The 114,992-nt window shown below is 61.3% G+C and carries 105 protein-coding genes (2 of these 105 cut by a window edge); 54 read left to right on the forward strand and 51 right to left on the reverse strand.

Annotated features, from left to right (window positions below):
* The 4 genes in view from ASG55_RS22890 to lnt are tightly spaced (at most 14 nt apart) and all read left to right on the forward strand, a layout consistent with a single transcriptional unit that may run on beyond the window.
* A protein-coding gene (locus ASG55_RS22890; protein WP_016773043.1) for a PhoH family protein crosses the window boundary here: on the forward strand, positions 1–819 show its 3' portion. It extends 174 nt beyond the left edge of the window; 819 of the gene's 993 nt are visible here — the last part of the coding sequence; its start codon lies beyond the left edge, outside the window; its stop codon occupies positions 817–819.
* Positions 812–1,306 carry an rRNA maturation RNase YbeY gene (gene ybeY / locus ASG55_RS22895; RefSeq protein ID WP_016773042.1) on the forward strand — a complete coding sequence of 165 codons (495 nt, stop codon included), beginning with the start codon at positions 812–814 and terminating at the stop codon, positions 1,304–1,306. Before ASG55_RS22890 ends, ybeY begins: the two co-directional genes overlap by 8 nt.
* Before the next feature lie 5 nt (positions 1,307–1,311).
* Positions 1,312–2,151 carry an HlyC/CorC family transporter gene (locus tag ASG55_RS22900; protein WP_024014438.1) on the forward strand — a complete coding sequence of 280 codons (840 nt, stop codon included), beginning with the start codon at positions 1,312–1,314 and terminating at the stop codon, positions 2,149–2,151.
* A gap of 14 nt (positions 2,152–2,165) precedes the next feature.
* Positions 2,166–3,689, forward strand: a complete 1,524-nt coding sequence (gene lnt / locus ASG55_RS22905) for an apolipoprotein N-acyltransferase (RefSeq protein ID WP_056790637.1) — start codon at positions 2,166–2,168, stop codon at positions 3,687–3,689.
* Between the two features lie 116 nt (positions 3,690–3,805).
* Here the strand turns inward: lnt and ASG55_RS22910 are convergent, their stop codons facing one another.
* Positions 3,806–4,567, reverse strand: coding sequence for a YdcF family protein (locus tag ASG55_RS22910; protein ID WP_056790640.1), 762 nt, complete (start codon positions 4,565–4,567; stop codon positions 3,806–3,808).
* Positions 4,568–4,671: 104 nt separating this feature from the next.
* Positions 4,672–4,995, reverse strand: a complete 324-nt coding sequence (locus ASG55_RS22915) for a hypothetical protein (protein ID WP_024014441.1) — start codon at positions 4,993–4,995, stop codon at positions 4,672–4,674.
* A gap of 255 nt (positions 4,996–5,250) precedes the next feature.
* Between ASG55_RS22915 and leuS the strand changes: the two genes are divergently transcribed.
* The 5 genes from leuS to ASG55_RS22940 all read left to right on the forward strand — a co-directional run bounded on the left by leuS (position 5,251) and on the right by ASG55_RS22940 (position 11,359).
* On the forward strand, positions 5,251–7,857 hold the full coding sequence (gene leuS, locus ASG55_RS22920; RefSeq protein WP_041477728.1) for a leucine--tRNA ligase: 2,607 nt from the start codon (positions 5,251–5,253) through the stop codon (positions 7,855–7,857).
* Positions 7,858–7,945: 88 nt separating this feature from the next.
* A complete protein-coding gene (locus ASG55_RS22925; RefSeq protein ID WP_056790643.1) occupies positions 7,946–8,551 on the forward strand; it encodes an LPS-assembly lipoprotein LptE in 606 nt (201 codons plus the stop codon).
* Between the two features lie 39 nt (positions 8,552–8,590).
* On the forward strand, positions 8,591–9,628 hold the full coding sequence (gene holA / locus ASG55_RS22930) for a DNA polymerase III subunit delta (protein ID WP_041477726.1): 1,038 nt from the start codon (positions 8,591–8,593) through the stop codon (positions 9,626–9,628).
* Between the two features lie 182 nt (positions 9,629–9,810).
* The gene (arfA, locus tag ASG55_RS22935) at positions 9,811–9,975 is read left to right on the forward strand and encodes an alternative ribosome rescue factor ArfA (RefSeq protein WP_016773035.1); all 165 of its coding nucleotides are present in this window, start codon (positions 9,811–9,813) and stop codon (positions 9,973–9,975) included.
* 61 nt (positions 9,976–10,036) lie between these two features.
* Positions 10,037–11,359: a lytic murein transglycosylase gene (locus ASG55_RS22940; RefSeq protein WP_056790645.1), complete on the forward strand. Its 1,323-nt coding sequence runs from the start codon at positions 10,037–10,039 to the stop codon at positions 11,357–11,359.
* Between the two features lie 96 nt (positions 11,360–11,455).
* On the opposite strand, the gene ASG55_RS22945 is transcribed toward ASG55_RS22940, so the two are convergent.
* From ASG55_RS22945 to ASG55_RS23005, 13 genes are all read right to left on the reverse strand, one after another.
* Entirely contained in the window at positions 11,456–12,403 is a 948-nt protein-coding gene (locus tag ASG55_RS22945; RefSeq protein WP_056790648.1) for a S66 peptidase family protein, read from the reverse strand.
* A 132-nt stretch (positions 12,404–12,535) separates the two neighbouring features.
* Positions 12,536–13,534, reverse strand: coding sequence for a lipoyl synthase (gene lipA / locus ASG55_RS22950; RefSeq protein WP_160768663.1), 999 nt, complete (start codon positions 13,532–13,534; stop codon positions 12,536–12,538).
* Between the two features lie 25 nt (positions 13,535–13,559).
* Positions 13,560–14,207: a lipoyl(octanoyl) transferase LipB gene (gene lipB / locus ASG55_RS22955; protein WP_056790652.1), complete on the reverse strand. Its 648-nt coding sequence runs from the start codon at positions 14,205–14,207 to the stop codon at positions 13,560–13,562.
* Positions 14,207–14,482 (reverse strand): DUF493 domain-containing protein, encoded by a 276-nt coding sequence (locus tag ASG55_RS22960; RefSeq protein ID WP_024014446.1) that lies wholly within the window; start codon positions 14,480–14,482, stop codon positions 14,207–14,209. Before ASG55_RS22960 ends, lipB begins: the two co-directional genes overlap by 1 nt.
* 86 nt (positions 14,483–14,568) lie before the next feature.
* A complete protein-coding gene (locus ASG55_RS22965) occupies positions 14,569–15,726 on the reverse strand; it encodes a D-alanyl-D-alanine carboxypeptidase family protein (RefSeq protein ID WP_016773028.1) in 1,158 nt (385 codons plus the stop codon).
* A 187-nt stretch (positions 15,727–15,913) separates the two neighbouring features.
* Positions 15,914–16,924 carry a septal ring lytic transglycosylase RlpA family protein gene (locus ASG55_RS22970; RefSeq protein ID WP_016773027.1) on the reverse strand — a complete coding sequence of 337 codons (1,011 nt, stop codon included), beginning with the start codon at positions 16,922–16,924 and terminating at the stop codon, positions 15,914–15,916.
* Positions 16,924–17,934, reverse strand: coding sequence for a lytic murein transglycosylase B (gene mltB / locus ASG55_RS22975; RefSeq protein ID WP_041477722.1), 1,011 nt, complete (start codon positions 17,932–17,934; stop codon positions 16,924–16,926). The genes ASG55_RS22970 and mltB overlap by 1 nt, the downstream gene beginning before the upstream one ends.
* A 17-nt stretch (positions 17,935–17,951) precedes the next feature.
* Positions 17,952–19,055 carry a rod shape-determining protein RodA gene (gene rodA / locus ASG55_RS22980; protein ID WP_050977864.1) on the reverse strand — a complete coding sequence of 368 codons (1,104 nt, stop codon included), beginning with the start codon at positions 19,053–19,055 and terminating at the stop codon, positions 17,952–17,954.
* 31 nt (positions 19,056–19,086) lie between these two features.
* Positions 19,087–20,982: a penicillin-binding protein 2 gene (gene mrdA, locus ASG55_RS22985; protein WP_041477721.1), complete on the reverse strand. Its 1,896-nt coding sequence runs from the start codon at positions 20,980–20,982 to the stop codon at positions 19,087–19,089.
* A gap of 10 nt (positions 20,983–20,992) precedes the next feature.
* Entirely contained in the window at positions 20,993–21,460 is a 468-nt protein-coding gene (rlmH, locus tag ASG55_RS22990) for a 23S rRNA (pseudouridine(1915)-N(3))-methyltransferase RlmH (protein ID WP_011063671.1), read from the reverse strand.
* A 9-nt stretch (positions 21,461–21,469) separates the two neighbouring features.
* On the reverse strand, positions 21,470–21,964 hold the full coding sequence (rsfS, locus tag ASG55_RS22995) for a ribosome silencing factor (protein ID WP_016773024.1): 495 nt from the start codon (positions 21,962–21,964) through the stop codon (positions 21,470–21,472).
* 72 nt (positions 21,965–22,036) lie between these two features.
* On the reverse strand, positions 22,037–22,759 hold the full coding sequence (gene nadD, locus ASG55_RS23000; RefSeq protein WP_024014451.1) for a nicotinate-nucleotide adenylyltransferase: 723 nt from the start codon (positions 22,757–22,759) through the stop codon (positions 22,037–22,039).
* The gene (locus ASG55_RS23005; RefSeq protein ID WP_056790655.1) at positions 22,728–23,999 is read right to left on the reverse strand and encodes a glutamate-5-semialdehyde dehydrogenase; all 1,272 of its coding nucleotides are present in this window, start codon (positions 23,997–23,999) and stop codon (positions 22,728–22,730) included. Before ASG55_RS23005 ends, nadD begins: the two co-directional genes overlap by 32 nt.
* Before the next feature lie 177 nt (positions 24,000–24,176).
* On the opposite strand from ASG55_RS23005, the gene ASG55_RS23010 reads away from it, so the two are divergent.
* The 4 genes from ASG55_RS23010 (at position 24,177) to ASG55_RS23025 (ending at position 32,186) form a co-directional block, all read left to right on the forward strand.
* Positions 24,177–24,902, forward strand: coding sequence for a DNA-3-methyladenine glycosylase (locus ASG55_RS23010; RefSeq protein WP_056790657.1), 726 nt, complete (start codon positions 24,177–24,179; stop codon positions 24,900–24,902).
* Positions 24,903–25,055: 153 nt separating this feature from the next.
* Positions 25,056–26,372: a bifunctional DedA family/phosphatase PAP2 family protein gene (locus tag ASG55_RS23015; protein ID WP_056790660.1), complete on the forward strand. Its 1,317-nt coding sequence runs from the start codon at positions 25,056–25,058 to the stop codon at positions 26,370–26,372.
* Positions 26,373–26,693: 321 nt separating this feature from the next.
* Positions 26,694–28,646 (forward strand): hypothetical protein, encoded by a 1,953-nt coding sequence (locus ASG55_RS23020; protein ID WP_056790663.1) that lies wholly within the window; start codon positions 26,694–26,696, stop codon positions 28,644–28,646.
* A 69-nt stretch (positions 28,647–28,715) separates the two neighbouring features.
* Positions 28,716–32,186, forward strand: a complete 3,471-nt coding sequence (locus tag ASG55_RS23025) for a calcium-binding protein (RefSeq protein ID WP_236708194.1) — start codon at positions 28,716–28,718, stop codon at positions 32,184–32,186.
* Between the two features lie 87 nt (positions 32,187–32,273).
* On the opposite strand, the gene ASG55_RS23030 is transcribed toward ASG55_RS23025, so the two are convergent.
* Genes ASG55_RS23030 through ASG55_RS23040 form a run of 3 tightly spaced genes read right to left on the reverse strand, consistent with a single transcriptional unit; the run spans position 32,274 to position 33,953 of the window.
* Positions 32,274–32,864, reverse strand: coding sequence for an LON peptidase substrate-binding domain-containing protein (locus ASG55_RS23030; RefSeq protein ID WP_056790666.1), 591 nt, complete (start codon positions 32,862–32,864; stop codon positions 32,274–32,276).
* 10 nt (positions 32,865–32,874) lie between these two features.
* Complete coding sequence (locus ASG55_RS23035) at positions 32,875–33,591, reverse strand: LrgB family protein (protein ID WP_016773013.1); 717 nt, start codon at positions 33,589–33,591, stop codon at positions 32,875–32,877.
* Positions 33,591–33,953 carry a CidA/LrgA family protein gene (locus ASG55_RS23040; RefSeq protein ID WP_016773012.1) on the reverse strand — a complete coding sequence of 121 codons (363 nt, stop codon included), beginning with the start codon at positions 33,951–33,953 and terminating at the stop codon, positions 33,591–33,593. Before ASG55_RS23040 ends, ASG55_RS23035 begins: the two co-directional genes overlap by 1 nt.
* 193 nt (positions 33,954–34,146) lie before the next feature.
* On the opposite strand from ASG55_RS23040, the gene ASG55_RS23045 reads away from it, so the two are divergent.
* From ASG55_RS23045 to ASG55_RS23055, 3 genes are all read left to right on the forward strand, one after another.
* The gene (locus ASG55_RS23045; RefSeq protein WP_016773011.1) at positions 34,147–34,602 is read left to right on the forward strand and encodes a MaoC family dehydratase; all 456 of its coding nucleotides are present in this window, start codon (positions 34,147–34,149) and stop codon (positions 34,600–34,602) included.
* 102 nt (positions 34,603–34,704) lie between these two features.
* Positions 34,705–36,432, forward strand: a complete 1,728-nt coding sequence (locus ASG55_RS23050) for a C13 family peptidase (protein ID WP_056790669.1) — start codon at positions 34,705–34,707, stop codon at positions 36,430–36,432.
* Between the two features lie 27 nt (positions 36,433–36,459).
* Positions 36,460–37,101: an oxidoreductase gene (locus ASG55_RS23055; RefSeq protein WP_016773010.1), complete on the forward strand. Its 642-nt coding sequence runs from the start codon at positions 36,460–36,462 to the stop codon at positions 37,099–37,101.
* A 133-nt stretch (positions 37,102–37,234) separates the two neighbouring features.
* Here ASG55_RS23055 and ASG55_RS23060 read toward each other — a convergent pair whose 3' ends face one another.
* From ASG55_RS23060 to ASG55_RS23075, 4 genes are all read right to left on the reverse strand, one after another.
* Positions 37,235–37,519, reverse strand: a complete 285-nt coding sequence (locus tag ASG55_RS23060; RefSeq protein ID WP_024014461.1) for a YceK/YidQ family lipoprotein — start codon at positions 37,517–37,519, stop codon at positions 37,235–37,237.
* Positions 37,512–38,159, reverse strand: a complete 648-nt coding sequence (gene ubiX / locus ASG55_RS23065; protein ID WP_056790672.1) for a flavin prenyltransferase UbiX — start codon at positions 38,157–38,159, stop codon at positions 37,512–37,514. Before ubiX ends, ASG55_RS23060 begins: the two co-directional genes overlap by 8 nt.
* The gene (mpl, locus tag ASG55_RS23070; protein WP_056790674.1) at positions 38,156–39,505 is read right to left on the reverse strand and encodes a UDP-N-acetylmuramate:L-alanyl-gamma-D-glutamyl-meso-diaminopimelate ligase; all 1,350 of its coding nucleotides are present in this window, start codon (positions 39,503–39,505) and stop codon (positions 38,156–38,158) included. The genes ubiX and mpl overlap by 4 nt, the downstream gene beginning before the upstream one ends.
* 266 nt (positions 39,506–39,771) lie before the next feature.
* Positions 39,772–41,685 carry a sigma-54-dependent Fis family transcriptional regulator gene (locus tag ASG55_RS23075; RefSeq protein ID WP_056790677.1) on the reverse strand — a complete coding sequence of 638 codons (1,914 nt, stop codon included), beginning with the start codon at positions 41,683–41,685 and terminating at the stop codon, positions 39,772–39,774.
* Between the two features lie 302 nt (positions 41,686–41,987).
* Between ASG55_RS23075 and exaC the strand changes: the two genes are divergently transcribed.
* From exaC to ASG55_RS23125, 10 genes are all read left to right on the forward strand, one after another.
* On the forward strand, positions 41,988–43,508 hold the full coding sequence (exaC, locus tag ASG55_RS23080) for an acetaldehyde dehydrogenase ExaC (protein ID WP_024014465.1): 1,521 nt from the start codon (positions 41,988–41,990) through the stop codon (positions 43,506–43,508).
* Positions 43,509–43,700: 192 nt separating this feature from the next.
* Positions 43,701–45,152: an ethanolamine permease gene (gene eat, locus ASG55_RS23085; protein WP_024014466.1), complete on the forward strand. Its 1,452-nt coding sequence runs from the start codon at positions 43,701–43,703 to the stop codon at positions 45,150–45,152.
* Positions 45,153–45,204: 52 nt separating this feature from the next.
* On the forward strand, positions 45,205–46,599 hold the full coding sequence (locus ASG55_RS23090; protein WP_056790680.1) for an ethanolamine ammonia-lyase subunit EutB: 1,395 nt from the start codon (positions 45,205–45,207) through the stop codon (positions 46,597–46,599).
* A 5-nt stretch (positions 46,600–46,604) separates the two neighbouring features.
* Entirely contained in the window at positions 46,605–47,429 is an 825-nt protein-coding gene (eutC, locus tag ASG55_RS23095) for an ethanolamine ammonia-lyase subunit EutC (RefSeq protein WP_056790683.1), read from the forward strand.
* 115 nt (positions 47,430–47,544) lie between these two features.
* Positions 47,545–48,006: a GNAT family N-acetyltransferase gene (locus ASG55_RS23100; protein ID WP_016773002.1), complete on the forward strand. Its 462-nt coding sequence runs from the start codon at positions 47,545–47,547 to the stop codon at positions 48,004–48,006.
* A gap of 228 nt (positions 48,007–48,234) precedes the next feature.
* Complete coding sequence (locus ASG55_RS23105) at positions 48,235–48,885, forward strand: DedA family protein (RefSeq protein ID WP_016773001.1); 651 nt, start codon at positions 48,235–48,237, stop codon at positions 48,883–48,885.
* A gap of 4 nt (positions 48,886–48,889) precedes the next feature.
* Positions 48,890–49,702 carry a zinc-dependent peptidase gene (locus ASG55_RS23110; RefSeq protein ID WP_056790687.1) on the forward strand — a complete coding sequence of 271 codons (813 nt, stop codon included), beginning with the start codon at positions 48,890–48,892 and terminating at the stop codon, positions 49,700–49,702.
* A gap of 112 nt (positions 49,703–49,814) precedes the next feature.
* Entirely contained in the window at positions 49,815–50,342 is a 528-nt protein-coding gene (gene ppa, locus ASG55_RS23115; protein ID WP_003205933.1) for an inorganic diphosphatase, read from the forward strand.
* A gap of 319 nt (positions 50,343–50,661) precedes the next feature.
* Positions 50,662–51,408: a S24 family peptidase gene (locus ASG55_RS23120; protein WP_056790690.1), complete on the forward strand. Its 747-nt coding sequence runs from the start codon at positions 50,662–50,664 to the stop codon at positions 51,406–51,408.
* 424 nt (positions 51,409–51,832) lie between these two features.
* Positions 51,833–52,267 (forward strand): hypothetical protein, encoded by a 435-nt coding sequence (locus ASG55_RS23125; protein WP_236708195.1) that lies wholly within the window; start codon positions 51,833–51,835, stop codon positions 52,265–52,267.
* Between the two features lie 6 nt (positions 52,268–52,273).
* Here ASG55_RS23125 and ASG55_RS23130 read toward each other — a convergent pair whose 3' ends face one another.
* From ASG55_RS23130 to ASG55_RS23155, 6 genes are read right to left on the reverse strand one after another with little or no spacing between them, the layout of a single operon-like run.
* A complete protein-coding gene (locus ASG55_RS23130) occupies positions 52,274–53,086 on the reverse strand; it encodes a YfaP family protein (protein WP_056790693.1) in 813 nt (270 codons plus the stop codon).
* Positions 53,087–53,089: 3 nt separating this feature from the next.
* The gene (locus tag ASG55_RS23135) at positions 53,090–54,709 is read right to left on the reverse strand and encodes a DUF2300 domain-containing protein (RefSeq protein ID WP_056790696.1); all 1,620 of its coding nucleotides are present in this window, start codon (positions 54,707–54,709) and stop codon (positions 53,090–53,092) included.
* Position 54,710: 1 nt separating this feature from the next.
* Entirely contained in the window at positions 54,711–59,285 is a 4,575-nt protein-coding gene (locus ASG55_RS23140; protein ID WP_082530336.1) for an alpha-2-macroglobulin family protein, read from the reverse strand.
* Positions 59,282–59,932, reverse strand: coding sequence for a DUF1175 domain-containing protein (locus ASG55_RS23145; RefSeq protein ID WP_056790699.1), 651 nt, complete (start codon positions 59,930–59,932; stop codon positions 59,282–59,284). The genes ASG55_RS23140 and ASG55_RS23145 overlap by 4 nt, the downstream gene beginning before the upstream one ends.
* Entirely contained in the window at positions 59,917–61,629 is a 1,713-nt protein-coding gene (locus ASG55_RS23150; RefSeq protein WP_056790702.1) for a DUF2138 domain-containing protein, read from the reverse strand. Before ASG55_RS23150 ends, ASG55_RS23145 begins: the two co-directional genes overlap by 16 nt.
* A gap of 35 nt (positions 61,630–61,664) precedes the next feature.
* Positions 61,665–62,456 (reverse strand): YfaP family protein, encoded by a 792-nt coding sequence (locus ASG55_RS23155; protein WP_056790705.1) that lies wholly within the window; start codon positions 62,454–62,456, stop codon positions 61,665–61,667.
* A 464-nt stretch (positions 62,457–62,920) separates the two neighbouring features.
* On the opposite strand from ASG55_RS23155, the gene ASG55_RS23160 reads away from it, so the two are divergent.
* The 4 genes from ASG55_RS23160 to ASG55_RS23175 all read left to right on the forward strand — a co-directional run bounded on the left by ASG55_RS23160 (position 62,921) and on the right by ASG55_RS23175 (position 68,061).
* On the forward strand, positions 62,921–63,163 hold the full coding sequence (locus ASG55_RS23160) for an exodeoxyribonuclease VII small subunit (protein ID WP_016772991.1): 243 nt from the start codon (positions 62,921–62,923) through the stop codon (positions 63,161–63,163).
* A complete protein-coding gene (gene ispA, locus ASG55_RS23165; protein WP_056790708.1) occupies positions 63,160–64,047 on the forward strand; it encodes a (2E,6E)-farnesyl diphosphate synthase in 888 nt (295 codons plus the stop codon). Before ASG55_RS23160 ends, ispA begins: the two co-directional genes overlap by 4 nt.
* A gap of 91 nt (positions 64,048–64,138) precedes the next feature.
* A complete protein-coding gene (gene dxs / locus ASG55_RS23170) occupies positions 64,139–66,037 on the forward strand; it encodes a 1-deoxy-D-xylulose-5-phosphate synthase (protein WP_056790711.1) in 1,899 nt (632 codons plus the stop codon).
* A 140-nt stretch (positions 66,038–66,177) separates the two neighbouring features.
* Positions 66,178–68,061 (forward strand): TonB-dependent receptor domain-containing protein, encoded by a 1,884-nt coding sequence (locus ASG55_RS23175; protein WP_056790713.1) that lies wholly within the window; start codon positions 66,178–66,180, stop codon positions 68,059–68,061.
* A gap of 137 nt (positions 68,062–68,198) precedes the next feature.
* On the opposite strand, the gene ASG55_RS23180 is transcribed toward ASG55_RS23175, so the two are convergent.
* The 12 genes from ASG55_RS23180 to nrdR all read right to left on the reverse strand — a co-directional run bounded on the left by ASG55_RS23180 (position 68,199) and on the right by nrdR (position 77,015).
* Complete coding sequence (locus tag ASG55_RS23180) at positions 68,199–68,999, reverse strand: cobalamin-binding protein (protein WP_056790715.1); 801 nt, start codon at positions 68,997–68,999, stop codon at positions 68,199–68,201.
* The gene (locus ASG55_RS23185; RefSeq protein ID WP_041477693.1) at positions 68,999–69,418 is read right to left on the reverse strand and encodes a hypothetical protein; all 420 of its coding nucleotides are present in this window, start codon (positions 69,416–69,418) and stop codon (positions 68,999–69,001) included. Before ASG55_RS23185 ends, ASG55_RS23180 begins: the two co-directional genes overlap by 1 nt.
* Entirely contained in the window at positions 69,415–70,032 is a 618-nt protein-coding gene (gene ribA, locus ASG55_RS23190) for a GTP cyclohydrolase II (RefSeq protein ID WP_024014485.1), read from the reverse strand. The genes ASG55_RS23185 and ribA overlap by 4 nt, the downstream gene beginning before the upstream one ends.
* Positions 70,033–70,277: 245 nt before the next feature.
* Positions 70,278–71,015, reverse strand: coding sequence for a substrate-binding periplasmic protein (locus ASG55_RS23195; RefSeq protein WP_056790718.1), 738 nt, complete (start codon positions 71,013–71,015; stop codon positions 70,278–70,280).
* 25 nt (positions 71,016–71,040) lie between these two features.
* Positions 71,041–71,544: a phosphatidylglycerophosphatase A family protein gene (locus ASG55_RS23200; protein WP_039761886.1), complete on the reverse strand. Its 504-nt coding sequence runs from the start codon at positions 71,542–71,544 to the stop codon at positions 71,041–71,043.
* Positions 71,541–72,506, reverse strand: a complete 966-nt coding sequence (thiL, locus tag ASG55_RS23205) for a thiamine-phosphate kinase (protein ID WP_056790721.1) — start codon at positions 72,504–72,506, stop codon at positions 71,541–71,543. Before thiL ends, ASG55_RS23200 begins: the two co-directional genes overlap by 4 nt.
* Positions 72,507–72,533: 27 nt before the next feature.
* Positions 72,534–73,034 (reverse strand): transcription antitermination factor NusB, encoded by a 501-nt coding sequence (nusB, locus tag ASG55_RS23210; RefSeq protein ID WP_024014489.1) that lies wholly within the window; start codon positions 73,032–73,034, stop codon positions 72,534–72,536.
* A complete protein-coding gene (gene ribH / locus ASG55_RS23215; protein ID WP_003228649.1) occupies positions 73,031–73,507 on the reverse strand; it encodes a 6,7-dimethyl-8-ribityllumazine synthase in 477 nt (158 codons plus the stop codon). Before ribH ends, nusB begins: the two co-directional genes overlap by 4 nt.
* A gap of 90 nt (positions 73,508–73,597) precedes the next feature.
* Entirely contained in the window at positions 73,598–74,689 is a 1,092-nt protein-coding gene (gene ribBA, locus ASG55_RS23220) for a bifunctional 3,4-dihydroxy-2-butanone-4-phosphate synthase/GTP cyclohydrolase II (RefSeq protein ID WP_039761895.1), read from the reverse strand.
* A gap of 21 nt (positions 74,690–74,710) precedes the next feature.
* Entirely contained in the window at positions 74,711–75,373 is a 663-nt protein-coding gene (locus ASG55_RS23225; protein WP_056790724.1) for a riboflavin synthase, read from the reverse strand.
* Between the two features lie 47 nt (positions 75,374–75,420).
* Positions 75,421–76,554 carry a bifunctional diaminohydroxyphosphoribosylaminopyrimidine deaminase/5-amino-6-(5-phosphoribosylamino)uracil reductase RibD gene (gene ribD, locus ASG55_RS23230; RefSeq protein ID WP_056790727.1) on the reverse strand — a complete coding sequence of 378 codons (1,134 nt, stop codon included), beginning with the start codon at positions 76,552–76,554 and terminating at the stop codon, positions 75,421–75,423.
* Positions 76,551–77,015, reverse strand: coding sequence for a transcriptional regulator NrdR (gene nrdR, locus ASG55_RS23235; RefSeq protein ID WP_007910946.1), 465 nt, complete (start codon positions 77,013–77,015; stop codon positions 76,551–76,553). Before nrdR ends, ribD begins: the two co-directional genes overlap by 4 nt.
* Positions 77,016–77,143: 128 nt before the next feature.
* On the opposite strand from nrdR, the gene ASG55_RS23240 reads away from it, so the two are divergent.
* From ASG55_RS23240 to trxA, 3 genes are all read left to right on the forward strand, one after another.
* Positions 77,144–77,608: a YbaY family lipoprotein gene (locus ASG55_RS23240; RefSeq protein ID WP_056790730.1), complete on the forward strand. Its 465-nt coding sequence runs from the start codon at positions 77,144–77,146 to the stop codon at positions 77,606–77,608.
* Positions 77,605–78,258, forward strand: a complete 654-nt coding sequence (locus tag ASG55_RS23245; RefSeq protein WP_056790733.1) for a class I SAM-dependent methyltransferase — start codon at positions 77,605–77,607, stop codon at positions 78,256–78,258. Before ASG55_RS23240 ends, ASG55_RS23245 begins: the two co-directional genes overlap by 4 nt.
* A gap of 182 nt (positions 78,259–78,440) precedes the next feature.
* The gene (trxA, locus tag ASG55_RS23250; protein WP_056790736.1) at positions 78,441–79,313 is read left to right on the forward strand and encodes a thioredoxin; all 873 of its coding nucleotides are present in this window, start codon (positions 78,441–78,443) and stop codon (positions 79,311–79,313) included.
* Between the two features lie 4 nt (positions 79,314–79,317).
* On the opposite strand, the gene ASG55_RS23255 is transcribed toward trxA, so the two are convergent.
* Complete coding sequence (locus tag ASG55_RS23255) at positions 79,318–79,677, reverse strand: hypothetical protein (RefSeq protein WP_056790738.1); 360 nt, start codon at positions 79,675–79,677, stop codon at positions 79,318–79,320.
* 135 nt (positions 79,678–79,812) lie between these two features.
* Between ASG55_RS23255 and ASG55_RS27345 the strand changes: the two genes are divergently transcribed.
* The 8 genes from ASG55_RS27345 (at position 79,813) to ASG55_RS23295 (ending at position 86,214) form a co-directional block, all read left to right on the forward strand.
* Positions 79,813–80,394: a PAAR domain-containing protein gene (locus ASG55_RS27345; RefSeq protein ID WP_225930982.1), complete on the forward strand. Its 582-nt coding sequence runs from the start codon at positions 79,813–79,815 to the stop codon at positions 80,392–80,394.
* Positions 80,391–81,338, forward strand: a complete 948-nt coding sequence (locus ASG55_RS23265; RefSeq protein ID WP_056790741.1) for a CHAP domain-containing protein — start codon at positions 80,391–80,393, stop codon at positions 81,336–81,338. Before ASG55_RS27345 ends, ASG55_RS23265 begins: the two co-directional genes overlap by 4 nt.
* Complete coding sequence (locus ASG55_RS23270; RefSeq protein ID WP_024014498.1) at positions 81,335–81,901, forward strand: hypothetical protein; 567 nt, start codon at positions 81,335–81,337, stop codon at positions 81,899–81,901. Before ASG55_RS23265 ends, ASG55_RS23270 begins: the two co-directional genes overlap by 4 nt.
* Before the next feature lie 155 nt (positions 81,902–82,056).
* On the forward strand, positions 82,057–82,650 hold the full coding sequence (locus ASG55_RS23275) for a DUF2796 domain-containing protein (protein ID WP_056790744.1): 594 nt from the start codon (positions 82,057–82,059) through the stop codon (positions 82,648–82,650).
* A 137-nt stretch (positions 82,651–82,787) separates the two neighbouring features.
* Positions 82,788–83,498, forward strand: coding sequence for an ABC transporter ATP-binding protein (locus ASG55_RS23280; RefSeq protein ID WP_056790807.1), 711 nt, complete (start codon positions 82,788–82,790; stop codon positions 83,496–83,498).
* A gap of 1 nt (position 83,499) precedes the next feature.
* Positions 83,500–84,765 carry an ABC transporter permease gene (locus tag ASG55_RS23285; RefSeq protein ID WP_056790749.1) on the forward strand — a complete coding sequence of 422 codons (1,266 nt, stop codon included), beginning with the start codon at positions 83,500–83,502 and terminating at the stop codon, positions 84,763–84,765.
* 11 nt (positions 84,766–84,776) lie between these two features.
* The gene (locus tag ASG55_RS23290) at positions 84,777–85,295 is read left to right on the forward strand and encodes a DUF3299 domain-containing protein (protein WP_056790810.1); all 519 of its coding nucleotides are present in this window, start codon (positions 84,777–84,779) and stop codon (positions 85,293–85,295) included.
* A gap of 220 nt (positions 85,296–85,515) precedes the next feature.
* Positions 85,516–86,214 (forward strand): OmpW/AlkL family protein, encoded by a 699-nt coding sequence (locus ASG55_RS23295; RefSeq protein WP_042610632.1) that lies wholly within the window; start codon positions 85,516–85,518, stop codon positions 86,212–86,214.
* A 184-nt stretch (positions 86,215–86,398) separates the two neighbouring features.
* Here the strand turns inward: ASG55_RS23295 and ASG55_RS23300 are convergent, their stop codons facing one another.
* Positions 86,399–87,331 carry an NAD-dependent epimerase/dehydratase family protein gene (locus tag ASG55_RS23300; protein ID WP_056790752.1) on the reverse strand — a complete coding sequence of 311 codons (933 nt, stop codon included), beginning with the start codon at positions 87,329–87,331 and terminating at the stop codon, positions 86,399–86,401.
* A complete protein-coding gene (locus ASG55_RS23305; RefSeq protein ID WP_056790755.1) occupies positions 87,324–88,208 on the reverse strand; it encodes a sugar nucleotide-binding protein in 885 nt (294 codons plus the stop codon). The genes ASG55_RS23300 and ASG55_RS23305 overlap by 8 nt, the downstream gene beginning before the upstream one ends.
* Before the next feature lie 276 nt (positions 88,209–88,484).
* Between ASG55_RS23305 and ASG55_RS23310 the strand changes: the two genes are divergently transcribed.
* The gene (locus ASG55_RS23310; protein WP_056790758.1) at positions 88,485–92,771 is read left to right on the forward strand and encodes a DEAD/DEAH box helicase; all 4,287 of its coding nucleotides are present in this window, start codon (positions 88,485–88,487) and stop codon (positions 92,769–92,771) included.
* Positions 92,772–92,887: 116 nt separating this feature from the next.
* On the opposite strand, the gene ASG55_RS23315 is transcribed toward ASG55_RS23310, so the two are convergent.
* The gene (locus ASG55_RS23315) at positions 92,888–94,990 is read right to left on the reverse strand and encodes a mechanosensitive ion channel family protein (RefSeq protein WP_056790761.1); all 2,103 of its coding nucleotides are present in this window, start codon (positions 94,988–94,990) and stop codon (positions 92,888–92,890) included.
* A gap of 386 nt (positions 94,991–95,376) precedes the next feature.
* Here ASG55_RS23315 and ASG55_RS23320 point away from each other — a divergent pair, with 386 nt between their 5' ends.
* The 4 genes from ASG55_RS23320 to ASG55_RS23335 are packed head-to-tail and all read left to right on the forward strand — an operon-like array spanning position 95,377 to position 99,354.
* On the forward strand, positions 95,377–96,303 hold the full coding sequence (locus ASG55_RS23320) for a DUF72 domain-containing protein (protein WP_056790764.1): 927 nt from the start codon (positions 95,377–95,379) through the stop codon (positions 96,301–96,303).
* A complete protein-coding gene (locus ASG55_RS23325; RefSeq protein ID WP_056790768.1) occupies positions 96,300–97,097 on the forward strand; it encodes an endonuclease/exonuclease/phosphatase family protein in 798 nt (265 codons plus the stop codon). Before ASG55_RS23320 ends, ASG55_RS23325 begins: the two co-directional genes overlap by 4 nt.
* On the forward strand, positions 97,094–98,368 hold the full coding sequence (clsB, locus tag ASG55_RS23330) for a cardiolipin synthase ClsB (protein ID WP_056790773.1): 1,275 nt from the start codon (positions 97,094–97,096) through the stop codon (positions 98,366–98,368). The genes ASG55_RS23325 and clsB overlap by 4 nt, the downstream gene beginning before the upstream one ends.
* Entirely contained in the window at positions 98,365–99,354 is a 990-nt protein-coding gene (locus tag ASG55_RS23335) for a lysylphosphatidylglycerol synthase domain-containing protein (protein ID WP_041477676.1), read from the forward strand. Before clsB ends, ASG55_RS23335 begins: the two co-directional genes overlap by 4 nt.
* A 105-nt stretch (positions 99,355–99,459) precedes the next feature.
* Here the strand turns inward: ASG55_RS23335 and ASG55_RS23340 are convergent, their stop codons facing one another.
* The 3 genes from ASG55_RS23340 to ASG55_RS23350 all read right to left on the reverse strand — a co-directional run bounded on the left by ASG55_RS23340 (position 99,460) and on the right by ASG55_RS23350 (position 102,595).
* Positions 99,460–100,218: an alpha/beta hydrolase family protein gene (locus ASG55_RS23340; RefSeq protein ID WP_041477675.1), complete on the reverse strand. Its 759-nt coding sequence runs from the start codon at positions 100,216–100,218 to the stop codon at positions 99,460–99,462.
* Positions 100,208–101,317 (reverse strand): DUF3182 family protein, encoded by a 1,110-nt coding sequence (locus tag ASG55_RS23345; protein ID WP_056790775.1) that lies wholly within the window; start codon positions 101,315–101,317, stop codon positions 100,208–100,210. The genes ASG55_RS23340 and ASG55_RS23345 overlap by 11 nt, the downstream gene beginning before the upstream one ends.
* A 297-nt stretch (positions 101,318–101,614) precedes the next feature.
* Positions 101,615–102,595 (reverse strand): GlxA family transcriptional regulator, encoded by a 981-nt coding sequence (locus tag ASG55_RS23350; RefSeq protein ID WP_056790778.1) that lies wholly within the window; start codon positions 102,593–102,595, stop codon positions 101,615–101,617.
* Between the two features lie 101 nt (positions 102,596–102,696).
* Between ASG55_RS23350 and ASG55_RS23355 the strand changes: the two genes are divergently transcribed.
* From ASG55_RS23355 to ASG55_RS23385, 7 genes are all read left to right on the forward strand, one after another.
* Positions 102,697–103,251, forward strand: coding sequence for a cysteine hydrolase family protein (locus ASG55_RS23355; RefSeq protein ID WP_056790782.1), 555 nt, complete (start codon positions 102,697–102,699; stop codon positions 103,249–103,251).
* Between the two features lie 230 nt (positions 103,252–103,481).
* Positions 103,482–104,063, forward strand: a complete 582-nt coding sequence (locus ASG55_RS23360; RefSeq protein WP_225914461.1) for a YjfI family protein — start codon at positions 103,482–103,484, stop codon at positions 104,061–104,063.
* A gap of 17 nt (positions 104,064–104,080) precedes the next feature.
* Entirely contained in the window at positions 104,081–104,779 is a 699-nt protein-coding gene (locus ASG55_RS23365) for a PspA/IM30 family protein (RefSeq protein ID WP_016772954.1), read from the forward strand.
* 208 nt (positions 104,780–104,987) lie between these two features.
* The gene (locus ASG55_RS23370) at positions 104,988–105,638 is read left to right on the forward strand and encodes a DUF2491 family protein (RefSeq protein ID WP_056790785.1); all 651 of its coding nucleotides are present in this window, start codon (positions 104,988–104,990) and stop codon (positions 105,636–105,638) included.
* A gap of 15 nt (positions 105,639–105,653) precedes the next feature.
* Positions 105,654–106,079 carry a DUF350 domain-containing protein gene (locus ASG55_RS23375; protein WP_016772952.1) on the forward strand — a complete coding sequence of 142 codons (426 nt, stop codon included), beginning with the start codon at positions 105,654–105,656 and terminating at the stop codon, positions 106,077–106,079.
* Between the two features lie 18 nt (positions 106,080–106,097).
* On the forward strand, positions 106,098–106,796 hold the full coding sequence (locus tag ASG55_RS23380) for a DUF1190 domain-containing protein (protein WP_056790788.1): 699 nt from the start codon (positions 106,098–106,100) through the stop codon (positions 106,794–106,796).
* Position 106,797: 1 nt separating this feature from the next.
* A complete protein-coding gene (locus ASG55_RS23385; protein WP_056790792.1) occupies positions 106,798–107,955 on the forward strand; it encodes a glutathionylspermidine synthase family protein in 1,158 nt (385 codons plus the stop codon).
* Between the two features lie 198 nt (positions 107,956–108,153).
* On the opposite strand, the gene ASG55_RS23390 is transcribed toward ASG55_RS23385, so the two are convergent.
* Both ASG55_RS23390 and ASG55_RS23395 read right to left on the reverse strand, forming a co-directional pair.
* A complete protein-coding gene (locus ASG55_RS23390; RefSeq protein ID WP_056790794.1) occupies positions 108,154–108,672 on the reverse strand; it encodes a single-stranded DNA-binding protein in 519 nt (172 codons plus the stop codon).
* 9 nt (positions 108,673–108,681) lie between these two features.
* Positions 108,682–110,079, reverse strand: coding sequence for an MFS transporter (locus ASG55_RS23395; protein ID WP_041477665.1), 1,398 nt, complete (start codon positions 110,077–110,079; stop codon positions 108,682–108,684).
* A 191-nt stretch (positions 110,080–110,270) separates the two neighbouring features.
* Between ASG55_RS23395 and uvrA the strand changes: the two genes are divergently transcribed.
* Complete coding sequence (gene uvrA, locus ASG55_RS23400; protein WP_041477664.1) at positions 110,271–113,105, forward strand: excinuclease ABC subunit UvrA; 2,835 nt, start codon at positions 110,271–110,273, stop codon at positions 113,103–113,105.
* 65 nt (positions 113,106–113,170) lie between these two features.
* Here the strand turns inward: uvrA and bfr are convergent, their stop codons facing one another.
* Together bfr and ASG55_RS23410 are read right to left on the reverse strand one after the other, a co-directional pair.
* Complete coding sequence (gene bfr, locus ASG55_RS23405; protein ID WP_016772947.1) at positions 113,171–113,638, reverse strand: bacterioferritin; 468 nt, start codon at positions 113,636–113,638, stop codon at positions 113,171–113,173.
* 167 nt (positions 113,639–113,805) lie between these two features.
* A protein-coding gene (locus tag ASG55_RS23410) for a catalase (protein ID WP_024014520.1) crosses the window boundary here: on the reverse strand, positions 113,806–114,992 show its 3' portion. 250 nt of this gene lie beyond the right edge of the window; the window shows 1,187 of its 1,437 coding nt (coding positions 251–1,437); its start codon lies beyond the right edge, outside the window; it ends in the stop codon at positions 113,806–113,808.

Raw genomic sequence — 114,992 nt, forward strand, 5'->3', positions numbered from 1 at the left:
ACGTCCGCGGAAAACCTGCTGCGCCGCCTGTACCGGGAAACCAAGGGTACCGAGCTGTCGCCAGACCTGGTGCACCTGTTCATTCAGGAATCAGCAGATATCGACAACCCGGCACCTGCCGAAGCGACCGTCGCCCTGCGCACCAAGAAAGGCATGATTCGCCCGCGCGGCTTGAATCAGCAGCGCTACGTGAAGGAAATCCTCGGCAACGACATCAACTTCGGCATCGGCCCGGCCGGTACCGGCAAGACCTATCTGGCCGTGGCCTGCGCGGTGGATGCGCTGGAGCGCGAGCAGATCCGCCGCATCCTGCTGGTGCGTCCGGCAGTCGAAGCGGGAGAAAAGCTCGGCTTCCTGCCCGGCGACCTGTCGCAGAAGATCGACCCGTACCTGCGCCCGCTGTATGACGCGCTGTATGAAATGCTCGGTTTCGAATACGTCGCCAAGCTGATCGAGAAACAGGTGATCGAAGTCGCGCCGCTGGCCTACATGCGCGGTCGTACGCTGAACAACAGCTTCATCATTCTCGACGAAAGCCAGAACACCACCGTCGAGCAGATGAAGATGTTCCTCACGCGCATCGGCTTCGGCTCCACCGCCGTGATCACCGGTGACATCACCCAGGTCGACCTGCCGCGCGGCACCAAGTCCGGGCTGCACCATGTGATCGAAGTGCTCAAAGACGTGCCGGGCATCAGCTTCACCCACTTCCAGCCCAAGGACGTCGTGCGGCACCCGTTGGTGCAGCGGATTGTCGAGGCCTACGAGCGCTTCGAAACCCGTGCCGAAGCCGCGAAGGAAGCCTCGCGCGATGCTTGAGCTGGATCTGCAAATCGCCACCGAGGCCAGCGCGCCGAGTGAAGCCGAGTTCCGCCAGTGGTGCGAACTGGCCCTGCGCCAGCGCAGCGCTGATTCGGAAATGACCATTCGTCTGGTCGACGAGGAAGAAGGCCGCGAGCTCAATCACACCTGGCGCCACAAGGACTACGCGACCAATGTGTTGTCGTTCCCGGCGGAAGTGCCTGACGAGTTTCTCGATATCCCGCTGCTCGGCGATCTGGTGATCTGCGTGGCCGTGGTCGAACGCGAAGCCGCCGAGCAGGGCAAGGAACTAAAGGCCCACTGGGCACATCTGGTCATTCACGGCTGCTTGCATCTGCTGGGTTACGACCATATAGATGACGACGAAGCCGAAGAAATGGAAGCGCTGGAACGCGAGTTGCTTGCTGAACTGGGCTATCCCGATCCGTACGCGGACGACGAAACCGAACACTCCCCCATCGTTACAACAAAGGATTCAGAGTAATCGCTATGAGCGAAGATCGATCGAGCAACGGGCAGAAGTCATGGCTGGGTAAGCTGACCCAGGCTTTTGCCCACGAGCCGAAGAACCGTCAGGAGCTCCTCGAGCTGCTGCGTGATGCACATCAGAACAAACTGCTGGACAGCGAAGCGCTGGCCATCGTCGAAGGCGCCATCCAGGTGGCTGACCTGCAAGTGCGCGACATCATGGTGCCGCGCTCGCAGATGGTCAGCATCAAGGCGACCCAGACACCCCGCGAATTCCTCCCCGCCGTAGTCGACTCGGCCCACTCGCGCTATCCGGTCATCGGCGAAAGCCATGACGACGTGATGGGCGTACTGCTGGCCAAGGATCTGCTGCCGCTGATCCTCAAGGAGAACGGCGACAGCTTCAACATCAAGGACCTGCTGCGCCCGGCCACCTTCGTGCCGGAGTCCAAGCGTCTGAACGTGTTGCTGCGTGAATTCCGCGCCAACCACAACCACATGGCCATCGTCATCGACGAATACGGCGGCGTGGCCGGTCTGGTGACCATCGAAGACGTGCTCGAGCAGATCGTCGGCGACATCGAGGACGAGCACGACGTCGAAGAAGACAGCTACATCAAGCCGCTGCCCAGCGGTGATTTCCTGATCAAGGCGCTGACGCCGATCGAGAACTTCAATGAGTTCTTCGACAGCGAGTTCTCCGACGACGAATTCGACACCGTCGGCGGCCTGGTGATGAGCGCGTTCGGGCACTTGCCAAAACGCAACGAAACCACTGAAATCGGCGCTTATCGTTTCCGCATCCTGAACGCCGACAGCCGTCGGATTCATTTGCTGCGACTGACGCCTATCGCTCGTTAATTCTAAGGACTGAAATGCGCTGGACAACCCGCCCCGGCTGGCCCGGTAACCTGCTGGCCGTGGCGGCCGGTGCAATCACCACATTCGCTCTCGCACCGTTCGACATCTGGCCGCTGGCATTGCTGGCGGTTGGTCTGTTCTATGCCGGTTTGCGTGAGCTGAGCCCGCGTCAGGCGCTCGGCCGTGGCTGGTACTTCGGCTTCGGCCTGTTCGGTGCCGGCACCAGTTGGATCTATTACAGCATTCATCATTTCGGCGGCGCTTCGGTGTTGCTCGCCGGGTTCCTGATGCTGCTGTTCACCGCGGCGATTGCCTGGTTCTTCGCCCTGCCCGCGTGGCTGTGGGCGCGCTGGTTGCGGCGTAACGAAGCACCGCTGGCGGATGCCTTGGCGTTTGCGGCGTTGTGGGTCGGCCAGGAAGCCTTTCGCGGCTGGTTCCTCACCGGTTTCCCATGGCTTTATTCCGGTTACAGCCAGCTCGACGGCCCGCTGGCCGGGCTCGCGCCGGTGGGCGGGATGTGGCTGGTCTCGTTTGTTCTGGCACTGACCGCAGCGCTGATCTACAACGCGCCGCGCTTGTTGCAGGCGCGCCGCAAGGGTTTTATCGCGGCCGGTGTGGTACTTCTGGCGGGGCCATGGGTAGCAGGCATCGCCCTCAAAGGCCACGCGTGGACCAGCCCGTCCGGCGCACCGCTGACCGTGGCCGCAATTCAGGGCAACGTCGCGCAGAGCATGAAATGGGACCCGGCCGAGCTCAACGCGCAACTGGCGCTGTACCGTGATCTGAGCTTCCGCTCCAAACCGGTCGATCTGCTGATCTGGCCGGAAACCGCCGTGCCGGTGTTGAAGGAGTCCGCCGAGGGCTACCTGACGATGATGGGCAACTTCGCCGCCGAGCGTAAATCAGCGCTGATCACCGGTGTGCCGATCCGCCAGACCGTGCATCACGAACGGCGCTTCTTCAACGGCATCACCGTGGTCGGCGAAGGCGACGGCACTTACCTGAAGCAGAAACTGGTGCCGTTCGGCGAATACGTGCCGTTGCAGGATGTGTTGCGCGGTTTGATCGCGTTCTTCGACCTGCCGATGTCGGACTTCGCCCGCGGCCCGTCGGATCAAGCGCTCTTGCAAGCCAAGGGTTACCAGATTGCACCGTTCATCTGCTACGAGGTGGTCTATCCGGAATTCGCCGCCGGGCTGTCGGCACGCAGCGACCTGCTGCTGACGATCAGCAACGACACCTGGTTCGGCACGTCGATCGGCCCGCTGCAGCATTTACAGATGGCGCAGATGCGCGCGCTGGAAGCCGGACGCTGGATGATCCGCGCGACCAACAATGGCGTCACCGGCCTGATCAACCCGTTTGGGCAGATCACCGAACAGATTCCGCAGTTCGAACAAGGCGTGCTGTACGGCGAAGTGGTACCGATGCACGATCTGACGCCTTATCTGCAATGGCGCTCGTGGCCGTTGATCGCGTTGTGCCTGCTGCTGTTTGGCTGGGCGCTGATGGCCAGCCGGATGTCGAAGACCCTCTGAGAAATGTGACAAGGGGATCTATCCCCGCTGGAGTGCGCAGCAGTCCCCTCTTCTGAAGGTAAGAGAAGGGCCGCTACGCGCCCCATCGGGGATAAATCCCCTCGCCACAATGATCTTCAGCGGTAAAACAACGAATACCCCACCTGCCCCACCGCTTCATTGAGCAATTGCCCGCTCTGCCAGATCGACTTGAATTCCGGCAACCAGCCGCCAAACGGCCGGGCGTTATCGGTACCGAGGAAACCCACCGGCGCCGGCACCACCTCGAAACCCGCCTGCTCAAAGCTCCACACCGCGCGCGGCATGTGCCACGCCTGCGTCACCACGACGACCCGCTTGATCCCCTGCGGCAAGAGGATATCTGCCGTCATCTTCGCGTTCTCCCATGTGGTACGACTCTCGCCTTCCTGCCAGCGCACCGTCACGGCGAAATCATCACGCAACGAATCTGCCATCAACTTCGCTTCGGTCGGGGGCGTGCCGTAGTGCAGGCCACCGCTGGTCAGAATCGGCAGGCCCGAGGCTTTGGCCAGGCGCGCCGCGTAACGCTGCCGCTCCAGTCCGATGCCGGTCGGCTGGTCTTCGCCCCAGGCCAGATCACCGCGCTCGCGCCCCGAGCCCAGCACCACAATCGCATCGGCACGTTGCGCGAGGGTCGTCCATTCTGACCGCGCCAGCGGCGGCTCACGCTCCAGCGCCTTGGCGCTCCACTGCACGACCACCGGCAGGCTCATCAGCAGCAGGCCACCAAAACCGACGGCAAAACACACGCCAGCCAGGCGTGGCCGCGAGCGGCGCAGCCACCAGGCGACCAGCAACAGCAGCAAAAGAATGCCAGGCGGCAATAAAAGTTGTTTGATGAAATAGCGAAAGGGCATCGGGCATCTCCAAAGATGCCCGAAGCCTAAGAGTGTTGATTACGAGTTACAACCAGTAGGCCGGATCCGGTTGCAAAAGATCCGTTTCATGACCTGCCATGCGCTTACTTGGCCTGCACAGAGCGCACCTTGCCGGTGTCTCTGCGCGGCGCCTTGTCCTTGAGCCAGATGACCTTGGCCGAATGTGCTGCATCGAGCTGCTTCACTGCTTGAGACAGGCATCCCTGCGTTTCACGTTCACTGCGATCCAGATAGGCCTTGACCAGTTTGAACTCGGCGGGGCTCAAGCCACGCAATTCCAGTTCCAGGGGGCGCTCGTCGCGCAGCCGGTCAGCGGTTTTCACGGCGTCCAGCGCCATGCCCAGACGATCGATCAACCTTTCATACAACTCGGGTTTCGTTACGTTCTTTTTCCGTTGCTCCACCATCCCTCACCTCATTGAAGATAAGACTCACTCCCCAATTAGAGCTTAGCTTCGCTGCACGAACCGGCTACACGCCGCGACCAACGGCCCTCGTCGTCCAAAAGGTCGGGCAAACAGCTGTAATCAGGGTTTCCCTCGGCCAAGCGCGGTCATGTATGCTACGGCGCTTCCTGTCATTCCACTTCCAGCGCACCCGGGCCATCCCGGATGCTGCCGTCGAAGAGGATTAGGCCACCCCTATCCAGTACAAAAGTAGCCATGCACGAACAATATCAGCCACGTGAGATCGAAGCCGCCGCCCAGTCGTTCTGGGATGAGCAAAAGTCCTTTGAAGTCAGTGAACAGCCAGGCAAGGAAACCTACTACTGCCTGTCGATGTTCCCTTACCCCAGCGGCAAGCTGCACATGGGCCACGTGCGCAACTACACCATTGGCGATGTGATCTCGCGCTACCAGCGCATGCAGGGCAAGAATGTTCTGCAGCCAATGGGTTGGGATGCGTTCGGCATGCCGGCGGAAAACGCCGCAATGAAAAACAACGTAGCGCCCGCCAAGTGGACCTACGAGAACATCGCCTACATGAAGTCGCAGCTGCGCAGCCTGGGCCTCGCGGTGGACTGGTCCCGTGAAGTGACCACCTGCAAGCCGGACTACTACCGCTGGGAACAATGGCTGTTCACGCGCCTGTTCGAAAAAGGCGTGATCTACCGCAAGAACGGCACCGTGAACTGGGACCCGGTCGACCAGACCGTTCTGGCCAACGAGCAAGTCATCGACGGCCGTGGCTGGCGCTCCGGGGCGCTGATCGAAAAGCGCGAAATCCCGATGTACTACTTCAAGATCACCGCTTACGCCGACGAGCTGCTGGAAAGTCTCGACGAACTGACTGGCTGGCCTGAACAGGTCAAGACCATGCAGCGCAACTGGATCGGCAAGTCCCGTGGCATGGAAGTGCAGTTCCCGTACAACGTCGATTCGATCGGCGAAGCCGGCACCCTGAAAGTCTTCACCACCCGTCCGGACACCCTGATGGGCGCGACCTACGTCGCCGTCGCTGCCGAGCACCCGCTGGCCACCCTGGCCGCGCAGAACAATCCCGAGCTGCAAGCGTTCATCGCTGAATGCAAGGGCGGCAGCGTTGCCGAAGCAGACGTCGCCACCCAGGAAAAGAAAGGCCTGCCGACCGGCCTGTTCGTCGAGCACCCGCTGACCGGCGAAAAGCTCCCGGTATGGGTCGCCAACTACGTGCTGATGCACTACGGCGACGGCGCGGTCATGGCGGTTCCGGCGCACGACGAGCGCGATTTCGAATTCGCTCACAAATACAACCTGCCGGTGAAATCGGTGGTGCGCACCAGCTCCGGTGACACCAACCCGGCGCCGTGGCAGGACGCCTATGGCGAGCACGGCACGCTGATCAACTCCGGCGAGTTCGACGGCCTGGACTTCGCCGGCGCGTTCGACGCCATGGAAGTGGCCCTGATCAAGAAACAACTGGGCGCCTCGCGCACCCAGTTCCGCCTGCGCGACTGGGGCATCAGCCGCCAGCGATACTGGGGCTGCCCGATCCCGATCATCCATTGCGCCGCGTGCGGCGACGTGCCGGTGCCGGAAGATCAACTGCCTGTCGTTCTGCCGGAAGACGTGGTGCCGGACGGCGCCGGTTCGCCGCTGGCGCGCATGCCCGAGTTCTACGAATGCAGCTGCCCGAAATGCGGCGCGCCGGCCAAGCGTGAAACCGACACGATGGACACCTTCGTCGAGTCGTCGTGGTACTACGCCCGTTACGCCTCGCCGCATTTTGAAGGTGGCCTGGTAGAAAAATCCGCAGCCGATCACTGGCTGCCGGTGGATCAGTACATCGGTGGTATCGAACACGCCATTCTCCACCTGCTTTACGCGCGCTTCTTCCACAAGCTGATGCGTGACGAAGGTCTGGTCAGCTCCAATGAGCCGTTCAAGAACCTGCTGACCCAAGGCATGGTGATCGCCGAGACTTACTATCGTCGCGAAGCCAATGGCGCTTACACCTGGTTCAACCCGGCAGACGTGGAACTGGAGCGTGACAGCAAAGCCAAGGTGATCAGCGCCAAGCTGAAATCCGACGGCCTGCCGGTGGAAATCGGCGGTACCGAGAAGATGGCCAAGTCGAAGAACAACGGCGTCGACCCGCAGTCGATGATCGACCAGTTCGGCGCCGACACCTGCCGTCTGTTCATGATGTTCGCCTCGCCGCCTGACATGAGCGCGGAATGGTCCGATTCCGGCGTTGAAGGTTCGCACCGCTTCCTCAAGCGCGTCTGGCGCCTGGCGCAAGCGCACGTTACCCAAGGCCTGCCGGGCAAACTGGATATCGCCGCGCTGAGCGACGAGCAGAAAACCGTGCGTCGTGCGATTCACCTGGCGATCAAGCAGGCCAGCCATGACGTCGGCCAGAACCACAAATTCAACACCGCCATCGCCCAGGTAATGACGCTGATGAACGTGCTGGAAAAAGCCGCCCAAGGCACCGAACAGGACCGCGCGCTGCTGCACGAAGGTCTGGAAGCGGTGACCCTGCTGCTGGCGCCGATCACCCCGCACATCAGCCATGAACTGTGGAAGCAGTTGGGTCACGCCGATGCGGTGATCGATGCAGGCTGGCCGGCCGTGGACGAAAGTGCCTTGGTGCAGGACAACCTGACCCTGGTCATTCAGGTCAACGGCAAGCTGCGCGGGCAGATCGAAATGCCGGCCAGTGCCACTCGCGAAGAGATCGAAGCCGCCGCGCGCATCAACGAGAACGTGCTGCGTTTCGTCGATGGCCTGACCATTCGCAAAGTGATCGTGGTGCCGGGCAAACTGGTCAACATCGTCGCCAGCTAAATTGGATCGGGTGCCGGGCTCGCCTGGCACCCAGTAAAACCTTTCGGGCCGCAGAGTCGGCTCACCTGGTTTCAAGGGGAGCAACACAATGATCAAACGCAATCTGCTGGTGATGGGCCTCGCCGTTCTGCTGAGCGCCTGCGGTTTCCAGTTGCGTGGTACCGGCACCAACGAAATGTCGATCAAGGAAATCGACCTGAGCGCGCGTAACGCTTATGGCGAAACCGTAAGACAGCTGCGTCAGACGCTGGAGTCCAGCGGCGTCAAGGTTTACAGCGGCGCGCCGTACAAGCTGTATCTGGCTGACGAGCAGGAAAGCCAGCGCATCCTCAGCTATGCCGGTGCCGGGCGCACAGGCGAGTATCAGGTCAACACTGTGCTGAGCTATGACATCCGCGGCGAGAAAGACCTGTCGCTGATCAGCGACAAGCTCGAAGTGCAGAAGGTGTTCATTCACGACGGCAACAACCTCGTCGGCTCCGATCAGGAAGCCAACGACGCCCGTCATGAAATCCGTCGCGAGCTGGTTCAGCGCATGATGCTGCGCCTGTCGCAGCTGACCCCGGGCCAGTTGCAGCAATTGCAGCAAACCGCCAATGACCGCGCCAAGGCTGAAGCCGATGCGCTGGAAGCGGCGCAGAAGGCTGAGGCGGAAACACCGCGTCAGTCGCCGCTCGAAATCCCGCAGCAGTAAGACGGCCGGGGCGCCCAGGCGCCCCGCTCGCCCTTCCTTATGAAGCTCGCTCCCGCGCAACTCGGCAAACACCTGCAAGGCGCACTTGCGCCGGTCTACATCATCAGCGGCGATGATCCGTTGCTGTGTCAGGAAGCCGCCGACGCCATCCGCACCGCTGCTCGCCAGCAAGGTTTCGACGAACGTCAGGTCTTCGCCGCCGACGCCAATTTCGATTGGGGTACGTTGCTGCAGGCCGGCGCAAGCATGTCGCTGTTCGCCGAAAAACGCCTGTTGGAACTGCGCCTGCCGTCCGGTAAGCCTGGCGATAAAGGCGCCGCCGCGCTGATCGAATACTGCTCGCGTCCTGCGGAAGACACGGTTCTGCTGATCAGCTTGCCGAAGCTCGATGGCAGCGCGCAGAAAACCAAGTGGGGCAAGGCGCTGGTCGAAGGCCAACAGACCCAGTTTGTGCAGATCTGGCCGGTGGATGCCAATCAACTGCCGAGCTGGATTCGTCAGCGCCTGTCCCAGGCAGGTCTGTCGGCCAGTCAGGACGCCGTCGAATTGATTGCCGCGCGTGTCGAAGGCAACCTGCTCGCCGCCGCACAGGAAATCGAAAAGCTCAAGTTGATGGCCGAAGGTGGGCAGATCACCGTCGAAACCGTGCAGGCCGCCGTGGCCGACAGTGCCCGGTTTGACGTGTTCGGCCTGACCGACGCGGTGCTCAACGGCGAACCGGCGCACGCGTTGCGCATGCTTGAGGGCCTGCGCGGCGAAGGCGTCGAGCCGCCAGTGATTCTCTGGGCATTGGCGCGGGAGTTGCGCCTGCTGGCCAACATCTCCCTGCAATACAGCCAGGGCACGCCACTGGACAAATGCTTCAGCCAGTCGAAACCGCCGGTCTGGGACAAGCGCAAGCCGCTGATGAGCAAGGCGCTGCAACGTTACTCGGCGCAACGCTGGGCACAGTTGCTGCTCGAAGCGCAGCGCATCGATGCGCAGATCAAGGGCCAGGCGGCGGGTTCACCGTGGATGAGCCTGAGTCGGTTGGCGCTGTTGATGGCTGGCCAGCGATTGTCTTTGCCTGCCGAATAAGGCAGTCGACCGCGTAGCGTCCATTCGCGAGCAGGCTCGCTCCCACAGCTGACCGCGTACCAATGTGGGAGCGAGCCTGCTCGCGAAAGCGCCAGAATATTCCTACGCATGAGCTACTGGACAGATGCGCCACATCGGCAGATTATTCCCGGCGCAAAACCCACCACGCCGAGAGAGCCCTCATGAGCAAAAAGCCAGCAAAGCATGGCCCCAACAAGGCCAAATCCATCGTCGCCCAGCCATTGTTCCGCAGCCGCCAGGAACGACCAGCCAAGGGCAAAGGCAGCTACCGCCGCGAAGCCTTCCGGTCTGACAACCGGGAGGCTTTTTACTTTCTGGCTGCCTGAAGCGCACTACCCCTCGCTCATGTTAAGGTCTGCACCTGATTCGTTTCCCCTGGAACTGTGCATGCCCCCAAGTCTTTCCCGTCGTTGGCCCGTGCGCCAATTGATCGCTGCCTCCAGCTTCATTCTGCTTGTCGCCTGCGCGGAAAAACCCACCGCCGCCGATGCACAACCGCTTCAAGCCGCCCCGGTCACCACGGCCCCAGCGATTATTCCGCCGGTAGTGCCGTCCGCCGACCCGCTCGATATTCAACCGACCCAGACCTTTGCCGAATGGCAGGCGGGTTTCCGCAAGGACGCCCTCGCCGCCGGGATTCGCCCCGAGCTGTTCGATCAGGCATTTGCCAATATCAGCTTCGATGCCAGCGTGATTCGCGCCGACCGCAGTCAGCCGGAGTTTTCTCGGCCGGTGTGGGAATACCTCGACGGCGCACTGTCACCGCTGCGCGTACGCAAGGGCCAGGCGTTGATCAACCAGTACGCCGACATTCTGCAAAGCATCGAGCAGCGTTATGGCGTTGATCGCCAGGCGCTGGTGTCGGTGTGGGGCATGGAAAGCAATTTCGGCCAGTTCCAGGGCAGCAAGTCGGTGATCAATTCGCTGGCCACACTCGCCTACGAGGGGCGTCGTCCGGGCTTTGCTCACGCGCAACTGATCGCCGCCCTGCAGATTCTGCAACAGGGCGATATCACCCCGGAGAAGATGCTCGGTTCCTGGGCCGGCGCGATGGGCCAGACCCAATTCATTCCGACCACCTACAACACCCACGCCGTGGACTTTGACGGTGACGGCCGCCGCGACATCTGGGGCAGCCCGGCCGATGCGCTGGCCTCAACCGCCCATTACCTGCAAAGCTCGGGCTGGCAGCGTGGCCAGCCGTGGGGCTTCGAAGTGCAATTGCCGAGCGGCTTCAACTACACCCTGGCCGATGGCGCGATTCGCAAAAGCGTCGCCGAATGGCGGCAACTGGGTGTGAACCTGCCCAATGGTGCGCAGGTGCCAGCCGGCTCCGAACAACTGTCCGCTGCCCTGCTGCTGCCAGCCGGTTATCGCGGCCCGGCGTTCCTGATCCTCGACAACTTCCGGGCGATTCTCAAGTACAACAATTCGTCGTCGTATGCGCTGGCGGTGAGCCTGTTGTCCGAGCGTTTCGAAGGCGCGGGCCTGATCAATGGCAGTTGGCCTAAAGATGATCTGCCGCTGAGCCGCACCGAACGCATCGAACTGCAGACGCTATTGAGCGCGCGTAATTACGATGCCGGCACGGCGGACGGGATTATCGGCGCCAATACGCGCAAGGCCATTCGCAGTGCCCAGCAGGCGCTGGGCTGGCCGGCGGATGGTTATCCGACGCACAAGTTGCTTGAGAGCCTGCGCAACCAATAGAGTAAATCAAAAGATCGCAGCCTTCGGCAGCTCCTACAGGACGATCATCAATCCCATTTAGGAGCTGCCGAAGGCTGCGATCTTTTGCCTCCCGAATTATCGGATGACCACATCCTGCTCCAGCAGCAACTCCTGCTTCCCTGCATCCAGGCGCACCAGCGCGCCCAACGGCAGTGTCAGGTTCGGGTCGCAATGGCCACTGCGCCAACCCGACAACACCGGAATCCGCAACGGTTCAAAGGTTTGCTTGAGCAGGCGATTCAGCGCGTCGACCTCCACGCCGGCGATATCACCGACCAGCACACCGCGCAGTCTGGCCAGCTTGCCGGCCAGACGCATTTGGGTCAGCAGCCGATCAATCCGATACAGCGGCTCGTTGATGTCTTCGATAAACAGAATCACCCCTTCGACATCAATCTCGTAGGGCGTGCCGAGGGTTGCAGCAATCATCGCCAGATTGCCGCCAAGCAACCGCCCGTGAGCGATGCCCGGTTCGACGGTTGATAATGGATAAGCCGCCGGATGGCTGAGCACACTCCCTGACTTCATTTGCCCGCGCAGCATGGCGAAGAATGACGTGACGGTCGGCGGCTCCTTGTCGCCCAGCAGGTCGGCGTTGAGCAGCGGCCCGTGAAAGGTCACAAACCCGGCGTAGCGACTGATGGCCAGGTGCAGCGCGGTGATATCGCTGTAGCCGATAAAGGGTTTGGCGTGCCGGCTGAGCAGGTCGTAATCGATTCGGTCCAGCAGGCGCGGCGTGCCGTAGCCGCCGCGCAGGCAAATGATCGCGTCGACTTCAGGATCAGCGAATGCCGCGTGCAGATCGCGCAGGCGTACGTCGTCACTGCCCGCCAGATAGCCGTCCTTCTCATAGACACCGGGAAACACCTTCAGCCCATAGCCGCGCGCGCGCATCCATTGCAGCGTCTTCTCAGTATCGAGAGTGCCGGGACCGGCAGGCGCGATGACGCCGATCGTCCCCTCAGCAGGCAGTGCCGGTACGGGTCGGTGGGCAACGAGGGTGTGGCTTGGTCGAACGGTCATCCTTGGGCTCCATCGGTAAAGTCATGCACACACAGTAGACAGCTCAAGAGGCAAACAAAAGGGCCTTGTCTCAGGCAAAAAAATGCCCGCCGAGGAACCATCCTCGGCGGGCATTTTTACATCAGCAGTGAATCAGGAACCCAGCAGCTCGGCCTTGACCAGCTTCGCCTGCTCGTCGGCGTGGTACGAGGAACGTACCAGCGGGCCAGACGCAACGTTCTTGAAGCCCATCTTGTAACCTTCTTCGGCGAACCAGGCGAAGGTGTCCGGGTGCACGAAACGCTGCACCGGCAAGTGGCTGCGCGACGGTTGCAGGTATTGACCGAGGGTCAGCATGTCGATGTCGTGTTCGCGCATGCGCTTCATGACTTCGATGACTTCCTCGTCAGTCTCGCCCAGACCCAGCATCAGGCCGGATTTGGTCGGGATATGCGGCATCATCTGCTTGAAGCGTTGCAGCAGGGTCAGCGACCACTGATAGTCCGAACCCGGACGCGCAGCCTTGTACAGGCGCGGCACGGTTTCCAGGTTGTGGTTGAACACATCCGGCGGCTCGGCGGCGGTGATTTCCAAGGCGATGTCCATGCGCCCACGGTAGTCCGGGACCAGGGTCTCGAGCTGCACGTTCGGCGACAGCTTGCGGATTTCGCGGATGCAGTCGGCAAAGTGCTGGGCACCGCCGTCACGCAGGTCATCGCGGTCCACCGAAGTGATCACCACGTATTTGAGCTTGAGGTCGGCGATGGCGATGGCCAGGCTTTCCGGCTCGTTGACGTCCAGTGGCTTCGGACGACCGTGGCCAACGTCGCAGAACGGGCAACGACGGGTGCAGATGTCGCCCATGATCATGAAGGTTGCGGTGCCGCCGGAGAAGCATTCGCCGAGGTTCGGGCAGGACGCTTCTTCGCAGACACTGTGCAGCTTGTGCTTGCGCAGCAGGCTCTTGATGCGGTCGACTTCCGGCGAAACCGGGATGCGCACGCGGATCCAGTCGGGTTTCTTCGGCAGTTCGGTAGTCGGGATGATCTTGACCGGGATGCGTGCAACCTTCTCGGCGCCGCGCAGCTTGACGCCGGCTTCAACCTTGGGACGCGGGGCCGGGCGCTCGGTCACGTCGAGCGTCGGGATCATGGTTTGCACTGCATCAGTAGTCATATCAGTCGATTCCGCCCGTGAGGGTCGTCTGCTCAGCATAGTCGAGGTGTTTGACGAGCTGCGCGCGCAGCCGGGCACTTACCTCGGCAAATTCAATCGATCCTGCGTGATCGCTCAGCTGGGTCATGGCCAGCCCGGCGTAGCCGCAGGGATTAATCCGTCGAAACGGTTCCAGGTTCATATCCACGTTCAGGGCCAGGCCATGAAAGGAACAACCGTGGCGAATGCGCAAACCCAGAGAAGCGATTTTCGCTCCATCGACGTACACGCCGGGAGCATCTGGCTTGGCGGCGGCGCTAACGCCGTAGCTGGCCAGCAGTTCGATGAGGCAGGCTTCCATGCGGCTGACCAGATCGCGCACGCCGAAACCCAGCTTGCGCACATCCAGTAACAGATAGGCCACCAGTTGCCCGGGGCCATGATAAGTCACTTGGCCGCCACGATCGACCTGCACCACCGGAATATCTCCCGGCAGCAACAGATGCTCGGCCTTGCCGGCCTGGCCCTGGGTGAACACCGGCGGGTGTTCGACGAGCCAGATTTCGTCGGCGGCATCGCTGCCGCGTTCGTTGGTAAAGCGCTGCATGGCATGCCAGACCGGCTCGTAAGCCATCTGGCCCAGCTCGCGAAAGCCCAGCGTGCCGTGCATCACAACACCATGTGCACGATGCCGGAAGCCCGCAGTTCGCTGTTGATGTTGTACAGCTGATCCTGGTCGGTGGCGACGATGTGCAACTGGATGGTGGTGTATTTGCCGTTGCTGCTTTGACGCTCGTCGATGCGCTCATCATTGATGGTCGCGTGTTTCAGGACGATCGCGATGATCTTGTCTTTGTTGCCAACACCCGTATCACTGATCACCTTGATCGGATAATCGGTCTGGGGAAATTCGATCTTTGGCGCCTTTACTTCGGTATCGGTCATGGCGTAACGGCCTCTATAGCGCAAGCCGTGGTAACGCACATGGCCCCGCACCGGATCGGGGCGGGGCCATGCAGGTCAACACAAAATCAGTTGAACAAGCCGTAGAAGAATAGACGGATGCTATCCCACATGCGGCGGAAGATACCACCCTCCTCGACGCCGTCCAGAGCGATCAGGTCAGCGCTGTGCACCACCTTGTCTTCCAGTTTGACTTCGACTTTACCGATCACGTCGCCCTTGGCGATTGGCGCAACCAGTTGCGGGTTCATGGTCATGCTGGCAGCGAGTTTCTTCAGCTGGCCTTTTGGCAGAGTCATGGTCAGGTCTTGCGCCAGACCGGCCTTGACCTGGCTGGTGGTGCCTTTCCATACCGGCGCCTGCGCCAGTTCAGTGCCCTTCTGGTAGAAGGTCTGGGTTTCGAAGAAGCGGAAACCATAGGTCAGCAACTTCTGGGTTTCAGCGGCGCGAGCCACTTCGCTGTTGGTACCGAACACCACGGCGATCAGGCGCTGGCCATCACGTACCGCCGAGGACACCATGCAGTAGCCGGCTTCATCGGTGTGGCCGGTTTTCAGACCGTCAACGGTCTTGTCGCGCCACAGCAGCAGGTTGCGGTTAGGCTGCTTGATGCCGTTCCAGAAGAACTCTTTCTGCGAGTAGATCGCATAGTGAGCCGGGTCTTCGTGGATGATCGCACGGGCCAGGATCGCCATGTCGTGCGCCGACGAGTAGTGCTCAGGGTTTGGCAGACCGGTCGGGTTCATGAAGTGGGTATTGGTCATGCCCAGTTCGGTGACGGTCTTGTTCATCAGATCGGCGAACGCGTCTTCGCTGCCGGCGATGTGCTCGGCCAGGGCGACGCTGGCGTCGTTACCGGACTGGATGATGATGCCGTGCAGCAGGTCGCTGACAGTCACCTGCGAACCGACTTTGATGAACATCCGCGAACCGCCGGTGCGCCAGGCGTTTTCGCTGACGGTCACCGGATCGTTTTCACCGATCTGACCGCGACGGATTTCCAGGGTTGCGATGTACGCGGTCATCAGCTTGGTCAGGCTGGCCGGTGGCAGACGCTGGTCGCCGTTGTTTTCGACCAGCACGTTGCCGCTGCTGGCGTCCATCAGAACGTAGGCCTTGGCGGCCAGTTGTGGTGGCGACGGCATCATCTCGGCCGCGAAGGCGGCTGGCGAGAGGAGCAGCGGGACTAGCAGACACAGGCGTTTGGCAAAGGTGGTGATGTTCATCCGTCTCTCGAAATCGCTAATGGAAACTTGCCCGAAGGCAAAACTTATTCAGACAGCCTTCTAACGGGCCATCGCGTGTTCAGTTGCTCACTCCAGTCACCCTTGCCGGGCTTTTGTTCTTCGACGAGCCAACAACCTGGTTCACCCCCCGAATACCGCAAGTGAACCGTCAATCAAGGTCTACGTGTTACTCGGTGACCACGCTGGGCGAACCCAGATTGGCCAGCCGCACACTGTTCTGCACCTGGGCGATCTCACCCGGCGAGCCGATCGGCCCCAGGCGTACCCGGTGCAGGGTCTGCTGATTGCGCACGATCGAGCTGATGAACACCGGCGCGCTCACCATCCCGCTGAGCTTCGACCTCAGCAGCTCGGCAGCGTCCGGGTTGGCGAACGCGCCCACCTGCAGATACTGGCCAGACGCTGGTGCAGAAGCGTTTTTTTTTGCATCGATCTGCACGGGCACCACGGCCGCGGCGTGTTGCTGCGGCGGCGGCGTCCATTGCTCGACGGTACCGGCCGACGCGGTGATGACCGGGGCGCTATTCTGCGCCACTTGCGGCTCATTGAGCATCAGCGGCGCCGGACGGCCCTTGGCCGCCCACCACTGCTGCGGATCGATGCCTTCGACCTTGACCCGTGCGGTGCCGGTTTCGGCATAGCCGAGCTTCTTCGCCGCAGCATAAGACAAGTCAATGATTCGATCGGAATAGAACGGCCCACGGTCGTTGACGCGCAGGATCACGGTCTTGTTGTTGTCCAGGTTGGTCACCCGAACGTAACTTGGCAGCGGCAAGGTCTTGTGCGCGGCACTCATGCCGTACAGGTCATACACTTCGCCGTTGGCGGTGTTCTGGCCATGGAACTTGGTGCCGTACCAGGACGCCGTGCCCGAAGCCACGTAGGTCTTGGATTCCTGCAACGGAAAATACGTCTTGCCCAGCACGGTGTAAGGATTGGCCTTGTATGGGCCGGTGTGCAGGGTCGGTGTCGCATCCGGGATGCGCGAGACATCGACATCCCACCACGGCGCGCCGTCTTTGTGCGCGCGGTTGATGTCCAGGCCCGGTTGGGCGCGGACAGCGGTGGACGGGGTTTTCTGCGTCGGCGTGCGGCTGGTCGTGCAACTGGCGACCAGGACTGCCAACGCAGCGAAAGCCACCAGCTTCAGGGGTTTATTGTTAGGCAATGCCTGCATTACTTGACGCCCCGTGCTTGTACCAGCTGTTCAGACAGTTGATGTACGGCCATGGCGTACATCACGCTGCGGTTATAACGCGTGATCGCGTAGAAATTCTGCAGGCCCATCCAGTATTCAGGGCCGTTGTCGCCTTCGAGGCGAAATGCGGTAACCGGCATATCATCGCGCAGCGCATCATGACTTGACCAGCCCAGCGCCCGCAACTCTGCGACCGTTTTCACCGGTTCGATACCAGTAGTCAGGCCTTCATCAACCTGCTCGCCGCGTACATCGGCACGGCTGACCACCGGTTCGCCGGCGACCCAGCCATGACGCTTGAAGTAGCTGGCGACGCTGCCAATGGCATCGTCCGGGTTGTTCCAGATATTGATGTGGCCGTCACCGTCGAAATCCACCGCGTAGGCGCGAAAGCTGCTCGGCATGAACTGCGGCAGGCCCATGGCCCCGGCGTACGAGCCTTTCAGGGTCAGCGGGTCGACCTGCTCTTCGCGGGCCAGCAGCAGGAACTCACGCAGTTCCTTGCGGAAAAATTCGGCACGGGGAGGATAGTCGAAGCCGAGGGTCGATAATGCGTCGATCACCCGAAAATTACCGGTATTACGTCCGAAAAAGGTCTCGACGCCGATGATCGACACGATCACTTGTGCCGGCACGCCGTATTCCTGCTCGGCACGGGCCAGGGTCGCCTCGTGCTGACGCCAGAAGTCGACACCACGGGCGATGCGCGCGTCGGTGATGAACATCGGACGATATTCGTTCCACTGCTTGACCCGTTCGGCGGGTCTGGAGATGGCGTCGAGAATCGACTGCTTGCGTTGCGCCTCGCGGAACACACCCATCAGTTGTTCACCGGCGAAACCGTAGTCGCGGGTCATTTCGCCGACGAATTCGGCCACCTGCGGCGAGCCTTCATAGTCGCCGGCCAGCGCTTCCTGCACGCTCCCCAGCAGGCCCACCAGGCCAACCAGCGGCGCGCATCGAGTCGCCCAGCCACGCATTACTTGCATTGCACTCTTCACCTTATTTAAACCTGTGCGATCCACTTGCGATGGGTATGGATCGACATCAAAACCCCAAACGCTGACAGCAGCGTCACCAGCGAAGTTCCTCCGTAGCTAATGAACGGCAACGGCACCCCCACGACCGGTAACAGGCCACTGACCATACCGATGTTGACGAAAACGTAAACAAAAAAAGTCATGGTCAACGCGCCGGCGAGCAATTTGCCGAACAGCGTTTGCGCCTGCGCGGTGATCACCAGCCCGCGACCGATCAACAACAGATAGATCAGCAGCAGCGCGCAAATCCCCACCAGACCGAACTCTTCGCCAAGCACGGCAATGATGAAGTCGGTGTGGCTTTCCGGGAGAAAGTCCAAGTGTGACTGGGTGCCGAGCAGCCAGCCTTTGCCGAATACGCCACCGGAACCGATCGCGGCTTTCGACTGGATGATGTTCCAGCCGGTGCCGAGCGGATCGCTTTCCGGGTCGAGGAAAGTCAGGACACGCTGCTTCTGATAGTCGTGCATGACGAAGAACCACATCGCCACCGACACCGGCACCGCCGCCGCCAATACGCTGAGAATCCAGCGCCAGCGCAGGCCGCCCATGAACAGGACGAAGGCGCCACCGGCAAGAATCAGCAACGAGGTACCGAGATCCGGCTGGCGCACGATCAGAATGAACGGCACGCCAATCAGCATCAGGCTGATGCCGACGTGCTTGAGCTGCGGCGGCAAGGTGCGTTTGGACAGATACCAGGCGATGGTCGCCGGCATCAGGATCTTCATGAATTCCGAGGGCTGGAAGCGGATCACCCCGGGGATGTTGATCCAGCGCGTGGCGCCCATGGCGTTGTGGCCCATGATGTCGACGACGATCAGCAATATCACGCCGATCACATAACCGAGCGGCACCCAGCGCGCCATGAAACGCGGTTCGAACTGGGCGATGACAATCATCGCCACCAGACCGATGCCGAACGACGTGGCCTGCTTGCCGAGCAGGTCCCAGCTCTTGCCGCTGGCCGAATACAGCACGAACAGGCTGCCGGCGGCGAGGATCAGCAGCAGGATCAACAGCGGGCCATCGATATGCAGTCTTTGCAGCAACGTCGCGCGGCGACGCATCACATCCTCGCTGGAGAGCATGCGATCGAAGTTATTCATCACGGGCCGGGGCCTCCGCAGTGATAGGGCTGGCGTACTCGGCTTTCAGGTGGCCGTCCTGGTCAAGCAACCAGGCGTCCATGACCTGGCGCACCACGGGCGCGGCAACGCCGGAACCGGACTCACCATTCTCGACCATCACCGACACGACGATTTTCGGATCATCGGCCGGGGCGAAGCCGACAAACAACGCGTGGTCGCGGTGGCGTTCCTGGACCTTGGAGCGGTCGTATTTCTCGCCCTGCTTGATCGCCACCACCTGCGCGGTACCCGACTTGCCGGCGATGCGGTATTGCGCGCCGATCGCCGCTTTGCGCGCGGTACCACGGGCACCGTGCATCACCTGCTGCATGCCATGGTTGACCTTGTTCCAGTCGGACGGGTCGCGCAGGATGATGTTCGGCATCGGGTTTTCATCCACCGGTTTGACCCCGTCGAGGGACTTGGCCAGATGCGGACGGTTCCAGATGCCCTTGTTGGCCACCAGCGCCGTGGCCTGGGCCAGTTGCAGCGGCGTCGACTGCATGTAGCCCTGGCCGATCCCGAGAATCAGGGTTTCGCCGGGGAACCACGCCTGCTTGCGCGTCGCCCGTTTCCATTCGCGGGACGGCATCAGGCCCGGGGACTCTTCGAACATGTCCAGCGAGACCTTCTGGCCGATGCCGAACTTGTTCATATAGGTCGACAGCCGGTCGATGCCGAGCTTGTGCGCCAGGTCATAGAAGTAGGTGTCGTTGGAACGCATGATCGCCGTATCGAGATCGACGAAGCCGTCACCGGTGCGGTTCCAGTTGCGGTACTTGTGGTCGTAGTTGGGCAGCATGTAATAGCCCGGGTCGAACACCCGGCTCGAAGCCGTGACTACGCCAGCGTCGAGACCGGCAATTGCCACCGCCGGTTTGATCGTCGAGCCCGGCGGATACAGACCACGCAGCACGCGGTTGAACAGCGGCCGGTCGATGGAATCACGCAACTCGGCATAGGCCTTGAAGCTGATGCCGGTGACGAACAGGTTGGGGTCGAAACTCGGCTGACTGACCATCGCCAGCACTTCGCCGGTTTTCGGATCGAGCGCCACCACCGCGCCACGTCGCCCGCCCAGCGCGGCCTCGGCGGCTTCCTGCAACTTGATATCGAGGCTCAGGACGATGTCCTTGCCGGGAATCGGATCGGTGCGCTTGAGCACCCGCAACACGCGGCCACGGGCGTTGGTCTCGACTTCCTCGTAACCGACCTGACCGTGCAATTCCGGCTCGTAGAAACGCTCGATGCCGGTCTTGCCGATGTGGTGGGTGCCGCTGTAGTTGACCGGATCCAGCGACTTCAGCTCTTTCTCGTTGATCCGCCCCATGTAGCCCACCGAATGCGCAAAATGCGCGCCCTGCGGGTAATGCCGGACCAGTTGCGCGACCACTTCCACCCCGGGCAGGCGGAACTGGTTCACCGCAATGCGGGCGATCTGCTCTTCGGTCAGCTCGAACAGGATCGGCACCGGCTCGAACGGCCGACGGCCCTGACGCATGCGTTTCTCGAAGATCACCCGGTCCTCGGGCGTCAGCTCCAGCACCTCGACGATGACGTCGAGCACCTGTTGCCAGTCGCCGGAGCGCTCGCGGGTCATGCTCAGGCTGAAGCTCGGCCGGTTGTCGGCCACAACTACGCCGTTGCGGTCGAAAATCAGCCCGCGCGTCGGCGGAATCGGCTGCACGTGGACGCGGTTGTTTTCCGACAGGGTCGAGTGGTACTCGTACTGGATCACCTGCAGGTAATACAGACGCGCGATCAGCACACAGATCAGCGCCACGATCACGATCGCACCGAACACGACACGGCTGCGCACCAGACGGGCGTCCTTTTCGTGGTCCTTGATGCGGATCGGCTGAGACATGAGGGCAGGCTTACTTGTGGTAAGGATGGCCGGACAACACGGTCCAGGCACGGTACAACTGTTCGCCGATCAGGATCCGCACCAGCGGGTGCGGCAAGGTCAGCGGCGACAACGACCAGCGCTGGTCAGCGCGGGCACAGACTTCCGGTGCCAGCCCTTCCGGGCCGCCGACCATGAAGTTGACCGTGCGCGAATCCAGGCGCCAGCGATCGAGTTCGACCGCCAGTTGCTCGGTGCTCCACGGCTTGCCGTGAACCTCCAGCGTGACGATCCGCTCGTTGTGCCCGACCTTGGCCAGCATGGCTTCGCCTTCCTGGCGGATGAAACGGGCCACGTCGGCATTCTTGCCACGGGTGTTGAGCGGAATTTCCACCAGTTCCAGCGCCAGCTCGGACGGAAGACGCTTGGCATATTCATGCCAGCCTTCTTCCACCCACTTGGGCATGCGTGAACCGACGGCGATCAGGCGCAGTCGCACAGCAATCCCTTAGAACTGGTCTTTGTTGAGCTTGGTGAAATGCTCGTGGGTGTTCTCCGGGCTGTGGTGCTTGGCATCGGCCGCACGGCTTTGCTCGGCACCGGCCCACAGGCGCTCCAGGTCGTAGAACTGACGCGCCGAGGCAGTCATCATGTGCACGATCACCAGATCGAGGTCGAGCAGTACCCAGTCGCTGTCGCCCTTGCCTTCTTCGCCCAGCGGCTTGGCGCCCTGCTTTTTCACTTCCTCACGGACCTTGTCCAGCATCGCGTTGATCTGGCGATTGGAGGTACCGGTGGCGATGATCATGTAGTCAGTGATGCTCTGCTTGTCGCGCACATCGATGATCTGGATGTCCTGGGCCTTGACGTCTTCCAGCGCGGCGACGGCAATCTTGACCAGTTCGTCGCCCTTGAGCGGCTCGTTGGTGTTGACGGCTTCCGGCAGTGGTGCGCTCTTGAACGTGCCTTTGCGCTTTACTTTCGGTAGATCTTTATCAGTCATATGTAACTCGTTTTGCTCATGTATTCGGCGGCTTGGGGATACGGTGATCCGTATCGGTGAAGCACGCCTTGTTCAGTTCGACGCACGGTACAGACCGTGCGCATCGATGTAGGCCAGGACCGCGTCGGGCACCAGGAAACGTACCGACTTACCGCTGGCCAGCAGTTGACGGATCTGGGTGGCGGAAACCGCGAGCGGTGTCTGCCAGACGAATGCAATCTGTCCGCTCGGCCCTTTCAGGGCCAGCGGGTCGCTCACCGAACGCGCTGCCAGCAGGTTGCGCAAGGCATCCGGCGGTTCGCTGTCGGCGTCCGGGCGCTGTAGCACCAGGATGTGGCAATGCTGGAGCAACTCTTCCCAGCGGTGCCAAGTGGGCAGGCCGCAAAATGCGTCCCAGCCCAAAAGCAGAAAAACCTGGGTCTCGGCGGGCATCTCTGCGCGCAGCGACTCCAGGGTATCGATGGTCCAGGACGGTTTGTCCCGCTGCAATTCGCGGGCGTCCACCACCAACGGCGGCAATCCGGCCACCGCGCACTCGACCATCGCCAGCCGGTCCTGCGCCGACACCTGCGGCGTACCGCGATGTGGCGGCCGCGCGTTCGGCATCAGGCGCAACTCGTCCAGCGCCAGCGCTTCGACAACTTCCAGCGCGCCACGCAAATGGCCGATATGCACCGGGTCGAACGTACCGCCCAGCACGCCAATGCGTTGCGGGCGCGACTCGCTGCCGGTGTGCGGCGCTGTCAGGTCGAGGTCGGTCAAGTCAGACCGTCGCCTGGCCGCGCAACTGGCCATCGCCGACCACGATGTACTTCTCGCAGGTCAGCCCCTCGAGCCCTACCGGGCCGCGGGCGTGCAGCTTATCAGTAGAAATGCCGATCTCGGCACCCAATCCGTATTCAAATCCATCGGCAAAGCAGGTCGGCGTGTTGATCATCACCGAGGCCGAGTCGACTTCCGCCACGAACCGGCGGGTGTCGGCGAGGTTTTCGCTGACGATCGAGTCGGTGTGATGGGAGCCATAATGGTTGATGTGTTCGATCGCCTGCTCCAGACCGTCGACCACGCGGATCGACAGAATCGGCGCCAGGTACTCGGTGTGCCAGTCGTCTTCGCAGGCCGCGACCGCTTCGATGATCGCCCGGGTGCGCTCGCAACCACGCAGTTCGACGCCTTTGTCGCGGAACTGCGCGGCCATCGAAGGCAGGAAATCCCTGGCAACAGCCTGATCGACCAGCAGGGTTTCCATCGCGCCGCAGATGCCATAACGGTAGGTCTTGGCGTTGAAGGCGATGCTTTGGGCTTTGGCCAGATCGGCATGTTCACTGACGTAAACGTGGCAGATGCCGTCCAGGTGCTTGATCACCGGTACGCGAGCATCGCGGCTGATGCGTTCGATCAGGCCACGACCGCCACGGGGCACGATGACGTCGACGTATTCCGGCATGCTGATCAGCGCGCCGACGGCGGCACGGTCGGTGGTTTCGACCACTTGCACCACGGCGGCGGGCAGTTCGGCCTCGGCCAGACCGCGCTGAATGCACGCGGCAATCGCGCGATTGGAATGAATTGCCTCGGAGCCACCGCGCAGGATGGTCGCGTTGCCGGACTTCAGGCACAGACTGGCGGCATCGATGGTCACGTTCGGACGGGATTCGTAGATGATCCCGATCACGCCCAGCGGTACACGCATCTTGCCGACCTGAATACCCGACGGACGGAAGCTCATGTCGCGGATCGCACCGACCGGATCCGCCAGTGCAGCAACCTGACGCAAGCCGACGATCATGCCGTCGATGCGTGCCGGGGTCAGTTCCAGACGCTCCAGCAGCGCCGGCTCCAGACCGTTGGCGCGACCGGCAGCCAGATCCAGCTCATTGGCGGCGGCCAGCTCGGCGCGCGCAGCGTCCAGAGCATTGGCGGCAGCCTGCAAGGCGCGGTTTTTCTGCGCGGTGCTGGCGCGACCGATGACCTTGGAGGCAGCGCGGGCGGCGCGACCCAATCGGGTCATGTAGTCAAGAACGGACTCAGTCATGGTCTGCTGGGGTCTTGGCAAAGAGGAAAGCGGCAGATTATAGCTGTCGCGTCCCGGGACTAACAGCGGTGACGGGCGGATGGTCGAAATGAGCTGCGTTTGCCCGTCGTTCAGACGTAATTAAGCTCAGCGTTGTTATCATCACGACCTCTTGAGCCTGGATCAACCTTGCCCATCATGACCAACGTGCCCCTTTGCCCCGAGTCCGCGCGCCTGCCCGTGGGCCTGCCGGACAGTTTTTTCGACCGCGACGCCCAGGTGCTGGCGCAGGCGCTGCTCGGCAAAGTCATCCGCCATCGCGTCGGCGATCTGTGGCTGAGTGCGCGAATCATCGAAACCGAAGCCTATTACTGCGCGGAAAAAGGCAGCCACGCCTCGCTCGGCTATACAGAAAAGCGTAAGGCTTTGTTTCTGGATGGCGGCCACATCTATATGTACTACGCACGCGGCGGTGATTCGCTGAACTTCAGTGCGCAGGGGCCGGGCAACGCGGTGCTGATCAAATCCGCCTATCCGTGGGTCGATGAAGTGAGCGGTCCGGCGAGTCTGGCGCAGATGCTGCTGAACAATCCCGATGCCCAGGGCCGACCGCGTCCGACACAGAAGCTCTGCGCCGGACAGACCCTGCTGTGCAAGGCGCTGGGTTTGAAAGTGCCGATGTGGGACGCCAAGCGTTTCGATCATGAACTGTTGCTGGTCGAGGACCCGGGACCGCCACCCGCGCAGATCATTCAAACCACCCGGTTGGGCATTCCGCTGGGCCGTGATGAACACTTGATGTATCGCTTCGTTGACGCTGCGTATGCGCAATGGTGCACGCGGAACCCGCTGCGACGGGGTCAGGTCGAAGGCCGGGATTATATTTTGCTTCCCGTAACCGACGCCGCATCCGTCAATGAATGATGTCCCTCCTGTGGGAGCGAGCCTGCTCGCGAAGGGGTCGTGCCAGCCAACGCTTCTATCGTCTGACACAGCGTATTCGCGAGCAGGCTCGCTCCCACAGGTCAGCAGTCAACCGCGTAACAATTACTTAAAGAATGAATGGAGTTTTTCTGTATGGGCCCATGGCTCGATAGCATCACTGGATGGCTCGGCGCCAATCCGCAGTGGTTGGCCGCAGCGGTGTTCATCGTTGCGTGCGTGGAGTGTCTGGCGATCGCCGGGCTGATCGTGCCGGGCACGGTGCTGTTGTTCGGCGTGGCGGTACTGGCCGGCAGTGGCGCGCTGTCATTGAGCGAAACACTGTTGCTGGGCTTTCTTGGCGGCATTCTTGGCGATCTGATGTCGTATTTCCTTGGCCGCCATTTCCACCAGAACATCCGCCGCCTTCCCGGGCTGCGCCATCACCCCGAATGGATGGCCGGCGCCGAGTCGTACTTCCAGCGCTATGGCATCGCCAGCTTGCTGGTCGGGCGTTTCATCGGCCCGCTACGACCAATGCTGCCAATGGTCGCCGGGATGTGCGACATGCCCTTCCCGCGTTTTTTCGCCGTCAGCCTGTTGGCCGCTGCTGGCTGGAGCCTGGCTTATCTGCTGCCGGGCTGGGCCACCGGCGCGGCGTTCCGTCTGCCATTGCCTGAAGGGTTCTGGCTGGAGGCCGGGATTGTCGCCGCCAGCATCGCGGTGATGGTCGGCCTGAGCGTCAACAGCAGCGTGCGCCGCCATCGTCGCGCGACAATCTGGATCGGCGGCATGAGCCTGCTGATCCTGATCGGTCTGTTCATCGGCTATCCATACCTCACCGCGCTCGACAACGGCGTGATGACCCTGGTGCAGGAGCACCGCCAGCCAGCGCTGGACGAAATCGCCGTGACGCTGACCCTGATCGGCGAATTCCGCAACATGCTGCTGTTCAGTGCCCTGCTCGTCATTCTGCTGGTGCTGTGCAAGCAGTGGCGCCAGGCAATGTTCGCGGGCGCCACCATGTTGGTCACCGCAATGGCCAATACCGGAACCAAGTATTTTTTCGCCCGGGTGCGCCCGGAAGTGCTCAGCGATCCATTGACCACCTACAGCATGCCCAGCGGCCACGCTTCTGGCGCATTCGCCCTGTTCCTGACGCTGGGTGTACTCGCCGGACGCGGTCAGCCGCCGCGCATGCGCCTGACCTGGCTGCTGATTGCCTGCATCCCGGCACTCTCTATCGCCCTGTCGCGGGTGTATCTGGGCGCGCACTGGCCAACCGACATATTGGCCGGGGCGATGCTCGCCAGTTGCGTGTGTGCTGCGATGCTGTGGTTGAGCCAACGTCAGGCGTCCCTTAATGCAATGCCGTTCAAGATCTGGTGGCTGATCCTGCCATCGATGGTTGCTCTGTTCGGCTTCTTCGTACTGCGCCACTTGCCACATACATTGTTGCGTTACGCCTACTAAAACAGACAACTCACAAGCCAGATTTTTTATACGCCGCTCTTTTGGAATATTCCGACAAGAGCGGCGTTGATTACCTACGCAAACTTCCCCTCCTGCGGTTAACTTTCCTGGTTATAAAACCGACGTTTCCGCATTCCCAATCGACGCCAAACTAGCGTTACATAGTCCAGCCGGAACACGGTGGCGAAGTATTTCGCGCAATAGAAAATCCGTGAATTCAATCCGCCCGGCTTGAGCACTTGCCAACAATCAATATTTATCCGGACCCGGCATTGAAGTTCTGCCGAGGCATTTATCAATTCATTCTTTGTCGAGTTATTCATGAGTCCAAAGATACCCCGCAAGACGCCTGTTACAACGCCGCATCAAACTGATCCGCACGCACCGGCACCACATCGCCCCTTGATCGATGCCAGCGCCGTTGAAATATCGAGAAGGACCGGTGGTCACGACCAGGCGCTGCACGCAACAACTTCCGGCAGCCCCCTCGCCGATGCAAACCCGAGACTTCCGGCGATCGAAATCTTTCAGTTACCGGCACACGGCGCTTATCGTTCTGAACATTCCACTTCAATAACCGATTACTGGTTGTCAGAGGCTTTTCTGCGTGGGATGAAGCCCGCTGACCCCGATGGATTTCGCTGGGTCGTTGGCAGAAAGTTCGTCGACGTCGAATATCAGGGCGCTTTGCAAACCACTCACGTCGGCGTGGATGAAACCGGCGCATGGCGCAGCAAGTTGCTGACCGAGCGCGTGCCCTCCGGACCGCTTTTGTATAAAAACGCAGACAGCCCCACCTGGCGCCTGACCGAACAACCCGCGCCGAAGCGAGCACGGCTCGCCCCCGCGACAACGCCCATCAATCAAAGCCGTTACAGTCCATCGGGGCGTTCGCCGGATGCTCAGGGTTACTACGAAATGCATCCGCTTTTTGCAGCGCGCACAGACGCCCCCCTGTTCGCCTTCAGGGATTCATTTGGCAATTTCATTCCGGTAGATCCTCCGTCGGGCGGATTCGCGGCGTCGCCGACCCACCTCAAACAGTGGACCGATCATGAGATCTGGCAGCTATATGGCTTGCAGGGCCAGGACATCGCGCGCTTTCGTGTCGAAGCTCAGGCCAGCGGCATGCCGCCACAGTGGGCACATCCCACAACCACCGGAAATCCGCTGACCGATCTGCTGCGCGACTCACTGCGCTGGCTGCATCCGCAGATGAGCCGTGCAGAGCGCGAAGCCTTTCTGCAATCGTTCAATCTGCTGCCCAGGCAATTGACCCGCTTGCAGCAGGAGATGAGCGACCATCTGGCGATTCCAGCCTGGGCACTGGCGCACAAGCGCCTGTTGGATGACATCACCCACCCGCAACGCTTTGAGCAATTGGCCACAGATGCGGTCGAGCAGCTCAACCTCAAGCACAATGCCCGCCACGACTGGTACGACGCCGAACAAGGCCTGACCCCCGAGGTCCGCGAAGCGCTGTTGAAACAGCTCGGTTACCTGCGCAACAAACACAATTGCCTGTATCGCACGGACATCCCGGCACTGTTTCGCGGTGACGAGCGCACGCCGTTCGAGCTGGCGAATGACGGCACCATGCTGCCCCGCTACCACCACAAACCCGGCGCCACCACGCACAAGCCGATCAGCGCGACGTTCAGTCTCGAGCAGGGCCAGATGTATGCCAGCGCCCCCGATCCCGCATACCTGCGTTTCAACAGCCAGACCCATAAATATCCGGGACGCGACGCGGGTGACAGCAGCTCAGACAGCGGCGCAAGCGACGCCGATGATTCAAGCAGTTCCTCATCCGACTGGTCTGATCCTGAGAGCCCCGTCGCCTGGGATCACGAGCGGGGTTATCGGTCCTCACGCACGCGGCAGACAGAAATGTTCATGTACGCCCTCGACACGCGCAATCTGGAAGTCGTCCCGCACGAAGAGAACATGGCGTTCAATTCCGCTGCGCGTGAGAACCCGCCGACCTGGTTTCCCTCCGACGATTTCGAGGGGCTGATTTCGGTCACCCGCAGCGGAGTTCCAGCCGAGCGTATCTGGTTGCTGAACACAGACCTGAGCAAAGGCGCCAGGGTCGCAGACATCAAGGAACAGGCCGGCGCGGACGCTGAGCGCATCGAGGCGGCGACCCATGCCGGGCACGCCAACAAATTCCAATACGACCGACTGATCGACAAAGTGGAAGCGGCAGGACTGCCAATCCTCAGGCTGTCAGGCAATAAAAACGAGTTTGCATACGACATCGCCTGGCCCTGAACCGGGCACGCCCATACAACGCCGGAGAGGAGACCGGCATCCTCATGCACACCATTAAAGGATTAATACGTGTCGAAACTCATCGTCCCTGCGACCCATATCGCCCACGTTCGCGCACTTGAAGTTACCCCCATCGACGTCTCGGCGAATCCCCATGCCCCGCCCACCCATATGCGCAATCAGACGCAGGCGCCTGACATTGATCCGTCGCTTCGCAAAACCCTCAAAGCCCTGGACAAGCATCTGGGCCTGCTACGCATCGGTGAGATCATGATCAGTCGGGTCGAGCTGCAATCGCTGGGGGCGACCATTGACGGTCAACCGGTCAGTGCGGCGAACGCCCACATCAAGAGCGTGGATCAGGCATTTCTCGACGGACTCAATTTTCAATCGGCGCAGGTGCAGTCGCGCTTGCAGGCCGTGGATTGCCCAGACAATGACATGGCGGCAATGCTGTTTTACGAAATTGCCTGCAAGCGCTCGGTGGATGCCGGCCCACTGTTCATCAGTGATAGGCCGCTGGTTTCCGGCAGCGCCATGGATCGCCTCAACAAGCTGGGCAAGGCTGCGCAAAAGCTGGAAATCCACCGTGCGGACGCGTTTGAAAACGCACCGGGCTGGATCAACAAGAGCAAAAGCTATTTGATGAGCGGCGCGGGAGTCGGCATGCAAGCCTTTGGCATCTACAGCAGCTACATGGCGCTGACCGATGCGATCAAGAAAGGCGAGGCACTGGAAATGCTGTACTACGGCGGATCCATCGCTGCAGAACTCGGCTCGCTGATCATCGAGCAGGGCCTGACCAGAACAGGCCAGGCGATGCTGACTCAGGGCAGCAACGTGCTGAGGGGTTTTGCGCTGACCTCAATCGGCAAATACATGAGCCGTGGTGCGGGACTGTTCGCCAGCGCGATTACCTTGCCGTTCGACATCGTTGACGCGATCAAATCCTTCAACGCCGCCGCCGCAACATCGGGCAAACAAGCTCAGGATCATTATTTCAGCGGTGCCCTGAGTGTAGCGGGCGCGGGTATCAGCCTGGTGCTGGGCGTCGCCGCGCTGGCCGGCTTCGGCAGCGTTGCCGGCCCGCTCGGCCTTGCGGCCGCTGCGCTGCTCATCGGCGGATCGATGATTTATCAGGCCGCCAGGGTCGTCGACGATATCGACGACTACATCGAACTGACGACACTCGAGCGTCTGCGCTCGGGATGGTTCGCCTTCACCGGCAAGGAACTGGACACCGAGGTGATGGATCGCTTCAAACTGTCCAGGCTTTACAGTGACTATGGAAAACAGCTCGAACTGTCGGCGAAAGACATGCTGGCCGGTGCTTACAAGGACTCCATCGCACAGGTAGTCAATGGCGCGTTTCGCGCTGAACTGCGCCCTGTCGAACTGTGGCGTTACCAGTGGGACGAAAGCGCCGGGCAGTTGCCGTTCAGACTCGACAGCCAGGCGGTGATCGTCGGCGGCGACGATGCAGTCGACGCAAGCCTCGGATTACCCGACAACCTCAAAGGCATGGTCAGCGGCAGCCCAGGCGAAGGCAAAGGCGTGTTCTGGCGCCTGGGTGATGGCAACGACCGCGTGGTTGGCGTCAAGGCGCGGCCCAACCTCTTCACCTACCGCGACGGCCATAAGGCACTGACGGGCGGCGACACAAATGATGCGTTCTACCAGGAAGTCTCTGATCAGGAACTGGATCGATCGAGCAAACCGCCGCACATCAATGTGCTGGATGGCGGCTCGGGCAACGACCTGGTTGCGTTCGAAGGCGTCCGCCCGATTACCGACACGCGTTACATCGGTCACGACGTCAACCTGCAAACCGGCAAGATCTCTCTTCGCGGCCCGGACTCTGCGAACGACACCCTCGAAGTCGCCCATCTGACCTCCATTGAAAACGTTGCGACCTTGCGCAAAGGCACAAGCACTATCACGGGCAATGACCAGCCCAACCAGATTTCCGCCAACGGTTACGACCGCATCAGCGCCGGCGACGGCAACGACACGATCGCAATCTCTGGTACCGAGTGCACGGTGGAGGGCGGCGGCGGCGAAGATCGCTATTACATCGCCGACACCAATGCACGTACAACGATCATCGAGTGTGGCGACCATTCGAGCCTGATCGAATTCGGCTGGCCGATGGCGGTCATTCAACGCTGGCAAATCATCGGCACCTCACTGGTGGTCAACTCCTTGCGCGGCAGGGACGGCAGCGACCCCGACCATGTGCTGACCCTTGAAAACGTCTACCAGACAGTCAACGGTCAGCGTCAATTGAACAATGCTCGGTGGGTGTTCCGCACTCTCGATGGCTATGAACTGCGCGCGCAACTGCCCACTCGACCTGGTGAAGCGTTGAGTCAGGACATCGAGGTTGCCGTCACTGTCAGCGGACGGCCGGCACCCGCCCCGGCAATCGTCAACGGTGGCACGGTGGCGCTGGACGGTCAGGACGTGCAGCGCCACTTCGTCGCACGTACCGAGCACAGGGTCGAATTCGTCGCCACAGGCAACGCTACCGGCGCCCGTACGATTTACCTGGATTACCAGGACAGCGAGATCGTCGACGTGGTGGTCAGCTATGGCGTGGAATTGCGCCAGGGTGTTTCGGGCAATACGCACCTGACCTACAACAACATCAGCCTGTCGATTCTGCTGCCATCCAAGGTGCTGGCCTTCAAGGGCGTGATCCAGACGATTGCCGCCGCGACGGGCTACAGTGGCCAAAACAGCCTGAAGGTCACGACACCGCTTCTGGCCCGGGACATCATGCTGGTCATGCAGGATGACGTTTCATACCGCGTGCAGGTGCCCGCGTTCGATTACCGGGACGACGCCAGAAATCCCGGCATCCGTGTGCTCAGCTCGCGGAGCTGGTTGAAGCGGCGCAACGGAAAATATCCATTCATCCGTCCGCTGGTCAGCGAGAAACCATCACTGGGCACCCAGAACAGCAAAGTGGTCATCGAATCGCGGCCGCACACCGGGATTTATCTGCTCGAAGGCAAAAGCGCGACCTACGACGTTTATCTCGCCAGCAACAGCATCCTGCGTCTGGCCACACCGGGCGCTGCGGCAAAAACGGCCAATGCATCGAGATGGAATCTGTTCACCCGTGCCCTGACAGAAACCGTCACGCGCGCCGACATTCAGCTCCAGGGCAACCGCCTGCGCATTGCCAGCGTCACGGTGGAGTTGCCGGACATCTTGGATGACACTCCGGTGGAGTCCATTTGTGTGGTGACGTCAGCCGGCAACATTTATGAAGTCTCGCTGCTGTTTGAGGTGTTGCAGCTGTATGTGATCGATGCTCGTGGCTACGCCAGTGTCGAGGCATTGCTGACGGATATCGACAAGCACAAACAGCGCCACGAACTGGCCGCGCGGGTCTACGTCACCCACATCGGTTACAAACCCGAGACAGCGGGCACGCTGGTTTACAACTCGGTGAGCAATCAATGGCGCCTGCTCAATGATCTGCAAGAGCGCGTCGACCGCGAAGGTCTGTTCATCCCGGTCAACATGAGCTGACGGTGCGCTGCCGGTTTCAACATCGTGTCAGGGTGGGCCTGCGCTGATCTTCGTTTGCGCCTTGAGTCATGCGTTTTGCAAGTGAAACTAGGCGAACAGTTCGCCCTGCAACTCGTCGAGTAATGCCTGGATCGCATCCAGCCGTTGCTGAGGGTCGTCGAGTTGCAGCAGATCGATCTTGTCTTCTTCGGCGAACGGCAACAGGTAGGCAAGCTGATTGGCCAGTGACTGTTGACCGGCGGCTTCAGTGCCCATGTCCAACGCTTCGACCATCGGGTGTTCGGCCAGCGCCTTGAGCAGCGCGACCAGATCGGCGTCCTCGTCCTGCAACGGTTGCTCGGGCTCATCGTCCAGCCATTCGACGTCGGCGACGATCAACTGATCGCGCTGCACTTCGGTGCGCAACACCGTGAAACGCCGCCCGCCCTGGATACGAATGCCGAGCAGGCCGTTGTCCTGTTGCTGGAAATCGGTGATCCGCGCTTCGCAGCCAACCAGCGCAAAACCTTCCGGCGCGACGCCGACTTCGCTGCCCTCAAGGATGCACACCACCCCGAAGCCGACGCCCTGTTTCATGCAGCGGCCGATCATGTCGAGGTAGCGCGCCTCGAAGATCTGCAGATCGAGGTTGCAGCCGGGGAACAGCACCGTGTTCAGCGGAAAAAGCGGCAGACTCATAGACATTTCCTTACACCACCATCGACACCGCCAACGGCAGGAACACCGCCGTGGCCACACCCATCAGACTCATTGCCAGCGCGGCGAACGCGCCGCACTCATCGTTTTCCTGCATCGCCACCGCCGTGCCGACCGCATGAGCGGTCATGCCCAGCGCCATGCCGCGCGCTTCGGGGCTATGCACGCCGAGGCGGGTCAGCAGCGCCGGGCCGAAGATCGCGCCGATGACCCCGGTGATCAATACAAACACCGCTGCCAGCGCCGCCACACCGCCGATCTGCTCGGCAACCAGCATGGCGATCGGCGACGTCACCGATTTAGGCGCCATGGTCATCAGGATCATGTGATCGGCACCGAACCACCAGCCCAGCGCCACGCCCATGCCCGTTGCGACCACCCCGCCTATCACCAGCGTAGTAAAAATCGGCCAGAACAATTGCCGGATGCGCCGCAGATTCAAATAGAGCGGCACCGCCAGCGCCACCGTGGCCGGCCCCAGCAGAATGCTGAGGATTTCGGTGCTCTTGCGATACTCCGCGTAGGTCAGGCCGCAGCCGACCAGCACACCGATCACCAACAACATGGAGACCAGCACCGGTTGCAGAAAGATCCAGCGGGTTTTCTCGAACGCCGCCAGCACCAGTTGATAGGCACCGAGGGTGATGCCAATGCCGAACAGCGGATGGTGAATCACCGACGCCCACGCGCCTTGCCAGTCGAACAGCATCAGGATTCCTCCGCCGGCGGCGCGTGACGTTTGACCAGCCGCTGCATGAGCACGCCGGCAAACGCCATCGACAGGATCAGCGAGACCACCAGCGCGCCGACGATCGCCCAGAAATCGGCGGCAATCGCCGTGGCATACACCATCACGCCCACCGCCGGCGGCACCAGCAGCAACGGCAGATAACGCAGCAGGCTGCCCGCTGCCTGATTCAGCGGCTCGCCGACTTCACCGCGAATGATCAGGAACACCAGCAACAGCAGCAGCCCGATGATCGGCCCCGGCAATATCGGCAACAGCAAATGATTGAGCGCCGTGCCGAGCAGTTGGAACAGCACCAGCAGGGTCAGGCCACGTAACAACATCTGACATCTCCGTCTTCTATTTCACCCAGCAGGGGCTCGGCATTATAAGCATGCCGGCGCTATGGACCGGCATTCGCCAAAAGCATGGTCGGTTGACCTGAGCAAATCGCCATGATGATCTACAGTGGTTCGCAGGCCGGTCAAATCCGCCCCCTGAAAAACTATAAAACCGATGAACCCAAGGAGAGTCTCAATGCCCTATGTTCCCGTTGCAGAGCTCAAAGATTATGTCGGCAAGGAACTTGGACGTTCCGAATGGCTCACCATCGATCAGGAGCGCATCAACCTGTTCGCCGAAGCCACTGGTGATTTTCAGTTCATTCACGTCGATCCGGTCAAGGCTGCGCAAACGCCGTTTGGCAGCACGATTGCCCATGGTTTCCTGTCGCTGTCGCTGATGCCGAAACTGATGGAAGACATCCTCGTGCTGCCCGAAGGCGTGAAGATGGTCGTCAACTATGGCCTGGACAGCGTGCGTTTCATCCAGCCGGTCAAGGTCAATTCGAAAGTCCGACTGAAGGTCGACATGGTCGAAGTGACCGAGAAAAAACCCGGCCAGTGGCTGCTCAAGGCCACCGCGACACTGGAGATAGAAGGCTCGGACAAACCGGCCTACATCGCCGAGCCGCTGTCACTCTGCTTCGTCTGATCATCCCGGATGCGAAGCAGCGCACGCTGTTTCGCGTCACGTCTGTATATATGCGGCGCATAGCTGCGGCATACTCGGTCGCCTAATTGCCCGGATCCCGCTATGCGCTCAATCGCTCGACTTGCACCCCTTGCCCTGACCCTGATGCTCACCGCTTGCGGCGACGGCGAATCGCTGTTGCCGCCGGATGCGCGCCTGCCCGATGGCGGACGCTATCGCGGTGAACTGGTCGACGGCTTGCTGCAAGGTCAGGGCCGCGTCGACTACCCCAACGGCAGTTGGTACGCCGGAGAGTTCGACAAGGGTCAGTGGCACGGGCAAGGCGAATGGCATGGCAGCAACGGCGAGGTCTATCGCGGCCAGTTCCAGCAAGGTCTGTTTGATGGACAGGGCAGCCTGAGCACCAATGCCAGCAGTTATACCGGTGGTTTCAAGCAGGGCCGGCGCGATGGCGAAGGTACGCTGAAAGAAAACGGCATGACCTATCGCGGCGAGTTCAAGGCTGACCAGTATTCCGGCCTCGGCCGCCTGGAAATGGACGACGGCAGTTCCTACCAGGGCCAGTTCGCCCACGGCAAACCCAACGGCGAAGGCCAGCGCGGCGATGCCAGCGGCAATTCGTTCACCGGCCATTTCGTCAACGGTCAACTGGAAGGCAACGGCACTTACAACAGCGCCGACGGCGATATCTACGTCGGCGGCTTCAAGAACAATCAATTGCACGGCAAAGGCCGCTACGAGAACGCCGACGGCGACGTCTGGCTCGGCCAGTTCAAGGAAGGCGCGCTGACCGGCAAGGGCGAACTGATCGGCGCTGATGGCAGCCATTACATCGGTGTGTTCAATGACTGGCGCTTCACCGGCCAGGGCCGTTTGAACCTTGCCGATGGCAGCTTCTACATCGGCGGCTTCGACAACGACAGCTATTCAGGACGCGGTACTCTGGTGCTGACCGATGGCAGCGTGCTCAGCGGCACCTGGATCAACGGCCAACGCGTACGCGACGCCGACGGCAAATTACTCCCCGACACTCTCGAACTCGGTTTGCTCGCCCAGGGTCGTCTGCTCGACGAGGCACTGGCGGCGATCCCCGCTTCGACTCCGGCAGTCGAGTTGTACACCCTGACCCTCGGCGGCGACGGCAAGCAAAGCGTGTTCCTGCGTGAATCCGATTACGTCGCCAACATGCTCAGTACGCGCTTCGGCGCCTACGGCCAGATCCGCCTGGTCAATCATCGCGATCATCTCGGCGACCGGCCGATGGCCACCCGCGAAAACCTGCGCCGCGCCGCGCAAGCCCTTGCCGAACGCAGCGGGCCGGAAGACCTGCTGTTCATTTATCTGACCAGCCACGGCACCGCCGAACATGAACTGGTGCTCGATCAGCCGCGCATGGAGCTGGCCGACCTGCCCGCCGATGAACTCGCCGCCGTGCTCGCGCCGCTGAAGCATCGCGACAAGGTCATCGTGATTTCCTCGTGCTATTCCGGTGGATTTATCCCGGCGCTGAAGGACGAACGCACGCTGATCATGACTGCCTCGCGCGCCGATCGGGTGTCGTTCGGTTGCTCGGAAGAAGCCAACTTCACTTATTTCGGCGACGCGCTGTTCGCCCAGGCGCTGAATCAGACCGACGACCTCGAACAGGCATTCAAACTGGCCAAGGCCACCGTTGCCGAACGCGAGCTGGCCGACGGTTTCGAAGCCTCGGAGCCGCAGATCTGGGCGCCGAAAACCGTGCTGTCGCACTGGCAACTGCTGCGCAAACAGCAAGCACGCAAAGCGTTGCAAAGCAGCGCATTGAACGACGCGGCGAAAAAAGGCAACTAAGCTGAACAGTATCAAGGGAGAGACACTATGTACTTGACGCCTCAGCACGTATTGCTTGCCGGAGCCACCGGACTGACCGGTGAACATCTGCTCGACCGTTTGCTCAACGAACCAACCATTACCCGTGTCCTCGCCCCTTCACGCCGGCCGCTGGCCGAGCATCCGCATCTGGAAAACCCGGTCGGTGACCCGCAGGCGTTTCTGCCGCAGCTCAGTGGCCGGGTCGATATCGCCTACTGCTGCCTCGGTACCACGATCAAACAGGCCGGCTCCGAAGAAGCCTTTCGCGCAGTGGATCTGGACATGGTCGTGGCGTTCGCCAAGCGCGCCCGGGAGATGGGCGCGCGGCACCTGATCGTGATCAGTGCGATTGGCGCCGATCCGAATTCCTCGGTGTTCTACAACCGGGTCAAGGGTGAAATGGAACAGGCGCTGCGCGCGCAGAACTGGCCGCAACTGACCATTTGCCGACCTTCGCTGTTACTCGGCGAACGCACCGAACCGCGTCTGGTCGAGCAACTGGCCGGGCCGTTGTCGAAGCTGATTCCGGGCAAATACCACGGCATCGAAGCGTGCCAGTTGGCGCGAGCGATGTGGCGCCTGGCGCTGGAAGAACAGGATGGCGTGCGGGTGATTGAATCGGATGAGCTGCGCAAGTTAGGCAAATAATGCCGGGACTTTGTGGTGAGGGGATTTATCCCCGTTCGGCTGCGCAGCAGTCGTCGCTTTTACAATTTTTTTGGGGGGGCGCTTCGCACCCCAGCGGGGATAAATCCCCTCGCCACAGAGGTTGTGCGACCCCCTACAATCCACCAGTCGCCTGAAAGCCCACGCCAATCACGGTGAGCAACGACAACGGCAACAACAGCGTATCGAGCAACGCGCTGGCCGGCAGGTCCACTCCCGGATAGCTCGGCGCCTCGGCACCGAACCGGTCCATCGCACAACACCCGCCGTTCAACGCATACAAATCCAGCCGCGTCCCGGCATACACCACCGGCGCGCCGGGTTTGGCCGCATCCAGCGTGCGCACGGTAGCGCATCCAGCCAATTGCAGGGCCAGCACAAGCACCAGCAGCTTATTCATCACTGCTCAAGTGATGCTCACCCCAACGCGGCAGCATGTCCTGCGGGATGCCGAGCAGATTGAGGATCCGCGCCACAACGAAGTCGATCAGATCATCGATGGTCTGCGGCTGGTGATAGAAGCCCGGCGAGGCCGGTAGTATCGTCACGCCCAGATTCGACAGCTTGAGCATGTGCTCCAGATGAATGCTCGAGTATGGCGCCTCGCGCGGCACCAGAATCAACTGGCGGCGCTCTTTCAGCGTAACGTCCGCCGCGCGTTCGATCAGGTTGTTGCAGGCGCCGGTGGCAATCGCCGACAGCGTGCCGGTCGAACACGGCACCACTACCATGGCTGCCGGCGCGCCGGAGCCCGAAGCCACCGGCGACATCCAGTCTTCCTTGCCATACACGCGAATCTGCCCGGCAGCGGCGCCGGTGTATTCGGTCAGAAACGCCTGCATCATCTGCGGCTTGTTCGGCAGGGACACATCGGTCTCGGTGGCCATTACCAGTTGCGCCGCCTTGGAGATCAGGAAGTGCACTTCGCGATCTTCGCGCACCAGGCAATCGAGCAGGCGCAAGCCGTACTGCGCGCCCGATGCGCCGGTCATCGCCAGGGTGATGCGTTCCGGGCCGCTGGCTTGGGAAAAAGTGTTCATTGCAGTGCCTCGGCGAGCTTGCCGTGCAGGCCGCCGAAGCCGCCGTTGCTCATGATCACCACGTGAGTGCCGGGCTGCGCCTGGCTCTTCACGCGCTCGATGATGCCTTCCAGCGAATCGCTGACGATGGACGGCACGGTGCATAACGCTGCGGTGGCGCCGAGGTCCCAACCGAGGTTGGCCGGGGCATACCAGATCACCTGATCGGCATCGACCACGCTGTCCGGCAGACCGTCACGGTGGGCGCCGAGCTTCATCGAATTGGAGCGCGGCTCGATGATCGCAATCAGTGGCGCGTCGCCGATGCGTTTGCGCAGGCCATCAAGCGTGGTGGCGATAGCGGTCGGGTGGTGAGCGAAGTCGTCGTAAATGGTGATGCCGCGCACCTCGGCGACTTTCTCCATGCGTCGTTTGACGTTCTTGAACGCGCTCAAACCGGCGATGCCCATCGATGGCACCACGCCAACGTGACGCGCCGCAGCCAGCGCGGCCAAGGCATTGGCGACGTTGTGTTGACCGGTCAATTCCCACTCGACGGTGCCCTGGGACACGCCTTCGAACATCACTTCGAACGCCGAGCCGTCCTCGCTCAGTAGTTTTACCTGCCACTGACCGCCGGCGCCGGTGGTTTGCACCGGGGTCCAGCAACCCATCTCGATCACGCGCTGCAAGGCCGGCTCGGTGGTCGGATAGATAACCAGCCCTTCGCTCGGAATGGTGCGCACCAAGTGGTGGAACTGACGTTCGATTGCTGGCAGATCGGGGAAGATGTCGGCGTGATCGAACTCAAGGTTGTTCAGGATCGCGGTGCGCGGACGGTAGTGGACGAACTTCGAGCGCTTGTCGAAGAACGCGCTGTCGTATTCGTCAGCCTCGATGACAAAGAACGGCGTACCGCCCAGGCGCGCCGACACCGAGAAATTCTGCGGCACGCCGCCGATGAGGAAACCCGGGCTCATCCCGGCATGCTCCAGCACCCAGGCGAGCATGCTGCTGGTGGTGGTTTTGCCATGCGTACCGGCCACGGCCAGCACCCAGCGACCTTGCAGCACGTGGTCAGCCAGCCACTGCGGGCCGGAGACGTACGGCAGGCCTTTGTTCAACACATATTCCACCGCCGGGTTGCCACGGGACATGGCATTACCGATCACCACCAGATCCGGCGCCGGATCGAGCTGTGCCGGGTCATAACCCTGCGTCAGCTGAATGCCCTGGGCCTCGAGCTGCGTGCTCATCGGCGGATAGACGTTGGCGTCGGAGCCGGTGACGTGATGGCCCAGCTCTTTGGCCAACACCGCCATCGAGCCCATGAAAGTCCCGCAGATACCCAGAATATGAATGTGCATAGTCGACCTCGTAAAACATGGCCGCAGGTTAGCGTAGGGAGGGGGAAATGGCACTCTTTAGCTGAAGGATGGAGACGGGTTGGCGGCTACATCTGCGCACGGCTTCAGACCGCAGCCCCTCACCCCAGCCCTCTCCCGAGGGAGAGGGAGCCGATCTCGGTCGCTTTCAAATTTTTAGTTCGGCTCGATATTTCAGGTCGGCGTAAATCGCCAAAACACCTCGGTCAGTCCCCTCTCCCTCTGGGAGAGGGTTAGGGTGAGGGCTTTCAGCTGACACGCCGCTCAATTCCGTGTTTACGCAGTTTTCTATAAAGGGTGTTGCGGCTTACGCCCAGTTGCTGCGCTGTATGGGTCATGTGCCAGCGCGTCTGCTCCAGCGCATTGAGCAATGCAAGACGCTCGGCGTCGTCCAGTGGCTGGGCGGCGATCTGCGCCGCCACCACCGCCGGCCGCGCCTGCCGAATCATCACCGGCAAATCCTCAACGCCGACCCGCCCGCCATCACACAACGCCGCCAGCGTACGCAGGACATTGCGCAGCTGCCGCACATTGCCCGGCCAGTTGAATGCCAACAACGCCTGCCGCGCCGGTTCGTCGATCAGAATCGTTTCGCCCCCTGCCTCCTCGGCCAGCAGAAAATCCAGCAACTGCGATTTATCACTGCGCTCACGCAACGCCGGCAACGCCACTTCCAGCCCGTTCAAGCGGTAATACAGGTCTTCACGGAAACTGCCGTCCTCGACTCGTTCGAGCAAATTGCGGTGCGTCGCACTGATGATGCGCACGTCCACCGCTTGCGGTTCACCGCCAATCGGCACCACTTGCCGATCTTCCAGCACACGCAGCAAACGCGTTTGCAACGCCAGTGGCATGTCGCCGATTTCGTCGAGGAACAAGGTGCCGCCATCGGCCTGTTGCAGCTTGCCGCGCATGCCGTCCTTGCGTGCGCCGGTGAAGCTGCCGCCGCGATAGCCGAACAGTTCGCTCTCGATCAGGCTTTCCGGAATGGCCGCGCAATTGAGTGCGACAAAAGCGTTGCCGCAGCGCTGGCTGGCCTGATGCACTGCCTTGGCGAACGCTTCCTTGCCCGAGCCGGTTTCGCCGTTGATCAACAGCGGCACGTCGCGCTCGAACACGCGCAGGGCTTTGCGAAACTCCGCCTGCAACGCTTCGTCGCCGAGGCAAATGCCGGACAGGCGGGGCGCTGGAGCAGTGATTGGCGTTGGAACAATGGCAGTAGGTTTGCGCGATTCACCGCGCAACACGGCAAACAGATGCCGGCCATCACGGGTGCGCAGCGGCCAACTGGCGCTGGCGTTGGCACTCGCGCGACCAAGCAGGTCATCCAGCGAACAATCGAAAAACGCTTCCACCGATTTACCGAGCAAACCGCCGCGAATATGCCCGAGCAGGTTCAGCGCACTCTGGTTGACTGCGCTGATCCGCCCTTCGCCGTCAAACGCCAGCAGCCCTTCGCTGAACAGGCCGACGGACTCGGCCTGCAGATGGAAACGCAGCAACCACTGATTGTCGAAACAGCGCAGGAAGTAGCAGCTCTCGATCATTTTCGCCGACAGGTTGACCAGCGCCATGGTGTGGAACTGGCTCTGCCGCGAGACGTCCGGCCGCGCCGAAGACACATCGAGTACCGCCAGCAATTCACCATGGGGATCGAACACCGGGCTCGCCGAACAGGTCAGCCCGGTGTGGCGGCCGCGAAAGTGTTCATCCTGGTGAATGGTCAGCGCCTGACGCTCGACCAGGCAGGTACCGATGCCGTTGGTGCCTTCGCAGGCTTCGCTCCAGTCAGCGCCGAGCCAGAGCCCGGCGCGCTCGAAAATCTTCCGTTCGGCCGGCGCGGTGACGCAGTTGAGGATCACACCGCGCGCGTCAGTCAGCAGCACCGCATGGCCGGCGCCGGAGAGTTGTTGATGCAGGCTGCTCATCTCGGTACCGGCGATTTGCAGCACTTGTTGCAGACGTTCGCGACTTTCCAGTACTCGGCCATGCTCAAGCACGGTCGGCGCCATGGTCACAGAAGGATCGAGGTGATAGTCCTCAAGGCAGCGCAGCCACGAACGGGCGATCGATGGATCGGCGCCGGGGCCGTGCAGGTGCGGTTTGCCCTGGGTGACGGTGAGAACCTGGCGGGCATGGCGACTCAAATGGTTGTCGTGCATTTCTTATTGTTCTCCCCGGGGCGCGACGGCCCAAAGCATGAGGTGACGCCCAGCATCCTCCAGCGGCTCCGGCATTGCAATGCTGGCAAGACCGTCCGGTCACGGGCTGTGCCGCAAGCGGTACAAACTGTCACCCGTGCTGTACCGAAACCGTCACAGCGCCCATCCATTCGTCCGAGACAAACCGGCCAAGCCCTTGATTTGCCTGACCTGCACGGCAGTGGCCCGAGCCTTGCTCTACGCTTATAGCAAGCGCACTTGCGCGTTTCTCTAATAAGTACAAAGCCAAGGAGAACATCATCATGCGTTACGCCCACCCCGGTACTGACGGCGCCAAAGTCTCGTTCAAGAGCAAGTACGGCAACTACATCGGCGGCGAGTTCGTCGCGCCGGTCAAAGGTCAGTACTTCACCAATACCTCGCCAGTCAATGGCCAGCCAATTGCCGAATTCCCCCGCTCCACCGCCGAAGACATCGACAAGGCGCTGGACGCTGCCCACGCCGCCGCCGATGCGTGGGGCGCCACTTCCGTGCAGGCACGCTCGCTGATCCTGCTGAAAATCGCCGACCGCATCGAAGAGAATCTCGAACTGCTGGCGATCACCGAAACCTGGGACAACGGTAAAGCCATCCGCGAAACCCTCAACGCCGACATCCCGCTCGCCGCTGACCATTTCCGTTATTTCGCCGGTTGCCTGCGCGCCCAGGAAGGCAGCGCTGCGGAAATCGACGGCAACACCGTGGCCTACCACATCCATGAACCGCTGGGCGTGGTCGGCCAGATCATCCCGTGGAACTTCCCGCTGCTGATGGCCGCGTGGAAGCTCGCGCCAGCGCTGGCCGCCGGTAACTGCGTGGTGCTCAAACCTGCCGAGCAAACCCCGCTGGGCATCTGCGTGCTGATGGAACTGATCGGCGACCTGCTGCCGCCGGGCGTGCTCAACGTCGTGCAAGGCTTCGGTAAAGAGGCCGGCGAAGCACTGGCAACCAGCAAGCGCATCGCCAAGATCGCTTTCACCGGCTCGACCCCGGTCGGCTCGCACATCATGAAATGCGCAGCGGAAAACATCATTCCGTCGACCGTGGAACTGGGCGGCAAGTCGCCGAACATATTCTTCGAAGACATCATGCAGGCCGAGCCGAGCTTCATCGAAAAAGCCGCCGAAGGCCTGGTGCTGGCGTTCTTCAACCAGGGCGAAGTGTGCACCTGCCCTTCCCGCGCGTTGGTGCAGGAATCGATCTACGACGAATTCATGCAGGCAGTGATGAAGAAAGTCAGCCAGATCAAACGTGGCGACCCGCTGGACACCGACACCATGGTCGGCGCCCAGGCATCGGAGCAGCAATTCGACAAGATCCTCTCGTACCTGGAAATCGCCAAGGGCGAAGGTGCGGAACTGCTGACCGGCGGCAAGGTGGAAAAACTCGAGGGCAGCCTGGCCACCGGTTATTACATCCAGCCAACCCTGCTCAAGGGCACCAACAAGATGCGCGTGTTCCAGGAAGAAATCTTCGGCCCGGTGGTGAGCATCACCACCTTCAAGGACGAAGCCGAAGCCCTGGCGATTGCCAACGACACCGAGTTCGGCCTCGGCGCCGGCCTGTGGACCCGCGACATCAACCGCGCCTACCGCATGGGCCGGGCGATCAAGGCCGGTCGCGTGTGGACCAACTGCTATCACCTGTACCCGGCGCACGCCGCGTTCGGCGGTTACAAGAAGTCCGGCGTCGGGCGTGAAACCCACAAAATGATGCTCGACCATTATCAGCAGACCAAGAACCTGCTGGTGAGCTACGACATCAATCCGTTGGGATTCTTCTGAATCAGACGGGGTGAGGCAGTTGTTCCTGCTTCGCCCTCTGGATTGTCTTCGCGAGCAGGCTCGCTCCCACAGGTGATTTATGGTCGTACGCAATCCCCTGTGGGAGCGAGCCTGCTCGCGAAAGCGTTGTGCCATTCAACCCAATGGCTTGGCTGTAGCCGGGCCAATAAAACAATAAAAATGGTGAACCCTATGCCAAGCGAATCCCCGGCCGGCGCTCCGGCGACCGGCTCCTCCGTCGACTTCGAAAAAGTCGGCACCGATTATTTCCAACAACGCGAACTGAAAAAAGGCGCCGCCGGCTGGGTCCTGCTGGTGGGCCTCGGCGTCGCTTATGTGATTTCCGGCGACTACGCCGGCTGGAATTTCGGCCTCGCCCAGGGTGGCTGGGGCGGGATGTTTCTCGCCACGCTGCTGATGGCGACCATGTACCTGTGCATGTGTTTTTCCCTGGCCGAATTGTCGTCGATGATTCCCACCGCTGGCGGCGGCTACGGTTTCGCCCGCAGTGCGTTCGGGCCGTGGGGCGGTTTTCTCACCGGCACCGCGATCCTCATCGAATACGCCATCGCCCCCGCCGCCATCGCGGTGTTCATCGGTGCCTACTGCGAGTCGCTGTTCGGTATTGGCGGCTGGATGATCTATCTGGCGTTCTACATCATCTTCATCGCCATCCACATTTTCGGGGTCGGCGAAGCGCTCAAGCTGATGTTCATCATTACCGCCGTCGCCGCGCTGGCGCTGGGGGTGTTTCTAGTGGCGATGGTGCCGCACTTCGACGTTGCCAACCTGCTCGACATCCCGGTGACCACTGCGGTCGGTGCCAGCCCGTTTCTGCCGTTCGGCTATGTCGGCGTGTGGGCGGCGATTCCCTATGCGATCTGGTTTTTCCTCGCCGTCGAAGGCGTGCCATTGGCCGCAGAAGAAACCAAAAACCCCAAGCGCGATCTGCCGCGTGGCCTGATAGGGGCAATGCTGGTGCTGCTGATGTTTGCCCTGCTGATTCTGATCGTCGGCCCTGGCGGCGCTGGTGCGAATTCGCTGCTGACCTCCGGTAATCCACTGGTCGAAGCACTGAGCAAAGCCTACGGTGGCTCGACCTGGATGGGCAGCTTCGTCAACCTTGTCGGTCTGGCTGGGCTGATTGCCAGTTTCTTCTCGATCATCTACGCCTACTCGCGGCAGATCTTCGCGCTGTCGCGGGCCGGTTATCTGCCGCGCAAACTGTCGCAGACCAACAAGAGCAAGGCACCGGTGCTGGCTCTGGTGATTCCCGGCATCATCGGCTTTGGTCTGTCGCTGACCGGCCAGGGCGATTTGCTGATTCTGGTCGCGGTGTTCGGCGCGACCATTTCCTATGTGCTGATGATGGCCGCACACATCACCCTGCGTATCCGGCGCCCCAAAATGGACCGGCCGTATCGCACGCCGGGCGGCATTTTCACCTCGGGTGTGGCGCTGGTGCTGGCGTGCATCGCCGTGGTGGCGGGTTTCCTCGTCGATCCACGGGTGGTGATCGGCGCCGCGATCATCTATGGAGTGTTAATTGCTTACTTTGCTTTCTACAGTCGGCATCACTTGGTAGCAGGCACGCCGGAAGAAGAATTCGCGGCGATTCAAAAAGCTGAACAAGCCTTGCACTGATTGTCGAAAACCACGGCGCAGAGCTGTTCTGCGCCGTCACGGAGAACGCTGAATGGCCAGTTTTGCTCACACGGTCGGCGCGCAGACTTACCGCTTCGACAGCCTCAAAGACGTCATGGCCAAGGCCAGCCCCGCCCGCTCGGGGGATTTTCTCGCCGAGGTCGCCGCGCTCAACGACGGCGAACGGGTGGCCGCGCAAATGGCCCTGGCGGACATCCCGCTCACCCACTTCCTGCAGGAAGCGCTGATCCCCTACGAAGCCGACGAAGTCACCCGGCTGATCATCGACACCCACGACAAACAAGCCTTCGCCGTGGTCAGTCACCTGACCGTTGGCGGCTTTCGCGACTGGCTGCTCAGTGACGCGGCGGACGAAACCAGCCTGCGCGCCCTCGCCCCCGGCCTGACCCCGGAAATGGTCGCCGCCGTGTCGAAGATCATGCGTGTACAGGATCTGGTGCTGGTCGCGCAGAAAATCCGCGTGGTCACCCAATTTCGCGGCACCCTCGGTTTGCGCGGGCGCCTGTCGACCCGCCTGCAACCCAACCACCCGACTGACGAGCCGTCCGGCATCGCCGCGAGCATTCTCGACGGCCTGCTCTACGGCAACGGCGATGCAATGATCGGGGTCAACCCGGCCACCGACAGCATCGCTTCGATCTGCGCGATGCTGGAGATGCTCGACGCAATCATCCAGCGCTACGACATCCCGACTCAAGCCTGCGTGCTGACCCACGTCACCACCTCGATCGAGGCGATCAACCGTGGCGTGCCGCTGGATCTGGTGTTCCAGTCGATTGCCGGCACTGAGGCGGCCAATGCCAGTTTCGGTATCAATCTGAATGTCTTGCAGGAAGGCTACGACGCCGGGCTCAGTCTCAAGCGCGGCACACTCGGGCAGAACCTGATGTATTTCGAAACCGGTCAGGGCAGCGCGCTGTCGGCCAACGCCCACCACGGCGTCGATCAACAGACTTGCGAGACACGGGCCTACGCCGTGGCGCGACATTTCAAGCCGTTCCTGGTGAACACCGTCGTAGGATTTATCGGCCCGGAGTACCTCTACAACGGCAAGCAGATCATCCGCGCCGGCCTTGAAGATCACTTCTGCGGCAAGCTGCTCGGCGTTCCGATGGGCTGCGACATCTGCTACACCAACCACGCCGAAGCCGACCAGGACGACATGGATACCCTGCTGACGTTGCTCGGCGTCGCCGGGATCAACTTCATCATGGGCATCCCCGGCTCCGACGACATCATGCTCAATTACCAGACCACTTCGTTTCACGACGCCTTGTACGCCCGCCAGACCCTGGGCCTGAAACCGGCGCCGGAGTTCGAACAATGGCTGGCCAACATGGGCATCTTCACCCAGGCGGACGGCAAGGTTCGCTTCGGCAACAACCTGCCGCCGGCCTTCCGCCAGGCCTTGGCGCACTTGGGATAAGTCTTATGGAAAAACCACCGGTCGATCCGCAAAACCCCTGGCTGGAACTGCGCCGCCTGACCCCGGCGCGGATTGCCCTGGGCCGCACCGGCACCAGTCTGCCGACGCGGGCGCAGCTGGATTTTCAGTTTGCCCACGCCCAAGCCCGTGATGCCGTGCATCTGGCCTTCGATCACAGCGAAATCAGCGCACAACTGAGCGAGCGCGGGCGGGAAACCCTGGCGCTGCAAAGCGCCGCGCCGGATCGACACACCTATCTGCAACGCCCGGATCTGGGGCGCAAGCTCAGCGATGAATCGGCGCAGACCTTGCGCGACTACGCCAGCGAACACCCGGGCGGCGTCGATCTGGTGATGGTCGTCGCTGATGGCCTGTCGGCGCTGGCGGTGCACCGCCACACGCTGCCGTTCCTGACGCGCCTGGAAGAACAGATGAGCGGCGACGGCTGGTCCGTGGCACCGGTGGTGCTGGTCGAGCAGGGCCGCGTCGCCATCGGTGACGAAATCGGCCAGCTGCTCGGGGCGAAAATGGTGGTGATGCTGATCGGCGAGCGCCCGGGCTTGAGTTCACCGGACAGCCTCGGGCTGTATTTCACCTACGCGCCGAAGGTCGGCCTCACCGACGCCTATCGCAATTGCATTTCCAATGTTCGGCTTGAAGGCCTGAGCTACGGCATGGCGGCGCATCGCTTGCTGTATCTGATGCGCGAGGCCTGTCGGCGGCAGCTGTCGGGGGTCAATCTGAAGGATGAAGCTCAGTTGCACACATTGGAGGCGGACGACGCTGTCGACATGAAAGGCAATTTCCTGCTCGATCCACCGCCAGCCTGAACCGTTTCCGCATTGCCTTTCTGCGCTGCTTTCAGGCAGGATCGACGCACGGCCGCCCGGGTTTCCCATCGCCGTCAGAGCAGTTGAAGACAGCCACTTGAAGACGAGACCTATCATGCGGATTATTCAAGCGACCCTCGAACATCTGGATTTGCTGACTCCTTTGTTCGTCAAATATCGCGAGTTCTACGGCTCCCTGCCTTACCCGGATTCCTCTCGCGCGTTTCTCGAAAAACGCCTGCGCCGCAAAGAGTCGGTGATCTATCTGGCCCTGGCCGACGATGACGACAAGAAACTCATGGGTTTCTGCCAGCTCTATCCGAGCTTCTCTTCGTTGTCGCTCAAACGCGTGTGGATTCTCAACGATATCTACGTTGCCGAAGATGCTCGCCGGCAACTGGTCGCCGACAATCTGATCCGTACCGCGAAGAAAATGGCCAAGGAAACCCAGGCCGTGCGCATGCGCGTCTCGACCAGCGCGAACAACGAAGTGGCGCAGAAAACCTACGAATCGATCGGTTTCAAGGAAGACACCGAGTTCAAGAACTACGTACTGCCGATCAGCGACGAGCTCTGACTCCAACGGCTTCGGTGATGAGGGAGTTCGCTCCCTCGCCACGGCCACCTTTTCCCTGACAATTGCTCACTTCGCGACACTCCCCGCTACAAAACCGACGCGCTTTTCATCGCTCAGACCGTATAATCCCGATCTTTCCGGCTTGTAAGAAAAACTACACCCCGCTGTAGGCTTACACGAAGTCATCCGCACAGGCCTGCCGAGTCGGGCCGTCATACAGGTGCCCCCATGGATTTCAACCCGCTCGACCTAATCCTGCATCTCGATGTGTATCTCGATTTGCTGGTGAACAACTATGGGCCATGGATCTACGCCATCCTGTTTCTGGTGATCTTCTGTGAAACCGGTCTAGTGGTGATGCCGTTCCTGCCGGGCGACTCGCTGCTGTTCATCGCTGGCGCGGTGGCGGCCGGCGGCGGCATGGATCCGGTGCTGCTCGGTGGCCTGCTGATGCTGGCGGCGATCATGGGCGACAGTACCAACTACGTGATAGGACGCACGGCCGGGGAGAAGCTGTTCAGCAACCCGAACTCGAAAATCTTCCGTCGCGATTACCTGCAAAAAACCCACGACTTCTACGACAAGCACGGCGGCAAGACCGTGACCATGGCGCGCTTCCTGCCGATCATCCGCACCTTCGCGCCGTTCGTCGCGGGCGTGGCGCGGATGCCGTACCCGCGTTTCTTCGGCTTCAGCGTGCTCGGCACCATCCTCTGGGTCGGCGGTCTGGTCACTCTGGGTTACTTCTTCGGCAACGTGCCGTTCATCAAGAAAAACCTCTCGCTGCTGGTGGTGGCAATCATCCTGCTGTCGCTGGTGCCGATGATCATCGGCGTGGTGCGCAGCCGGTTCGGCGGCACCAAAGTGCAATCGCACTGATCCGATGTGGTCACTGAGCGCCTGGCGACGCCGGCGCCTCTTGGCCAGGCACCCGATTGCCGACGACCTGTGGCAACGGGTGCGCCATCAACTCTCCTTCCTCGATGGCATCAGCGCTGCTGAAGACCAGTGGTTGCGCGAAGCCTGCGTGCTGTTTCTCGACGACAAACACCTGACCGCCCTGCCCGGTGTCGAACTGCATCAGGAGCAACGCCTGCTGCTCGCCGCCCAGGCGCAGTTGCCGTTGCTGCACCTCGGCGATCTGAACTGGTACCAGGGTTTCCACGAGATCGTGCTGTACCCGGATGACTTCCTCAGCCCGCAACGCCATCGCGATGCCAGCGGCGTCGAGCATGAGTGGGACGGCGAACACAGCGGTGAAGCCTGGCAGCAGGGGCCGGTGATTCTCGCCTGGCCCGGCGTACAGGCCAGCGGTGGCTGGGAAGGCTACAACCTGGTGATCCACGAACTGGCGCACAAGCTCGATATGCTCAACGGCGACGCCAACGGCCTGCCGCCATTGCACGCCGACATGCGCGTCAGCGACTGGGCCAAAGTGATGCAGGCCGCTTACGACGACCTCAACCGCCAACTCGACCACGATCCAGACGCCGAAACCGCCATCGATCCCTACGCCGCCGAGAACCCGGCAGAGTTCTTCGCCGTCGCCAGCGAATACTTCTTCAGCGCCCCGGATCTGCTGCACGAGGCTTATCCACAGGTCTACTTGCAACTGCAGCTTTTCTACCGGCAGGATCCGTTGGGCAGACTGCGGCAACTTCAGGCCACAGACCCGGTCTATCAGGCGCACGACTGAGCTCTGCACGACTTCTGGTACGTGGCGTCGGCGTAGGAATGTGCCTATAATCGCCGCCACTTTTTGGTCAATCCGGCCAAGTGTTTTTGGTCAACTACGGGGGCAACGCCCAATGAGCTACAGCAAGATTCCGGCTGGCAAAGACCTGCCGAACGACATCTACGTCGCGATCGAGATCCCGGCCAACCACGCGCCGATCAAATACGAAATCGACAAAGACAGCGATTGCCTGTTCGTTGACCGTTTCATGGCCACCCCAATGTTCTACCCGGCCAACTACGGTTACATCCCGAACACCCTGGCTGACGACGGTGATCCCCTCGACGTGCTGGTCGTGACTCCTTACCCGGTTGCTCCAGGCTCGGTAATCCGCGCCCGTCCGGTCGGCATCCTGAACATGACCGACGACGGCGGCGGCGATGCCAAAGTCATCGCCGTGCCACACGACAAGCTGTCGCAGCTGTACGTCGACGTGAAGGAATACACCGACCTGCCACCCCTGCTGATCCAGCAGATCGAGCACTTCTTCGCGAACTACAAGGATCTCGAGAAGGGCAAGTGGGTCAAGATCGAAGGCTGGGCCGGTGCAGACGCCGCCCGCGAAGCGATCACCAAGTCGGTTGCCGCCTACAAGGGCTAAGCAATTGCGCCTTGCGTGACGCTTGAAAAAACCCCGGATTTCCGGGGTTTTTTGTTATTGGCGTCTGCATAATCGACTCGGTTGTTCAGGTCGATGTAACTCGAAATACACCTTGGTCGGCCCCCTCTCCCTCCGGGAGAGGGTTGGGGTGAGGGGCTCTTGAAAAAGCCCGACTAAACAAACCGTTTAAATTCCTACATGCAGTTTTAATCTGTTTAATTTCCCACAAGTACGTCTTACATCCCGTCGCAAAATACAGGCTTTTTTTGAACGCCCGGTTTATTCAAACCGCTCTAGTCCGGCCGTAGACTCCGTGTTTATGAGAAAGAACACTAGCGGTCCACGATTCAAGGCACTCCTGGAAGCAGCGAACATCAGCACCACGGATTTCGCAAGGTTCTGGGGCACGGAAGCCCGAAACGTTCATAACTGGTACACCCGGGGCGTCCCGGCGTATCGCATGGAAGAAGTCTCACGCCTGTTGTCGGTCAATAGTGAATGGCTGAAAACCGGGGAAGGCGTCAAGGAGGTCGCGCGCCTGCACCCACCCGCCAGCAATGGCGACACGTTCGATGCCCAGGCCATCTGCGGCGTCTACACAGTCATCAACCCCAGCGACATCGACCTGGCATTTTTCAAGGAAACCCCGATCGCCAACGGCGACGGTAAAACCCACGTCATCCTCGCCCCCGACCAGTCCCTGCGCCTGCCCCGCGCCCACCTCGATCAACTCGACATCCAGCACGCCAACGCCATCTGCGCGCACATGATCGGCAACAGCATGGCCGATCGCATCGAAGACGGCTCCATCGTCGCCATCGACCGCGGACTGACCCAGGTCGTCGACGGCGAAATCTACGCCGTAGAGCACGACGGCATGCTGCGCATCAAATACCTGCACCGCATGCCCGGCAATGGCCTGCGCATGCGCAGCCACAACAGCGCCGAATACCCCGATGAGGTCTTCCGGCCGGCGCAGATCGAAGAGCAGCGGATTCACATTCTTGGCTGGGTGTTCTGGTGGTCGACACTGGGCAAGCGCCGGCCGGTGGTGCCGTTTCTGTGATGCGTACGCTGATATCAAGCTTTGCGCAAACCTGTGGGAGCGGGCTTGCCCGCGAAGAGGCCCTGACAACCGGTACAAATCCCGAGTTTATACCGCTTCAGTCGCTCTAAACCGCACTTGAGGCTGGGAATCCAGAGCAAAACTCAGTATCCTGCGCCCCACATTCGCGCATCGACCCGCCCAGCGGCTCGGATGACGCCCGACGAGGCAGACCAACGTCTGACCAAGTCCCACAGCCGGACGCAGATCCGGATGTACGTTTTGAAGGCTGGCGCGGTTTACCAAAAATAAACCAAGCCAGTCCCCGAGAAGCCGGCCACAAGCCGGCTTTTTAATGCCTGCAAAAAGGCTACGCCTCTCGCTTGGAAGGAATCGAACAAGCTGGGCACTACAGTTCCGAAGCGCTTCACAAGGAAGTTAAAACGTGCGATTCACCCCTCGTTTCACACTGCTTGGACCGGTCATCCTGATCGCTGCGATGAGTTTTTATCTCTCAGGCTGCGTCGGTGCCATCGTGGCTTTGCCTGAGAAAACCACACTCAGAACTGACGAGTACAAAGCTCTAAGCGCTCGTTCGCTGACGCCAGCGATTACCCGAACCGCGCAATCAGCGCCTACCCGAGAATGGTGTGGCGTCACGGTTTGGGCGTTGATCATTCCTGTTCCGCTGAAATTGCCCGTGTGTACGTCGTACTCCGAGCAGTCCTTTGGCAGCAACGAATCTGGAAATGAAATCGTTTTGCTCTATTCAAAACAAACGGTGCCGTCGCCGTTCTACGCCTGCGGCCCGTTCATGATGCTGGGGCCGATTGTGCATGGTTATCAGGGCAACGCGCTTTGCGGCGTTTTTCCTGATTAGCCGGATTCACGGATAACTGAACGACTTCACCAACGTCAGCTCCCCCGCCGTCCGCATCGGCACTACAAACGTCTCCATCTTCTCGCTCGGCGTGCCTTCTTCAGTAATCACCGTCACCTGCGCGGTCGTCAGCGCCTGCACCGCTTCATCCCCACCTTCGTCATCCCCGCGATATCCGCCGCCGTAATAATTCACATACACCAGATACTGCCCCTTGATCGGCGCGGGCATGGCGGCGATTTCCGGGCCGTAGCCGGTGGTGACGTCGACGTCAAGGGCGGCGCCGTTGGCGGCGCTGCGGTTGCCGTACCAGATGTGGGCGCCGTCGGGGGTGATCAGGTGCAGGTCGAGGTCGGTGCCGTCGCTGTCCCAGGCCAGCAGGACGCGCAGTTTGGCCGGGGTGGAGCCGCCGCGGGCGTTGAGGAATTGCGTGCGGTGGCGTTGCTGGCCGTCGGCGCTGCGCACTTCGACGCTGTTGCTGCCGTTGGGGAAGGAGAACGGGCGATCGAAGCCGCCGGCGGGGTCGATTTTCAGTGGCATGCTGACGCCGTTGACGATCAGGCGCCCGGGTTCGTTGTTCTTCGGCACGGCTTTGATGTGGCCGCTGATTCTGGCGGTATTGGCCTGGCCAAGCGGTGTGTTGACCGACGAGGCCGGGTAGTTGACGGTCTGGCGAAAGCTCTCGCCCTCGCCTTGCGGTGCGCCGCTGCGCCAGCCGCCCACCGGGGTGTCGAGTTTGACGCCATCGGCGGCGAACGCTTGCGGCAGCACGTTGAGGGCACAGAGCAGCAGCAAGACCTGTGGATAACGGAGTGTCATGGTCTATTCCAGCAAAAGGTGACGGGCGAGCCCTTCGATGTAGGTTTCATCCTGGCCGTTGGGGTGTGCTTCGAAGGCCAGGTGCAGATATTCGTGGGTCAGATCGAGGCGATCCTGCAGGCTCAGCACGCCGCGCACGTATATGCGCTGGCGTTCGCGGTCGACGAAGGGCCGGCCGAAGGCGAGTTTGCATACGGCGAAAGTGCTGACTTCGTTGTAGCCGGTTTCGCTTTCGAGCCTCGGACGCCAGCTGCGTCGCTGCTTCTGCAGCCAGTCTTGCGCGGCGGGCAATGCTTCGCAGGAGGCGACCGGGTTATCCCAGCGGCTGAGGCTGGCGCGTGGATAGGCGTGCAGCAGAATCGCGTCGTAGCGCTGGCCGGCGTTCGCTTGCTCGACGGCTTGCTGCCAAGCGAGTTTGTCTGGGCCCGGCTGGTCGGAGTGATAGGTGACGGTGCTGCCGGCCAGTACCAGATCCGCCGTCCACGCCGCCATGTTGCGTGACTCGGCCGAGGCTGGACGCGGGGCGACGCGCTGGCGATTGCTGCTGTCGTCGATGCTCAGGCAGTCGCCGTTGCGCGTGGCGTTTTGCAGCAGATAAGTGCGGATCGCTACGGCCAGCGCCTTGGCGGCTTCGGCGGGTTGCGGTTTGGCTTCGCGTTCGAGAACGCGAGCGACATATTCTTCGCGATCAAGTCTTGCGACGAGTTTGTCGTTGAGCAGAAAAAGCTCGCCATCGCTGTGGATGTCCAGCGCGTTGCCGTTGGCGAATTCGACGCGGTAGTCGCCGCGCAATGGCCCGGACGTGGCGACACGATCCCCGACCAGAACCTTCGAAACCGGATATTTCGAAAACAGCCCGACTTCCACACAACGCCCCGTGTCCGCTGGCCACGCCGTCGGCAACACGCTGGCCAGCGCCTGACCGTAGTGACGCAGAACCATTTGACTGGTACCGCGCCCACCCGCCCAGATCGGTGCGCCGTCGGCGCTCCAGCCGGCGAATCCACCCTGGCGTGATTGTGCATCCTGGTCGCCGAGCCAGCTCCAGGTTTTCACCCGCAGGCGTCCGCCCAACTCGCCGACGACATTGCCGTCCGCCGCGTTCAGCACGACATCGAGCAGCACGCGACGCATCTGATCCTGCGCTGGCAGCAACGCCAGAACACCCAATAATTCAGCGACCGAGACTCTTGTTGCCGGTTGCACGGCTGGCAAATCCAGCAACCATGACGGCGCCTGCCGCGCCTGCCAATACACTCGCCAATCCGTCGCTGCAATGCCCAACCGCGCGGGGTCGAAATACAGACCGCAGGATTTCACCAGTGCCTGATCCCGCTCGATCTTGCCGCCCGCCGAGCAGCAATAAACTTCTTCTTTGGACTGCCCGCGACAGTCATAAGCCGGCTCCCGCGCACCGGTATCCACCAGCCATGCGTAGACGAACAACTTCCACAGACTGCCCAGCGGCGCATCCAGCGACGCTGGCAACGGTTCGCGCTTGATCAGTTGCGTCTGATTCAACGACAACAACTCGCCCTGATAGGCCACGCGCAACGGCTCGTCCTGCGCTGTCGCCAGCGCAGGCATCATCCACATCAGCAGCCACAACAGCGGCCGGCGCATGTCAGTTGACCGTGACCTGACCGAGGGCGGCTTTCGCCTCCTGGGCCTGATGTTGCGGTGCATACACTTGCTTGAAGCGTACCGGCGGCAGGTTGAACTGGCCCTTCTGCGAGAAGCGCACCAGATGACGCAGGCGCAACTCACCACTCAGCGCGTCGACCGGCACCGCGTATGCCAGTTGTCCCGGTTCGAAACGCGCCTTCTCCAGCGCGGTCGGTTCGGTGCCGTCCTTGCCCTGCAATTTGATGCCCCATGTCGTGCGCTCGACATCCGCGCCCGGTGGCAGCGGCACTTCAAGCATGCCGTAGCGCAGCGGTTTCGGTGCCTTGCTGGTGAGGATCACCTCGTCCAGGTACAGGCTGTCGCTGGACAACGGTTTAGTGCCGACCGGCTCGAGTTTGAAGGTGAACGCCTCGTCGCCCGGCACCAGCCGCGACAGACGCCGAGTGACGCTCACGGCCATCGGATCGACCTGCGGCTGTTGAGTCTGGAAGCTCAGCGCTGCACGCAACGGCCGCTCTTGCGTGCCGGACACGCTCAGTATGTTCGGCAAAGGCGTCGCGCCTTGCCAGGTCCAGTACATCTCGCCGCTGGCGCCGTAGTTTTTCTTCCAGCCCTCACCCGGCATCAGCGCGATGGTCGGCGAAGCCTGAGCGATGCTGCGTTGCAGCCAAGTCAGCGCCAGCGCACGTTCCAGTGTCGACTGCTGCGGCAACAGACGTTGCAACAACGCCGTGGCGCGAGCCTGATCGAACGGTTGCAGCGACAGGTTCAGTGCTTCAACGAAGGGCTGCGAGCTGACGGCCAGACGTTGTTGCGCTGCGCCCAGTTGCCGATTGAACGCCTCCGGCAAAGCAACTTTCGCCTGCGTGGCCAACGATGCAGTGAGTACCCGCGCCGTCGCCAGACCAAGTGCCGAATCCGGGTCGTTCATCACCAGACTGTCCTGGCCGTCGTCGAGCAAGGTTTCGGCACTGCCTTCACCGGCCTTGACCAGATCGTCGATCAGACCGCTGAGCAGCGTGTTCACTGGCAGCTGCATCTGTTTGGCGAACGACAGAATCAGCGCCCGCTGCAGCAATGGCGTATTCGGCGCTTGCTTGGCGTACACCTCGAGTACGCGCTGCCAGTGCTCCGGCGGCAGGGTCAGGTCGAGTACGCGGCTGGCATTCCAGTCAGCGTAATAGGCATAGGCGGTGAGAAATGCATCCGGCTCGCCGTCGTAGCCCCACCAGGTGAAGCTCGCCGACGGCCCGGCCATTTGCACCAGACGCAGACGGCTGTTCTGCATGATCAGGCGCAAGCGATCGCGAATCTGCGGGTTCGACGCCAGCGATGGATAAGCGATGCTCAGCGGCAGCAAGCGACTGGCCGTCTGCTCGACGCCGCCGTACGGGTAGCCGAGCAGATCATCGAGGGCGGAACGGAACAGCGCTTGCGGACTGTCATCCAGACGCAGGCGGATATCCGTGGCATCCGCCGGCAAACTCAAGGGTGTATCGCCGCTGACCACATCGAGACTTTGCGTTTGCGTGACTTGCCAGCCTTCACCGGTGGCACTCAAGCGCACAGCCAGGGCATCGGCGACTTTGCCGTCCTGCACCAACTCCGCCGTCCACTCGCCAGAGGCCAAAGCGAACGCCGGCAGTGGCAGGTAATTGATGCCGCTGTTCAGGGTCACCGGCAGACGTTGTTCGGTACCGGCATAGTGAGTTACCAGTTCCGCCTTGACCGGTTTCTCCGCCTGACTGAACGCAAACACGCCCAGCCGCGGCTGATCGCCCTTGCGGAATTTGCTCGGCCCGCTCCACTTCAGGTAAAGCGGTTTTTCCGAACGGACAAACTGCTTCTTCTGCCCGACCTGACCGTCATCGGCAATCGCCCGAGCGGTGATGCGCCAGCGGGTCAGCGAGTCCGGCATCTTGAAGGTGAAGCGGGTTTTGCCGTCGTCGCCGGTCAACAGCTCCGGCTGCCACGCAGCGGTGTCGACGTCTTCACGGCGCGGACGCTCAAGCACCTTCACGCCGCGTTCGCTGCGATTGGCTTTACCCGGGGCGCCGGGGCTACCCGGCAATGCCACGTCGTAGCTGATGAATGACAGGCTGGCACTGGTGCGCACGTTGTTGCGCCGAGGGTGATAGAAGAACTGGTCGATGCTCGGCGCGACTTCCGGTTGCAGCGCGTAGATCATTTCGTCGACCACACTGACCGTCAAGTGTGCCGGAACCGCTTTGCCGGCGAACTGCGTGGTCAGGTCGACCGTGACCGTATCGCCCGGCAGGTACACCGCTTTGTCGGTGCTGATCGCCACGTCGATTTGCGGCGCGACCACTTTGATCCCGGCGTTCTGAAAGCTGTACTGACCGCCCTTGGTGTAGAGCACGGAGAAGGTCAGGTTCGGCGCGAAGCTGTCTTTCACCGCAATGCGCGCGCGGTATTGGGTGTCGCTGAGTTTTTCCAGTTTCAGCCAGTCGGCGCCCTTGGCCAGCAGCGCAGTGGCCTCGACCTTGTCACGCTCCAGCGACAGCAGTGCGTCGCTGACCGGCTCAGGGAAGGTGATCAGCGCCAGCGCTTCTTCGCCCGCCTTGTACTCGGGCTTGTCGAGGACGATTTCCACTGTGCCCGGCACCGCTTTCACACCGTCGCCGGTGACCGAATGGCCGGTGGCGCCGAGGACGCGACCGTGTTGATCCTTCAGCGTCAGGTTGTACGTGCCCGGACGTTCGAAGGTCATGCTGAAGCCTTTGTCATTCGCCGCGAGTTTGCCCTCGCCTGTGCTCTGGTCTTCCAGACGCACCCAACCATACGTGCTTGGGGTCACCGCTTTGCTTTGCTCAGTGCCGCCCTCGTTGGCGTAGCTGAACGCAACCTTGTCACCGACTGCACTGAAGCGTTGCGGCGCGCTCAAGCGAAAACTCGCCGCGCCACGGTCGATGAGGATTTCCTTGGTGGTCTTGACCCGATACGCCGCGCCATCGCTGGCGAACACGGAGAGCATGTAGCGGCTCGGTTTATCGGCTGCCGGCAAATCGAGGGTCGCGTTGCCTTTGCTGTCGGTAGTCAGTTCGGTGCTGGTCAACTCCACCGGGAATTGCCCGAGGTATTGCAGCTCGTTGTCGACCATCGACAATTGCTGGGCGCGCAGGCTCAGGCTCAATTTTGCATTGGCCACCGGTTTGCCGTCGGGATAGAGCAGCACCAGACTGCCTTTCACCGGCTCACCGGTGCGGTAATCCTGCTTGGCCAGATTCAGCGAGATTTCGAAGTGCGGCTTGATGTATTCGGCAACGCGGAAAGCACTGCTGTAGGCCTGATCCTTGTAGTTGAAACGGATCTCGTAACCACCGGCCACGGCGTTATCCGGCAACTGGAAGCGACCCTGGGTACCTGCTTTCGAATCAAGCTTCAGATCGAGGGTCTGCAGTTCGGTCCCCGTGGCATCAAGCACGCTGACACTGACATCCGCCGCGCCCGGCAGCACCGAATCACGGGCATTCTTGAACTCGCGACCGACGATTTTCAGCGACACCCAATCGCCCGGGCGATACAGCGGCCGATCGGTGAAGGCATACAGTTTAGTGTCGTAGATTTCGCTGTCGTAGTAGAAGTTTTCCGAGACGAACACGCCGCCCTCTTCGTCCTCGCCGATGACGAACGAGCGCTCCGGGCTGACGTGTTTCAGGCGCAGCAGACCGTCGGCATCGGTAGCACCGCTGCTCATCACGCCGAGGCCATCGGTCCACAGCACGTTGACCTTTGGCACCGAACTGCCTTCGTGCTTGCGCGCGGCCCAGACCAGCAGTTCATCGCCGGCAATCTTGCTCACCGCGACCGTATTGGAGACGAAAACCATGGTGGTCGCGCGGTACTTGCCGATCAGCGCTTCAACCAGATACAGCCCCGGCTTCAGGTTACCCAGCGGGATGTAGACGTTGCCCGGCGCGACGCTGACGAAGTCGCTGGACGAGCCGGCCAGATTGACCCCGGCCGGCGGCTGGATAGGCTTGGCCTGCCACAGTGGATAACGGAACTGGCTGACCACCGGCAGACCCGGGATCAGCGCGAATTGCGGCTGCGCGTCGTACGGCGTCGGCGCGGCCATGGCCTCACCCATTTTCAGCTCCGGCACTTCTTCGGTGACCTGCTTGCGCGACTCGTAGGAGAACGCACGCTGCATCACCCGGCGGGATTTGCGATACCAGTTGTCCCACAGATACGCGAGGGTGTTGGACAGACCTTCGCCCTTGAACTGGCCGTCGCTGACGACGCGATGCAAGTTCTTCTGGCGCTTGAGGAAATCCAGCGGCTTGTCGATGCGATACACGCGAATGTCGGCGCCGCCGTACGGTTCCATGCGAAAGCGCCGGTAGTCACGACCCGGGGCTTCGAGGCGGACCATCGCCGGCTCGTCGCTGGCAAAACTGCTGTCGGCGAGCAGGAAGAAACTCTCACCGGCCACCGGCGTGTAATTGCTCGGCTCCACCGAGTCTTCGGCGTTGACCCAGGTAAACGGCAGCAACAACGCTAACAGCAAAGAAATTCGCGAACAGATACGCAACATGCGGGCACCGGTCATTGGGAGAGAAAGTTCAGTCGATAGACGCCGATGAAGTTGGGGTTGGCTGCGTCGGGTATCCATCGGGTGTCCTTCCATGTCATGAGTTGCTGCAGGCTTGCCGAACGCATGCCGTTGTCAGTTGGGGTGGTGGTGCCGGTGTGATAGGCGATGTAGCGGCCCATCCAGATCATCAGGTGCTGATCGTCGCCCTGATCGAAAAACATCAGGTCACCGGGCCGCGCCTGCGCCACATCGCGGCCGACCAGATGGCTGTTGAACTGAATCAGTTTGATCGCGTTGACGTACGGCCCGACCTTGCCGCCGCCCTGCTGCCACTGTTGCGCGAGCTTGCGTTGCTCGTCGCTCAGCGCCAGTTCCGGCGGCAGGTAGCGATTGGACAGACCATTGCTGCGCAGCCATTTGTCGTCGTGGACTTTCAGCGCTTCGTTGGCGGCAAAGCGCACCAGGCCGGCGCAGTCCTGCTGATACCAGCGCGGGCTTGGGCCTTGGCTCAATTGCTCTTGAGCAATACGCACAAACCAGGCGCGAAACACCTGGGATTGCGCCGGGTCGAGCGCTGGCGCTTCAACCGCACGGGCGCCTGCGCTCAGCAGCAAAGCAAGCAAGCCGAGGCTGCGGATCAGTGCGCTCACAGCGCCTTCCATTCCAGCGGCAGCCATTGCCAGTGGCCGTCAGGCTCACTGCCTTCGGGCAAGGTCAGGGCATATTTGCCGTAGCCGCCGAGGGTGCGCAGTTTCGGCATCAGGTAGGTTTGCGCGGCGTTGTAGAACACCGGCTCCATGTCCTGCGGCAGGCTGTCGAGGGTTTCGCGCTGCATCAGTTGCGCCATCGCGTCCGGGCCGAAGTAGATCGGCATCAATACGTCTTTTGGCAGCACGTCGGCCATCGGCGGGAAGCGCTTGTCGAGGGTGCCGAGGGCTTTGTCGACGAGTTTGTCGTCGAGGGAAAACAGCAGCGTCGAGCCGTGACGGGCGAGGCTGACTTTCATGAACGCCTTGCCGGAAATCGCCTCCGGGTTCTCGGCGGTCTTCGCCGCGTACGGCCCGAAACTGGAACTGACCTGACGCTGCCAGACGTGGCTCTGGCCTTCCTGCTTGTCGATCACCGGGAATACGCTTTCGGCGACATTGGCTTCGAACGCGCCGACCATCGAACCGAACAACTTGCCCAGATCACCGTCAAGCTTGCTGCTGTCTTCGTCTTTGAGGCTGGCGACCAGCAACGGTGTGTACAACCGCGAATCGGCGTACCAGCACAGGCCGGCCGCGCCGGCGACATGTTCGGTGAGGGTCTGCGCCACCGCTTCTTCGGCGCCGAGTTTGATCAATATCGGCTTCTGCGGTTCGGCCGCCACTGGCAGGGTCACGCAAGCGCTCGCCCCCAGCGGCATCGCTTGCCAGACCGGTTTGAAATCGAAGTCCGGCTGGTTTTCCAGTTCATCCATGGCCAGATAGCTGTGCCAGCCCTTGTCGTCCATGTCGAAACGCAGTCCGGCGAAATTCGGGATAAAGCGCTGATAGCCCATGGCGAGCACGCTGGAATTGACCGAAAGACGCTGCTTGGTTTCCGGACTTTTCGCTGGCAAGCCGAACGCTTCGGGGAAGAGTTTTTCACCATTGAGCAACGCCGCCAGCGCTTGCGCGGAGACGCGACCCGATTCTTCCGAGACGTCGCTTTCCGGGTCGTAGTACTTGGCTGGATTGGACAGCACCACCAGTTTGTCGCCGCGCGACGCAAACAGCAGCGATTTGCTGGCGTTGTAGCTGAGTTGATACAGCGGCACTTCGTCGCTGCCGACTTTGAGAGTGCCGAAGATGCTGAGCTGGGTGTCATCCAGCGCCACTTTCGCCAATGGCTCGAGCAGCTTGGCCAACCCGCCGCGATCCATCACCAGCAGGAAATCCTTCAAACGACCATCGGCGCCACGCCACAGCGCAACATCGGCCGGTTGATCGAAAAGCTGCTCGATCAGGCTGTCCTGCAACTTCAGGTCATGCTCGTAGATGATCCGCCGCAGGCTGCCGATCAGGCCGAGGCGATCGGCGTGGGTTTCGTAATAGAAGACGAAATCCTCGGTAAGCGTGGCCTTGAGGAACGGCACCGTCAGCAGGTCCTTGGGCAACTGGCTCAGTGAACGGGTTTCGAGCAAGGCATCCGGACGGCCGAGGCCGAGCTTGTCACTGGCAAGTGCCGCCGGCGGCGCTTTGGGCTTGAGCAGCAGCCAGCCGAAACCGCCCGCCACACCGGCCACCAGGCACAGGCCGAGCACGACCAGCGGCCAGCGCCGCGAAGGTTTGGCCGCCGGTGTCGCGGCAGCTGGAGTCACAGTGTTATCGCTCATGTTCACAACATCCGAGTTCATCCGTGGCGGGATGCTTAATAGTTGAAGGTCTTGACCAGCAGCAGATCACCGATCGCCCGCAGGGGCACGATGAAGGTTTCGCGTTTTTCGTCGACGGTGTTTTCGTTGAGCACCAGGGTGATCTGCGAAGTGATCACCTCGTTCTGATTGCTGGTCTCCTCGAAGTTATAGCCACCATTGCCGTAGTTGCCCCAATAGTTGACGTAGACCAGATACGTGCCGTGCAGCGGCGCGGTCATGGTGAACATTTCCGGGCCAGGGCCGTCGACGCCATCCGGGTCGAGGCCGCCGCCATTGCTCAGCGCCGGCCGTGCCCAAAAGGCATGCTGACCGTCGGGGGTGACAATATGCAGATCCAGCTCGGCTTTCGGGTCGTCCCATCCCAAGACAAGACGAATCCGCGCCGGCGTGCGCAGATTATTTGCTTCATAAAATTGCACGCGCTTGAGCGACTGGCCCTCGGCGCTGATCACTTCGACGCTGTTGGAACCGGCGCCAAATGCGTAGGGCCGGGCAAAACGTCCCTGATCATCGGTGTACAGATTCAATGGATTGCCGTTGACGGCGAGGCTGTGCGGCGGACGCATGTGGCCGAGGGCTTTGAGCTGGCCCTGGATCATCGTGCGATTGCGCTGAATGCCGCGATCGATCGGCGGCGTCGGGTAGGCGACCTGCGAATTTTCCGAGCGATCGAGCAGGCCGTGATAACGCCAGCCGCCGACCGGCTCGGACAATTGCGCAGCCGGCGCGGCCCACAGCACAGGCGCGCAGGCGAAGCCGATCAGCAGCAAAAGAAATGAACGCATGTGACGCCTCCTGCCATGCCTTGAACGAAACCTTGCACCCGATCCTCGGTACTTCACAGCGGTGAACTGCGTTTCGTCTGAACGCCCCGCAACTGTCGGGGCCGTAGAAGCCGCGAAGATTAGCGATTTGGCAGTTTTTTAACAATCGGATACATGTGTGATTGCTGTAGGAATCTCGCTTTCGAGAGGGCGTGAGCCGAATAAGCCTCAGCCCCGAAACTTCACATTAACTTTGTGACGAGGGGATTTATCCCAGCTCGGCTGCGCAGCAGTCGTAAAACCGGCGACTTCGATTTTCCTGAGAGTATCGGTTGTCTGGTTTTAGGGTTGCTACGCAACCCAGCGGGGATAAATCCCCTCGCCACGGGGTCATGTGCGCGGCTTTGGGTGGGGCGCCTCATTTGCCCATACCCCCCCTATCTGCTAGTGTCGCGCCGGTTTAACGTCTACCGGAATTTGCCGCCATGGCCCGCAAAAAAGCTGCACTGGATTTCGAACAATCCCTCGCCGACCTGCAAACACTGGTCGAGCGTCTGGAGAACGGTGAATTGTCGCTGGAAGACTCGCTGACCGCTTTCGAGCAGGGCATCGGCCTGACACGTGACTGCCAGGCGGCGCTGGCCCAGGCCGAGCAGAAAGTGCAGGTGCTGCTGGAGCGCGATGGCGAGCTCGCCGAGGAACCCTTCGACGCGGATGAGCCAGAATGATCGCGGCGTATTCGGCGAGCAGTCAGGCCCGGGTCAACGCGGCGCTGGAAACGCTGTTCAACGCGCCGCTGCCGGAACTGGCGCGGCTCTACGAAGCGATGCGCTACAGCGTGATGAACGGCGGCAAACGCGTGCGCCCGTTGCTGGCATACGCCGCGTGCGAAGCCCTCGGTGGCCAGGCTGAACAGGCCAGCGGCGCGGCGTGTGCGGTCGAGCTGATCCACGCCTACTCGCTGGTGCATGACGATTTGCCGGCGATGGACGATGACGATCTGCGTCGCGGCCAGCCGACCACCCACAAGAAATTCGACGAAGCCTGTGCGATTCTCGCCGGTGACGGCTTGCAGAGCCTGGCCTTCAGCGCCCTGCTCGACCCGCGCCTGAGCGATTGCAGCAGCGAAATCCGTCTGCAGATGGTCACGGCGCTGGCCCATGCAGCCGGTCCGGCGGGCATGGTCGGTGGCCAGGCCATTGATCTCGGTTCGGTCGGTCTCAAGCTCGATCAAACAGCCCTGGAACAGATGCACCGACACAAGACCGGCGCGCTGATTGAAGTCAGCGTCAAGCTTGGTGCCCTGGCCAGCGGCCGCGCCCAGCCTGATCAGCTGCAGGCATTGCAGACTTATGCACAGGCCATCGGCCTGGCCTTTCAGGTGCAGGACGACATCCTCGACGTGGAAAGCGACACCGCTACCCTCGGCAAACGTCAGGGCGCCGACATTGCCCGGGACAAACCGACCTACCCGGCCCTGCTCGGCCTCGACGCTGCCAAGGCCTACGCTCTGGAACTGCGCGATCAGGCCCTGCAGGCGCTGCGACCGTTTGACGCGGCTGCCGAGCCGCTGCGCGAGCTGGCGCGGTATATCGTCGAGCGGCGCAACTGACGGCGTATCGGCCAAAAAAGACCAACGCGTGGGCAGGGGCCGATGCATCAGGTAAACTGCCGCATCTTTTATACCTATAACGATTCGCCTGATGCCCACGACGTTTCATGAGATTCCCCGCAAGCGCCCGACCACGCCCCTGCTCGACCGCGCGAACACGCCGGACGGCCTGCGCCGGTTAGGCGAAGCCGAGCTGGAAACCCTGGCCGATGAGTTGCGCCTGGAATTGCTCTACACGGTCGGCCAGACCGGTGGGCATTTCGGTGCCGGCCTGGGCGTGATCGAGCTGACCATCGCGCTGCATTACGTCTTCGACACCCCGGACGACCGTCTGCTGTGGGACGTCGGGCATCAGGCGTATCCGCACAAGATCCTCACCGGTCGCCGCGAGCGCATGGCCAGCCTGCGTCAGAAGGACGGCATTGCCGCATTCCCGCGCCGCTCCGAGAGCGAGTACGACACCTTCGGCGTCGGCCACTCCAGCACCTCGATCAGCGCTGCGCTGGGCATGGCCATTGCTGCCCGCCTGCAGGACAGCGATCGCAAGGCCATCGCCGTGATCGGTGACGGCGCGCTGACCGCCGGCATGGCTTTCGAGGCGCTCAACCATGCGCCTGAAGTCAACGCCAACATGCTGGTGATTCTCAACGACAACGATATGTCGATCTCGCGCAACGTCGGCGGGCTGTCGAATTATCTGGCGAAGATCCTTTCCAGTCGAACCTACGCGAGCATGCGCGAGGGCAGCAAGAAAGTCCTTTCGCGCCTGCCCGGCGCCTGGGAAATCGCCCGTCGTACCGAAGAATATGCCAAAGGCATGCTGGTCCCTGGCACCCTGTTCGAAGAGCTGGGCTGGAACTACATCGGCCCGATCGACGGCCACGATCTGCCGACCCTGATCGCCACGCTGCGCAACATGCGCGATCTCAAAGGCCCGCAGTTCCTGCACATCGTCACCAAGAAAGGCAAAGGCTTCGCCCCGGCGGAAGTCGACCCGATCGGCTACCACGCCATCACCAAACTCGAACCACTGGACGCCCCGGCCGCCGCGCCTAAAGCCGCCAGCGGGCCGAAGTATTCGGCGGTGTTCGGCGAGTGGCTGTGCGACATGGCGGCGGCTGACGCGCGTCTGGTCGGGATCACCCCGGCGATGAAGGAAGGCTCGGATCTGGTGGCGTTCAGCGAGCGTTTCCCGGAGCGTTATTTCGACGTGGCGATTGCCGAGCAGCACGCGGTAACGTTCGCCGCTGGCATGGCCTGCGAAGGCGCGAAACCGGTGGTGGCGATCTATTCGACATTCCTGCAACGCGGTTACGACCAGTTGGTACACGACGTCGCGGTGCAGAACCTCGACGTGCTGTTCGCCATCGACCGCGCCGGTCTGGTCGGCGAAGACGGCCCGACCCACGCTGGCAGCTATGACCTGTCCTACCTGCGCTGCATCCCGGGCATGCTCATCATGACCCCGAGCGATGAAAACGAATTGCGCAAAATGCTCACCACCGGCCACCTCTACAACGGCCCGGCGGCAGTGCGTTACCCGCGTGGCAGCGGGCCGAATGCAGTCATTGAAAAAGATCTCGAAGCGATCGAAATCGGCAAGGGCATCGTCCGTCGTCAGGGCAGCAAGGTCGCCATGCTGGTGTTCGGCGTGCAACTGAGCGAAGCCTTGAAAGTCGCCGAGAAGCTCGACGCCACCGTGGTCGACATGCGTTTCGTCAAACCGCTGGATGAAGCGCTGGTGCGCGAGATCGCCGGCAACCACGAGTTGCTGGTGACTATCGAAGAGAACGCAATCATGGGCGGCGCCGGTGGCGCGGTCAGCGAATTCCTCGCCCGCGAGAACATCCTCAAGTCGATGCTGCATCTGGGCTTGCCGGACATTTACGTCGAGCATGCGAAACCGGCGCAGATGCTTGCCGAGTGCGGGCTGGATGAGGCCGGGATCGAAGCGTCGATTCGCCTGCGGCTGGCATTGCTCAACAGCTGACGCAATCCCTTGTAGGAGCTGCCGAAGGCTGCGATCTTTTGATCTTGCTCTTCGGCAGCTCCGGAACCTTTAAAAAGCAAAATCAAAAGATCGCAGCCTTCGGCAGCTCCTACATGGTTTTGCAAAGACCATAGATTGCCATGAACCTCTCCCGCCTCGCCCTGCCCTTCCTCCTGCTGCCAACCGCAAGCGCCGTCGCCGACACCTTCGAGCGCGATCAGGCGCTGAAGCTGCCGGACACGCTGATCAGCGCCAATCGTCAGGTCGAGGCGCGCAACGACAGCAGCGCCGCCAACACCGTGTTCACCCGCGAAGACATTGATCGCCTGCAACCAAGCGACGTGCCCGATCTGCTGCGTCGGGTGCCCGGCGTGCAAGTGGCGCAGACTGGCGGGCGCGGCAGTCTGCCGGGGATCTACATTCGCGGCACGCAATCGGCGCAGAGCCTGGTGCTGGTCGATGGCCAGCGCATCGGCAATTCGACTTCCGGCGACAGCAATCTGCAACATCTGAACATCGAGCAGATCGAGCGCGTCGAAGTGCTGCGTGGTTCACGCTCGGTGATTTACGGCAGCGACGCGATTGGCGGGGTGATCCAGATCTTCACCCGACGCGGCACTGGGCAAGGCTTGCAGCCACGCCTGCATCTGGGCTTCGGCAGTCAGCAGACATGGGAGCGCAGCCTCGGCTTGTCCGGCGGCGACGAGAAGACCCGCTTCAACCTCGGCGCCAGCCTCGACGAAACGGCCGGGATCGACCGCACCCACGACTCGTTTCCAAGCGATGGCGATCATGACGCCTACCGCAACAAATCCCTGAGCCTGAGCCTCAGCCACGCGCTGACCGATGACGTCGAAGTCGGCGCCAACCTGCTGGACAACCGTGGCAAGGGCGAATTCGACAATCCGTTCGGTCGCTTCGATATGGACACGTTCGAGTCGGTGCAACAGCAGCCCTACAGCGACTTCAATGTCAGCAGCGTGAGCAGTTACGTCGATGCCCGGGTCAACGAAACCTGGAAAACCCGCGTCGAATTCGGCCACAGCGAAAACCGCGAGAAGACTTTCGACAAGCTCAGTGACGAGCGCACGGTGTTCAACACCTATCGCGACTCGGTGAACTGGCAGAACGACCTGACGCTCGACCGGCGCAACAGCCTGATCCTCGGTGGTGACTGGTACGAAGACCGGATCAACAGCAGCACTGCGTTCGACGAGGACAGCCGCTGGAACCGCGCAGCGTTCATCCAGCATCGCTATCAGGCCGACAGCTTCTCCACCGAGATCGGCCTGCGCCACGACGACAACCAGCAGTTCGGCAGCCAGAACACCTGGAGCGGCACCTTCACCCTGCCGCTCAATCCGGACAACGACGTGCTGCTGAGCTACAGCGAAGGGTTCCGCGCGCCGACCTTCAACGACCTGTACTACCCGGATTTCAGCAATCCCGACCTGAAACCGGAAACTTCGAAAAGCTACGAACTGCAATGGCGCAGCCAGTTGAGCGACAGCGCGCGGCTGGAAGCCTCGATTTACCGTACCGACCTGGAAGACGCGATCATCTTCGGCAGCAACTCCCGCCCGCAGAACGTTGCGTCAGCGCGCATCAACGGTTTTGAAGCAGCGTTGAAGCAGGAGCTGTTTGGCTGGCAGAGCAATCTCGGCGTGGCGATCATTGACCCGCGAGATCGCGATACCGGGCATACCCTGGCCCGACGGGCGCGGCGCACGGCCAGTTGGGATCTGGATCGGCAGTTCGATCGCTTGGGTGTGGGCGCCAGTTGGCAATTGGTCAGTGGCAGTTACGATGATTTGAAAAACACCCAGTCGCTGGGAGGCTACGGCACGCTCGGGCTGCGCAGCAGTTGGGCGCTGAACCGTGAGATCAAGCTGGATCTGAAGGTGGATAACTTGCTGGACAAGGGCTACAGCCGGGCGAATTACAGCTATGACGGCGCGCAGTATGGCTATCGCGAGGAAGGTCGGGCGTGGATGTTTGGGGTCACCTGGACTCCTGAACTCTGAACTGAGATTTGTGTTGGTTGGCAGGCCTCTTCGCGAGCAGGCTCGCTCCCACAGTAGACTGAGTGCAGCCACACAGTTTGTTTTCAACGCAAATCCAGTGTGGGAGCGAGCCTGCTCGCGAATACAGGCGATGCGGTCTACCGATCCGGCGCGATCAATTGGCATAGTTTGGCGGTCGCACTGATCATCTGACCACTGGGCCTTTCCAGACCTTTGTCACTGACCAATAGCAGTCTCCCCTGCCTGACTGCTGCCACCTGCGGCCAGGTCTTCCACGCCCCTAGCTGCGCTTGATCACCGGCGACAATCACTTCTGGATCACGCTGCAATACCGCCTCGATACTCACCTGCGGTGCCGGCAGATTCAGCTCGGCAAACACATTGCGCGCACCGCACACTTCAAGCGCATCGCTGATGATCTGCCCGCCACCGACGGTGTATAGCGGTTTGTCCCAGACTTGATAGAAAACCCGCAGCGGTTCGTCACGGCTATAACGCTGGCGCAGATCATTCAGTTGCTCGCGCAATTCGGCCGCTCGTTTCGCCCCACGTTCTGGACGCCCGAGCTGTTTGCTGATCGCTTCAATTTGCGTCGCCAATTGCGTCAACGTGTGCGGCTCGGCGACGAAGGTTGGAATGTTCAGGCGCTTGAGCTGATCACGCTGCCCGGCGCCGACGCTGCCGGGCCAGAGCAGCAGCAAATCCGGTTTCAGGCTGAGCAAGCGCTCCATATCGAGCTGGCCGTAGCGGCCCACTGATGGAACATCGGCAATGGCTGCCGGCCGCTCGCCCGCATCCAGCACGCCGACCAACAGGTCGGCAGAGCCCAGTTCAACAACGATTTCAGACAGCGAGGGGGCGAGGCTGACCACCCGCAATGCAGCCAGCACCGGGCTGCTCAGAACGAGCAGCACAACCGCCAGCCACAGGCGAGGCATCAACCGAGTTGACGCGGAATACGGTAGAGGTAGAACAGCACGGCGGTGGACAGCGCCAGCAGCATCAACGGCACGGCTTCGAGGCCGACGAACACCGCCAGTGCGCCAATCCAGGCCGGCAGGGACGCTACCAGCAACGCCGTACGCCGACGCGCCGCAAGGGCAATCCAGGCGGCGGGTTCTTCGGCGGTATCGAGGGCTTTTTGCGTGGCGATCAACGCGTGTTTGTAGCGGGCGAAATACTTGAGGCTGACAAACATCGAGGCGACGCCAGCGATGAACAAAGGCATCGCCAGCACTGGCAACAGGCCCTGGCCTTCACCGAACAGCGCGTTGAGCACGAACAGCGGCAACAGCGCCAGCGCCAGGTATTGCCACCAGGCCACCGCCAACCGCCGCCGCACCTGGCCGCGGGTCACGCGCGGTCGACCTCGCCCTGATGCTCGTTGCCCATCATGTGGTCGAGCTTGCTGGCCTTGGTGGCCAGATAGAGTTTGTTGTGCGGATTGTGCCCGGTGTGCAGCGGCACGCGCTCGGCGACGACGATGCCCATGTCGGTCAGCGCTTTGACCTTGCGCGGGTTGTTGGTCATCAGGCGCAGGGATTTCACGCCCAGATGTTCGAGCATCGGCAGGCACATGGCGTAGTCGCGCTGATCGGCGGCAAAGCCCAGACGCTCGTTGGCTTCGACGGTATCGGCGCCGCCGTCCTGCAATTCATAGGCGCGGATCTTGTTCAGCAGCCCGATGCCGCGCCCTTCCTGACGCAGATACAGCAGCACGCCACGGCCTTCGCGGGCGATCGCCTGCAAAGCTGCCTCCAATTGCGAGCCGCAGTCGCAACGCTGGCTGAACAAGGCATCGCCGGTCAGGCATTCGGAATGCAGACGACCGAGTACCGGGGCGCCATCGGCAATTTCACCGAGGCTCAGCACGACGTGCTCACGCCCGGTGCTCTCATCGAGAAAGCCGTGCATGGTGAATTGCGCAAAAGGCGTTGGCAGCTTGGAAGCGGCGACGAAGACGACAGGCACCGATGTGCTCCTGATCTAGAAGACTGAAAATTCGCAGGCCGGCATTGTAACAGCAGGTTCCTGTAGACGCTTAGGCTGAATTATCGGGCATAAACATCAAAAAGTTTGATGACAGCTGCCGCCAGCACCGCCGCTCCCTGTAGGAGCTGTCGAGTGCAACGAGGCTGCGATCTTTTGATCTGGCTTGATATCAAGATCAAAAGATCGCAGCGTGCCGCAGCTCCTACAGGGATTTGCGTTGGGCTTCAGTTCGGGTTGAACGGATACGGCTGCTTCCACCTCTCGAAGACCGGCTTCAGCTCTCCGCTCTTGACCAGTTCCGCCATGCGCCGGTCATACAGCGCCATCAACGCGCGAGCCTGTGGGGTATCGGCGAAACCGAGAAACAGCGGCAACTCAGCCAGATGCGAATAGCGATACTGCGCCGGATCCGCGGCATCGCGCACGACCGCTTCAATCTCGGTCAGCGCATCGATGTAGTAATCCGCCCGGCCCTGCTTGAGCATCAGCAGAATGCCGGTGCGCCGTTCGATCTGGTTGAAGCGCTGGATGTTCGGCAAGTAGTTTTCGTAACGGTAGCCGCGCACCCAGGCCAAACGGTATCTGCCCAGGGTCGCCAGGGTCGGCGGCGGGCTGCTGGCCAGGCCCAGCGCGTAGATGTGATCGGAATCGAACTTCCACTGCGGGTACAGCACATGCTCGGCTTCGTCGCGGTAGGAGCCGACCAGCGCGTCGACTTCCTTCAACTGCACCAACCCGATCGAACGGGTGTACGGCACCGTGCGGATATCCAGCTTGACCCCGGCCGGCTCGAACACTTTGCGCAACACGTCCCAGGCCAGACCGTGACCATCGGCGGCGGTGTAATCCTCCCAGTCTTCGCTGGCCAGGTGGATGACCGCGGGCACAGGCGCGGCGGCCTGCGCGTGGGCGAACGTGCCCAGCAGAGCCAGAAGCAGCAGCGCCAACCCGCGTCGCAGCATTGCGTGGTTCCTCACGTGAGTCGAATCAGGCGAATACCCATACCAGCCCTTGCATCGCCAGCCAGGCGAACACACCGGCCAGCACGTCGTCGAGCATGATGCCGACGCCGCCATGCACATGCTTGTCGATCCAGCGGATCGGCCACGGCTTGAGAATATCGAAGAAGCGGAACACCAGAAAACCCGCGAGCAACCAGTACCAGCCTTCCGGCACCAGCCACAGGGTGATCCACATGCCGACCATTTCGTCCCAGACGATGCCTTCGTGGTCGTGAACGCGCAAATCGTCAGCGACTTTGCCGCACAGCCAGAAGCCGAACAGCATGGTGATGCCGAGCATCAGCCAGTAGCCCCAGTCGGGCAGCATCTGCCACAGCGGAATGAACGGCAGCGCCACCAGCGAACCCCACGTGCCCGGGGCTTTTGGCAACGTGCCGGAGCCGAAGCCGAACGCGAGGAAATGCCACGGATTGCGCCAGACCGAAGGAGGCACGAATTCGGCAGGAACCTGTTTCGGGTGATCTGTCACGGTGTCTCCTGAAAATGTTGGTAGCCGCGAATCTGCGGAGTGATGTCGCGTCGGTCGCGGTCCAGCAGCAGCACGCCCTGGCCCGGCAGCACTTGCCCGATCACATGGATCGGCCAGCCGTCGGCCAGCAGTGCCGGCAACTCGGCGGACGGCAAGGTGAAGGCCAGTACGTAATCATCACCACCGCTCAATGCCGCGCGCTCGGCACCGCGCTGGCCGAGAAACGCGACTAAAGCATCCGACAACGGTACACGCTCGCGTTCAATCTCAAGTCGCACCTTCGACGCCAGCGCGATATGCCCGCAATCGGCGAGCAGGCCGTCGGAGATGTCCAGTGCCGCCGTGGCCTTGCCGCGCAGGGCCTGACCGAGCGCCAGTTGCGGTTGTGGCGACCAGTAATGATCGAGCAGCGGCTGGGCGATATGCGCTTCGGCATCACGTTGAGCCAATACCAGCGGCAAGGCGCCGGCCGCATTGCCCAGTTCGCCGCCGACGCAGAGCAGATCACCGGCCTGCGCACCGCTGCGGGTCAAGGCCTGGCCAGCGGGTACGCGGCCGAACACGGTGACCGTCAGGCTCAACGGTCCGCGCGTGGTGTCGCCGCCGACCAGGGCAACGCCGCAGCTTTGCGCCATGCGGTTCAAACCCCGGGCATAGGCTTGCAGCCAATCGGCGGTTACCGTCGGTAAGGTCAGGGCAAGGGTGAAGGCAACGGGCGCGGCGCCCATGGCGGCCAGGTCACTGACCGCGACGGCCAGCGAGCGCTGACCGAGCAGAAACGGATCGCAGGGGTCGGCGAAATGCACACCGGCCACCAGCGTATCGGTGGAAACCGCCAGCTGTTCCCCAACGGGAACTGCCAGCAAGGCGCAGTCGTCGCCGATCCCCAAAGCAACGCCCTCGCCGCCCTGCGCACAAGGCGCGGCGGCGAAGAAATTGCGGATCAGCTCAAACTCGCCCATGGCCGAGAAAAAGTATTCAAGCGCCGATCAGCGCTTGAACGCCTTCACTTCAGCTTCACGCAGGCGCGGGGCCAGCTTGTCGAGCACACCGTTAACGAACTTGTGGCCGTCGGTCGAACCGAACACCTTGGCCAGTTCGATACCTTCGTTGATCACAACGCGGTAAGGCACGTCGACGCGCTTGAGCAGTTCCCAGGTCGACAGGCGCAGAACCGCCAGTTCAACCGGGTCGAGCTCTTCGATCGCCAGATCCAGGCAAGGCGTCAGGGCAGTGTCGATTTCGGTCTTGAACTGCGGAACCCCGTGAAGGATTTCACGGAAGTAGGCGCCGTCGACATCGGTGAAATCGTTATCAACGCGAAACTGCGCTTCGATCTCGTTCAGCGATTGCCGGGCCATGTGCCACTGGTACAGCGCCTGGGTCGCGAGCTGACGGGCTTCGCGACGCTTGGCGCTCTTCGACGGCTTGCCGGCATCCGCAGGTTTCGGATCGCGCGGGTTGAAACGATCGCTTTCGTCGCTAATCACTTGGCCTCCAACTGTGCCAGCAGGCTGACCATTTCCAGAGCGGACAGGGCAGCTTCGGCACCTTTGTTACCGGCCTTGGTGCCGGAACGTTCGATGGCTTGTTCGATGGAATCAACGGTCAGCACACCGAACGCAACCGGTACGCCGAATTCCATGGAAACCTGGGCCAGGCCTTTGGTGCACTCGCCAGCCACGTATTCGAAGTGCGGAGTACCGCCACGAATGACCGCGCCAAGGGCGATGATCGCTGCGAACTCGCCTTTCTGGGCGACTTTCTGCGCAACCAGCGGGATTTCGAAGGCGCCCGGTGCGCGGATGATGGTGATGTCGCTTTCGCTCACGCCGTGGCGAACCAGGGCATCAACGGCACCGCTGACCAGGCTTTCAACCACGAAGCTGTTGAAGCGGCCCACTACCAGAGCGTAGCGGCCTTTGGGGGCGATGAAGGTACCTTCGATGGTCTTCAGGGTCATTCGTCAGTTCTCTTAAAGAGCCGGGACGCGTCTGCTACGCGTCCCTCAGTGATTATTTGCCGCGAATCGGAGTCCGGAAACAGCCGGTCATTATTCGGAGGGCACGTATTCTACAACTTCCAGATCAAAACCGGATATCGCATTGAATTTCATTGGTGCCGACATCAAGCGCATCTTGCGCACGCCGAGGTCACGCAGGATCTGCGAACCGGCCCCGACAATGCTGTAGGTGGTCGGTTTTTTCGGCGCTGCCTGCTCGCCGGTTTCACGGATATGCGCCAGCAGCACGTCACCATCAAGCGGGTGACCGAGCAGCAGCACCACACCGCTGCCGGCCTCGGCGACCGCAGCCATGGCGGCGCGCAGGCTCCAGCGGCCCGGTTGCTTGACCATCAGCAGGTCACGCAGCGGGTCCATGTTGTGCACGCGAACCAGCGTCGGCTCCTCAGCGCAGACAGTGCCCAGCGTCAGGGCCATGTGCACGTCGCCTTCCACCGAATCACGATAGGTCACCAGGTTGAATTGGCCCAGTTCGCTGTCCAGCGGCTGCTCGGCAATCCGCTGAACGGTACGTTCGTGGATCATCCGGTAGTGAATCAGGTCGGCGATGGTGCCGATCTTGATGTTGTGTTCGGCGGCGAATGCTTCGAGTTCAGCGCGACGGGACATGGTGCCGTCGTCGTTCATCACTTCGCAGATCACCCCGCTCGGCTCGAAACCGGCCATGCGCGCCAGGTCGCAAGCGGCTTCGGTGTGGCCGGCGCGAGCGAGGGTGCCGCCGGCCTGGGCCATCAGCGGGAAAATGTGACCCGGGCTGACGATGTCTTCAGCCTTGGCGTCTTTGGCGGCTGCCGCTTGCACGGTGCGCGCGCGATCGGCGGCGGAGATGCCGGTGGTCACGCCTTCGGCGGCTTCGATCGAAACGGTGAACTTGGTGCCGAAACCGGAACCGTTGCGTGGCGCCATCAGCGGCAGCTTCAACAGTTCGCAGCGCTCACGGCTCATCGGCATGCAGATCAGGCCACGGGCGTGCTTGGCCATGAAGTTGATGTGTTCGGCCTGGCAGCATTCGGCGGCCATGATCAGGTCGCCTTCGTTCTCGCGGTCTTCGTCATCCATGAGGATGACCATCTTGCCTTGGCGGATGTCTTCAACCAGTTCTTCGATGCTATTGAGCGCCACAAGGCACCCCCTTCTTTTGAATTATTTGAGGTAGCCGTTTTGGGCCAGAAAGCTTTCGGTGATGGTGCTGCCGGCGGTCTTTTCTGCAGCCTTGTCACCCAGCAGCAGACGCTCCAGATAACGCGCCAGCAGGTCGACTTCCAGATTCACCCGGCGGCCCGGCTTGTAAGAAGCCATGATGGTTTCGCTGAGGGTGTGCGGAATGATCGTCAGCATGAATTCGGCGCCATCGACTTCGTTCACGGTCAGGCTGGTGCCGTCGACGGTGATCGAGCCTTTATGGGCAATGTACTTGGCCAGTTCCTTCGGCGCGCGGATGCGAAATTCAACGGCGCGGGCATTGTCGCTGCGCGAGACCACTTCACCGACACCATCGACGTGACCGCTGACCAGATGCCCGCCGAGGCGAGTGGTCGGGGTCAGGGCTTTTTCCAGATTGACCGGGCTGCCGCTTCTCAGATCATTCATAGCGGTGCAATCAAGGGTTTCGCGGCTGACGTCGGCGGCAAAGCCGTCGCCCGGCAACTCGACGGCGGTCAGGCAAACGCCGTTGACCGCGATGCTGTCGCCGAGTTTGACGTCGCTCAGATCGAGCTTGCCGGTTGCGACGTGCACCCGCACATCACCGCCCTTTGGGGTCAGTGCGCGGATACTGCCGATGGATTCGATGATGCCGGTGAACATGGGGTTCTCCTTGAGAACGAGGCCAGCGCTAACGCAATGGCCGGGAATTATACGCGGGCTGAAGGGACAGGGATCGCAGTGACTCGCCAGTCATCGCCCACCGCGCGGATTTCAGTGATTTTCAGTTCCGGCGCTTCTTTCATCTGCGCCAGCGGCCAGTCGAGCAGCGGACGCGCCGTGGAGCCGAGGAATTTGCCGGCAATGAAGATCACGAATTCGTCGACCAGACCCAATTGCGCAAAGGCACCGGCCAGACGCGGCCCGGCCTCGACCAGCACCTCGTTGGTGCCTCGATTGGCCAGTTCGATAAGCAATTGATGCAGATCGACCTGGCCGTCGGCACCCGGCACGATCAGGCATTCCGGGCCATTGGCATATTGCTCTTCCACCGCGACACAAGTGGCGACCAGTGCCGGCCCGGCCTTGAAGAACGGCGCATCCAGCGGCACTCGCAGGCGGCCATCGATCAACACCCGCAATGGTGGACGACTCATGGCCAGCGCGGTTTGCTCGCTGTCGAGACCGAGTTCGTCCGCGCGCACGGTCAACCGCGCGCCGTCGGCCAGCACCGTGTCTGCGCCGGTCAGCACTACTGCCGCCTCAGCGCGCAAACGCTGTACCGCAGAACGCGCCGCCGGGCCGGTGATCCATCGGCTCTCGCCGCTTTCCATCGCCGTGCGCCCGTCGAGGCTCATGGCCAACTTGACCCGCACGAACGGCAAGCCATGTTCCATGCGTTTCAGAAAACCTTGATTGAGCTTGCGTGCTTCAGCCTCCAGCACACCACTTTCGGTGGCAATACCAGCCTCGGCCAGGCGCTGCAAACCTCGCCCGGCAACTTGTGGATTGGGATCACGCATCGCCGCCACGACCCGGGCAACGCCAGCAGTCACCAAGGCATCGGCACACGGCGGCGTGCGGCCATGGTGGCTGCAAGGTTCGAGGGTCACATACGCCGTCGCGCCCCGGGCCTGCTCGCCGGCGGCGCGCAGGGCGTGGACTTCGGCATGGGGTTCGCCGGCGCGCTCATGCCAGCCTTCGCCGACAATCTGCCCGTCACGCACCACCACGCAACCGACTCGCGGATTGGGATGGGTGGTGTAGTGGCCCTTGCGCGCCAGTTCCAGTGCGCGGGCCATGAAATGGGCGTCGAGGATCGCCTGCTCGGCGGCGGTGGTCATTCTTTCACCGGTTCGCGGGCGAGGCGGTCGATCTCTTCGCGGAATTCATTGAGGTCCTGGAAGCGCTTGTACACCGAAGCGAAGCGGATGTAGGCGACTTCATCAAGCTTTTGCAGCTCGGCCATCACCAGCTCGCCGACCACGAGGGACTTGACCTCGCGCTCGCCGGTGGCGCGCAGCTTGTGCTTGATGTGGACCAGAGAGGATTCGAGGCGCTCGACGCTGACCGGACGTTTTTCCAGCGCGCGTTGCATGCCGGCGCGGAGTTTTTCTTCGTCGAACGGTTGGCGGCTGCCGTCGGTTTTGATCAGGCGCGGCAACACCAGTTCGGCCGTCTCGAACGTCGTGAAACGTTCGCCGCAGGCCAGGCATTCACGCCGGCGGCGCACCTGTTCGCCCTCGGCGACCAGACGCGAGTCGATGACCTTGGTGTCGTTGGCACCGCAGAAGGGACAGTGCATGGTGGCTGGCAACAAAAAATGGGAGGGCCATGGTAGCGCATCCCCGTGGCAAGACAAGCCATAGGCTTTGCGGTATACAGAACGGCATGATCGTCTGATCCATGGAATTCATTCTGCCGGAGCCTCCAATGCCGTTACGTCCGCTCGTTCTGCTCAGTCTTTTCAGCCTGCTGGTGGCCTGTGGCAGCGACGCACCCAAGCCGCAACCGCCGACGCCAGGCCCCGCGCCGCAGCAGGCGCAGAAAAAAGCCAAAGAGGCCGCCGACCTTGGGCCGCTGCCGGCGCATCAACGCGAATTGAGCGGCAGCCTGCAAGGGGTGCCGGCCGGCGCCGAAGTCGAACTGGCGCTGCTGGTGATTGATGAAAAGGACCGCCCGCAACAATTGCTCGCCAGTTCCAGCCTGATCGGCAACAACCAGATCCTGCCGTTTCACCTGCGCTTCAACCCCGAGGCGTTTCCGGCCGGCGCACGGGTTGAGCTGCGCGGTCGCGCGAGCCAGTCCGGACAACTGATTCTGCACCTGCCATCGCAGACCATCACTCAACCGACCACTCAGGCGTTGGGCCAGCTGCAATTCGTCAAAGCGCCATGACAGCACCGCTCGACCTGCAACAGGCCTTGGGGGAATTGCTCGGCGACGCCAGACTGAAAGCCTGTGCGTTGCCGGGCACTGATTTGCAGCTGTGGCTGATCGACGGTGACAACATGGCCCGCGAATTCAGCCAGGAAGAAACCCAGCGCATCCTGCATGAACCGCCCTATTGGAGCTTTTGCTGGGCCAGCGGCTTGGCCGTGGCGCGTTATCTGGCACAGTTTCCAGAGTGGGTGCGCGGCAAGCGCGTGCTGGATTTCGGCGCCGGCTCCGGGATTGCCGGTATCGCGGCGGTGAAGGCCGGGGCGCTGGAAGTGGTGGCCTGCGATCTCGATCCGTTGGCGATCGCCGCTTGCCGGGCAAATGCCGAGCTCAATGCTGTGCAGATGAGCTACTCGACGGACTTCTTTGCCGAGGCCGATCGCTTCGATCTGATCCTGGTCGCCGACGTGTTGTACGACCGGGCGAACTTGCCGCTGCTCGACGCGTTTCTCAGTCGCGGACGCGAGGCGCTGGTGGCGGATTCACGGGTGCGGGATTTTCGGCATCCGTTGTATGAACGGATCGAGATGCTGGAGGCGATGACCCTCCCCGATCTGGCCGAGCCCGAAGAATTCAGACATGTCAGCCTCTACCATGCACGGCGCTAGCTAAAAGCTTCGCGAGCAGGCTCGCTCCCACACTGGATCTGTGCCGTTCATAAATCCCCTGTGGGAGCGAGCCTGCTCGCGAAGGCGTCCGCCCATGCAACACACCTCTCGACCCGCCCCGCTTCCGGCCACCCCCCACCAAGCCTTATAGTTGCCCCATCCACGCTTTGACGAGATCCCCCATGAGTGAGCAAACGCCGTACATCTTCGACGCCACGACTGCCGATTTCGACCAGTCGGTGATCGAAGCCTCCTTCAACAAACCGGTGCTGGTGGATTTCTGGGCCGAATGGTGTGCGCCGTGCAAGGCGTTGATGCCGATGCTGCAAGGCATTGCCGAGAGCTATCAGGGCGAGTTGCTGCTGGCCAAGGTCAACTGCGACATCGAGCAGGACATCGTCGCCCGCTTCGGCATCCGCAGCCTGCCGACCGTGGTGCTGTTCAAGGACGGTCAGCCGGTCGATGGCTTTGCCGGGGCACAACCGGAATCCGCCGTGCGCGCCCTGCTCGAACCGCATGTGCAGATGCCGCCACCGGCCGCTGCCGACCCGTTCGAACAGGCTCAGGCGATGTTCGACGAAGGTCACTTCGCCGAGGCGGAAGCGGCGCTGGTGACCCTGCTCAATGAAGACAATACCAACGCCAGGGCGCTGATCCTTTACGCACGCTGCCTGACCGAACGCGGTGAGCTGGGCGAAGCGCAAACCGTGCTCGACGCGGTCAAGAGCGATGAGCACAAAGCCGCACTCGCTGGGGCCAAGGCGCAGATCCAGTTCCTCGGCCTCGCCCGCGACCTGCCGGACGCCGCCGACCTGAAAAGCCGCCTGGCGCAAAATCCGCAGGATGATGAAGCGGTGTACCAACTGGCGATCCAGCAACTGGCGCGCCAGCAATACGAAGCGGCGCTGGACGCCTTGCTCAAACTGTTCATCCGCAACCGCAGCTACGGCGAAGGCTTGCCGCACAAGACCTTGCTGCAGGTGTTCGAACTGCTGGGCAATGATCATCCGTTGGTGACGGCTTACCGTCGCAAAGTGTTTGCGGCGCTGTATTAAGGCCTTACCCGATCCAGCTATAGAGCGGCGTATCCCCGCCGCTCGCCACTTTCACATCGGAACTGTGGCGCAAGCGCACGAGCAAACGCTTGCCCGCCACCGCACTGCCGGTCAGCGCTTCCAGTTGATCGAGCAGATCCGGTCCACTGAGTTGCCCGGCCTTACGCAGCAAGTCTTTGGCCACCTGCCACAGCGCATCGTCCTGATTCACCGGCTTCGCCGCCGGGGCCGACGCCACTGCCTCGGACTGCGCGACCGGCGCCTGCCCGCTCAGCGCCGAACCCAGCCTGGCCCAATCGCTGTCATCCAGCTCCACCGTCAAATCCACCGGCACCTCGCCGACCGTTCCGCGTATCCGCAACATCAAGTTCGCTCCTGCACTTTTCTGACCTGCATGCTCCCACGGGACTTGTGCAACGCCAAGTAAAGGGCGCCAAACACATCTGGTAATTCCCGGTTGATCGGCTAAATTAATCTCTTTTTGCGGGAAGGATTCCCAATGTCTTCAGGACGAAAACTGGCCTCTAAAGGAGGCCCGACCTCTACAGGTGGCGTGATACTTGAAGGAAATGAGAACCTCAATATCGAAGGAAGAATAATCGCTTCCATTGGACAACTCGCCAGTTGTCCGGTCTGTGGGCCTGGCAAAGGCCCCATCGTAGCAGTGGGTGAAAGAACGCTGATTTTACCTGCCGGACCAGCTGCGCTAGAGGGTGACTACGTCGCCTGCGGTTGTCCGCCCATGACCAATAAGCTGCTCACTCAGCAACACAGTGGTTTCGCAGGAATTGGCCGGCCCGCTCCAATTGACATGGGGCCACCGATTGCTGCCCTGACCTCTTATCGCTACTTGCAGGTCATCATCGAACGCCTTGATGACACGGAAAAGCCAGGTTTGGCTTACAAACTCAAGGACAAGGCGAAGGTTGCCGTTTTACAAGACAGCACTTGCAACCTCACAGGCGAAGGCTGCGAACACCCGGTAAAAAACGCTTCGGATTACGACACCCTGTTGGTAGGGGAAGATTCCGAATGGACTTTCTATGCCTATGAAGAGCCCCTGACACAGGATTTGTCATGAAATCGGAAATCAAACTCATCTTTAAAGACTTTCTGATGCAGCCACCGCCAGGCGTAAAATTTCAGCTGCTTATCGACGGTCAGGTCGTAGATGACAACATCGTTCAAAACGATGACAGGCCTCGCATTTATTCATTGATATCCAAAAACGGCCAGATCGCTATAACGCTCGCGGGCAAGGAACTACCGTCGATCAAAACCCGAGACACCCACGAAGTGACGGTTCAGATTGTGGGGAACTCCGGTACAAAAAAAGGTATGCACACTGCTACGTTGAATCCAGGGAAGTCTCTTTCGATCGTAGCGATATCACCGTGGGTAAAAGTCCCGCTAACGACCAGCGGCGCTGTCTCGAACGACGCGTTCTACGAAGTCGAATATGGTGTGAAACGTACAAATGAAACCCGAACGGTGAAAGTCGTCATTCAGGACATGCCGCGCAGGATACTGATGGAGGCGCTGTCACACCGGGGATCAACACAGTGGGCAGGGAATAAAAGCAAAAAGTCGCTGCCACACCCTACGCTCAGGCAGAGCGTGGAATTTCCACCAAACACAAATAAATGCAATCTGTTCGTCTACGACGTGCTGACCGCAATTGGGGTCAACGTGGCGTTGATTGAACATGGCAAATCGAAATACCTGCCATATTTCTCCAAGGTTAGTCCTCCGCTCGCGGGTGAATGGGCGAATGGACAACGATTGCTCAACAGCTGGAAAGTCGAGCGCACGCCGTTGCCCGGGGACGTCGGCGCTTACGCAATGAATTATTCCGACGCCAGCGGCCATGTCGGCTTCGTTCTAACGAAGGGCGTATGCATTTCTGCAGGGTGGGAAAAAGTTGAAGTTAACGACGCAGGTTTTCGCCATGCGACCGGTAATGCAAATCCCAGTGACCATGACTTCACTATTTTCCGACGCTACAAACACAGCACGCCACAATGAAACGCCCTTATTCGCTCCTCCTCATAATTCCGTTTTTGCTCATCGTGGCATGGCGCATCTGGTTGCCTGCCGATCTTTCGGCTTGTCCCGCTGACGGGGAAACTGCAGGTCCACTGACCCTTGTTATTCGTGATTACTTTGAGCGCAATAGCCGGACCGACTGGCGAGACATGGATGATCGTTTCGACATACTTTCAACCCCCGAAGGCCAGAGCATAGCGAGTCAACCGAATTCACACACTTGCGAAGCATTGCGGGTACTGCAGAGTCCGGCGTTCAGTCAGAGTGAAAAAATCTTCACCATGGCACTTATGTTCAGACTGCCAATCGACCAGTACATGGCCCTGATGGATCGCAGTCATCAACTCTACACGCAGGGCAAAATGGATAAGGAGGTGCTGACTCTGGTGGTATTTCCGCGCGGAACAGCCATCAACTACTGGTGGCTTCCGGCTTGGCGACAGCGTTTCAGTCGCGATGCCCCGAGCGTGCTCGACGCAAATCTGATCAACGATGTCCTTTCGGGACACTATTGGTTCGACTATCCCGGCGCAGGCTTCTGATTCTGCAAGCATGACATCCAATCCCAGCACCGCCCGCGAACTCATCCCGCGCGGTGCTTAGCCATGTCTTGCGCAATCTCAAGCGCACGGGCACACTCTGCGCACTTTCGTTATAAGATTACATAACAAACTTTTCATTTTTCTCGGAGTCCGTCATGCGTCGTTTGCTGCTCGCTTTGCCGTTTGCCCTGTTGCCGCTGGCCGCTGCTCATGCGGTGGATGAGCACGATCACGATCATGAGCACGGCAGCCTCGGCGCCCATGAGCATGGTGTGGGTCGTCTGAATGCCGCGCTCGACGGTCAGACCCTGGAGCTTGAGCTGGAAAGCCCGGCGATGAATCTGGTGGGTTTTGAACACGCCGCGACGTCGGATGCCGACAAGGCCAAAGTCGCTGCCGCTCGTGCGCAGCTGGAAAAACCATTGGCCCTGTTCAGCCTGCCCGCTGCGGCCGGCTGCAAGGTGGTCAGCCAGGAACTGGAAAGCCCGCTGTTCGGCGACAAGCCGGACGCCGACGATCACGACGAAGATGAAGCGGACAAGGACGGTCACGAGCATCACCACGACCACAGCGAAATCCATGCGCATTACCAATTCAGCTGCGCCACACCGGGCGCGCTGAGCACGCTGAACCTGACGAACATCTTCAAGACCTTCCCGGCGACGCAGAAGATTCAGGTACAACTGATCAGCGCGACCGGCCAGCAAGGTACCGAAGTGACGGCCAAGTCAGCTGCGCTGAAATTCTAGGATCCACCGAAATCCCCTGTGGGAGCGAGCCTGCTCGCGAAGGCGGCGTGTCAGCTGACAGGTGGGTGTCTGACCCAGCGCTTTCGCGAGCAGGCTCGCTCCCACAGGGTTGTGTTCACTTCATGAAAATCGGTGCCATGACCCAAGCACTCATCGAACTTTCCGACCTTGGCTTCAACTGGCCCGGTCACCCGCCGCTGCTGGACATCCCGGCGTTTCGTCTGGAAGCCGGCGAAACCCTGTTTCTCAAAGGCCCCAGCGGCAGCGGCAAGACCACCCTGCTCGGCCTGCTTGGCGGGGTGCAGAAGCCCAATCGCGGCAGCATTCGCCTGCTCGGCCAGGAGCTGACCGAGCTTTCTGCCGGCAAGCGCGATACGTTTCGTGTCGATCACACTGGCTACATTTTCCAGCAATTCAACCTGCTGCCGTTTCTCTCGGTGCGCGAGAACGTTGAGTTGCCGTGTCATTTTTCAAAACTGCGTGCGCAACGGGCGAAACAGCGCCACGGCAGCGTCGATCAAGCCGCCGCCACGTTGCTCGCGCACTTGGGTCTGAAAGACGAAAGCATCCTCAGCCGCCGCGCCGACTCGCTGTCGATCGGCCAGCAACAACGGGTCGCCGCCGCACGCGCATTGATCGGCCAACCGGAGCTGGTGATCGCCGACGAACCGACCTCGGCGCTGGATTACGACGCCCGCGAAAACTTCATTCGCCTGCTGTTTGCCGAGTGCCGCGAGGCCGGATCGAGTCTGTTGTTCGTCAGCCATGACCAGAGCCTGGCGCCGCTGTTCGACCGTCATCTGTCCCTGGCCGATCTCAATCGCGCCGCCACGTCCGCCGAGGTCTGAGATGTATCTGTTTCGTCTGGCCATGGCCAGCCTGGCCAACCGCCGTTTCACCGCATTGCTCACCGCCTTTGCCATTGCCCTGTCGGTGTGCCTGCTGCTCGCCGTCGAGCGCGTGCGCACCGAAGCCAAGGCCAGTTTCGCCAGCACCATCAGCGGCACTGACCTCATCGTCGGCGCTCGTTCGGGGTCGGTAAACCTGCTGCTGTATTCGGTGTTCCGCATCGGCAACGCTACCAACAACATCCGTTGGGACAGCTTTGAACACTTCGCCAACAACCCGAAAGTGAAGTGGGCAATCCCCATGTCCCTAGGCGATTCCCATCGCGGCTATCGCGTGATGGGCACCACCGAAGCCTATTTCCAGCACTACCAGTACGGGCGCCAGCAACACCTGGCGCTGGCCGACGGTCGCGCGTTTGCCACCGATCCTTTCGAAGTGGTGCTCGGTGCCGAAGTCGCCGAAGCGCTGCACTACAAGCTCGGCGACAAACTGGTACTGGCCCACGGCGTGGCGGCGATCAGCCTGGTCAAGCACGACGACAAACCCTTCACCGTGGTCGGCATCCTCCAGCGCACCGGCACCCCGGTGGACCGCACGCTGCACATCAGCCTCGGCGGCATGGAGGCGATCCACATCGACTGGCACAACGGCGTGCCGGCGCGCGGCAACGGCAGGATCAGCGCTGATCAGGCGCGCAATATGGACCTGACGCCACAAGCGATCACCGCGTTCATGCTCGGCCTCAACAGCAAGATTTCCACCTTCGCCTTGCAGCGCGAGATCAACGAATACCGTGGCGAACCGATGCTGGCGATCCTGCCGGGCGTGGCCTTGCAGGAATTGTGGAGCCTGATGAGTACGGCCGAGAAAGCCTTGTTCGTGGTCTCGCTGTTCGTTGTGCTGACCGGGTTGATCGGCATGCTCACGGCGATTCTCACCAGCCTCAACGAACGTCGCCGCGAGATGGCGATTCTGCGTTCGGTGGGGGCGCGGCCGTGGCACATCGCAAGCCTGCTGGTGCTGGAAGCCTTTGCGTTGGCGCTGACTGGAGTCATCGCCGGACTGGCATTGCTGTACGTCGGCATCGCCGCTGCGCAAGGGTACGTGCAGGCCAATTACGGTTTATACCTGCCGCTGGCATGGCCGAGCGAGTATGAATGGACGCTGCTCGGTGGCATTCTGGCGGCCGCGCTGCTGATGGGCAGCGTGCCGGCCTGGCGCGCGTATCGCCAATCATTGGCCGATGGCCTGTCGATCCGTTTATGAGGATGTTCACCATGCCCCGCGCCCTGCTTGCGCTGCTGATGCTGGTCGCCCTGCCCGTGTGGGCGGCGGCGCCGAGAGACCTGACCTGGTCGGAAATGATCCCGCCGGACGCCGCGCCGGAAGTGCCGAACATGACCCCGCTGCACGACCTGTCGAAGATGGGCGACGCACTCTCTGCCGAGTCCGCGCCGGCGGCCAAGCAGGACATGCCCAACGCTCCGGTAGTGAAAAGCCTCGACGGGCAGAACATTCGCCTGCCGGGTTACATCGTGCCGCTGGAAGTCAGCGAAGAGGGGCGCACCACGGACTTCTTGCTGGTGCCATATTTCGGCGCCTGCATCCACGTCCCGCCACCGCCGTCGAACCAGATCGTCCACGTGAAAAGCGAACTGGGCGTGAAGCTCGATGAGCTGTATCAGCCGTATTGGGTTGAGGGACCGTTGCAGGTGAAAGCCTCGAGCAGTGAGCTGGCCGATGCCGGGTATCAGATGGAGGCAGAGAAGATTTATGCGTATGAACTGCCGGAGTAATTCCCGGTAATTTTGTATTGGCTGGTCTATCGTCTTCGCGAGCAGGCTCGCTCCCACAGGTGATCACATTCCAAGGTGGGAGCGAGCCTGCTCGCGAATAGGCCCTCAAAGGTTCCACAAAACCCCGCCCCTTCACTGTTTCATTGAGCTGAGTCAAAACACCGTATCAGACGGCTTCGTACCCTAGGACATCGAATTTTTATGTCCTTTCGGAGCCCCCATGAACAAGTCCTTGCTCAGCGCCTCGCTGTTTGCCCTCGCGCTCGCAGCCCCGCTCGCCCACGCCCACGAAGCCGGTGACATTCTCGTGCGCGCCGGCGCGATCACCGTCAACCCGAAGGCCGACAGCTCCAGCGTCAAGGTCGATCAGGGTCCGCTGAGCGGCACCAATCTGGGCGGCAAGGCGACCATGAGCAGCGACACCCAACTGGGTCTGAACTTCGCCTACATGCTCACCAACAACATCGGTATCGAGCTGCTGGCAGCCACGCCGTTCGAGCATGACGTCAAGCTCAAGGGCACCGCCCTGCCCGCCGCCAACGGCAAGCTCGGCACCCTGAAACACCTGCCGCCGACCCTCAGCGTCGTCTACTACCCGCTGGATTCGAAATCGCCTTTCCAGCCGTATGTCGGCGGTGGCATCAACTACACCTGGATCTACGACGAACACGTCGGCAGCGAAGCCAGCGCCAACGGCTTCAGCAACTTCAAGGCGAAAAACTCCTGGGGCCTGGCCTGGCAGGTCGGCGCCGACTACATGATCACCGACAACATCATGCTCAACGCCCAGGTGCGCTATATCGATATCGATACCCGCGCGACCGTCGAGAACAACGCCGTCGCACCGGGCACCCGTGCACGGGTGAATGTGGATGTCGATCCGTTCATCTACATGGTCGGTTTGGGCTATAAGTTCTAAGTCGATTTTTTACTGAACGTTCACGTGGTGGTGAATGAGGCTTGGTGGCGGGCAGGCACAGACCTGACGACGACCGTACGCAGTCGATCGGGGAATAACATTCCCTCGCCACAGGAATAGCGATATTCCGGCCGTGAAAAAGGCGCCTGTTGCAGGGCGCCTTTTTCATGTCCGAAAGCTTGTTTCATCCGCGCCCGAGCAACCGCGCCAAGCCCACACTCATCGGCGTCTGCGGCGGCATTTCAAAGCGCTGCAGCAAGCGTCGGTTGTCAGCCCGCGAATGGCGGATATCACCCGAACGCGCCTGCCCGTAGCTCACGGGCGGCAGTTCACCGACCACTGATTTCAACGCTTCGAGCATCTGCTTCAGGCTCATCGCCTGATTCCAGCCAACATTGACCGCGCCCTCCTGCACTTCAGGCTTTTCCAGCGCCTGCACCAGCAAATCGACCAGATCACCGACATAAAGAAAATCGCGGGTCTGCTCGCCATCGCCAAATACGGTGATCGGCAAACCTTTCGACGCACGTTCGCTGAAGATGCTGATCACCCCGGAATACGGCGAGGACGGATCCTGGCGGGGGCCGAAGATGTTGAAGAAGCGGAAAATCGCCGGCTCCAGACCATGCTGGCGACGGTAGAAATCGAAGTACTGCTCACCGGCCAGTTTGTCCGAGGCATAGGGTGTCAGCGGCGCCTTCGGCGTGTCTTCATCAATCGACTCGCCCTCGCCATTGTTGCCGTACACCGCCGCGCTGGAGGCGTACACCACACGCTTGACCCCGGCCAGGCGCATGGCTTCGCAGACATTCAGGGTGCCGATGAAATTGCTCTGATGGGTTTTCACCGGATCGTCCACCGAGGCTTGCACCGAGGCCACGGCCGCCAGATGCGCGACAGCGTTGCAACCTTGCATGGCGCGGGCGACCAGGGCGGCATCGGCGACATCGCCGACCACCAGTTCGACCTTGGGATTGTCCAGCGGCAGGTTGCTGCGCTTGCCGGTCGACAGGTCGTCGAGCACACGCACCGCATAGCCCTTGGCGAGCAAGGCATCGGTCAGGTGCGAGCCGATGAATCCGGCTCCGCCGGTGATTAAAACTGTTTCTTTAGCCATGTCGGTAGAACCTGTTCAGTAGACCCGGGAGTGCGGCACGCCAGGCACGCGGTTTGATCCCGAAAGTGTGGAGAATTTTCTTGCAGGCCAGCACTGCATGTTGCGGCTCTTCGGCGGCGTCCGGGCGCGCGGCGTGGGCCTGCGCGGTCGGTGCTTCGATCGCCAGCGGATGCAGGCTGCGTGCTTCGGTGAGAATCGCCTGGCCCAGCGCCAGCGGGGTGGTCGCTTCGTGGCCGGCGTAATGGTAAGTGCCCCACAGCGGCGCGGCGCAGTCGAGTTGCTTGAGCACGGAGATGATCACTCGAGCGGCGTCATCGACCGGAGTCGGATTGCCGCGCCGATCATCGGCCAGCAGCAACTCTTCGGGTTTTTCCGCGCGAGCGAGGAAGCGTCCGAGGGTGCCGTCCGGGCTGTCGTCGAGCAGCCAGCCGAAACGCAGCAGTACATGTTGCGGGCAGGTCGCGCGCACACTTTGCTCGATGCGCCACAAGGCCTGACCGCGCAGGCCCAGCGGCACCGGTTCGTCTTTTTCGCTGTAAGCGGTAGCACGTGAGCCGTCGAACACGCGATAGCTCGACGGCTGCACGAGGACAATGTTGTGGTGCTGGCACAGTTCGGCCAGACGCTCGATGGCGCGTTCCTGACCGGTCATGCGGCTTTCGCTGACGCTCTCGGCCTGGAACCAGTCGAAATAGTAGGCGAGGTTGATCAACGCATCGGGACGGGTGTCGTCGAGCAATTGGGTGAGGCTCGCGGCATCCCAGCCGTTTTCGGGCGGGCGGGGGGCGAGGAAACCGATGTCTTCTTCCGCACCGAGGCGAATCAGCGCCTGCCCAAGGGCATTTCCGCCGCCCAGTAACATAAGGCGCATTCGCATAGAGTCAGCAGGCCCAGTCTGATTGGAACGATGGCTTTAGCGACAGTTCTTGTGGAACCGTCGTCGATAATTGCCGGAATCGTTGCATTTTGCGGGTTTAGTGCGCAACCGTCATCCGTAAAGTGTAGATGCGCGGATTTGTATCGGCCTCACTGGCGCTATCGCGAGCAGGCTCGCTCCCACAGGAGACCGCATTCCAAGGTGGGAGCGAGCCTGCTCGCGAAGGCGTCCGAACGGTACTTGCATCTTCCCGCCCCCGCCCGCATAACTCCAGTCATGAATCTGCCCCTCCCCGCCAACAGCGCGCTGGCAGGCTTTCACCCCGCCGTCAGCGCCTGGTTCAACAAGACTTTTCCGGCGGTCACCGCCGCTCAGGCCCGTGCGTGGCCGTTGATTCGCCAGCGTCGGTCGACGCTGATCGCCGCGCCCACTGGCTCGGGGAAAACCCTGACCGCGTTCCTCGCCGTGCTCGATGAGCTTGTCCATCGCGGTCTGGAACACCCCGACGGTCTGCCCGCCGAAACCCTGGTGGTCTATGTCTCGCCGTTGAAGGCACTGTCCAACGACATCCAGATCAACCTGCAGAATCCGCTCGCCGGCATTACCGCGCAATTGCGCGAGATGGGCCTGCCGGAGCTGACCATCACTACCGCCGTACGCACTGGCGACACGCCGCAAAAAGACCGCGCCGCCATGCGCAAGAGCGCGCCGCATATTCTGGTCACCACCCCGGAATCGCTGTACGTGCTGCTTGGCTCGGAATCCGGGCGCAGGATGCTCGGCACCACGCGCACGGTGATCATTGACGAAATCCACGCCATGGCCGCCGGCAAGCGCGGCAGTCATCTGTCCTTGAGCCTTGAACGGCTGCAAGCGTTGTGCGCCGAACCGCTGACCCGCATCGGCCTGTCCGCCACGCAGAAGCCGGTAGAAGCCGTGGCGCAGTTCCTGGTCGGTCACGATCGCCCCTGCGAAATCGTCGACATCGGCCACGCCCGCCCTCGGGATCTGGGCATCGAGGTGCCGCCGGTACCGTTGTCGGCGGTGATGGCCAATGATGTCTGGGAACTGGTGTACGAGCGCCTCGCCGAACTCGCCCGCGAGCATCGCACCACGCTGATTTTCGTCAACACCCGACGCCTTGCCGAACGCCTCAGCCGGCATCTGAGCGAGCGCCTCGGCAAGCAGGCCGTGGCGGCGCACCACGGCAGCCTGGCCAAAGAGTTTCGCCTCGATGCGGAACAGCGCCTCAAACGCGGCGAGCTGCAAGTGCTGATCGCCACTGCATCACTGGAGCTGGGCATCGATATCGGTGAAGTCGACCTGGTCTGCCAGATCAGTTCACCGCGTTCGATTGCTGCGTTTCTGCAACGAGTCGGTCGCTCCGGACACCAGGTCGGCGGCACCCCCAAGGGGCGTTTGTTCGCCACCACCCGCGACGACCTGATCGAGTGCGCCGCCCTGCTCGACTGCGTGCGCCGGGGCGAGCTCGATACGCTGCAGATTCCGGAAAAGCCGCTGGACGTGCTGGCGCAGCAGATCATTGCCGAGGTCAGTTGCCAGGAATGGTCGGAGGACGCGTTGCTGGCGATGTTCCGCCGAGCGTGGCCGTATCGCGATCTCGATGAAAAACACTATCAGGCCCTGCTGAGCATGCTCGCTGAGGGTTACAACGGCCGCCAAGGCATCCGCAGCGCCTACCTGCACCGCGATGCCGTCAGTCGCACCTTGCGTGGCCGGCGGGGCGCGCAACTGACCGCCGTGACCAGTGGCGGCACCATCCCGGACAACGCCGACTACAGCGTATTGCTAGAACCCCAGGGCTTGAACATCGGCAGCGTCAACGAAGATTTCGCCGTGGAAAGTATCGCCGGCGATGTGTTCCAGCTCGGCAATACCTCGTACCGCATCCTGCGGGTGGAAAGCGGCAAGGTGCGGGTCGAGGATGCGCAGGGCATGCCGCCGACCATTCCGTTCTGGCTCGGCGAAGCGCCGGGGCGCAGTGATGAACTGTCGGCGGCCGTCGCGCGCCTGCAAGCGCAGTTGGACGAATTGCTCAGCGCCAGCCCCGGCAATCTGCAACCGGCGCTCGACTGGCTGACCGCCACACTCGGCCTCAACCTCGCCAGCGCCGAGCAACTGGTCGAATATCTGGCGCGCGCGCGGCAAACCCTCGGCGCCCTGCCCTCGCAGGACACGCTGTTGATGGAGCGGTTTTTCGACGAGTCCGGCGGCACCCAACTGATCATTCACACGCCGTTCGGCAGCCGCATCAACCGCGCCTGGGGCCTGGCCTTGCGCAAGCGTTTCTGCCGCACCTTCAACTTCGAGTTGCAGGCCGCCGCCAGCGAAGACGCGATCGTGCTGTCGCTGTCCACCAGTCACAGCTTCGAGCTCGACGAGGTTTGGCGTTACCTGCACAGCAACAGCGCCGAACACACCCTTATTCAAGCCGTGCTCGATGCGCCCTTGTTTGGCGTGCGCTGGCGCTGGAATGCCGGGGTGGCGCTGGCGTTGCCGCGCTTCACCGGCGGGCGCAAAGTCGCTCCGCAACTGCAACGGATGAAAAGCGAAGACCTGATCGCCAGTGTGTTTCCCGACCAGATCGCCTGCCTGGAAAACCTCGCCGGCGAGCGTGAAGTCCCCGAACATCCGCTGGTGGAACAGACCCTCGACGATTGCCTGCACGAAGCGATGGACAGCGAAGGCTGGCTGACCCTGCTGCGGCGCATGGAGCGTGGCGAGGTGCGCCTGATCGCCCGGGATTTACCTGCGCCGTCGCCGCTGGCGGCAGAAATTCTCAGCGCCCGACCCTACACGTTTCTCGACGACGCGCCGCTGGAGGAACGCCGCACGCAAGCGGTGATTAATCGACGCTGGAGCGATCCGCAGTCGACCGATGATCTCGGCGCACTCGATGCCGATGCGATCACCGCAGTGCGCGAAGAAGCCTGGCCGTCGCCCAATTCCATGGATGAAATGCACGAAGCGCTGATGAGCCTCGCCTGCATCAGTGACGCCGAAGCGCGCGCCAACGCCGGTTGGCCGGACTGGCTGCAAACGCTGATGGCCAGCGGCCGCGCCTGCCGGTTGCAGATCGACGCCGAGCATCAGTTGTGGCTGGCTCGCGAACGCCTGAGTTGCCTGCAGGCACTTTATCCACAGGCCACGTTGGCGAGCGCAGCAGTCGTGCTGCCCGGGTTCGACGAAGCGTGGACATTCGATGAGGCGCTGGTCGAAGTGATCCGCGCCCGCCTCGGCGCCTTTGGGCCGACCCCTTTGCCAGCCATTGCCGAGCCGCTCGCCCTGCCCGCCGCGCAAGTGAGTCAGGCCCTCGCCCGACTGGAGCGTGAAGGGTACGTCTTGCGCGGCCAGTTCACGCCGAACAGCGCGATTGAAGAATGGTGCGAACGCCATCTGCTCGCGCGCATCCATCGCTACACGGTCAAGCGCCTGCGCCGGGAAATCGAACCGGTGGCATTGCAGGACTTCATGCGCTTTCTGTTCGACTGGCAGCATCTGACGCCGGCCACCCAAGGTCAGGGCAGCGCGGTGCTGCCGGCGATTGTCGGCCAGTTCGAAGGTTATCCGGCGGCAGCCTCGGCATGGGACAGCGACATCCTGCCGGCGCGCCTCAAGGACTATTCGCCGAGCTGGCTGGATGAACTGTGCCGCAACGGCAAACTGGTGTGGACGCGCATCAACGCGCGGCAGAAAGTCAGCGGCTCGGCATTGCGCAGTACACCGATTGTGCTGCTGCCGCGCAGTCAGGTGGGTTTGTGGAGTGCGTTGGCTGAACAGACGCCGGTGAGTGAGTTATCGCCGAAAACACAGAAAGTCTTTGAGGCGCTGAGTCAGCATGGCGCGCTGTTTTTCGATGAGTTGATTCATGAAGCGCGCCTGCTGCGCAGCGAACTGGAAATTGCTTTGCAGGAACTGGTCGCCGCAGGTTTGGTGAACGCCGACAGCTTCGCCGGCCTGCGCGCGCTGATCACGCCGGCAAGCAAGCGCCAGCAGCGCAGTAGCCGACGCGGGCGCGGCGCGTTTATCGGCGGCATGGACGATGCCGGGCGCTGGGCATTGCTGCGCCGGGGTTCGTCAGCCGATGCCGCCGAGACACTCGAACACGTCGCCATGACCCTGCTGCGCCGCTACGGCGTGGTGTTCTGGCGCTTGCTCGAACGCGAAGCGGACTGGTTGCCGAGCTGGCGGGAATTGCTGCGCACCTTTCATCGTCTGGAGGCGCGGGGCGAGATTCGTGGCGGGCGGTTTGTCAGTGGTCTGGCTGGCGAGCAGTTTGCTTTGCCCGAAGCCATTCCCTTGCTGCGCGAAGTACGCCGACGCCCGCAGGACGGCAGCCTGGTGGCGGTGTGTGGGGTTGATCCATTGAATCTGGCCGGAACGTTATTGCCCGGGGTGAAAGTGCCGGCGCTGGTGAGCAATCGGCTGGTGTATCGCGATGGGGTGCCGGTGGCCGCGGTGATTGCCGGCAAGCAGCAGGTTTGGGTAGAGCTGGATCCGATAGCCATGGGACAACTGCATGCCAAGCTGATCCGGCATTGAGAGTGTTCGCACCGGCGTCTTCGCGAGCAGGCTCGCTCCCACAGTCCAATCCCATTGCCCCTGTGGGAGCGAGCCTGCTCGCGAAAGCGCCGGCCCTGTCTCTACACAAACAGGCGTCAGGTCCGTGACTCCTGCGGTACCTCACCCGCAACCACCGCCCCCTCCTCCTGTCGCTTTGGCAACAGAACCTGCTGTGGATAAGTCTGCGCAAAATGCACATTGGGTGTGTTATCCACAAGCTTCTTCAAGCGCTGGTTGAACGCGCGGCTCACCGCATACTGCCCGCCGGACACCGTGCGAAATTGCGCCGTAAGCACCACGCCGTTGAGATCCATCTTGTCCACGCCAAACACATCCAGCGGCCCTTGCAGGTTGTACTTGAGGAACGGGTCTTCGCGGATCGAATCGCCGGCCTCGCGGATCAGCTCGATGGCCTTGTCGACGTCGGTGTCGTAGGTGAACTGCACCGAGAAAAATGCGAAGGCGAACTGGCGGGATTGGTTGGTCACAGCCTTGATCTGGCCGAACGGCACCGAGTGCACAAAACCCTTGCCGTCGCGCAGGCGCAAGGTGCGAATGGTCAGGCCTTCCACCGTGCCGGCGTGGCCGGAATCGAGCACCACCCAGTCGCCGATCGACAGGGTGTCTTCGATGATGATGAACAACCCGGTGATGACGTCCTGCACCAGTTGCTGCGAACCGAAACCGATCGCCAGACCGACCACGCCCGCACCGGCCAACAGAGGCGCAACGTTAATCCCCAGATTGGCCATGGTGGTAATCGCGCAGATCACCACGAGGATGATTTTGATCGCATTGCGCAACAGCGGCAGGATGGTTTTCACCCGCGTGCTCGGCTGGCGTGCCGCGCGTTTGCTCAGCGGCGGTTTCAGTGCCTCCTGAATCGCCGTGTCGAGCACCACCCACAGCAGCCACGTCACCAGGAAGATCAGGCCGATGCTGCTCAAGGCGTTGCTGATCGCTCGACCGACGGTGCTGCTCTGGGCGAAATCGAGCAACGACACGCCCCAGATCCGCCCGAGAATATCGATGAACACAATCGCCATGACGATGCGCAGCAACGCATGCAACAGGCTGAGAAAGCGTTCCTTGTAGGCACTGCTGCGCTGGATCGCTTCGGCTTTGCGCGACTTGAACAGGTGCTGCAACACCGTGCTGAGAAACACCGTGGCGATCAGCAGCACGGTGGTGAACAAGGCACAGCGCAGGGCTTTCTGATTGTCCTCGCCGATGCCGATCAGGCTGACTGCCGAGACCAGCACCATCAGCACGATCGGCCAATACCACAGCCCGGAAAATATCCGCAGCGATTCCTGCAGCGACGGTTGTTTCAAGCGCTGAGCGAGCGGGCGATTGCGGATCAGATGTGCCACCGGCCGGCGCAGGCGAATCACCAGCAAACCGAAAATCACCGAGGCGATCAGGCCGGTGAACACGGCGATGCTGCTGGTGATATTGCCGCCCAGTTGCCGGGCGATCTGCGGGCTGGTCAGGGCATCGCTGAGGGCGGCGAGAAAGCCGATGAGGAACAGCGGTCGCGGGCAGTATTCACGGATGATTCGCGCGGCGGCGCGCTTGTGGCCGACATTGAACATCACCACCACGCACAACAACATCGACGTGGAGAAAATGCCACTGCTGGTGGCGTAGGCCAGACACAGCGCCAGCGCACGGCCCACCGAAGCTTGCAGAAAATGGCTGACATACAGCGTCAGCGGCAGGCAGATCAGCGCCGGCACGGTGAAAGGCAGCACGTAGCCGAGCAGATCCTGACTGCGCTGGCGGGTGCGCAACCAGCGGCCCTCACGCAGACGCTTTGCCAGCAGACTGCCGAGCACGGTGAGCAGGGCGAAACTGCCCAGCCACACTCCCGACAACGTGAGGAAATCCCCTGCCACGCTCCAGCCCGAGCGATTCGACGGTTGCTTGACCAGCCGATCGACCTCATCCGCCGCGCGGTCAGCACGCAGCCGCCAGGCATCGACCAGGTGTTCGTTGAGATCGAGTTTTTCCTGCACATCGTCGATGCTCGTACTGATCGCCCCGAGCAGACCGCCCTGCACCAACGGTTCCGGTTCGGCGGGTTTCTCTGCCGTGTCGGCGGCAGCCGGAACGCCCGGTAGCGCGACGGCTTGCGATGTGTTGACGCCCAAGCACAGCAGCGCTCCCAGCAGAATGGCGATCCTGAAATTGCGCAAAGCTCCGATCTCCCGTGGCTGACCCTGGTAAGGAACTGATCGGTAATTGCGCGGCAAGTTCAAGAGCCCCCTCACCCCAGCCCTCTCCCCCAGGAGAGGGAGCCGACCGAGTTGCAGAGCAAAATCATCAACTGCACGTCTTGAGTCGAACTCAAGTCCTGAAGACCATGAAGATCTGCTCCCTTCACAGTCGTACGCGATTTCAGGAGGCATGAAGATCTGCTCCCTTCCCCCTCGCCCCCTTGGGGGAGAGGGTTGGGGTGAGGGGGTAAGCTCTTGATCTTCGCTTCACCCGCGACCGTCCGTAACGCCACCGAAACTTTCCCGCCCCCGCCGCAGTCATCACAGAACATCGGCAACACGAGGACTTTCTACGGGAGGATGGGATGGCGACGATTCACATCGGTATTTCAGGCTGGCGCTACGCCCCGTGGCGCGGGGATTTCTACCCGAAGGGACTGGCGCAGAAGCGCGAATTGCAGTTCGCCTCCCGCGCGGTCAACAGCATCGAAATCAATGGATCGTTCTACGCCCTGCAACGCCCCGAACGTTACGCCCAGTGGTACGCCGAAACGCCCGATGACTTCGTGTTCAGCGTCAAGGCGCCGCGCTTCATCACCCACGTGCGCCGCTTGCGCGAAATCGAAAAGCCGCTGGCGAATTTCTTTGCCTCGGGCGTGCTGGAGCTGAAGGAAAAACTCGGGCCGATCCTCTGGCAGTTTCCGCCGAATTTCAAATTCGACGCCGAGCGCTTCGATCACTTTCTCGCGCAACTGCCCCACGATACCCAAGCCGCAGCCGCCCTCGCCCGCCAGCACGACTCGCATCTGCCCGGCCACGCCAGCGTCAAAGCCTGGCGCAAGAAACCGCTGCGCCATGCGGTGGAAATCCGTCATGAAAGTTTCATCGATCCGGAATTCGTGCGCCTGCTCAAACGCCACAACACCGCGCTGGTCATTGCCGACACCGCCGGCAAATGGCCGTACCGCGAAGACCTCACCAGCGACTTCGTCTATCTGCGCCTGCACGGCGCCGAAGAGCTCTACGCCAGCGGTTATTCCGAACAAGCGCTCAAGCGCTGGGCCGAGCGCATCGACGCCTGGCATCACGGTAAACAGCCAGAGGACGCCCACCTGATAGCGCCACGCCTGAAACCCCGCGCGCGCAAATCCCGCGAAGTGTTCTGCTACTTCGACAACGACATCAAAGTCCGCGCGCCCTACGACGCACGCAACTTGTTGCAGCGCTTGGACCTCGACAAAGACCTCGCCACGACTCCCGGGCAAGTTGCCGCAGAAGGAGTTCTGTCATGAGCATTCCCGAACCGGTCGGTTTTACCGACGAAGGCTCTGTGGTTGCGCCCTCGGTGCGCACCTTCACCGTACTGACTGTCAACACCCACAAGGGCTTCACCGCGCTGAACCGGCGTTTCATTCTGCCGGAGCTGCGTGAAGCAGTGCGCAGCGTCGCCGCCGACGTGGTGTTTCTGCAGGAAGTCCACGGCACGCACGAGCAGCATCCGAAACGCTACGACAACTGGCCGACGATGCCGCAATACGAATTCCTCGCCGACAGCCTCTGGCCGCAATTCGCCTACGGGCGCAATGCCGTGTACCCGGCGGGCGATCACGGCAATGCGCTGTTGTCGAAATTCCAGATCATCCGCCACGACAACCTCGACGTGTCGATCAGCGGCCATGAAAACCGTGGTCTGCTGCATTGCGTGCTGCGCCTGCCTGGCGACGGCACCGAAGTGCACGCGATCTGCGTGCATCTGGGCCTGCGCGAGAGCCACCGCAACGCGCAACTGGATCTGCTGATGCAACGCCTCGCCGAATTGCCCGCCGACGCCCCGGTGATTGTCGCTGGCGATTTCAACGACTGGCGCCAGCGCGCCGATGCGCAGCTCAAGCCCTGTGGCCTGCGCGAAGTGTTCGCCGAGCAGTACGGCAAGCCGGCGCGCAGCTTTCCCGCGCGGCTGCCAGCGCTACGACTCGACCGCATCTACGTACGCAACCTCAAGGCCAGCCGCCCAAAAGTATTGACGAACCGGCCCTGGTCCCACCTTTCCGACCACGCACCGTTATCGGTGGAGATTGAACTATGAACAGTGCGCCACTGGAAAAATCTGCCGTCGACCCGGTCCCGCTAAACCCGCCGGTGCGCGAGCCCGGCCACGTTGACGTCGAGTATCAATGGCATAGCAATAACCGCGTAGAGCTGCTGGAGAACGGCGAGGAATATTTCCCCCGGGTATTCGAAGCGATGCGCGCAGCCAAGAGCGAGATCCTGCTGGAGACCTTCATCGTTTTCGAAGACAAGGTCGGCGCCGAGTTGCAGCAAATCCTCATCGAAGCCGCCCAGCGCGGCGTGCGCACCACGGTCAGCCTCGACGGCTTCGGCTGTGGCGAGCTGAGCACTGGCTATCTGTCGGCCTTGAGCGATGCCGGCGTGCATTTGCAGATCTTCGATCCGGCGCCAAAGCACTTGGGCATCCGTACCAACTGGTTCCGCCGCTTGCACCGCAAGATCGTGGTGGTCGACGGCTTGATCGCGTTCATTGGCGGGATCAATTTTTCCGGCGATCACCTGGCCGATTTCGGCCCTGAAGCCAAGCAGGATTATTCGGTGGAGATCCAAGGCCCGGTGGTCGCCGATATCCATCACTTCGCCCTGCTGCAAAGCGGTCGTCCCGGGCGCGCGCGGTTCTGGTGGCAGCGCCGGCGCCAGCGCCTGGAGGAAATGGCCTTCACCGACCACGACGGCCAGGTACGCCTGGTGTTCCGCGATAACGATCAACACAACACCGATATCGAAGACGTGTATTTGCAGGTGCTGCGCAAGGCCAAGCGCCGGGTAATCATCGCCAACGCCTACTTCTTTCCCGGCTACCGTTTGCTGCGCGAAATCCGCAACGCCGCCCGCCGTGGCGTCGAGGTGCGGCTGATCCTGCAAGGCCAGCCGGACATGCTCGTAGCCAAACTGGCAGCGCGCATGACCTACGATTATCTGCTGCGTGCCGGCGTGCAGATTAACGAATACTGCCAGCGCCCGCTGCACGGCAAAGTCGCGCTGGTCGACGATGACTGGAGCACCGTGGGCTCAAGCAATCTCGACCCGCTGAGCCTGTCGCTGAATCTGGAAGCCAACGTACTGATCCGCGACCGCGCGTTCAATCAGCACCTGTACGAACGCCTCGAAGACCTCAGCCAGAACCACTGCAAAGCCATGGACGCCAAGCTGTTGCCGCGCGGGCGCATCTGGCACATGACCGTGGGCTTTCTGGTGTTCCACTTCCTGCGGCACTTCCCGGCCATGGCCGGTTGGCTGCCGGCGCATAAACCGCGTCTGAAGCCTTTCCGAGGTGCGCGTCCATGAGTCATTCCGAAGTGCACTCCGATAGCCATTCGACACAAGCGGCGCCGTCGAAATGGAGCCGCTGGAAACGCCCGCTGACCATCCTGTTTTTCCTCGCGCTGATCGTCTTGCTGACGATGTTCGCCACGCGCATCGAATGGGCCGAGGTGCTGGAGACCCTCGCCGATTTCAAGGTGCGCACGCTGATCATCGCCGCCAGCCTGACGTTGCTGAGCTTTCTGGTGTACGCCAGTTTCGACCTGATTGGCCGCACCTACATTCGTCAGGACCTGACCTGGAAGCAGATCCTGCCGGTGGGCATCATCAGCTACGCCTTCAACCTCAATCTCAGCGCCTGGGTCGGCGGCATCGCCATGCGTTATCGCTTGTATTCGCGGCTGGGCGTGAGCAAAGGCAACATTGCCAAGATTCTCGGCCTGAGCCTGGCAACCAACTGGTTCGGCTACATGACCATCGCTGGCGTAGTGTTCAGCAGCGGTCTGGTGACTATGCCGCCGGGCTGGAAACTCAGCAGTTCGGCCTTGCAACTGGTCGGGGTGTTATTGCTGCTGGTCAGCGCCGGCTATCTGGCGGCGTGTCAGTTTTCCAAACGCCGCGAGTGGTCGATTCGCGGCGTGGAAATCAACCTGCCGTCGCTGCGCATGGCGGTGCTGCAATTGCTCTTGGGCGCGTTGAACTGGTCGCTGATGGCGGCGGTGATCTTCACTCTGCTGCCAAGCAAACTGGATTATCCGCTGGTGCTTGGGGTGCTGTTGATCAGCGCGATTGCCGGGGTCATTACGCACATTCCGGCGGGGCTGGGTGTGCTGGAGGCGGTGTTCGTGGCGTTGCTGCAGCATGAGGCATCGCGCGGCAGTCTGGTCGCGGGATTGCTGGCATATCGGGCGATTTATTTTCTGCTGCCGCTGTTGATCACGGTGGTGATGTATCTGGTGGTGGAGGCCAAGGCCAAGGCGCTGCGGATCGAGAAGAAACCCACACATTAGAATCAAGATCAAAAGATCGCAGCCTTCGGCAGCTCCTACATTTGAAATGCGTTCAACCTGTGGGAGCGAGCCTGCTCGCGACAGCGTTCGCAAGGCCACTGAAAATCATCTGGATTGGATAATGCTCAACCGCTCCCCCACCACCATCTCGGTAATCCAGTCCACCAGAATCGAGGTGTACGCCTGCTGTGACACCGGATCACTCAATGCGTGATCCGCGCCATCGATGATCCGGTGGGTCAACGAGTGAGTCTGCTGACATGCGGCGCGGTAACTCATGATCGTCGCGTGGGGCACGAAGTCGTCGGTTTCCGATTCCACCAACAGCACGTCGCCCGTGAATTGCGAACAGGCATGCAGGGCGCGATTGCTGTCGGCGCGCACCAGCGTATTGCGATAATCGCGCAGGTCGGCCTTGTCCAGATCGCGCTTGGGCGTGTGCCATTGTTCATCCCGGTACAGCGCCGGCACGCGCAGCGCCAGCCAGCGCACCGGGCGCAGTGACGTCAGAATCGAGGCCAAATAACCGCCATAACTGGTGCCGACCACGGCGATCGCCGAAGTGTCGAGGGCCGGGTGCGCCAGCAGGCGATCGTAGGCCGCCAGCAAATCACGCAGATTGTCTTCACGGGTCACACGGGTCAGCGGGATTCCGGTGCCGCCGGTATGCCCGCGCAGGTCGAAAGTCAGGCATACGCAACCGAGGCCGGCGATGCCTTTGGCCCGTTCCAGATCACGCTCCTGACTGCCGCCCCAACCGTGCACGAACAACACCCCCGGGACTTTCGATTTGGGACTGAGAAAGGTCCCGCTCATCTGTTCGTCATCAATGTCGATTTGAATGCATTCGCTTCTAGCCGTCATAGGATTGGACCGTCACATATTTGAGAAGAAATGCGCTGTTTTCCGCCGGGCCGCGATAGACCTCGATGGCGTCCGCCGGCAGCGCCTGATCGATGTAGGTTTCCACCGACGACACACGGATGGCGCGCATCTGTGGATCGTTGACGAAGCTTTGCAGCGCCGCCACTTCAGCGCTGCTCGCGCCGCCCATGCGCCAGGATTGTTCGAGCACGCCGCTGCGCGGGTTGCCGCTGGCGTCGAGGCCTTGGGCGATATCGTAATTGCGCCGCGAGGCGAAGAAGCGCGGGTAAGCTTCGTTGGCGGCACTGTCGAAGACCTGCGCCTGCTCGATGGCCAGACGCACATCATCAGGCAGATCCAGCGCGAGCAATTGATCATAGCCGCCCTGCACCACCAGCAGATTCGAGCCGCCGTAGACCTCTTCGCCCTGACCGTCCTCAGTCAAGTATTGATCACCACAGTAGCTCAACACTTTGCCGCCGATGAACGACTGGCCGACGCTGTGGGTGACGACGTTGCGCAAATCCTGCTCCAGCACTACGCCGTCACTGAACACGCTCTCCGCTTCTGGGCGAGCGAGGATTTCATCGAACGCGTCGAGGCTCTTGATCACTTCCTGGCCGCGACCGGCGCAAGCGTGAATCGGCTTCAAGCGAATCGGCCCGGCGTACAGCAGATGTTCGGCGGCGGGCCGTGCATCTTCCAGGGCAAATACGCTGAGACCGTCGAGCACAACGTTGCGCACCCGCTCCGAGAACAGCGGCGACCAGCCCTGCGGCGCGTGCGCCAGATGACTGCGCAAACCGTGGCTGATGGCTTTGGTGCAGATGAAATCGTATTCGACGTAACCGCCCCACAAGTCATCGGGGCCGTTGATGCCCAGCGCTTGAGCGTGGGCGGCGCCAACGATGGTTTGTGTCGGCAGCAGATACAGCTCGCGGCCCTGATGTTTGGCCGGATCGTAACTGCCGCAGAATTTGCAGCCGAGAATCTGCGCCAACCAGCGCGCCAGAGCCTTGTTGGTCTCGACTTCATGTTGCGGCGCCTCGGCACGCACCGAATGGGCCACGACGATTTTGTTGCTGGGTGTCGGGGTCATGCGTTCCCCTTGCATCAGTCGATGGGTTCTCAAAGGAAATTGCAGAGATCAGGCCAATCAACGATCCCCACGAACCGCCCGATAATCGGGAGTTTGCCGTGACTGTGCTGGCATCACGCCTGTTTCAAACTGCACGACGGCGCGCAAAACTCCGGCAAATTGCACGATCCGTGGTCCTGTGCAAAAACCTGTGGGAGCTGGCTTGCCAGCGATGGCGGTGGATCAGTCACCTGTTTTGCAACTGATTGATCGCATCGCTGGCAAGCCAGCTCCCACAGGGTTACTCCAGTGCCCAGGCTACCGCGCCAGACCAAACCGCCCACGGTAATCACTCGGCCCCAGCCCGGTAATCTTCTTGAAGATCGCACGAAACGCGCCCGGATCCTGATAGCCGACAGTCCAGGCAATGTGGTCGATCGTGCCATTGGTGAACTCGAGCATTTCCCGCGCCTTGCCGACCCGCAGGTGCTGGCAGTACTCGGTCGGTTTCAAGCCTGTCGCGGCGCGGAATCGGCGCAGGAAAGTACGCTCTTCAAGTCCCGCACGCTCGGCCATCGCGTTCAGCGAAACATCCGTCGCCCCGGTGCTTTGCAGCCAGTGCTGGACCTTGAGAATCGCCGCGTCGCCATGGCTGAGGATCGGTGCGAAATTGCTTCCGCATTCACTGGCGCTGTCGCTGTGTTCCATCACCAGAAAACGCGCGGTCGCGGTGGCGATGCTCGGGCCGAGCAAGCGATCGACCAGGCGCAACCCCAATTCCGACCATGCCATCAGCCCGGCCGTGGTGATCAGGTCACCGTCGTCGACAATCGGCGTGTCGGCCTTCAGTTTGATCTTCGGGTAACGCTCGGCAAAAGCCTGGGCCGAGGTCCAGTGGGTGGTGGCGCTGCGACCGTCGAGCAAGCCGCTTTCGGCGAGCATCAACGAGCCCACACAAACACCGCCAAGCGTTGCGCCGCGCGCATGCTGATCGCGCAGCCATTGCGCAAGACTCACGGTCATCTGCGCCGCATCGAACCCGCCGAGGGACGGCGGAATCAGCACGGCGAGCAAAGCGCCTTCGGCACCGGGATGACTGTCATAGACCCGCGCCGGCAACTGCTCGCCATCGACCTGCCAGTGACTGACTCGCAGCACGGGCAATTGCACAGCCCGATACTCGGCAGCGATGCGATTGGCCACGGCGAACAGATCGGTCAGACCGTGCACCGCCGCCAGTTGCGCGCCGGGGTAAATCAGCACGCCCAGTTCAGCGGTGGCGGCTCTTTGTGCAGCCATTGTCAGTTTTCCCCCGTCTATTGTCGGTGCGGCCAATCCTCGAATCCTCGGCCAGCGTCAATACTGAGGCCACACCCAATCACCGTCTCGAGGACAATCCCATGGCCAAGCAAGCGCTCATCGTAGTCGATATCCAGAACGACTACTTCCCCCAAGGCAAGTGGCCGCTGGTCGGCGCCGACGCCGCTGCCGATAACGCCGCACGGCTGATCGCAGCCTTCCGCGAAACGGGCGATCCGGTGGTACACATTCGGCATGAATTCACCTCCGAAGACGCGCCGTTTTTCACTCCCGGCTCCGAAGGCGCGAAACTGCATCCGAAAGTGCTCAACCGCGCCGACGAGCCGGTGGTGCTCAAGCACTTCGTCAACTCGTTCCGCGAAACCGAACTGAAAGCGGTGCTCGACGAACACGGCATCACCGACCTGGTGGTGGTCGGCAGCATGAGCCATATGTGCGTCGATGGCATCACCCGCGCGGCGACGGACATGGGGTATGCGGTCACGGTGATTCACGATGCCTGCGCCAGCCGTGATCTGGAATTCAATGGCCTGACGGTGCCGGCCGCTCATGTGCACGCAGCCTTCATGGCGGCGCTGGGTTTCGCCTACGCCAGCGTGGTATCGACTGAGCAGTTCCTGCACAGCAACGCCTAGCAACAACTGCGCAATCCACAGGCCCGCCGCGTTGCGGGCCTTTTTGCGTCTGTCATGAAAATCTCACGCGTGAGTCATTGATGGCACTTTGCATTGGTTGTAGTGTGGCCCACGCGTGAGACGCTCATAACCGGATTCCAGCCATGACAAGCCGCACTCCGACGCCTGCCGCAGCCAGCCCCAAGGGCGAGCGTGGCAAGACGTCAGCGAAAAAACCGTCGAGCTTCTACATGAAGCAGATGCGCGCAGGCCTGGCCGCCGCCGGTTATGTGAAACACGAAACTTGGGTGCTTCCGGAAAACCGAAGCTTGCTCAAGCAAATGGAGCAACAGCTACGCCAACCGATTCTGGCTGGCTCTTTCATGTCGGAGAAATACATGAGCGCAGGCAACAACTGGACCATCGACAGCCTCTTCAATGCCCTCAAGGCGCTGGACGAGGTGGCTTCCCAAGAGATTTCGCTGTCTCTGATCCAGAGCTCCGAACCGAGCATCAAGCTGGAAATGAACGAATTCGGTGGTCTGCCGATTCACATCGCCCTGGCCGGCCAGCAGATCATCGTCGACACCGTGCTGGTGGACATCGATTCGATCAGCAATGTCCAGGCGTTCAACGATGCCGTGCTGCGCAGCCGCGAGATGTTCCCGCTGTCTTCGATCGGGATCGAATCGATGCCGAACGGGCAGACCGTCTACAACATGTTCGGCGCGCTCAGTGCTGATTCGAGCCTGACCAACGTAGTCACCGAGGTGAAAACCCTGGTCGACAACGTGCAGCGCGCCAGCGAAGCCTTCGAACACTTCTTCAAGTAATCAACAGGGAATATCCAATGACTCAGTCCATCTGGAGCAAGTTGTTCACCGCACTGCGCGGCGGCGCCAATGAAGTCGGCGAAGCCATCGCCGACCAGCAGGCCCTGCGCATCCTCGATCAGGAAATCCGCGACGCGGACACCGCGCTGTCCAATGCCCGCCGCGAACTGGTAACGATCATGGCCAAGCACAAACTGGCCGCCGACCGCGTCAGCGAATACGACGCCAAGATCAAGGACCTCGAAGCCAAGGCTGTGGCCGCGTTGAATGCCGGCCGCGAAGACCTGGCGCTGGAAGTGGCCGAAGCGATTTCGACCCTGACCAACGACCTCGCTGCCGAGAAGAAACTCAGCGATGAATTCGGCGCCTACGCCGACAACATGCGCAAAGACATCAGCAAAGCCGAATCGCGGATCAAGAGCCTGCGCCAGCAAGTGGACATGGCCAAGGCTCGCGACAGCGTGCAGAAAGCCCAGGTCAGCGCCTCGATTGCCAGCGGCGGCGCCAACGGCAAACTGGAAACTGCAGTCGGCACCCTGAACCGCCTGCAAGCCAAGCAGCAGCAACGCGCTGCCGAACTGAACGCAGCGGACGAACTGGCCGACGCCTCCACCGGCAACGACCTGGAACGCAAACTGCGCGACGCCGGCATCACGCCGAACGAAGGCAGCGCCAATGCGATCCTTGAGCGCCTGAAGCAGAAGTCCGCGCAGTAAGGACTGAACGGTAACTTGTGGGAGCGAGCCTGCTCGCGAAAGCGTCGTGACAGTCAAATAATCGAGTGACTGACACAACCCATTCGCGAGCAGGCTCGCTCCCACATGGTTTTGCGGCGTAATTGCCCCTGCTCGTTCACCGCTTCGCCCGTTACACTACCGCCACTTTTTCACCCGAACACCTCCACCCGCTTCAAGGAACGTACCCATGGGATGGTTTAAAGACTTGCTCGGCACCAGCAATTGGCAGACCGCTGCGCCAACGACCACCGCCGCCAGCGGTCCGCTGGGCATGGCACAAGGCAAAGGCGTGCGCTTCGACACGACCCTGGCGTTGCTGCTGGAAGGCTCGACTTCGGTGCGGGTGCCATTCGATCAAGCGGTGTGGAGCGCCGGCTGGGTCGATCTCGGCCAGTCCAACAAACTGCACCGCTATTACATGAACGACGAGGATTTCTGGGTGCAGATCCACGTCACCGGCGATGATCAGGTCGAGTCGGTCACCCTGTTCAATTACCTCAGGTACGTGACGGTCAACAGTGACGCCGAACTGCAGCGTCTGGCCGGCCCCAACAGCCTGATCGGTCTGCCGACCTACAACCACGACGGTGTTGAATACGCCCGCGAATGGGGCACCGAACTGCAGCAGACTGAACTGGTGCCAATGACCGAACACGTGGTCAATCCGGACGAGTCCTACACCATCAAGCACCACTCCATGCTGTATGCCCGCGACACCGGTCTGACCGATCGCCGCGAACTGCTGCTGTTCTCAGTCGAACAGGACGAAGAAGGCACCGTCAGCCTGAGCACCTCGCTGGGCATCTCGCTGTACACGACTGATTTGAGCGCCATTTAAAAAAGGAAGTTTTTCATGCTGGAAGTCTTGGCCGTTTCTCTGAACAAAACCGCGCTGGTCGGTTTTGTCGTCTACCTGATCGGCGCCGTGTTGCTGTTCATGCTGTTTCAATTCGTCTACACGCGCATCACCGCGCACAAGGAATTCGAGCTGATCCGCGCCGGCAACACTGCCGCCGCCATTGCCCTGTCCGGGGCAATCATCGGTTTCGCGATTCCGGCGAGCAACGTGATCGCCTACTCGGTCAACGTGCTCGACTTCGTCCTCTGGGCGGTCATCGCCGCCGTCGTGCAATTGCTGGCGTTTGTCGCTACCGGGCTGGTGCTCAAGGGCACTTCCCAGCGCATCGCCAACGGCGAAGTGGCGGCCGGCATCTATGTGGCTGCCGTGGCGATCAGCGTCGGCATGCTCAATGCCGCGTGCATGACCCCGTCCCACTGACCGGCAGGAAGCCTCTCGATGAAACGCAGCAAATACGTGCAATTGTCCCTCGCCGCATCGGTGGCGATGGCGATTTCCGGTGAAGCAGCGGCGCTGGATCAGCCGCGCAACTTCCAAAGCGTTGAACAGTGTGTCGACGCCGAATTGGCCGCCGATCTCTGCTCCAGCGCCTACGTCGCCGCCCTGAACGAACACCGGCGCATCGCCCCGGCCTACAACGACAAGGCCAAGTGCGACGCAGACTTCGCCGCTGGCTGGTGTCAGAAAAATTCCGATGGCCGTTTCGTGCCGAAACTCGGCGGCTTCAAAGTGCCGGGCAATGCCGAGACGCCGCAAGATCTAGATGCCATCGCCAATTCGCAAATGCCGGCGGGAGACACCACCAGCAGCAGTGCCAGCCACGGCGGCTCGCACTATTCCGGTGGCTCAGGTGGCGGCGGCAATGGCTGGCTGACCGGCTGGCTGATCGGCAACGCAATGAGCAACAACGCCGAACGCACCGTTTACCGTGATCGCGAAACGCGCCAGCCGTACAACACCTCAACGCAGTACCGCCGAGCTGACACAACCTCGCGCAGCCAGTCGGATTACGAGAGCAGCAAGAGCAAACCGGTGAACGTTGCGTCGTCGACTTCGCGCGGCGGTTTCGGCAGCCAGTCGAGTGCCCGCAGCGGTTGGGGTGGCTGGGGCAGCAGTTCCGGACGCTCGAGCAGCTGACATGAAAAAGATCCACTGCGCCGAGCGCCCCGACTGGAAACACACCGCCGAAAGCCTCGGTTTCCTGTTCCACACCATCGACGACGAACCGTACTGGGACGAAAGCGCCTACTACCAGTTCAGCCTCGCGCAGATCGAAAACGATCTGGAAGACCCGACTACCGAACTGCACGAGATGTGTATGGATCTGGTGGATCGCGTCGTCAACAGCGAGGAGTTGCTCGATCGCCTGAGTATCCCGGCGGCGTACTACGACATGATCCGCACCTCCTGGCGCGAGGGTCATCCGCATCTGTACGGTCGCATGGACTTTTCCTACAGCGGCAACGGGCCGGCGAAACTGTTGGAGCTCAACTACGACACGCCGACCAGCCTCTATGAGGCGGCGGCGTTTCAATGGGGCTGGCTGGAACAGTGCATCGAGCGTGGCACGCTGCCGCCACATGCTGACCAGTTCAACAGCATCGACACCAAGCTGCATCAGGCCTTCGCCGAGTTGCAGTTGAAGCGGCCGTTCTACTTTGCGTCGATGAAGGATTCGGTCGAGGACAAAGGCACCACCGATTACCTGCGGCTGATCGCGGAAAAGGTCGGCATCGAATCACGCCACATCGATATCGAAGACATTGGCCTGACGGCTGAAGGTCGTTTCGTCGATCTGCAGGATCGCTGGATCCCGCACCTGTTCAAGCTGCACGCCTGGGAATTCATCTTCCACGAGCCGTTCGGCGCAGTGATCGCCGAATGCGATACGCAGTTTTTCGAACCGGCGTGGAAGGCGATTCTGTCGAACAAAGGTGCGCTGCCTTTGCTGTGGGAGTTGCACCAAGGCCATCCGAATCTGCTCGCTGCGCACCTTGATCCGAATCCGCAGAGCGCGGTGCCGAAGGGCTGGGTGCGCAAGCCGTACTTTTCCCGCGAAGGCGCCAACATCGAGCTGCAAACGACGGAAGGTCTGATCGTCAAAGAGGACGGGCCTTACACCGATGCGCCGTTCATCCTGCAGGAGTTCGCACCGCTGCCGAAGTTTGGCGACAGCTACACGCTGATTGGCTCGTGGGTGATTGGCGATGAGGCAGCGGGGATTGGTGTGCGTGAAGACAATAGTCTGATCACCAAGGATTCAAGTCGATTTTTGCCGCACCTGATCCTCGACTGAAACAATTCCTCATGTAGGAGCTGACGAGTGCAACGAGGCTGCGATCTTTTGATCTTCAGAAGCAACGTCAAAAGATCGCAGCCTCGTTGCACTCGTCAGCTCCTACGGGTGATAGGGGTCGCGCTGAAATAGCCTCACAAAAAAGGCCCGTCGTTTAAGCGACGGGCCTTTTTCATTCAAGACGGTTACAGCGGCAAATCAGAACGGAATATCGTCATCGAAGCTGTCGAAATCCGGAGCCGGTTGCGGTGCGGCCTGCTGCGGTGCTTGCGGAGCCGAACGCTGCTGTGGAGCCGACTGCTGCGGGCGCGGTGCCTGCTGACGTGGCGCCTGCTGCTGGTAGTTGTTGCCGCCTTGCTGATCGCCCTGTTGTGGACGGCCGCCGAGCAGTTGCATGGTGCCTTGCATGTCGACCACGATTTCAGTGGTGTAACGCTTGATGCCGTCCTTTTCCCACTCGCGGGTCTGCAGCTTGCCTTCGATGTAGACCTGCGAACCCTTGCGCAGGTATTCACCGGCGATCTCGGCAACCTTGCCGAACATCGATACGCGGTGCCATTCGGTCTTCTCGACCTTCTGACCGGTCTGCTTGTCGGTCCATTGTTCGCTGGTGGCCAGACTCAGGTTGGTCACGGCATTACCGTTAGGCAGGTAGCGAACTTCGGGATCCTGGCCGCAAGTGCCGACCAATATGACTTTGTTAACCCCACGGGCCATAACGTTCTCCTAAGCGTCGCACGCAGCCCCGGCCGGGTTGTTGACCAGGCGTTCGAGGGTGGTGCGATCCACTAATTCTTTGTCCAGTTTGATGTAAACAGCCGCCTCTTCGGCGACTATCACTGCATCTGTTACCCCTACCAGGGCCTTGAGGCGCTCGACCAGACCCGCTTCGCGGATCGCTTCGGGCGACAACGGCAAGCGCAGGCTCGTCACGTAGGGAGGTTCGCGCATGGTAACAGCAAAGGCCAGCCAAAGTGCAGCCAGCGCGGCGCATCCGAGGAACACAACCGACAGACCGCCATGCTGGAACAACCAGCCGCCGAGTATCCCGCCGAGTGCCGAACCGAGGAACTGGCTGGTGGAGTACACGCCCATGGCCGTGCCCTTGCCGCCTGCCGGTGAAACCTTGCTGATCAGCGACGGCAACGATGCCTCGAGCAGATTGAACGCGGTGAAAAACACCACCGTACCGATCACCAGAGCACGCAGGCTGTCGCCGAACTGCCAGAAGAATAGTTCAGTCAGCATCAATGTCATGACGGCGCCGAGCAAAACTCGTTTCATTTTGCGTTTCTTCTCGCCGTAGATAATGAACGGGATCATGGCGAAGAACGAAATCAGCAGCGCGGTGAGGTAGACCCACCAGTGCTGTTCCTTGGGCAAACCGGCTTTTTCCACCAGTGCCAAGGGCAAGGCAACGAAGCTCGACATCAACATGGCATGTAACACAAAGATGCCCAGATCCAGTCGCAGCAGGTCCGGGTGCTTGAGTGTCGGCATCAGCGCCTGCCGGGCCACCCCGGATTCCCGGTGCTGCAACGGCCCGGTGGACTGCGGCACCATGAACATGATGATCAGGATGCCGACCAGCGCCATGGCGCCAGTGGCGAGGAACAGCCCGGACAGCCCGAACGCACTGGTCAGTAACGGCCCGACCACCATGGCCACGGCGAAGGACAGGCCGATGGTCATGCCGATCATCGCCATGGCTTTGGTCCGATGCTGCTCGCGGGTCAGGTCGGAAAGCAGCGCCATCACCGCTGCGGAAATCGCCCCGGCGCCTTGCAGGATTCGCCCGGCGATCACGCCCCAGATTGAATCGGCCTGGGAAGCCAGAACACTGCCGAGAGCGAACACGATCAGGCCGAGGTAGATCACCGGCCGGCGACCGATGCGGTCGGAAATGATCCCGAACGGAATCTGGAAAATTGCCTGGGTCAGACCGTAAGCGCCAATCGCCAGCCCGATCAGGGCCGGGGTCGCTCCCGCCAGATCCATGCCATAGGTCGCCAGCACCGGCAACACCATGAACATGCCAAGCATACGGAAGGCGAACACCAGGGCCAGACCGCTCGCCGCGCGGGTCTCGCTGCCACTCATGCGTTCGCTGTGGGGATCGTGCATGGAAAAACCTCGTGTGAACCGGCGGCGATTCTACCAGTCCCATCGGAAGACGGGGTATATCGCGACGCTATGACGCGTATAGATGAAACTCTCTTCATGAACGGCAAAACGCCCTTCGTTTGATAGTGTGCATCCATCCAGTATTTGCCCGTATACTCCTACGTTTTCGACGCCCGCCAAGCGAGGCCACTTTGGACAAGATCCTGATACGTGGGGCCCGTACCCACAACCTGAAGAACATCGACCTGACCCTGCCACGGGACAAGCTGATCGTCATCACCGGCCTGTCCGGATCCGGCAAGTCGTCCCTGGCGTTCGACACGCTGTATGCCGAAGGTCAGCGCCGCTATGTCGAATCGCTGTCGGCTTACGCTCGGCAGTTCCTGTCGATGATGGAAAAACCCGACGTCGACACCATCGAAGGCCTGTCGCCGGCGATCTCCATCGAACAAAAGTCGACCTCGCACAACCCGCGTTCGACGGTCGGCACCATCACCGAAATCTACGACTACCTACGCTTGCTCTATGCCCGCGTGGGTACGCCGCGCTGCCCGGATCACGACATTCCGCTGGAGGCGCAGACCGTCAGCCAGATGGTCGATCTGGTGCTGGCGCAGCCGGAAGGCAGCAAACTGATGTTGCTGGCACCGGTGATCCGCGAACGCAAAGGCGAACACCTGTCGGTCTTCGAAGAATTGCGTGCGCAAGGTTTCGTCCGCGCCCGGGTCAACGGACGCATTTGCGAGCTCGACGAGCTGCCGAAGCTGGATAAACAGAAGAAGCATTCGATCGATGTGATCGTTGACCGCTTCAAGGTCCGCGCCGATCTGCAGCAGCGCCTCGCCGAGTCTTTCGAGACTGCGCTGAAACTCGCCGACGGAATTGCCCTGGTCGCGCCGATGGACGACGAGCCCGGCGAAGAAATGATCTTCTCCGCACGCTTCGCCTGCCCGATCTGCGGCCATGCGATCAGCGAGCTGGAACCCAAGCTGTTTTCCTTCAACAACCCGGCCGGCGCCTGCCCGACCTGTGATGGCCTGGGTGTGAAGCAGTTCTTCGACATCAAGCGTCTGGTCAATGGCGAGCTGACCCTGGCCGAGGGCGCGATCCGTGGCTGGGACCGGCGCAACGTCTATTACTTCCAGATGCTTGGCTCACTCGCCTCGCACTACAAGTTCAGCCTGGACAAGCCCTTCAACGAGCTGAGCGCCGAGCAGCAGAAGTTCATCCTGCATGGCAGCGGCTCGCAGAACGTCGACTTCAAATACCTGAACGACCGTGGCGACATCGTCAAACGCTCGCACCCGTTCGAAGGCATCGTGCCGAATCTTGAGCGTCGCTATCGCGAAACCGAATCGGCGAGCGTGCGCGAAGAGCTGGCCAAATTCCTCAGCCATCAGGCCTGCCCGGATTGCCGTGGCACGCGTCTGCGCCGTGAAGCGCGGCACGTCTGGGTCGGCGAGAAAACCTTGCCGGCAGTGACCAATCTGCCGATCGGCGATGCCTGCGAATATTTCGGCGCGCTGAAGATGACCGGTCGCCGCGGCGAGATCGCCGACAAGATCCTCAAGGAAATCCGCGAGCGCCTGCAATTCCTGGTCAACGTCGGCCTCGACTATCTGTCGCTGGATCGCAGTGCCGACACATTGTCCGGTGGCGAGGCGCAACGGATTCGTCTGGCCAGCCAGATTGGCGCCGGTCTGGTCGGCGTTCTGTATATCCTCGATGAACCATCCATTGGTCTGCATCAGCGCGACAACGACCGGCTGCTCGGTACGCTCAAGCATTTGCGCGATATCGGCAACACGGTGATCGTGGTCGAGCATGATGAAGACGCGATTCGTTTGGCTGACTATGTCGTCGATATCGGCCCGGGCGCCGGTGTGCACGGCGGGCAGATCGTTGCCGAGGGTACGCCGGACGAAGTCATGGCACACCCGGATTCGCTGACCGGCAAATACCTGTCCGGCCGGGTGAAGATCGAAGTGCCGGCCAAACGCACGCCGCGCAACAAGAAGCTCAACCTGTCGCTCAAGGGTGCGCGCGGCAACAATCTGCGCAATGTCGATCTGGACATCCCGATCGGCTTGCTGACGTGCGTGACTGGCGTATCCGGTTCGGGCAAATCGACACTGATCAACAACACGCTGTTCCCGCTGAGCGCCACGGCGCTCAATGGTGCGACCACGCTGGAAGCGGCTGCGCATGACAGCATCAAAGGTCTGGAACATCTCGACAAAGTCGTCGACATCGACCAGAGCCCGATCGGTCGTACGCCGCGTTCCAACCCCGCGACCTATACCGGGCTATTCACGCCGATCCGCGAACTGTTTGCCGGCGTGCCCGAGTCGCGCTCCCGGGGTTACGGCCCGGGGCGTTTCTCGTTCAACGTCAAGGGCGGTCGCTGCGAAGCGTGCCAGGGCGACGGCCTGATCAAGGTGGAAATGCACTTTCTGCCGGACATCTACGTGCCCTGCGATGTGTGCAAGAGCAAGCGCTACAACCGCGAAACCCTTGAGATCAAATACAAGGGCAAGAGCATCCACGAAACCCTCGAAATGACCATCGAGGAAGCTCGGGAGTTCTTCGATGCAGTGCCGGCACTGGCGCGCAAGCTGCAAACGCTGATGGATGTCGGCCTGTCCTACATCAAGCTCGGGCAGTCGGCAACGACCCTGTCCGGCGGTGAAGCACAGCGGGTCAAGTTGTCGCGCGAGCTGTCCAAACGCGATACCGGCAAGACCCTGTACATCCTCGACGAGCCAACCACCGGTCTGCACTTCGCCGATATCCAGCAATTGCTCGACGTCCTCCATCGCCTGCGCGACCACGGCAACACCGTGGTGGTGATCGAGCATAACCTCGATGTGATCAAGACCGCTGACTGGCTGGTGGACCTCGGTCCTGAAGGCGGTTCCAAGGGCGGGCAGATCATTGCCACCGGTACGCCGGAGGAAGTCGCCGAGATGAAGCAATCTCACACCGGCCATTACCTCAAGCCACTGCTGATCCGCGATCGGGCTTAACTGCCAGGCATGAAAAAGCCCCTGTCACCGTTGAGGTGCCAGGGGCTTTTTTGTAGCTGGTGCAATCAGGACGCGTGGGATTGCAGGTAGTTCTCGAGACCGATCAGCTTGATCAGGCCCAACTGCTTTTCCAGCCAGTAGGTGTGATCTTCTTCGGTGTCGTTGAGCTGAACCCGCAGAATTTCGCGACTGACGTAGTCCTTGTGTTGCTCGCAAAGTTCGATGCCTTTGCACAGCGCAGCGCGGACTTTGTACTCGAGGCGCAGATCAGCTTCGAGCATCGTAGGCACGGTGGTGCCGACATCCAGATCATCCGGACGCATGCGCGGCGTGCCTTCGAGCATCAGAATCCGCCGCATCAATGCATCGGCGTGGCCGGCCTCTTCTTCCATCTCGTGGTTGATGCGCTCGTAGAGCTTGGTAAACCCCCAGTCCTCATACATCCGCGAATGAACGAAATATTGGTCACGCGCGGCCAGCTCGCCGGTCAGCAACGTATTGAGGTAATCGATTACATCTGGGTGGCCTTGCATCGCCCTACATCTCCCTTCCTGAAAGTCTGTAGTTTGAACCAACCTGACTGGAAGGTCACTCACCGCACGCAATAAAAGCGAAGATATTCTGAGAAAAGCAGGCCAAATAACGCAAAAACCGCCCAAATGAGGGCGGTTCTGCTTCTCGTTTAGACTACGTTAAGCTGTCAGTTGAGCAGCTTTGCGATTGCTTCTCCATACGCCGGATCGGCTTTGTAGAAATGCTGCAACTGACGATCGACGACGTCGCTGGAAACACCCGCCATCGCACCGGCAATGTTGCTGACCAGCAATGCTTTCTGCTCGTCGCTCATCAAGCGGAACAAGGCACCGGCATGGCTGTAGTAGTCGGTGTCTTCGCGGTGATCATAGCGATCAGCGGCACCGCTCAAGGCCAGCGCTGGCTCCGCGTAATGCGGCGCTTGCTTCGGCGACTCAACGTAGCTGTTCGGTTCATAGTTCGGCGCCGCGCCGCCATTGCTGCCGAACGCCATAGAGCCGTCACGCTGATAAGTATTCACCGGGCTGCGCGGAGCGTTCACCGGCAATTGCTGGTGGTTGGTGCCCACACGGTAGCGGTGCGCGTCAGCGTAGGCGAATACGCGACCTTGCAGCATGCGGTCTGGCGACAGCCCCACGCCTGGCACCATGTTGCTCGGGCCAAACGCAGCCTGCTCGACTTCAGCGAAGTAGTTAAGCGGGTTGCGGTTCAATTCCAGCTCACCAACTTCGATCAACGGAAACTCTTTCTGCGACCAGGTCTTGGTCACATCAAACGGATTCTCATAATGAGCCGCCGCCTGCGCTTCGGTCATGATCTGAATGCACACGCGCCATTTCGGGAATTCACCACGCTCGATGGCCTCGAACAGGTCGCGCTGCGCATAGTCCGGGTCGGTACCGGCCAAGCGGGCGGCCTCGGCTGGTGCCAGATTCTTGATACCTTGCTGAGTCTTGTAGTGCCACTTCACCCAGTGCCGCTCGCCTTTGGCGTTGATCAGGCTATAAGTGTGGCTGCCGAAGCCATGCATATGGCGATAGCCGTCAGGGATGCCACGATCAGAAAACAGGATAGTGACCTGGTGCAGCGCCTCAGGCGAATGCGACCAGAAATCCCACATCATCTGCGCGCTTTTCAGGTTGCTTTGCGGCAGACGCTTTTGCGTGTGGATAAAGTCAGGAAACTTCAGCGGATCACGGATGAAGAACACTGGCGTGTTGTTGCCAACGATGTCCCAGTTGCCTTCCTCGGTGTAGAACTTCAAGGCGAAGCCGCGCGGATCGCGCTCAGTGTCGGCCGAACCACGCTCGCCACCTACGGTAGAAAAGCGCAGAAAGGTTGGCGTTTGTTTGC

Source organism: Pseudomonas sp. Leaf434 (assembly GCF_001425545.1).
Lineage (GTDB): Bacteria > Pseudomonadota > Gammaproteobacteria > Pseudomonadales > Pseudomonadaceae > Aquipseudomonas > Aquipseudomonas siliginis.

Excerpts from the sequence above, each read along its gene's own strand:
- leuS (WP_041477728.1), top strand. The coding sequence starts at position 5,251 with ATGCACGAACAATATCAGCCACGTGAGATCGAAGCCGCCGCCCAGTCG.
- mpl (WP_056790674.1), bottom strand. The coding sequence starts at position 39,505 with ATGCACATTCATATTCTGGGTATCTGCGGGACTTTCATGGGCTCGATG.
- ASG55_RS23275 (WP_056790744.1), top strand. The coding sequence starts at position 82,057 with ATGCGTCGTTTGCTGCTCGCTTTGCCGTTTGCCCTGTTGCCGCTGGCC.
- ASG55_RS23240 (WP_056790730.1), top strand. The coding sequence starts at position 77,144 with ATGCCGTTACGTCCGCTCGTTCTGCTCAGTCTTTTCAGCCTGCTGGTG.
- ASG55_RS23340 (WP_041477675.1), bottom strand. The coding sequence starts at position 100,218 with ATGACGGCTAGAAGCGAATGCATTCAAATCGACATTGATGACGAACAG.
- ASG55_RS23280 (WP_056790807.1), top strand. The coding sequence starts at position 82,788 with ATGACCCAAGCACTCATCGAACTTTCCGACCTTGGCTTCAACTGGCCC.
- ASG55_RS22945 (WP_056790648.1), bottom strand. The coding sequence starts at position 12,403 with ATGACCGTTCGACCAAGCCACACCCTCGTTGCCCACCGACCCGTACCG.
- ASG55_RS23370 (WP_056790785.1), top strand. The coding sequence starts at position 104,988 with ATGGGATGGTTTAAAGACTTGCTCGGCACCAGCAATTGGCAGACCGCT.
- mrdA (WP_041477721.1), bottom strand. The coding sequence starts at position 20,982 with ATGTCTCAGCCGATCCGCATCAAGGACCACGAAAAGGACGCCCGTCTG.
- ASG55_RS23345 (WP_056790775.1), bottom strand. The coding sequence starts at position 101,317 with ATGACCCCGACACCCAGCAACAAAATCGTCGTGGCCCATTCGGTGCGT.
- ASG55_RS23295 (WP_042610632.1), top strand. The coding sequence starts at position 85,516 with ATGAACAAGTCCTTGCTCAGCGCCTCGCTGTTTGCCCTCGCGCTCGCA.
- ASG55_RS22900 (WP_024014438.1), top strand. The coding sequence starts at position 1,312 with ATGAGCGAAGATCGATCGAGCAACGGGCAGAAGTCATGGCTGGGTAAG.
- ASG55_RS23005 (WP_056790655.1), bottom strand. The coding sequence starts at position 23,999 with ATGACTGAGTCCGTTCTTGACTACATGACCCGATTGGGTCGCGCCGCC.
- eutC (WP_056790683.1), top strand. The coding sequence starts at position 46,605 with ATGGAAAAACCACCGGTCGATCCGCAAAACCCCTGGCTGGAACTGCGC.
- ASG55_RS23355 (WP_056790782.1), top strand. The coding sequence starts at position 102,697 with ATGGCCAAGCAAGCGCTCATCGTAGTCGATATCCAGAACGACTACTTC.
- lnt (WP_056790637.1), top strand. The coding sequence starts at position 2,166 with ATGCGCTGGACAACCCGCCCCGGCTGGCCCGGTAACCTGCTGGCCGTG.
- ASG55_RS23245 (WP_056790733.1), top strand. The coding sequence starts at position 77,605 with ATGACAGCACCGCTCGACCTGCAACAGGCCTTGGGGGAATTGCTCGGC.
- ASG55_RS23320 (WP_056790764.1), top strand. The coding sequence starts at position 95,377 with ATGGCGACGATTCACATCGGTATTTCAGGCTGGCGCTACGCCCCGTGG.
- ASG55_RS23285 (WP_056790749.1), top strand. The coding sequence starts at position 83,500 with ATGTATCTGTTTCGTCTGGCCATGGCCAGCCTGGCCAACCGCCGTTTC.
- clsB (WP_056790773.1), top strand. The coding sequence starts at position 97,094 with ATGAACAGTGCGCCACTGGAAAAATCTGCCGTCGACCCGGTCCCGCTA.
- ASG55_RS23310 (WP_056790758.1), top strand. The coding sequence starts at position 88,485 with ATGAATCTGCCCCTCCCCGCCAACAGCGCGCTGGCAGGCTTTCACCCC.
- ASG55_RS23075 (WP_056790677.1), bottom strand. The coding sequence starts at position 41,685 with ATGCACGACAACCATTTGAGTCGCCATGCCCGCCAGGTTCTCACCGTC.
- ASG55_RS23030 (WP_056790666.1), bottom strand. The coding sequence starts at position 32,864 with ATGAGTCTGCCGCTTTTTCCGCTGAACACGGTGCTGTTCCCCGGCTGC.
- ASG55_RS23385 (WP_056790792.1), top strand. The coding sequence starts at position 106,798 with ATGAAAAAGATCCACTGCGCCGAGCGCCCCGACTGGAAACACACCGCC.
- ASG55_RS23335 (WP_041477676.1), top strand. The coding sequence starts at position 98,365 with ATGAGTCATTCCGAAGTGCACTCCGATAGCCATTCGACACAAGCGGCG.
- ASG55_RS23015 (WP_056790660.1), top strand. The coding sequence starts at position 25,056 with ATGGGCCCATGGCTCGATAGCATCACTGGATGGCTCGGCGCCAATCCG.
- ASG55_RS23020 (WP_056790663.1), top strand. The coding sequence starts at position 26,694 with ATGAGTCCAAAGATACCCCGCAAGACGCCTGTTACAACGCCGCATCAA.
- ASG55_RS23305 (WP_056790755.1), bottom strand. The coding sequence starts at position 88,208 with ATGCGAATGCGCCTTATGTTACTGGGCGGCGGAAATGCCCTTGGGCAG.
- ASG55_RS22910 (WP_056790640.1), bottom strand. The coding sequence starts at position 4,567 with ATGCCCTTTCGCTATTTCATCAAACAACTTTTATTGCCGCCTGGCATT.
- eat (WP_024014466.1), top strand. The coding sequence starts at position 43,701 with ATGCCAAGCGAATCCCCGGCCGGCGCTCCGGCGACCGGCTCCTCCGTC.
- ASG55_RS23390 (WP_056790794.1), bottom strand. The coding sequence starts at position 108,672 with ATGGCCCGTGGGGTTAACAAAGTCATATTGGTCGGCACTTGCGGCCAG.
- ASG55_RS23090 (WP_056790680.1), top strand. The coding sequence starts at position 45,205 with ATGGCCAGTTTTGCTCACACGGTCGGCGCGCAGACTTACCGCTTCGAC.
- ASG55_RS23100 (WP_016773002.1), top strand. The coding sequence starts at position 47,545 with ATGCGGATTATTCAAGCGACCCTCGAACATCTGGATTTGCTGACTCCT.
- ASG55_RS23265 (WP_056790741.1), top strand. The coding sequence starts at position 80,391 with ATGAAATCGGAAATCAAACTCATCTTTAAAGACTTTCTGATGCAGCCA.
- dxs (WP_056790711.1), top strand. The coding sequence starts at position 64,139 with ATGCCCACGACGTTTCATGAGATTCCCCGCAAGCGCCCGACCACGCCC.
- ASG55_RS22970 (WP_016773027.1), bottom strand. The coding sequence starts at position 16,924 with ATGCAGGCATTGCCTAACAATAAACCCCTGAAGCTGGTGGCTTTCGCT.
- ASG55_RS23365 (WP_016772954.1), top strand. The coding sequence starts at position 104,081 with ATGACTCAGTCCATCTGGAGCAAGTTGTTCACCGCACTGCGCGGCGGC.
- ASG55_RS23045 (WP_016773011.1), top strand. The coding sequence starts at position 34,147 with ATGCCCTATGTTCCCGTTGCAGAGCTCAAAGATTATGTCGGCAAGGAA.
- ASG55_RS27345 (WP_225930982.1), top strand. The coding sequence starts at position 79,813 with ATGTCTTCAGGACGAAAACTGGCCTCTAAAGGAGGCCCGACCTCTACA.
- ASG55_RS23010 (WP_056790657.1), top strand. The coding sequence starts at position 24,177 with ATGACCAACGTGCCCCTTTGCCCCGAGTCCGCGCGCCTGCCCGTGGGC.
- ASG55_RS23270 (WP_024014498.1), top strand. The coding sequence starts at position 81,335 with ATGAAACGCCCTTATTCGCTCCTCCTCATAATTCCGTTTTTGCTCATC.
- trxA (WP_056790736.1), top strand. The coding sequence starts at position 78,441 with ATGAGTGAGCAAACGCCGTACATCTTCGACGCCACGACTGCCGATTTC.
- exaC (WP_024014465.1), top strand. The coding sequence starts at position 41,988 with ATGCGTTACGCCCACCCCGGTACTGACGGCGCCAAAGTCTCGTTCAAG.
- ASG55_RS23140 (WP_082530336.1), bottom strand. The coding sequence starts at position 59,285 with ATGACCGGTGCCCGCATGTTGCGTATCTGTTCGCGAATTTCTTTGCTG.
- ASG55_RS22940 (WP_056790645.1), top strand. The coding sequence starts at position 10,037 with ATGCCCCCAAGTCTTTCCCGTCGTTGGCCCGTGCGCCAATTGATCGCT.
- ASG55_RS22915 (WP_024014441.1), bottom strand. The coding sequence starts at position 4,995 with ATGGTGGAGCAACGGAAAAAGAACGTAACGAAACCCGAGTTGTATGAA.
- ASG55_RS23360 (WP_225914461.1), top strand. The coding sequence starts at position 103,482 with ATGAAGCAGATGCGCGCAGGCCTGGCCGCCGCCGGTTATGTGAAACAC.
- ribD (WP_056790727.1), bottom strand. The coding sequence starts at position 76,554 with ATGACCACCGCCGCCGAGCAGGCGATCCTCGACGCCCATTTCATGGCC.
- ASG55_RS23160 (WP_016772991.1), top strand. The coding sequence starts at position 62,921 with ATGGCCCGCAAAAAAGCTGCACTGGATTTCGAACAATCCCTCGCCGAC.
- arfA (WP_016773035.1), top strand. The coding sequence starts at position 9,811 with ATGAGCAAAAAGCCAGCAAAGCATGGCCCCAACAAGGCCAAATCCATC.
- lipA (WP_160768663.1), bottom strand. The coding sequence starts at position 13,534 with ATGATCCCGACGCTCGACGTGACCGAGCGCCCGGCCCCGCGTCCCAAG.
- ASG55_RS23150 (WP_056790702.1), bottom strand. The coding sequence starts at position 61,629 with ATGAGCGATAACACTGTGACTCCAGCTGCCGCGACACCGGCGGCCAAA.
- ASG55_RS23110 (WP_056790687.1), top strand. The coding sequence starts at position 48,890 with ATGTGGTCACTGAGCGCCTGGCGACGCCGGCGCCTCTTGGCCAGGCAC.
- ispA (WP_056790708.1), top strand. The coding sequence starts at position 63,160 with ATGATCGCGGCGTATTCGGCGAGCAGTCAGGCCCGGGTCAACGCGGCG.
- ASG55_RS23050 (WP_056790669.1), top strand. The coding sequence starts at position 34,705 with ATGCGCTCAATCGCTCGACTTGCACCCCTTGCCCTGACCCTGATGCTC.
- ASG55_RS22965 (WP_016773028.1), bottom strand. The coding sequence starts at position 15,726 with ATGAACATCACCACCTTTGCCAAACGCCTGTGTCTGCTAGTCCCGCTG.
- ASG55_RS23175 (WP_056790713.1), top strand. The coding sequence starts at position 66,178 with ATGAACCTCTCCCGCCTCGCCCTGCCCTTCCTCCTGCTGCCAACCGCA.
- ASG55_RS23375 (WP_016772952.1), top strand. The coding sequence starts at position 105,654 with ATGCTGGAAGTCTTGGCCGTTTCTCTGAACAAAACCGCGCTGGTCGGT.
- mltB (WP_041477722.1), bottom strand. The coding sequence starts at position 17,934 with ATGCAAGTAATGCGTGGCTGGGCGACTCGATGCGCGCCGCTGGTTGGC.
- ASG55_RS23325 (WP_056790768.1), top strand. The coding sequence starts at position 96,300 with ATGAGCATTCCCGAACCGGTCGGTTTTACCGACGAAGGCTCTGTGGTT.
- ASG55_RS23290 (WP_056790810.1), top strand. The coding sequence starts at position 84,777 with ATGCCCCGCGCCCTGCTTGCGCTGCTGATGCTGGTCGCCCTGCCCGTG.
- ASG55_RS23255 (WP_056790738.1), bottom strand. The coding sequence starts at position 79,677 with ATGTTGCGGATACGCGGAACGGTCGGCGAGGTGCCGGTGGATTTGACG.
- rodA (WP_050977864.1), bottom strand. The coding sequence starts at position 19,055 with ATGCGTCGCCGCGCGACGTTGCTGCAAAGACTGCATATCGATGGCCCG.
- ASG55_RS23135 (WP_056790696.1), bottom strand. The coding sequence starts at position 54,709 with ATGCGCCGGCCGCTGTTGTGGCTGCTGATGTGGATGATGCCTGCGCTG.
- ASG55_RS23145 (WP_056790699.1), bottom strand. The coding sequence starts at position 59,932 with ATGGAAGGCGCTGTGAGCGCACTGATCCGCAGCCTCGGCTTGCTTGCT.
- ribH (WP_003228649.1), bottom strand. The coding sequence starts at position 73,507 with ATGACCCTGAAGACCATCGAAGGTACCTTCATCGCCCCCAAAGGCCGC.
- rsfS (WP_016773024.1), bottom strand. The coding sequence starts at position 21,964 with ATGACTGATAAAGATCTACCGAAAGTAAAGCGCAAAGGCACGTTCAAG.
- ASG55_RS23195 (WP_056790718.1), bottom strand. The coding sequence starts at position 71,015 with ATGCTGCGACGCGGGTTGGCGCTGCTGCTTCTGGCTCTGCTGGGCACG.
- ybeY (WP_016773042.1), top strand. The coding sequence starts at position 812 with ATGCTTGAGCTGGATCTGCAAATCGCCACCGAGGCCAGCGCGCCGAGT.
- ASG55_RS23120 (WP_056790690.1), top strand. The coding sequence starts at position 50,662 with ATGAGAAAGAACACTAGCGGTCCACGATTCAAGGCACTCCTGGAAGCA.
- holA (WP_041477726.1), top strand. The coding sequence starts at position 8,591 with ATGAAGCTCGCTCCCGCGCAACTCGGCAAACACCTGCAAGGCGCACTT.
- thiL (WP_056790721.1), bottom strand. The coding sequence starts at position 72,506 with ATGGGCGAGTTTGAGCTGATCCGCAATTTCTTCGCCGCCGCGCCTTGT.
- ASG55_RS23395 (WP_041477665.1), bottom strand. The coding sequence starts at position 110,079 with ATGCACGATCCCCACAGCGAACGCATGAGTGGCAGCGAGACCCGCGCG.
- ASG55_RS23105 (WP_016773001.1), top strand. The coding sequence starts at position 48,235 with ATGGATTTCAACCCGCTCGACCTAATCCTGCATCTCGATGTGTATCTC.
- ASG55_RS23155 (WP_056790705.1), bottom strand. The coding sequence starts at position 62,456 with ATGCGTTCATTTCTTTTGCTGCTGATCGGCTTCGCCTGCGCGCCTGTG.
- nadD (WP_024014451.1), bottom strand. The coding sequence starts at position 22,759 with ATGGCCAGTTGCGCGGCCAGGCGACGGTCTGACTTGACCGACCTCGAC.
- ASG55_RS23225 (WP_056790724.1), bottom strand. The coding sequence starts at position 75,373 with ATGTTCACCGGCATCATCGAATCCATCGGCAGTATCCGCGCACTGACC.
- ASG55_RS22960 (WP_024014446.1), bottom strand. The coding sequence starts at position 14,482 with ATGACCGATACCGAAGTAAAGGCGCCAAAGATCGAATTTCCCCAGACC.
- nrdR (WP_007910946.1), bottom strand. The coding sequence starts at position 77,015 with ATGCACTGTCCCTTCTGCGGTGCCAACGACACCAAGGTCATCGACTCG.
- ASG55_RS23300 (WP_056790752.1), bottom strand. The coding sequence starts at position 87,331 with ATGGCTAAAGAAACAGTTTTAATCACCGGCGGAGCCGGATTCATCGGC.
- ASG55_RS23180 (WP_056790715.1), bottom strand. The coding sequence starts at position 68,999 with ATGCCTCGCCTGTGGCTGGCGGTTGTGCTGCTCGTTCTGAGCAGCCCG.
- ASG55_RS23060 (WP_024014461.1), bottom strand. The coding sequence starts at position 37,519 with ATGAATAAGCTGCTGGTGCTTGTGCTGGCCCTGCAATTGGCTGGATGC.
- ppa (WP_003205933.1), top strand. The coding sequence starts at position 49,815 with ATGAGCTACAGCAAGATTCCGGCTGGCAAAGACCTGCCGAACGACATC.
- ASG55_RS22925 (WP_056790643.1), top strand. The coding sequence starts at position 7,946 with ATGATCAAACGCAATCTGCTGGTGATGGGCCTCGCCGTTCTGCTGAGC.
- ASG55_RS23055 (WP_016773010.1), top strand. The coding sequence starts at position 36,460 with ATGTACTTGACGCCTCAGCACGTATTGCTTGCCGGAGCCACCGGACTG.
- ASG55_RS23130 (WP_056790693.1), bottom strand. The coding sequence starts at position 53,086 with ATGACACTCCGTTATCCACAGGTCTTGCTGCTGCTCTGTGCCCTCAAC.
- ubiX (WP_056790672.1), bottom strand. The coding sequence starts at position 38,159 with ATGAACACTTTTTCCCAAGCCAGCGGCCCGGAACGCATCACCCTGGCG.
- bfr (WP_016772947.1), bottom strand. The coding sequence starts at position 113,638 with ATGCAAGGCCACCCAGATGTAATCGATTACCTCAATACGTTGCTGACC.
- ASG55_RS23350 (WP_056790778.1), bottom strand. The coding sequence starts at position 102,595 with ATGGCTGCACAAAGAGCCGCCACCGCTGAACTGGGCGTGCTGATTTAC.
- ASG55_RS23035 (WP_016773013.1), bottom strand. The coding sequence starts at position 33,591 with ATGCTGTTCGACTGGCAAGGCGCGTGGGCGTCGGTGATTCACCATCCG.
- ASG55_RS23040 (WP_016773012.1), bottom strand. The coding sequence starts at position 33,953 with ATGTTGTTACGTGGCCTGACCCTGCTGGTGCTGTTCCAACTGCTCGGC.
- lipB (WP_056790652.1), bottom strand. The coding sequence starts at position 14,207 with ATGCACGGCACGCTGGGCTTTCGCGAGCTGGGCCAGATGGCTTACGAG.
- ASG55_RS23380 (WP_056790788.1), top strand. The coding sequence starts at position 106,098 with ATGAAACGCAGCAAATACGTGCAATTGTCCCTCGCCGCATCGGTGGCG.